This window comes from Marixanthomonas ophiurae (assembly GCF_003413745.1).
GTDB lineage: Bacteria > Bacteroidota > Bacteroidia > Flavobacteriales > Flavobacteriaceae > Marixanthomonas > Marixanthomonas ophiurae.
Genome location: NZ_QVID01000001.1, coordinates 1441789 through 1557131 on the forward strand (window position 1 = coordinate 1441789; position 115343 = coordinate 1557131).

The 115343-nt window shown below is 35.8% G+C and carries 106 protein-coding genes, 1 tRNA gene, 1 pseudogene and 1 riboswitch (2 of these 109 only partly in view); of the genes and pseudogenes, 62 read left to right on the forward strand and 46 right to left on the reverse strand.

Annotated features, from left to right (window positions below; genetic code table 11):
* Nucleotides 1-827, forward strand: the 3' end of a protein-coding gene (locus DZ858_RS06585; protein WP_117158775.1) for a DUF5686 family protein. It extends 1651 nt beyond the left edge of the window; 827 of the gene's 2478 nt are visible here — the last part of the coding sequence; its start codon lies off the left edge, out of view; the stop codon is at nt 825-827.
* Between the two features lie 184 nt (nt 828-1011).
* Here the strand turns inward: DZ858_RS06585 and DZ858_RS06590 are convergent, their stop codons facing one another.
* Nucleotides 1012-3417 (reverse strand): TonB-dependent receptor, encoded by a 2406-nt coding sequence (locus DZ858_RS06590; protein WP_117158776.1) that lies wholly within the window; start codon nt 3415-3417, stop codon nt 1012-1014.
* Nucleotides 3418-3520: 103 nt separating this feature from the next.
* Nucleotides 3521-4057, reverse strand: coding sequence for a hypothetical protein (locus DZ858_RS06595; RefSeq protein ID WP_117158777.1), 537 nt, complete (start codon nt 4055-4057; stop codon nt 3521-3523).
* Nucleotides 4058-4260: 203 nt separating this feature from the next.
* On the opposite strand from DZ858_RS06595, the gene DZ858_RS06600 reads away from it, so the two are divergent.
* On the forward strand, nt 4261-4788 hold the full coding sequence (locus DZ858_RS06600; RefSeq protein ID WP_117158778.1) for an inorganic diphosphatase: 528 nt from the start codon (nt 4261-4263) through the stop codon (nt 4786-4788).
* Nucleotides 4789-4876: 88 nt separating this feature from the next.
* Here the strand turns inward: DZ858_RS06600 and DZ858_RS06605 are convergent, their stop codons facing one another.
* On the reverse strand, nt 4877-5767 hold the full coding sequence (locus DZ858_RS06605; RefSeq protein WP_239990731.1) for an ATP-grasp domain-containing protein: 891 nt from the start codon (nt 5765-5767) through the stop codon (nt 4877-4879).
* Between the two features lie 439 nt (nt 5768-6206).
* On the opposite strand from DZ858_RS06605, the gene DZ858_RS06610 reads away from it, so the two are divergent.
* From DZ858_RS06610 to DZ858_RS06620, 3 genes are all read left to right on the forward strand, one after another.
* The gene (locus DZ858_RS06610; RefSeq protein ID WP_117158780.1) at nt 6207-8639 is read left to right on the forward strand and encodes a sodium-translocating pyrophosphatase; all 2433 of its coding nucleotides are present in this window, start codon (nt 6207-6209) and stop codon (nt 8637-8639) included.
* Between the two features lie 77 nt (nt 8640-8716).
* Nucleotides 8717-9982, forward strand: coding sequence for an MgtC/SapB family protein (locus DZ858_RS06615; protein WP_117158781.1), 1266 nt, complete (start codon nt 8717-8719; stop codon nt 9980-9982).
* A complete protein-coding gene (locus DZ858_RS06620) occupies nt 9983-10987 on the forward strand; it encodes an App1 family protein (protein ID WP_117158782.1) in 1005 nt (334 codons plus the stop codon).
* Here the strand turns inward: DZ858_RS06620 and ppk1 are convergent.
* The 5 genes from ppk1 to DZ858_RS06645 all read right to left on the reverse strand — a co-directional run bounded on the left by ppk1 (nt 10984) and on the right by DZ858_RS06645 (nt 15744).
* On the reverse strand, nt 10984-13020 hold the full coding sequence (gene ppk1, locus DZ858_RS06625) for a polyphosphate kinase 1 (RefSeq protein ID WP_117158783.1): 2037 nt from the start codon (nt 13018-13020) through the stop codon (nt 10984-10986). The genes DZ858_RS06620 and ppk1 overlap by 4 nt on opposite strands.
* A gap of 236 nt (nt 13021-13256) precedes the next feature.
* Nucleotides 13257-13781 (reverse strand): lipocalin family protein, encoded by a 525-nt coding sequence (locus DZ858_RS06630; RefSeq protein ID WP_117158784.1) that lies wholly within the window; start codon nt 13779-13781, stop codon nt 13257-13259.
* A 117-nt stretch (nt 13782-13898) separates the two neighbouring features.
* The gene (locus DZ858_RS06635) at nt 13899-14513 is read right to left on the reverse strand and encodes a deoxynucleoside kinase (RefSeq protein WP_117158785.1); all 615 of its coding nucleotides are present in this window, start codon (nt 14511-14513) and stop codon (nt 13899-13901) included.
* Nucleotides 14514-14518: 5 nt separating this feature from the next.
* Nucleotides 14519-15316: a hypothetical protein gene (locus tag DZ858_RS06640; RefSeq protein WP_117158786.1), complete on the reverse strand. Its 798-nt coding sequence runs from the start codon at nt 15314-15316 to the stop codon at nt 14519-14521.
* A 47-nt stretch (nt 15317-15363) separates the two neighbouring features.
* On the reverse strand, nt 15364-15744 hold the full coding sequence (locus tag DZ858_RS06645; RefSeq protein ID WP_117158787.1) for a hypothetical protein: 381 nt from the start codon (nt 15742-15744) through the stop codon (nt 15364-15366).
* Nucleotides 15745-15873: 129 nt separating this feature from the next.
* Between DZ858_RS06645 and DZ858_RS06650 the strand changes: the two genes are divergently transcribed.
* Nucleotides 15874-16488 carry a DUF4230 domain-containing protein gene (locus DZ858_RS06650; protein WP_117158788.1) on the forward strand — a complete coding sequence of 205 codons (615 nt, stop codon included), beginning with the start codon at nt 15874-15876 and terminating at the stop codon, nt 16486-16488.
* Between the two features lie 35 nt (nt 16489-16523).
* Here DZ858_RS06650 and DZ858_RS06655 read toward each other — a convergent pair whose 3' ends face one another.
* A complete protein-coding gene (locus tag DZ858_RS06655; protein ID WP_117158789.1) occupies nt 16524-16829 on the reverse strand; it encodes a rhodanese-like domain-containing protein in 306 nt (101 codons plus the stop codon).
* 4 nt (nt 16830-16833) lie between these two features.
* Entirely contained in the window at nt 16834-18621 is a 1788-nt protein-coding gene (locus DZ858_RS06660) for an aromatic amino acid hydroxylase (RefSeq protein WP_117158790.1), read from the reverse strand.
* 103 nt (nt 18622-18724) lie between these two features.
* On the opposite strand from DZ858_RS06660, the gene DZ858_RS06665 reads away from it, so the two are divergent.
* The 3 genes from DZ858_RS06665 to DZ858_RS06675 all read left to right on the forward strand — a co-directional run bounded on the left by DZ858_RS06665 (nt 18725) and on the right by DZ858_RS06675 (nt 20482).
* Nucleotides 18725-19294 (forward strand): TetR/AcrR family transcriptional regulator, encoded by a 570-nt coding sequence (locus DZ858_RS06665; protein ID WP_117158791.1) that lies wholly within the window; start codon nt 18725-18727, stop codon nt 19292-19294.
* A 36-nt stretch (nt 19295-19330) separates the two neighbouring features.
* Nucleotides 19331-19792, forward strand: a complete 462-nt coding sequence (locus DZ858_RS06670) for an RNA methyltransferase (RefSeq protein WP_117158792.1) — start codon at nt 19331-19333, stop codon at nt 19790-19792.
* Nucleotides 19793-19978: 186 nt separating this feature from the next.
* Nucleotides 19979-20482 carry a GreA/GreB family elongation factor gene (locus tag DZ858_RS06675; protein ID WP_117158793.1) on the forward strand — a complete coding sequence of 168 codons (504 nt, stop codon included), beginning with the start codon at nt 19979-19981 and terminating at the stop codon, nt 20480-20482.
* A 52-nt stretch (nt 20483-20534) separates the two neighbouring features.
* Here DZ858_RS06675 and DZ858_RS06680 read toward each other — a convergent pair whose 3' ends face one another.
* Complete coding sequence (locus DZ858_RS06680) at nt 20535-21065, reverse strand: lipid-binding SYLF domain-containing protein (RefSeq protein WP_117158794.1); 531 nt, start codon at nt 21063-21065, stop codon at nt 20535-20537.
* A 204-nt stretch (nt 21066-21269) separates the two neighbouring features.
* On the opposite strand from DZ858_RS06680, the gene era reads away from it, so the two are divergent.
* From era to DZ858_RS06700, 4 genes are all read left to right on the forward strand, one after another.
* Complete coding sequence (gene era, locus DZ858_RS06685) at nt 21270-22151, forward strand: GTPase Era (RefSeq protein WP_117158795.1); 882 nt, start codon at nt 21270-21272, stop codon at nt 22149-22151.
* A 121-nt stretch (nt 22152-22272) separates the two neighbouring features.
* Nucleotides 22273-23577, forward strand: a complete 1305-nt coding sequence (gene der, locus DZ858_RS06690) for a ribosome biogenesis GTPase Der (RefSeq protein WP_117158796.1) — start codon at nt 22273-22275, stop codon at nt 23575-23577.
* Nucleotides 23578-23718: 141 nt separating this feature from the next.
* Nucleotides 23719-24351 (forward strand): hypothetical protein, encoded by a 633-nt coding sequence (locus tag DZ858_RS06695; protein ID WP_117158797.1) that lies wholly within the window; start codon nt 23719-23721, stop codon nt 24349-24351.
* 9 nt (nt 24352-24360) lie between these two features.
* Complete coding sequence (locus DZ858_RS06700) at nt 24361-24690, forward strand: hypothetical protein (RefSeq protein ID WP_117158798.1); 330 nt, start codon at nt 24361-24363, stop codon at nt 24688-24690.
* A 294-nt stretch (nt 24691-24984) separates the two neighbouring features.
* Here DZ858_RS06700 and DZ858_RS06705 read toward each other — a convergent pair whose 3' ends face one another.
* Genes DZ858_RS06705 through DZ858_RS06725 form a run of 5 tightly spaced genes read right to left on the reverse strand, consistent with a single transcriptional unit; the run spans nt 24985 to nt 28253 of the window.
* Nucleotides 24985-25797 carry a TPM domain-containing protein gene (locus tag DZ858_RS06705; protein WP_117158799.1) on the reverse strand — a complete coding sequence of 271 codons (813 nt, stop codon included), beginning with the start codon at nt 25795-25797 and terminating at the stop codon, nt 24985-24987.
* Between the two features lie 22 nt (nt 25798-25819).
* The gene (locus DZ858_RS06710; RefSeq protein WP_117158800.1) at nt 25820-26257 is read right to left on the reverse strand and encodes a TPM domain-containing protein; all 438 of its coding nucleotides are present in this window, start codon (nt 26255-26257) and stop codon (nt 25820-25822) included.
* A gap of 15 nt (nt 26258-26272) precedes the next feature.
* Nucleotides 26273-26875: a LemA family protein gene (locus tag DZ858_RS06715; RefSeq protein WP_117158801.1), complete on the reverse strand. Its 603-nt coding sequence runs from the start codon at nt 26873-26875 to the stop codon at nt 26273-26275.
* Between the two features lie 10 nt (nt 26876-26885).
* Nucleotides 26886-27215: a MerR family transcriptional regulator gene (locus DZ858_RS06720; protein WP_117158802.1), complete on the reverse strand. Its 330-nt coding sequence runs from the start codon at nt 27213-27215 to the stop codon at nt 26886-26888.
* A gap of 60 nt (nt 27216-27275) precedes the next feature.
* Nucleotides 27276-28253 (reverse strand): M23 family metallopeptidase, encoded by a 978-nt coding sequence (locus DZ858_RS06725; RefSeq protein WP_117158803.1) that lies wholly within the window; start codon nt 28251-28253, stop codon nt 27276-27278.
* Nucleotides 28254-28373: 120 nt separating this feature from the next.
* On the opposite strand from DZ858_RS06725, the gene alaS reads away from it, so the two are divergent.
* The 9 genes from alaS to DZ858_RS06770 all read left to right on the forward strand — a co-directional run bounded on the left by alaS (nt 28374) and on the right by DZ858_RS06770 (nt 40634).
* The gene (alaS, locus tag DZ858_RS06730; protein ID WP_117158804.1) at nt 28374-30983 is read left to right on the forward strand and encodes an alanine--tRNA ligase; all 2610 of its coding nucleotides are present in this window, start codon (nt 28374-28376) and stop codon (nt 30981-30983) included.
* Nucleotides 30984-30985: 2 nt separating this feature from the next.
* Nucleotides 30986-31933: a GSCFA domain-containing protein gene (locus DZ858_RS06735; RefSeq protein ID WP_117158805.1), complete on the forward strand. Its 948-nt coding sequence runs from the start codon at nt 30986-30988 to the stop codon at nt 31931-31933.
* 124 nt (nt 31934-32057) lie between these two features.
* Nucleotides 32058-32579, forward strand: coding sequence for a DUF6252 family protein (locus DZ858_RS06740; RefSeq protein ID WP_117158806.1), 522 nt, complete (start codon nt 32058-32060; stop codon nt 32577-32579).
* A gap of 252 nt (nt 32580-32831) precedes the next feature.
* Nucleotides 32832-34706, forward strand: a complete 1875-nt coding sequence (locus tag DZ858_RS06745) for an outer membrane protein assembly factor BamB family protein (protein ID WP_117158807.1) — start codon at nt 32832-32834, stop codon at nt 34704-34706.
* A gap of 168 nt (nt 34707-34874) precedes the next feature.
* Nucleotides 34875-35129, forward strand: coding sequence for a hypothetical protein (locus DZ858_RS06750; RefSeq protein WP_117158808.1), 255 nt, complete (start codon nt 34875-34877; stop codon nt 35127-35129).
* A gap of 84 nt (nt 35130-35213) precedes the next feature.
* Nucleotides 35214-36977 (forward strand): tetratricopeptide repeat-containing sensor histidine kinase, encoded by a 1764-nt coding sequence (locus DZ858_RS06755; protein WP_117158809.1) that lies wholly within the window; start codon nt 35214-35216, stop codon nt 36975-36977.
* 206 nt (nt 36978-37183) lie between these two features.
* Nucleotides 37184-38728 (forward strand): T9SS-dependent choice-of-anchor J family protein, encoded by a 1545-nt coding sequence (locus DZ858_RS06760; RefSeq protein ID WP_117158810.1) that lies wholly within the window; start codon nt 37184-37186, stop codon nt 38726-38728.
* 218 nt (nt 38729-38946) lie between these two features.
* A complete protein-coding gene (locus DZ858_RS06765; RefSeq protein WP_117158811.1) occupies nt 38947-39597 on the forward strand; it encodes a response regulator in 651 nt (216 codons plus the stop codon).
* A gap of 128 nt (nt 39598-39725) precedes the next feature.
* Nucleotides 39726-40634 carry a DUF302 domain-containing protein gene (locus tag DZ858_RS06770; RefSeq protein WP_117158812.1) on the forward strand — a complete coding sequence of 303 codons (909 nt, stop codon included), beginning with the start codon at nt 39726-39728 and terminating at the stop codon, nt 40632-40634.
* Between the two features lie 55 nt (nt 40635-40689).
* On the opposite strand, the gene metK is transcribed toward DZ858_RS06770, so the two are convergent.
* On the reverse strand, nt 40690-41943 hold the full coding sequence (gene metK / locus DZ858_RS06775; RefSeq protein ID WP_117158813.1) for a methionine adenosyltransferase: 1254 nt from the start codon (nt 41941-41943) through the stop codon (nt 40690-40692).
* A 287-nt stretch (nt 41944-42230) separates the two neighbouring features.
* Nucleotides 42231-42352, forward strand: a riboswitch (SAM riboswitch).
* A 117-nt stretch (nt 42353-42469) separates the two neighbouring features.
* On the opposite strand from metK, the gene DZ858_RS06780 reads away from it, so the two are divergent.
* The 11 genes and pseudogenes from DZ858_RS06780 (at nt 42470) to DZ858_RS06830 (ending at nt 52418) form a co-directional block, all read left to right on the forward strand.
* The gene (locus DZ858_RS06780; protein WP_117158814.1) at nt 42470-43762 is read left to right on the forward strand and encodes an O-acetylhomoserine aminocarboxypropyltransferase/cysteine synthase family protein; all 1293 of its coding nucleotides are present in this window, start codon (nt 42470-42472) and stop codon (nt 43760-43762) included.
* Between the two features lie 61 nt (nt 43763-43823).
* Complete coding sequence (locus DZ858_RS15390) at nt 43824-44849, forward strand: alpha/beta fold hydrolase (protein ID WP_117158815.1); 1026 nt, start codon at nt 43824-43826, stop codon at nt 44847-44849.
* Between the two features lie 19 nt (nt 44850-44868).
* Nucleotides 44869-45951, forward strand: a pseudogene (locus DZ858_RS15395) (aspartate kinase); the annotation flags it as partial.
* A gap of 12 nt (nt 45952-45963) precedes the next feature.
* Nucleotides 45964-46386, forward strand: a complete 423-nt coding sequence (locus tag DZ858_RS06795; protein ID WP_117158817.1) for an OsmC family protein — start codon at nt 45964-45966, stop codon at nt 46384-46386.
* Nucleotides 46387-46490: 104 nt separating this feature from the next.
* A complete protein-coding gene (locus tag DZ858_RS06800; protein ID WP_117158818.1) occupies nt 46491-46907 on the forward strand; it encodes an RrF2 family transcriptional regulator in 417 nt (138 codons plus the stop codon).
* A 69-nt stretch (nt 46908-46976) separates the two neighbouring features.
* Nucleotides 46977-47609 (forward strand): phosphoadenosine phosphosulfate reductase domain-containing protein, encoded by a 633-nt coding sequence (locus DZ858_RS06805; RefSeq protein WP_239990732.1) that lies wholly within the window; start codon nt 46977-46979, stop codon nt 47607-47609.
* Nucleotides 47610-47677: 68 nt separating this feature from the next.
* Nucleotides 47678-48619 carry a pyridoxal-phosphate dependent enzyme gene (locus tag DZ858_RS06810; RefSeq protein ID WP_117158819.1) on the forward strand — a complete coding sequence of 314 codons (942 nt, stop codon included), beginning with the start codon at nt 47678-47680 and terminating at the stop codon, nt 48617-48619.
* A 30-nt stretch (nt 48620-48649) separates the two neighbouring features.
* A complete protein-coding gene (locus tag DZ858_RS06815) occupies nt 48650-49744 on the forward strand; it encodes an acyloxyacyl hydrolase (RefSeq protein ID WP_117158820.1) in 1095 nt (364 codons plus the stop codon).
* Nucleotides 49745-49747: 3 nt separating this feature from the next.
* Nucleotides 49748-50503, forward strand: coding sequence for a head GIN domain-containing protein (locus DZ858_RS06820; protein WP_117158821.1), 756 nt, complete (start codon nt 49748-49750; stop codon nt 50501-50503).
* Nucleotides 50504-50529: 26 nt separating this feature from the next.
* Complete coding sequence (locus DZ858_RS06825; RefSeq protein ID WP_117159545.1) at nt 50530-51639, forward strand: acyloxyacyl hydrolase; 1110 nt, start codon at nt 50530-50532, stop codon at nt 51637-51639.
* Between the two features lie 23 nt (nt 51640-51662).
* Nucleotides 51663-52418, forward strand: coding sequence for a head GIN domain-containing protein (locus tag DZ858_RS06830; RefSeq protein ID WP_117159546.1), 756 nt, complete (start codon nt 51663-51665; stop codon nt 52416-52418).
* Here DZ858_RS06830 and gldA read toward each other — a convergent pair.
* Nucleotides 52399-53304, reverse strand: coding sequence for a gliding motility-associated ABC transporter ATP-binding subunit GldA (gene gldA, locus DZ858_RS06835; RefSeq protein ID WP_117158822.1), 906 nt, complete (start codon nt 53302-53304; stop codon nt 52399-52401). The genes DZ858_RS06830 and gldA overlap by 20 nt on opposite strands.
* A 233-nt stretch (nt 53305-53537) precedes the next feature.
* Here gldA and DZ858_RS06840 point away from each other — a divergent pair, with 233 nt between their 5' ends.
* Together DZ858_RS06840 and rsgA are read left to right on the forward strand one after the other, a co-directional pair.
* Nucleotides 53538-54623: a bifunctional 3-deoxy-7-phosphoheptulonate synthase/chorismate mutase type II gene (locus DZ858_RS06840; RefSeq protein ID WP_117158823.1), complete on the forward strand. Its 1086-nt coding sequence runs from the start codon at nt 53538-53540 to the stop codon at nt 54621-54623.
* Between the two features lie 30 nt (nt 54624-54653).
* A complete protein-coding gene (gene rsgA / locus DZ858_RS06845; RefSeq protein WP_117158824.1) occupies nt 54654-55604 on the forward strand; it encodes a ribosome small subunit-dependent GTPase A in 951 nt (316 codons plus the stop codon).
* A gap of 143 nt (nt 55605-55747) precedes the next feature.
* On the opposite strand, the gene DZ858_RS06850 is transcribed toward rsgA, so the two are convergent.
* Nucleotides 55748-56725: a polyprenyl synthetase family protein gene (locus DZ858_RS06850; RefSeq protein ID WP_117158825.1), complete on the reverse strand. Its 978-nt coding sequence runs from the start codon at nt 56723-56725 to the stop codon at nt 55748-55750.
* Nucleotides 56726-56821: 96 nt separating this feature from the next.
* Between DZ858_RS06850 and DZ858_RS06855 the strand changes: the two genes are divergently transcribed.
* Together DZ858_RS06855 and DZ858_RS06860 are read left to right on the forward strand one after the other, a co-directional pair.
* Nucleotides 56822-57703, forward strand: a complete 882-nt coding sequence (locus DZ858_RS06855) for a T9SS-dependent choice-of-anchor J family protein (protein ID WP_117158826.1) — start codon at nt 56822-56824, stop codon at nt 57701-57703.
* A gap of 67 nt (nt 57704-57770) precedes the next feature.
* A complete protein-coding gene (locus tag DZ858_RS06860; protein ID WP_117158827.1) occupies nt 57771-59123 on the forward strand; it encodes an aryl-sulfate sulfotransferase in 1353 nt (450 codons plus the stop codon).
* A 15-nt stretch (nt 59124-59138) separates the two neighbouring features.
* Here DZ858_RS06860 and rlmN read toward each other — a convergent pair whose 3' ends face one another.
* From rlmN to dtd, 9 genes are all read right to left on the reverse strand, one after another.
* Nucleotides 59139-60179 (reverse strand): 23S rRNA (adenine(2503)-C(2))-methyltransferase RlmN, encoded by a 1041-nt coding sequence (gene rlmN, locus DZ858_RS06865; protein WP_117158828.1) that lies wholly within the window; start codon nt 60177-60179, stop codon nt 59139-59141.
* Between the two features lie 180 nt (nt 60180-60359).
* Nucleotides 60360-62018, reverse strand: coding sequence for a T9SS type A sorting domain-containing protein (locus DZ858_RS06870; RefSeq protein ID WP_117158829.1), 1659 nt, complete (start codon nt 62016-62018; stop codon nt 60360-60362).
* Between the two features lie 142 nt (nt 62019-62160).
* On the reverse strand, nt 62161-63210 hold the full coding sequence (queA, locus tag DZ858_RS06875) for a tRNA preQ1(34) S-adenosylmethionine ribosyltransferase-isomerase QueA (RefSeq protein ID WP_117159547.1): 1050 nt from the start codon (nt 63208-63210) through the stop codon (nt 62161-62163).
* Between the two features lie 82 nt (nt 63211-63292).
* Nucleotides 63293-64525: a 3-phosphoshikimate 1-carboxyvinyltransferase gene (locus DZ858_RS06880; RefSeq protein ID WP_117158830.1), complete on the reverse strand. Its 1233-nt coding sequence runs from the start codon at nt 64523-64525 to the stop codon at nt 63293-63295.
* A gap of 10 nt (nt 64526-64535) precedes the next feature.
* On the reverse strand, nt 64536-64763 hold the full coding sequence (locus DZ858_RS06885; protein WP_117158831.1) for a hypothetical protein: 228 nt from the start codon (nt 64761-64763) through the stop codon (nt 64536-64538).
* Nucleotides 64763-65089, reverse strand: coding sequence for a nucleotide pyrophosphohydrolase (locus tag DZ858_RS06890; protein WP_117158832.1), 327 nt, complete (start codon nt 65087-65089; stop codon nt 64763-64765). The genes DZ858_RS06885 and DZ858_RS06890 overlap by 1 nt, the downstream gene beginning before the upstream one ends.
* 185 nt (nt 65090-65274) lie before the next feature.
* Entirely contained in the window at nt 65275-67296 is a 2022-nt protein-coding gene (locus tag DZ858_RS06895) for a transglutaminase domain-containing protein (RefSeq protein WP_117158833.1), read from the reverse strand.
* 16 nt (nt 67297-67312) lie between these two features.
* Nucleotides 67313-69220 carry a DUF3857 domain-containing protein gene (locus tag DZ858_RS06900; RefSeq protein ID WP_117158834.1) on the reverse strand — a complete coding sequence of 636 codons (1908 nt, stop codon included), beginning with the start codon at nt 69218-69220 and terminating at the stop codon, nt 67313-67315.
* 36 nt (nt 69221-69256) lie between these two features.
* Nucleotides 69257-69709, reverse strand: a complete 453-nt coding sequence (gene dtd / locus DZ858_RS06905; RefSeq protein ID WP_117158835.1) for a D-aminoacyl-tRNA deacylase — start codon at nt 69707-69709, stop codon at nt 69257-69259.
* Between the two features lie 163 nt (nt 69710-69872).
* Here dtd and DZ858_RS06910 point away from each other — a divergent pair, with 163 nt between their 5' ends.
* The 4 genes from DZ858_RS06910 to dnaG all read left to right on the forward strand — a co-directional run bounded on the left by DZ858_RS06910 (nt 69873) and on the right by dnaG (nt 74481).
* Nucleotides 69873-70439 carry an RNA polymerase sigma factor gene (locus DZ858_RS06910; protein ID WP_117158836.1) on the forward strand — a complete coding sequence of 189 codons (567 nt, stop codon included), beginning with the start codon at nt 69873-69875 and terminating at the stop codon, nt 70437-70439.
* On the forward strand, nt 70426-71211 hold the full coding sequence (locus DZ858_RS06915) for a hypothetical protein (protein ID WP_117158837.1): 786 nt from the start codon (nt 70426-70428) through the stop codon (nt 71209-71211). Before DZ858_RS06910 ends, DZ858_RS06915 begins: the two co-directional genes overlap by 14 nt.
* Nucleotides 71212-71333: 122 nt before the next feature.
* The gene (locus DZ858_RS06920) at nt 71334-72395 is read left to right on the forward strand and encodes a cell division protein ZapA (protein WP_117158838.1); all 1062 of its coding nucleotides are present in this window, start codon (nt 71334-71336) and stop codon (nt 72393-72395) included.
* Nucleotides 72396-72519: 124 nt separating this feature from the next.
* The gene (gene dnaG, locus DZ858_RS06925; protein WP_117158839.1) at nt 72520-74481 is read left to right on the forward strand and encodes a DNA primase; all 1962 of its coding nucleotides are present in this window, start codon (nt 72520-72522) and stop codon (nt 74479-74481) included.
* Here dnaG and DZ858_RS06930 read toward each other — a convergent pair whose 3' ends face one another.
* On the reverse strand, nt 74482-75117 hold the full coding sequence (locus tag DZ858_RS06930; RefSeq protein WP_117158840.1) for a response regulator: 636 nt from the start codon (nt 75115-75117) through the stop codon (nt 74482-74484). It lies immediately after the preceding gene.
* A gap of 143 nt (nt 75118-75260) precedes the next feature.
* The gene (gene nadE / locus DZ858_RS06935) at nt 75261-76055 is read right to left on the reverse strand and encodes an NAD(+) synthase (protein ID WP_117158841.1); all 795 of its coding nucleotides are present in this window, start codon (nt 76053-76055) and stop codon (nt 75261-75263) included.
* Nucleotides 76056-76208: 153 nt separating this feature from the next.
* Here nadE and gldB point away from each other — a divergent pair, with 153 nt between their 5' ends.
* The 3 genes from gldB to DZ858_RS06950 are packed head-to-tail and all read left to right on the forward strand — an operon-like array spanning nt 76209 to nt 77865.
* Nucleotides 76209-77165: a gliding motility lipoprotein GldB gene (gene gldB, locus DZ858_RS06940; RefSeq protein WP_117158842.1), complete on the forward strand. Its 957-nt coding sequence runs from the start codon at nt 76209-76211 to the stop codon at nt 77163-77165.
* Complete coding sequence (gene gldC / locus DZ858_RS06945; protein ID WP_117158843.1) at nt 77165-77500, forward strand: gliding motility protein GldC; 336 nt, start codon at nt 77165-77167, stop codon at nt 77498-77500. The genes gldB and gldC overlap by 1 nt, the downstream gene beginning before the upstream one ends.
* The gene (locus DZ858_RS06950) at nt 77500-77865 is read left to right on the forward strand and encodes a GTPase (RefSeq protein ID WP_117158844.1); all 366 of its coding nucleotides are present in this window, start codon (nt 77500-77502) and stop codon (nt 77863-77865) included. The genes gldC and DZ858_RS06950 overlap by 1 nt, the downstream gene beginning before the upstream one ends.
* On the opposite strand, the gene yihA is transcribed toward DZ858_RS06950, so the two are convergent.
* Nucleotides 77840-78445: a ribosome biogenesis GTP-binding protein YihA/YsxC gene (yihA, locus tag DZ858_RS06955; RefSeq protein WP_117158845.1), complete on the reverse strand. Its 606-nt coding sequence runs from the start codon at nt 78443-78445 to the stop codon at nt 77840-77842. The genes DZ858_RS06950 and yihA overlap by 26 nt on opposite strands.
* Nucleotides 78446-78450: 5 nt before the next feature.
* Nucleotides 78451-79215, reverse strand: coding sequence for an alpha/beta fold hydrolase (locus DZ858_RS06960; protein ID WP_117158846.1), 765 nt, complete (start codon nt 79213-79215; stop codon nt 78451-78453).
* Between the two features lie 315 nt (nt 79216-79530).
* Here DZ858_RS06960 and mraZ point away from each other — a divergent pair, with 315 nt between their 5' ends.
* From mraZ to DZ858_RS07045, 17 genes are all read left to right on the forward strand, one after another.
* Complete coding sequence (mraZ, locus tag DZ858_RS06965; protein WP_117158847.1) at nt 79531-80004, forward strand: division/cell wall cluster transcriptional repressor MraZ; 474 nt, start codon at nt 79531-79533, stop codon at nt 80002-80004.
* Nucleotides 79991-80887, forward strand: a complete 897-nt coding sequence (gene rsmH, locus DZ858_RS06970) for a 16S rRNA (cytosine(1402)-N(4))-methyltransferase RsmH (protein WP_117159548.1) — start codon at nt 79991-79993, stop codon at nt 80885-80887. Before mraZ ends, rsmH begins: the two co-directional genes overlap by 14 nt.
* Complete coding sequence (locus DZ858_RS06975) at nt 80887-81204, forward strand: FtsL-like putative cell division protein (protein ID WP_117158848.1); 318 nt, start codon at nt 80887-80889, stop codon at nt 81202-81204. The genes rsmH and DZ858_RS06975 overlap by 1 nt, the downstream gene beginning before the upstream one ends.
* Nucleotides 81205-81208: 4 nt before the next feature.
* Nucleotides 81209-83209: a penicillin-binding protein gene (locus tag DZ858_RS06980; RefSeq protein WP_117158849.1), complete on the forward strand. Its 2001-nt coding sequence runs from the start codon at nt 81209-81211 to the stop codon at nt 83207-83209.
* Nucleotides 83206-84669: a UDP-N-acetylmuramoyl-L-alanyl-D-glutamate--2,6-diaminopimelate ligase gene (locus DZ858_RS06985; RefSeq protein ID WP_117158850.1), complete on the forward strand. Its 1464-nt coding sequence runs from the start codon at nt 83206-83208 to the stop codon at nt 84667-84669. The genes DZ858_RS06980 and DZ858_RS06985 overlap by 4 nt, the downstream gene beginning before the upstream one ends.
* A 2-nt stretch (nt 84670-84671) precedes the next feature.
* On the forward strand, nt 84672-85907 hold the full coding sequence (gene mraY, locus DZ858_RS06990) for a phospho-N-acetylmuramoyl-pentapeptide-transferase (RefSeq protein WP_117158851.1): 1236 nt from the start codon (nt 84672-84674) through the stop codon (nt 85905-85907).
* 2 nt (nt 85908-85909) lie between these two features.
* Nucleotides 85910-87247 carry a UDP-N-acetylmuramoyl-L-alanine--D-glutamate ligase gene (gene murD / locus DZ858_RS06995; protein ID WP_117158852.1) on the forward strand — a complete coding sequence of 446 codons (1338 nt, stop codon included), beginning with the start codon at nt 85910-85912 and terminating at the stop codon, nt 87245-87247.
* 18 nt (nt 87248-87265) lie between these two features.
* Nucleotides 87266-88459: an FtsW/RodA/SpoVE family cell cycle protein gene (locus DZ858_RS07000; RefSeq protein WP_117158853.1), complete on the forward strand. Its 1194-nt coding sequence runs from the start codon at nt 87266-87268 to the stop codon at nt 88457-88459.
* A complete protein-coding gene (gene murG, locus DZ858_RS07005) occupies nt 88446-89549 on the forward strand; it encodes an undecaprenyldiphospho-muramoylpentapeptide beta-N-acetylglucosaminyltransferase (RefSeq protein ID WP_117158854.1) in 1104 nt (367 codons plus the stop codon). Before DZ858_RS07000 ends, murG begins: the two co-directional genes overlap by 14 nt.
* 3 nt (nt 89550-89552) lie before the next feature.
* A complete protein-coding gene (gene murC / locus DZ858_RS07010) occupies nt 89553-90905 on the forward strand; it encodes a UDP-N-acetylmuramate--L-alanine ligase (protein WP_117158855.1) in 1353 nt (450 codons plus the stop codon).
* Nucleotides 90895-91611: a cell division protein FtsQ/DivIB gene (locus DZ858_RS07015; RefSeq protein ID WP_117158856.1), complete on the forward strand. Its 717-nt coding sequence runs from the start codon at nt 90895-90897 to the stop codon at nt 91609-91611. Before murC ends, DZ858_RS07015 begins: the two co-directional genes overlap by 11 nt.
* A gap of 4 nt (nt 91612-91615) precedes the next feature.
* Complete coding sequence (gene ftsA, locus DZ858_RS07020; RefSeq protein ID WP_117158857.1) at nt 91616-92956, forward strand: cell division protein FtsA; 1341 nt, start codon at nt 91616-91618, stop codon at nt 92954-92956.
* Nucleotides 92957-93000: 44 nt separating this feature from the next.
* The gene (gene ftsZ, locus DZ858_RS07025) at nt 93001-95097 is read left to right on the forward strand and encodes a cell division protein FtsZ (RefSeq protein WP_117158858.1); all 2097 of its coding nucleotides are present in this window, start codon (nt 93001-93003) and stop codon (nt 95095-95097) included.
* A gap of 108 nt (nt 95098-95205) precedes the next feature.
* On the forward strand, nt 95206-95658 hold the full coding sequence (locus tag DZ858_RS07030; RefSeq protein WP_117158859.1) for a GatB/YqeY domain-containing protein: 453 nt from the start codon (nt 95206-95208) through the stop codon (nt 95656-95658).
* A gap of 132 nt (nt 95659-95790) precedes the next feature.
* Nucleotides 95791-96048: a GIY-YIG nuclease family protein gene (locus DZ858_RS07035; protein ID WP_117158860.1), complete on the forward strand. Its 258-nt coding sequence runs from the start codon at nt 95791-95793 to the stop codon at nt 96046-96048.
* Nucleotides 96026-96099 (forward strand) — tRNA-Arg (locus DZ858_RS07040). Before DZ858_RS07035 ends, DZ858_RS07040 begins: the two co-directional genes overlap by 23 nt.
* 111 nt (nt 96100-96210) lie before the next feature.
* Nucleotides 96211-96744 (forward strand): hypothetical protein, encoded by a 534-nt coding sequence (locus DZ858_RS07045; RefSeq protein ID WP_117158861.1) that lies wholly within the window; start codon nt 96211-96213, stop codon nt 96742-96744.
* 81 nt (nt 96745-96825) lie between these two features.
* On the opposite strand, the gene DZ858_RS07050 is transcribed toward DZ858_RS07045, so the two are convergent.
* From DZ858_RS07050 to proC, 13 genes are all read right to left on the reverse strand, one after another.
* Nucleotides 96826-98373, reverse strand: a complete 1548-nt coding sequence (locus tag DZ858_RS07050) for a SusD/RagB family nutrient-binding outer membrane lipoprotein (protein WP_239990734.1) — start codon at nt 98371-98373, stop codon at nt 96826-96828.
* A gap of 33 nt (nt 98374-98406) precedes the next feature.
* On the reverse strand, nt 98407-101631 hold the full coding sequence (locus tag DZ858_RS07055; RefSeq protein ID WP_117158863.1) for a SusC/RagA family TonB-linked outer membrane protein: 3225 nt from the start codon (nt 101629-101631) through the stop codon (nt 98407-98409).
* Between the two features lie 297 nt (nt 101632-101928).
* Nucleotides 101929-102921, reverse strand: coding sequence for a YpdA family putative bacillithiol disulfide reductase (locus DZ858_RS07060; RefSeq protein ID WP_117158864.1), 993 nt, complete (start codon nt 102919-102921; stop codon nt 101929-101931).
* A 91-nt stretch (nt 102922-103012) separates the two neighbouring features.
* Complete coding sequence (locus DZ858_RS07065) at nt 103013-105298, reverse strand: T9SS type A sorting domain-containing protein (RefSeq protein ID WP_117158865.1); 2286 nt, start codon at nt 105296-105298, stop codon at nt 103013-103015.
* Between the two features lie 176 nt (nt 105299-105474).
* Nucleotides 105475-106134, reverse strand: coding sequence for a ribulose-phosphate 3-epimerase (rpe, locus tag DZ858_RS07070; protein WP_117158866.1), 660 nt, complete (start codon nt 106132-106134; stop codon nt 105475-105477).
* A gap of 3 nt (nt 106135-106137) precedes the next feature.
* Nucleotides 106138-106536 (reverse strand): BLUF domain-containing protein, encoded by a 399-nt coding sequence (locus DZ858_RS07075; RefSeq protein WP_117158867.1) that lies wholly within the window; start codon nt 106534-106536, stop codon nt 106138-106140.
* A gap of 140 nt (nt 106537-106676) precedes the next feature.
* The gene (locus DZ858_RS07080) at nt 106677-107540 is read right to left on the reverse strand and encodes a sigma-70 family RNA polymerase sigma factor (RefSeq protein WP_117158868.1); all 864 of its coding nucleotides are present in this window, start codon (nt 107538-107540) and stop codon (nt 106677-106679) included.
* Nucleotides 107541-107679: 139 nt separating this feature from the next.
* A complete protein-coding gene (locus DZ858_RS07085; protein WP_117158869.1) occupies nt 107680-108252 on the reverse strand; it encodes a hypothetical protein in 573 nt (190 codons plus the stop codon).
* A complete protein-coding gene (locus DZ858_RS07090; RefSeq protein WP_117158870.1) occupies nt 108242-108796 on the reverse strand; it encodes an RNA polymerase sigma factor in 555 nt (184 codons plus the stop codon). Before DZ858_RS07090 ends, DZ858_RS07085 begins: the two co-directional genes overlap by 11 nt.
* Nucleotides 108797-108851: 55 nt before the next feature.
* Nucleotides 108852-109886: a hypothetical protein gene (locus DZ858_RS07095; RefSeq protein ID WP_117158871.1), complete on the reverse strand. Its 1035-nt coding sequence runs from the start codon at nt 109884-109886 to the stop codon at nt 108852-108854.
* Between the two features lie 131 nt (nt 109887-110017).
* Nucleotides 110018-111217, reverse strand: a complete 1200-nt coding sequence (locus tag DZ858_RS07100; protein WP_117158872.1) for a glutamate-5-semialdehyde dehydrogenase — start codon at nt 111215-111217, stop codon at nt 110018-110020.
* 34 nt (nt 111218-111251) lie between these two features.
* On the reverse strand, nt 111252-112022 hold the full coding sequence (gene proB / locus DZ858_RS07105) for a glutamate 5-kinase (protein ID WP_117159549.1): 771 nt from the start codon (nt 112020-112022) through the stop codon (nt 111252-111254).
* Nucleotides 112023-112044: 22 nt separating this feature from the next.
* Nucleotides 112045-112845: a pyrroline-5-carboxylate reductase gene (proC, locus tag DZ858_RS07110; RefSeq protein ID WP_117158873.1), complete on the reverse strand. Its 801-nt coding sequence runs from the start codon at nt 112843-112845 to the stop codon at nt 112045-112047.
* A 333-nt stretch (nt 112846-113178) separates the two neighbouring features.
* Between proC and DZ858_RS07115 the strand changes: the two genes are divergently transcribed.
* Complete coding sequence (locus DZ858_RS07115; RefSeq protein WP_117158874.1) at nt 113179-113754, forward strand: hypothetical protein; 576 nt, start codon at nt 113179-113181, stop codon at nt 113752-113754.
* 93 nt (nt 113755-113847) lie between these two features.
* Here DZ858_RS07115 and DZ858_RS07120 read toward each other — a convergent pair whose 3' ends face one another.
* Nucleotides 113848-115343, reverse strand: partial view of a polyribonucleotide nucleotidyltransferase gene (locus DZ858_RS07120; protein ID WP_117159550.1) — the 3' portion only. It continues 718 nt past the right edge of the window; 1496 of the gene's 2214 nt are visible here — the last part of the coding sequence; the start codon falls outside the window, past its right edge — the gene reads right to left on this strand; it ends in the stop codon at nt 113848-113850.

Here is a 115343-nt window from a genome sequence, read left to right on the forward strand (position 1 = left end):
ACAGGTTAACCCGTATAAAATTAGCAACAGCCGGATTTTCAGTAGAACCCGCTAAGAATTTTATGGTTAGAGTAACAGGATCGCATCGAAAATTGCGGTCTGCTACCGAAACATTTAGCCTCGATTATTTTGCTGAAGATGGAAGTGTAAAAAGCACTATTTCGCAACCTGAAATTGAATTAGGGCTCTTTTATACTCCTAAAAGAAAGACGTCTGGTTACGGTGTAGAACGAACCATTATTAACGACGGTGAGTATCCGAGTTTCTATTTAGGGTATACTTATGGTCTGAAAAACGTATTAGATGGCGATTTTGAATATAAAAAATTACAAGCATTATATACTCAACCGTGGGTTATTGGAGGTATAGGTCGTCTGACTTCTACCATTGAGGCAGGGAAAATTTTTGATCCAGTTCCGCTGGGCTTGTTGAGCCCTGTGCCTGGTAACCAAACCTACTTTAGTTTGTATAATGCGTTTACCAATTTAGATTATTACGAATTTGTTACCGATACCTATACATCCCTGCATTTGCAGCATAATTTTGGCGGTCGAATTTTTGGGCGTATTCCTGGCCTTCGTGATTTAGATCTTCGAGAAATTATTGGTTTTAGAGCTGTTTATGGCGAAATATCTGATGATAATATAGCACTAAATGCTTCAAATATTGTGTATCGCGCCCCAGAAGATATTTACTGGGAGTGGAGTGTAGGTGTTGGGAATATTTTCAGAATATTTAGAATTGACTTTAACTTTCGTGGAAATTACTTAGGGAATCCTGATGCTCGTTCGTTTGGAGTTACCGGTATTTTTGGCTTTTCTTTTTAAAGGATGAATTGATGAGATGCTTTATTTTCATTTCGACTGTAAGGAGGAATCACATCTCACATTCACGCCTTACTTTTCAGTTTGATAATAAAAATCACATGAAATTTTCCTCGTAATATTTCAGAAATAAAAAACTGCCACCTTACAAGATGACAGTTTTGTATACTTTAAATTATTTTATTTTTTAAAAATTAGCTCGTAGCGAAAGGATGAAATTTCTTCCAGCACCTGAAATACCAGAGCTATAAGGACGGTATCTTCGGTCTGTAATATTTTCAAGACCGCCCGTAACCGTGAACATATCGCTTAGACGGTAACTTGCTTTATAATTTAGCGTGTACCAACCTGCCGCGTATGGATTTCCGTTTTCATCAATGGCATATATTTCTGTTTTGCCTTTTTCTCCTTCAGGAAGATCTTCAAAATCACGTTTACCACTGTAATTCATATATACTTGCATATTCAGGTTTTGAGCGCCATACGTTAATCTGGAAACACCAAACCATGGTGCGGCGTGACGAGAACGGCTAGTAGTACCATCATCTAATTCTTCTTCACCATATTGGTAATTAAAGTCTGATGAAAAACCAAAACCGTTTGAGAGTTTTACCTCCACACCAGCTTGTAAGCCATATACGTTTGCCTCAGCAGCATTTTGAATAGCTTGCACTTGACTTAATTCTCCATCATAAACAATACTGTCTTGTCCGTTCAACTTAAAATCACGACGAACCAATGCATTCTTTAAATGTGTATAATATCCCGTCACATCTACTTTCACAACATCACTAAACACTTTTGCTACGCCAATATCAATATTATAAGCATATTCAGAATCTAAATCTGGGTTAGGAATAACTACTGAACCAGGTTCTGAATCGAATACTTTACCTACATCATCTACATTGGGCGCTCTAAAAGCTGTAGAGGCGTTAGAACTAATAACCCAATCATCAGCTGGTTTGTAAACTACTCCTAAACTTCCAGTTAAATTTCCATTTTCCAATGAAGCTGTTTCAAAAGGAAATGGATAGAAATTAGTGTCAAATTCAGCATCCAATTTTATAAAGTTATACCGAAGTCCACCCTGCAAAAGTACTTGATCGTTTATAGTAAATTGATCTGAAACATAAGCCGCGTAAGAGGCCCAAGTTGCTTCGGGATATCGGCTTGGCCCCGGCTGGCTAACGCCTGTTTCAATATTAAGATCAGTTCCGGTAGAGTTTACATCATTACTTACAAACTCTAATCCATAATAAAGCTCATGTTTACTTCCTATGGCTTTTGTGAAATCAATATTAGCAGAATAAGCATCTACTTTTTCAACACGTGTTTCACGGTTTGCGTCATTAAAATTTCGACTGATACGGCTTTCTTCAAAATTTTGAACAGCTAAACGTACAGATAACTGATTGTACAGACTATTTTGCTTAGAATGTGTGAGGTTTAAATTATTCATCATCCATTTTTGAGGACCATATTTCCATTCACCGTACCGTGGAGCTCCGTCACGCGTACGTTGATGGCGATCATATCTTCCATATTCAGATGTTTCGGAATAATGTAATCCATACTGAAAGTCCCAGTTGTCATTAGGTTTAAAGCGTACTTTTTGCATCAAATTAATTTGTGAATACGCTGAAGGGGTTTGTACGCGAGGATCTTCGTTAGTTACTACTACATCCATACTATCTTGACGTTTTACGAAGTAAGGGCGTAAAAATTCATCGGGACCTTCGCTACCTTGCTTTAAATCTTCATAATCATATGAAGTAATACTGGTAGTAAACGCCCATTTTTTCCAACCTACATTAACATCTAAATGAGCTGTTTTTTCATTGTTTGCCGATGCATAACGCGTCACTGCTTTTCCGGTAATAAAAGGTTTATCATCTAGTGAAAATTGGGGGGTTAGCGTCTGAAAGCTCATCACACCACCAATGGCGTCACTTCCATAAACAACTGAGCCTGGACCAAAAAGTACTTCAGTGTGTTCAGTAGCAAAGGGGTCAAGAGAAATTATGTTCTGTAGGTTTCCACCTCTAAATATTGCCGTATTCATACGTACACCATCAATAGTGTAAACCAGTCTGTTTGTCGCAAAACCTCGTATCATAGGGCTTCCGCCACCTTGTTGACTTTTTTGAATGAATACTTTTCCAGAAATTCCCAACAAGTCAGCTGCTGTTTGTGGGTTTTGTAATGCAATTTCCTTTGGAGAAATTGAAATAACTTTCGATGGAATATCTGATGAAGATTGGTTCCATCGTGTAGCTGAGACAACCACTTCATCCATACTAATGTTAGATGGTTCCATTAATATTATAAAATTTGATGATTGAAGTTCATCGTAGCTTTTTATTTGTGTTTTATAGCCAAGTGTTCTTATTTCAATTTTTTCAGCATCTTTTAAAGCCGAAATATCTGCCTGTCCTTTAGAGTTTGTCGTGGAATAGGCATTCGTGCTTTTACTGATAAGAGTAACCAGCTCCAGAGCTTGTTCTGTATCCTGATCTTGAATGGTGATTATTTGGGCGTTTGTAGTGTAAGCAAAGCCTAATAATACCATCAATAAAATAATTTTTTTCATTGTAAAGTAATTAATTTTAAACTAAATATTTTTTAATACAGTTATGGATATAACTGCGTAAATCACCTAATAAAAGGTGAAAAGTAAAAAGTTGAATATGTGCTTAAATTACTCGAGGAGGTGTTTCTGGTGGTGGAAAGGAAATTGATTGGTAATAAATAGTAGAATAAATAATTTTTTCTTTTAGAGTATCTGTATCTGCAGCATAAAACTGCCAAATAGGTTTGGTTTGGATAAATAGTGTGCGGTAAAAGCTTGTTAGTTTTTTATGCTTTTCATCGGTTTCTGTGTCAGCTTTTAAAACCCCCAAAAAGATTTTATTTAAATCTTTATTTAATTTTGTTTCTTCATAATCCCACCAACACCAATAGGCTATACTGTCTTTAGTGATATTAGTCTCAACAATATCATACATCTGTCCTTTATACTCAAATTCTTTAGCGTGTTCCCATCTTACTTTTTTATCAATTTCAGCTTTTGAAAATTTCAGTAGAACAAGTTCTTCTTTGTCAATACCAGCGATTAGTTTCCACTTAACTTCTTTTTTAAGACTTTTTTTATGAAAAGTTAACCATATATAAGTGCCTGCTGAGGGTAGCAGTAAGCATAACAATAGAAATATGCCTATGTATTTCTTCATTTAGGGTAAGGGTATTGCTAGCAAATGTAATTAATTTAATGCTTCTTCTACCTCTTGCTAGTTTGAGTTTTAAAAAAGCCCATCTTCTTAATATAAAATTAAACTTGTTTTTGCTGTATTAACCGTCTAAAAGAGTTATTTTTGCACCCCCAAAGTAAGCTGGTTTTATCAGTTAAAAGGAAGATAATAATAAACTAAATAAAATGACTGCAGACAAAGTACAGACTTTCGATGTATTGATCGAGATCCCGAAAGGAAGCCGAAACAAGTATGAGTACGATTTTGAATTAAAAAAAATACGGTATGACCGTATGATTTTTTCATCTATGATGTATCCGGCAGATTATGGTTTTATGCCAGAAACCTTGGCATTAGACGGTGACCCGTTAGATGTTTTGGTGTTAGTGACCGAACCAACCTTCCCTGGTTGTGTAATTGAAGTAAAGCCTATTGGTGTGTTCCATATGGCAGATGAAAAAGGTCCAGATGAAAAAGTTATTTGCGTCCCTATAAGTGACCCAATTGCAAATAATGTGAATGACCTATCTGAGCTAAACCCACACCTTATTAAAGAAATTGAACATTTTTTTCAAGTATATAAGGATTTAGAAGAAAAGAAAGTAGATGTTGGTGGTTGGGGTGATGTTGAAGCTGCAAAAGAAATTGTTGCTAAATGTATAGATCGTTTTAGAGAAAGCGATGTTCCTTTTAAGGAAGTAAGTATTCGTTAATTTTTTTTCTTTAAATAAGAAGAGAATCATATAATAAAGGGCAATAACCAATTTGGTTGTTGCTTTTTTGTTTTGCCTAACATTGAAGTTATATGAATTTAAATTGAATTATTTTTTTATTCTGAAGAAAATGGGCCTGCATTTCCCGAATGCCAATTTGGTATTTTAAGTAAGGAGTACCTTTACTTTTATGGTTTATTTGGCTTATCTCAAACATATATTTTATGTGTTTTGCCAACGTTTTCCATGCAAATAATAAGGAATGTTCTGGATCGTAAATATGGGTGGGCTCGCTTTTGGCGCCATTTAATTCTACAATCATCAGGTTTTTTCCCTGCTCTAATTCGTCAACTGTGTTGTACATAATGTCTAACCTTCCATAGTAAAATCCGTCAATTTGAAGACAGATTTTATTAATACTTTCCGTAAGCTGGGGCGTTATAATTGAGCTGAAGTCATTAAATTTTGCTCCTCGGGAGTGACTTCCGTAGGGCATTAAATTTAGTTTTTCACCTTTTGTGAGTACTTTATTAAAAATGGCTCCGTGTTCTTTTTTAAGATTTTTTAATTGAATTTGAAACCGTGGAGTTTTGTTAAGCAGTTCTTCTATTGTTGAGGTGCCATCACCTATGATTGCCAGAGTTTCTTTAAAAACAACTCCTGTGATTTTTCCTTTCTCTTTATTGGGATAACGCACATAAAACACACCAATTTCATTAGGATATGGTATAAAATCTTGAATTAAATAGTCAAAATTTGCTTTTTGGTGATAGTCAAACAATTCTTTTTCTGAATGTATTTTTTGAACCGCACTCCCTCGAAGACCTATATCAGGTTTAGCGATAAGCGGAAATGTTAGGCCTTTCTTTTTTAAGAATACTTTTATTCCTTCCGAAGTGGTTTTGGGATGTATTAAAACGGTTTTGGCGTAATATTTTTTAGGGATAAGATTGTACACCTTTTTTTTGGATTCCATCATAAGACCCCCATTTTTTATAGATGGATTCACGGCATTAAAAAAACAAATGGATTTCGCTTTAATTGAATAATAGCCATAGAGTAAATAGATAGGAAAATAAATAACGTGTAAAGGCCAGTATTCCCAATGTGTTAGTTTATGCCAAAATATTTGTAGTGCTCTAAGAGTCATAAATTTTCTGAATTTGTATTTTTTAAAATATTTACGGTACGTGATGGTTGAAATAAAACAAATGTAAAAACACTAGTTTGAAACCTGTTTTATAAAATAAATTATATTGATATAAGTTACATAATAATTAACTTAAGATAAATTTATTGGATATTTTTTTCAGAAAAATAGATTGCTAGGTATAAAATTTTAAATATTTCATATCCCAACCTATTTACTTACTTTTGGTTTTTGAAAAATTAAAAACCAATCTAAAATTAATTATAAAATGGAACAGAATATTATCTTTATCCCTATCGTACTGGCCATTCTTGGCCTTCTTTTTATGCTTGTTAAAATGAGCTGGGTAAAAAAGCAGCCTGCTGGTAGCGATCGTATGCAATCTATTTCAAAAAGTATTAAAGAAGGTGCACTTGCCTTTCTAAGTGCAGAATATAGGCTGTTAGCCATCTTTGCAGTTATTGCAGCTGTCTTGTTATTTGTTGTTTCCACCTTGGTACCATCTACCAGTTGGATGATTGTACCTGCTTTTTTAATAGGAGCTGTTTTTTCTGCCTTGGCCGGAAATATAGGAATGCGAATTGCTACCGATGCAAACGCCCGTACTGCCGAAGCCGCAAAAACAAGCTTACCACAAGCATTAAAAGTCTCTTTTGGTGGTGGTACTGTAATGGGGCTTGGCGTAGCCGGTCTTGCTGTGTTGGGTCTAAGTTTATTCTTTATGTTTTTTACCAGCCAGTTTATTGTCGAAGGCGGCGATTTTTATGGTGATATGACTGTTGTACTTGAAGCCTTGGCAGGATTTTCTCTAGGTGCAGAAAGTATCGCACTTTTCGCCCGTGTAGGTGGTGGTATTTACACCAAAGCAGCCGATGTAGGTGCCGATTTGGTAGGAAAAGTAGAAGCTGGTATTCCAGAAGACGATCCACGTAACCCTGCGACGATTGCTGATAACGTTGGGGACAATGTTGGGGATGTTGCCGGTATGGGCGCCGATCTCTTTGGGAGTTATGTTGCAACCGTTTTAGCCGCCATGGTGTTGGGTAATTACGTAATTCGCGATATGAGCGTGGATGGACAGTTTACAGATGCCTTCGGAAATATGGGGCCAATATTATTACCTATATTAATCGCCGGAGTAGGGATTTTAGCGTCTATTATTGGAACTTTTTTAGTTGGAATTAAAAATAACGATGCGAAAGAACCACAAGTTCAAAGAGCTCTAGATATGGGTAACTGGACGGCAATCGTTCTTACATTGATTGCCAGCTGGTTTTTAATAGATTGGATGTTACCAGAAACTATGACCATGGCATTCTTTGGCGAAGGGGTTAAAGAAATACCAAGTATTAACGTCTTTTGGGCCGCTTGTATTGGGTTAGCTGTAGGAGCATTGATATCGTATGTAACCGCATATTACACAAGTTTAGGTAAAAAACCGGTAATGGATATTGTTCAAAATTCTTCAACAGGTGCTGGAACAAATATTATTGCAGGATTAGCTGTTGGTATGAAATCTACATTTTGGAGTGTATTGCTTTTTGCTGCGGCTATTTATGGTTCGTATGAATTCGCAGGGTTTTATGGAGTTGCCTTGGCGGCTTCAGCGATGATGGCCACAACAGCTATGCAGTTGGCAATCGATGCCTTTGGGCCTATTGCCGATAACGCCGGTGGAGTTGCCGAAATGAGCGAATTAGAACCTCACGTTCGTGAACGTACCGATATTTTAGATTCCGTAGGGAATACAACCGCAGCGGTCGGGAAAGGATTTGCTATTGCCTCAGCAGCATTAACTGCATTAGCATTATTTGCCGCCTATGTTACGTTTACAGGTATTGATGGAATTAATATTTTCCGTGCCGATGTATTGGCGATGTTATTTGTTGGAGGAATGATTCCAGTAGTATTTTCAGCAATGGCGATGAAATCCGTTGGTAAGGCCGCAATGAAAATGGTACAAGAAGTTCGCCGACAGTTTAAAGAAATTCCAGGAATTATGGAAGGTACGGCCACCCCAGAATATGGGAAGTGTGTAGATATTTCAACAAAAGCTGCTTTACGGGAAATGATTCTTCCAGGTCTGTTGACTATTATAACACCTATTTTTATTGGGCTGGTATTTGGAGCAGAACCTCTTGGAGGTTATATGGCTGGTGTTTGTGTAAGCGGTGTAATGTGGGCGATCTTTCAGAATAACGCTGGAGGTGCTTGGGACAATGCTAAAAAATCGTTTGAAGCTGGAGTAATTATTAACGGTGAAATGACCTATAAGGGAAGCGAAGCCCATAAAGCGGCTGTTACAGGAGATACTGTTGGAGATCCTTTTAAAGATACTTCAGGACCTTCAATGAATATTTTGATTAAATTGACGTGTTTGGTAGCCTTGGTGATTGCGCCAATTTTAGGAGGTCACGGTGAGGAAACTGAAATGGAAGGCGATAATGTTTCACAAGAAATGTATATGATTGACGAAGACGGAAACCAAACATTATTAACCGATAACCAAGCGGGACAGGTAAAAGAAGTTTCGAAAGAAATTATGGTGAGCTTATCGTCAAATGATACGTTAACTACGGCTGATGTTACTGTCAGGACTACCAAAGATGGTGAAACCACAACCGAAAAGAAAACCTTTTCTGGAACCGAAGAGGAAGTTAATATGCAAATTGAAGAACTTCGGGATCAATCTCAGAAATAGGACTTCTTTGTTAAAATAAATTTAAACCCTGCTGATTCAGCAGGGTTTTTTTATGAGATTGTAGTATCTTTCAGATAATGAACTACGACGATTTAATAACATTAGGAATTGCTTTTGGCTTAGGTATGTTAGTAGGTTTGCAACGACAGCGAACCGATAATAAAATGGCCGGAGTAAGAACATTCACGCTTATTTCTATTTTAGGAGTAGTAGCTGGTTTTTTAAGTAGGGATTATGAAAACCCCTACATACTTCCAGTAATGGGTTTGGCTCTAACAGGCTTATTGATTACCGCTAATATTATAAAGCTTAAAAAAATAAATGAAGCCGATATAGGTCAAACCACCGAAGTTGCTGCATTGCTCATGTTTGCAATCGGGGGTTATTTAGTGTTGGGAGATCAAATAATTGGTGTTGTTGTTGGTGGTGTTATGGCTGTATTGTTATACGTAAAGGAACATCTGCACGATTTTATTGAAAAATTAAAAGACAAAGACTTAGCGGCAATCATGACATTTGCTGGAATCTCATTAGTTATTTTACCAATACTACCTGATAAAACCTATGGACCTTTAGATGTTTTAAACCCTAAAAATATATGGCTGATGGTTACACTTATTGTAGGCATAAGTGTAATAGGGTATTTTATTTACAAATTTGTAGGTAAAAAAGTAGGCGTTATTTCAAATGGGGTATTAGGAGGTTTAATCAGTAGTACTGCCACCACAGTAAGCTATGCGCGGAAAACAAAAGATGCCAAAAATATTGGAAAAATGGCAGCTTTTGTTATAACTGCAGCTTCTGCCATTGCATTGGTCAGAGTGTTAATAGAAGTAGGAATTGTCATTCCTGAAAAGCTACCTCAGATAATGTTACCGATCATAGTTGAGCTTATAATTATGATATTGTTGTGTGTAGGCTTGTTTTATTTGTTTAACAATGACGGAAAAGATGATGAAATGCCTGAGCCTAAAAACCCTGCTCAATTTAAAAGTGCATTAATCTTCGGTCTTTTATATGGTCTTATTTTATTAGCTGTAGCATTCACAAAAGAAGAATTTGGTAACGAAGCATTGTATGTAGTAGCAGTTATAAGTGGGTTGACCGATGTAGATGCGATTACACTTTCCTTATCGCAAACCATGAAAGGAGGAGGACTGAAAACTGAAACAGGGTGGCGTTTAATTTTATTAGCTTCCCTTTCAAACTTACTTTTTAAAGGAATTATGGCAGCCGTTTTAGGAACCAAAGAATTAACAAAATGGATTTCAATTTCTTTCGGTATTTCAATAGCAGCGGGTTTACTATTAATGTGGTTGTGGCCGGAAAATTGGGTGCTATAAGTGGGGCTGTTCAAAAAAGATCCGCTACAGATAATTACCTTCCACAGTTATGGAACTAACTCGCATTTGTATATACGTGGTAGGGCTTTGGAAGACGAAAACATCGACCTTTCCAAAAATGGAATTTTCAGCTTGATAAAAAACACTTATAAGCGGTTTGAAACCGACGAAATTCCTTTTACAAAACTTAAAATTACCCTGCCAGATGATTCAGTTTTCTATACAGAAACTGATAAAAAAGGTTATTTTAAATTTAAAGAGAATATCCCTAACCTAGCTAAACTGACAAATGAAGAAGCATGGTTGCAATATGAAATCTCTTTTGAAGAGAAATTTTCTAATAGAATTATAAACAACCAAAACCGGTTTCCCGGTGAGATGCTTATTCCTTCAAGTAAAAGTGAATTCGGAGTAATTAGCGATATTGATGATACTATAATCCATACCGGTGTTGCTTCTTTTTTAAAGTTGAAGCTTGTTTTTAATACTTTCTTCAGAAATGCGGAAAGCAGATCACCCTTGGAAGGTGCTTCAGAATTTTATCAGTTGTTACATCAAGGAAAAACGGGAAAGGAAGCCAACCCGTTATTTTATGTAAGCCATAGCCCTTGGAATTTATACAGATACTTAGAGTTATTTTTAAAAGCAAATACCTTTTCTAAAGGACCAATTTTATTGAGAAGTTTACCTAGACCTTTCCGAAGAAAAAAGGTAGAAGAGAAACCGCAAAAGCAAAAAGAAATTCTCAACATTCTAAAAACCTATCCAAATATGAGCTTTATTTTAATAGGGGACGGAGGCGAACACGATGCAGATATTTATATAGAAATTGCGGAAAAATATCCAAAACAAGTGAAGGCAATTTATCTGCGAAGCGTAAAACACAAAAAGAAAATGAAGCGTATTAAAAGCTTATTTTCTAATTATGACACAACACCTGCATTATTAGTAGAAGATAGCAAAGAGGCTATTGAACACGCACGATCGCAAGGGTTTATAAGTTAATTAAGACAGTTTTTAAAATAGTCATACGTGTTATACTGCGACCGTACGGCAGGTTTTCCGTGTTTTACATATTCATTTTTCTGGTCGGGATCTATTATGCGTGCTTTTACATTATCGTTTAATTGAATCTCTATCAACTCCCTGATAGTATTGTGGTGTTCTTGATCTAAAATAGGGGTAACCACTTCAATACGGTGGCTTAAGTTGCGTTTCATCCAATCTGCGCTACCAATGTACATTTTTTCATCGCCATCATTTCCGAATATATATATACGGCCGTGTTCTAAAAAACGATCAAGAATACTGGTTATATATATGTTTTCACTTTGATCTTTAATACCAGGTACGAGCGAACAAATACCACGCACTAATAATCTAATTTTTACCCCAGCATTACTAGCTTTGTAAAGCATTTTTATCATGCTTTTATCTTGTAGGCTGTTCATTTTAGCAATAATGTAGGCATCTTTCCCTGCTTTTGCCAATTCTATTTCATTCTCAATTAAATCTTCAAAAGTATCTCGTAATGTAAAAGGTGACACTAAGAGCTTATCAGGTTTTGGAATAATCATTTTACCTTCCAATACCAAAAACAATTTGTTGAGGTCTTGAGTAATTGTTTTATTGGCAGTCATGATGCCAAAATCTGTATATAATTTAGCCGTATTCTCATTAAAATTACCTGTGGCAATATAGCAGTACCTTTTTGAAGATCCGCTTGTTTCACGTTCAATGCACAATATTTTAGAATGGATTTTTATGGCCGGGAAGCTATAGATTACGTGCGCTCCGTTTTCTTCAAATATTTTACCCCATTTTAAATTGTTGTGCTCATCAAACCGGGCTTTTACTTCAATAAAAATCACAACTTCTTTCCCATTTTTGGCAGCCCGAGCAATTGCATCATTTAATTTCGATTCGCTAGCAGCACGGTAAATGGTCATTTTAATGGTAGTTACTTTCGGATCGTCTGCGGCTTCTTCTAATAATTTGATAACCGGTTCAAAGTTTTGGTAAGGATAATGTATGAGTTGATCTTTCTCATCGATGGCGTTAAAAACCGAATCGCAATCTGCCAACACGGGATGTGGTAACGGTGGCAATTCTTCAACAGATAATTTTTTTGAAGTTGGATTGGGAAACCCGAAAAAGTCTTTAAAGTTGTGGTAGGTTCCACCCTTAACAATATCAGTATTATAAACCTCTAAGGCATTCTTTAGTATTTCCTCAAATTGCTTAGGTGTTTTATTATCAATCAATAAACGGGTTGCTTGTCCTGTGCTTCGTTTAGGGAGCGACTTTTTAATCCGTTCCATTACATTGCCAGAAAATTCATCTTCAATATATAGCTCGGCATCTCTAGATTTTTTAATGGAATAAAAGGTAATATTCTCTTCTTTTTGTGGGGTTTGTTTTAGGCTGTATTTTAAAACATCATCAATAAATGTAATAAAGTATTTCCCGTTGTGCTTCGGAAATGTAAAAAACCGAGGTTCATCGTCAGGGATTTTAACTAATTTAAACGTATCGTTTTCTAGTTGAGCAGCGAGATACAATGCTTCATTTTCAATAAAAACAGTGTCGCTATTTGAGCAGGGATTAAAACTTACTTCTAATTTGTCTTTTAAAGAATTTTCAAAATATGATTTGGCAATTTCTTTTTGTGTGGTAGAAAATTCTTTGTAATCAATTAAATGAATGTTTTCTTTTTTTAAATCTGGAATAATCTGGTTCTTGAAAATGTCGCCAAATTCTTCTTGTTGCAGTTCAACCTGTTTTTTTATTTCTTTTAAAACCTTATTAGGCTTAGTGATTAGTTTTTTTCTGAAGGGTTTTTCAATCTCTTTAATTTGTCGAATGTCAGACACCCGAACCCTAAAAAACTCATCTAAGTTGGAAGAGAAAATTGCTAAAAACTTGATGCGCTCGTATAAAGGGTTTTTATCATCTGCAGCTTCTTGTAAAACTCGGTGATTGAAGCGTAACCACGAAAGGTCGCGGTGGTAATATTTTGTATTGTATAGTTTTGCCATCCTGTGCCCGCGAAGGCGGGTACCTCTTTAATTAATTAAATCTAACCTATTCAAAGAAACGCAATTCCTTATAAAACGGGTGTTTTGGAAATGTTAAGGTTTGGTCTTTATATAGAAAGAAGAAACTCCTTGTCTTGACAAGGTTTTAGAGCTTTTACTCTTTTAAAGGTAGCTTTATTGGAAAAAAATAGACCTGCGTAAAACAGGTCTATTTAACAAAAATATGAAAATATCAATTATTGTTTTGAAAAAGATAGTGTTTCAGTAACTTCAACAGTACTCGTAATTCCAGACTGTGTTTGAGTTTGTGTCGTCGTTGAAGTGTAAGTAAGTTTAGAATTGGTTAATTCTGTAATAGTGGCTTCTCTTTCTTCATTGTTCTCAATTATACTAAGAGTGTTACCTTCTTTACTCCACGTTCCTGTCCCTGAATATTGAATTGGGATTTCTTGTATAATTGTGTCGCCAGAAGATTCTGTTGTAATTTCTAAAACATAATCACTGTCAACTTCGTAGGTATTCGGGTCTTCAGAAAATTCGACCGTGATATCAAGTTCTTTAGCGATTCCAGTAGATTCAGATTCAATTGTTGTTCCTTGTCCTTCTGTTCTGCTGGTAGATTCATAAGAAAAATCTGTTGCTTTCCATGATCCTACTAAAGAAGATGAGGTGTCATTGGTTTCTTTAGAGTCATCATCTTTACTACAAGATATAATTGAAAAAGTTAAAATAGTAAGAAAAAGTAATTTGGTAAGCTTCATAAAATTTAATTTAGTTAATAATGCGGCTAATATACATTAATGTTAAAAAAATTAACAATAAAAATCTTACTTATTTTTAAGTTGAGAATTTAAGTATTTTGAAAATAGCGATGTAGGTTAAAACAAACCGTGCAGTTCTGCGTCAATTTTATTAACTACTTCACCTAGATGTTCAGGGTCATCAACAAAGTCAAGGTTATCTACGTCTAAAATTATGAGGTTGCCTTTATCATAATCGTGTATCCAAGCTTCGTAGCGCTCGTTTAAACGGCTTAGGTAATCGATGCTTATGGAGTTTTCGTAATCACGGCCGCGTTTGTGTATTTGCTTTACCAAATTAGGAATGGAACTACGTAAATAAATCAATAAATCAGGTCCTTCGGTTACGCTTTCCATCAAGTCGAAAAGCGAACGGTAATTTTCAAAATCGCGATTGGTCATCAAACCCATGGCGTGTAAATTGGGTGCAAAGATGTAGGCATCTTCATAAATGGTCCGGTCTTGAATAACATCCTTTCCTTTTTCACGAATTTCGAGAATTTGACGAAACCGACTGTTCAAAAAGTAAATTTGCAAGTTAAAAGACCACCGTGCCATTTGATTGTAAAAATCATCCAGATAGGGGTTGTCTTCCACGTCTTCAAATTGAGGCTTCCACTTATAGTGTTTTGCCAATAAACGGGTTAAGGTTGTTTTTCCGGAGCCAATGTTTCCTGCAATTGCTACGTGCATAATCTTTACTTCTTAGGTTCGGTTAGTTTTAGGGTGTGGATGTTTTTTCCGTCATAAATATACAGGAATTCCTGCGTAAGGTGCAAGTCTTTTATGGTTATTTCAGGTAATTGTATTTTTATGGCTTCGGGCAATTTTTTTGTTGAGCCTTCACTTATTTCAGCTAAATAATAAAGCGAATTTTCTTTTACGCCCATTACTTTTTCATCTTGTTGAATTACTTTAGTATAGTCCTTCAAAGCTATTTCAGAAAGCAAACTTCCATAGACATTAAAAACGCGTATTTTATTTTCAGTAAGTAGGTAACAATAATTAAAATTACTAGTTTGAGAAACCAATGTGCCCGAAAAAGGTTGCGAAACAACGGTGTTGGTTAATGAGCGGTAGTTGAACAGTTCCAGTTGTTGTGTGTCTATGTTAAAAACCCAAAGCCTATTATTGCCGGCATTGGTTGCCGTGTTAATGTTTAAAAACTGAGGGAGGGTATTGAAATTGATGCGTTCAATTTTGTTTAGCTTATTATCAAGAAGAACTACGGTGTTGGTGTCTTCATAAAAAAGAACTATGTTCAATGGGTTGATTATGTCAACAGAGGTTATGGGGCCTAACTGAAGATCGTTAAATACAAAATCGCCATCCACACCGGTTTTGTGCAATTCCATATTGGTAGTGAAATATACATTACTAAAGGCATCGACACCTACAAACATATCTGCTTTTAAAGGTGCTTTTGCAATAGACTCTACTTGTTGCGCCAGTAAAACTGGGGTAAGTAATAAAAAAAGGAGGTACACGGCTTTCATAGGGAGTTCAAGATACAAAAAGCGTGCTATATATTGTGTGGTTTACTTTAAAGGCTTCGAGCCTCAGTATATTTTTGGCTAGCTTTTTTAGCTATTTTTTTATATTTATCATCAATCGCATTAGCTCTTATTTGTTGTTTTTCTTGAAGTGTAGCAATAACCCGAAAGGTGTTTAGATATTCTTCTTGAAGATCATAAACAGTTTCAACGAGCGCATATAATTGATCACTTTCTGAAGTAGAAAGCCTTTCTTTTATACTTTTAGACAATACGAGCAGTTCATCACTAAGAGCATCATATTTCTCTTGGTTTTTTAAAAACCTTGACAATATGCTTTCTATCTCTTTGTTTGTTTCATCAGCATGTGTCGCTAATTGTTTAGCTACTTTATTGGATTGATCCTGTTGGTTAGTTGAAAAAAATCCCATGATTAGTTTAGTTTGGTTGAAAGATACGTAAAAACCTCATTGTAACATAATTCCTACATAAATTTACGTGTTTTTACGTAGTATGTTAAGCAGCTATATAATTCCGTATCTTTAATGAAAAATTGAACTATGCGAAAGATACTTTTTGGCGCTGTTATTACGCTTCTCATTGTGTTTGGTTTACGGTATTGTGAACACAATAAAGACAAAAAAGAACAATTGGAAGCCAATACGGCATTGATTCAAAAAGAATTAAAAAATGTAGGAAAATTAATTGTTACTGAAGGAAGCTATGCCCAAGTTTTTACTTACGAAGATTGGAAAAAGTTCTACTTAGATGTTTTTTCGGCTCGCAAAAAAGCACTGATTGTGGTAAACGCAAAAGCCACGATTGCCTACGATCTCAGTAAAATTAAAACGGAAGTTAATCAAGAAACTAAAACCGTTACCATAACCTATATTCCGGAACCAGAACTAAATATTAATCCTAATATTGAATATTATGATGTAAAACAGGATTATTTGAACCAGTTTAAAGCGGAAGATTATAATAAAATAAAAAAGCAAGTAGAAATTTCGCTTCGAAAAAAAATAGAAGCTTCTGAATTGATAACCAATGCAGAAAACAGATTAATTTCTGAGCTACAGAAAATATATATTCTCACTAGCTCGATGGGGTGGACGCTACAATATCAAAATGAACCTATTGAAGATGAAGTAGATTTTGAGAAGATAAAGCTTTAATTTTTTCCCCTCCTAAATTAAGAGGGGGAGAAAAATTACAACTTTTTTTCTAGTGATTTCCAGCCACCTCCATTAATGGCTTCAATAGAGTTATTATTTAATGTTTTAGCAGCATTACCACTGCGAACACCACTGGCACAGCAGGTAATTACAGGCTTATTCCATTGCTTAATTTCTGATATTTTAGAGCTTACATCGTTTAGCGGAATATGTTTTGAACCTGAAATAGCACCGGCATCGTATTCTTTCTGCGTACGAACATCTAAAATTACAGCATCCCGCTTTTTAAAATCTTCGATTTTCTTAGTATTACTTCCGAATAAAAAATCTAATAGTCCCATACTTTTAATTACTTATTTGTTTTCTACTTTCTTCTACCAATGACAAACCATCTTTTATTAAATGAGCAACACTATGGCGTTCGTTTTTAAGTGCTAAAAGGTGTTTTAATACTTTTTCTGAAAACGAACTGTTTTCAGAAGCAATTAGCTCAAAGATTTCTAGCGAAAGTAACCAGTCTGCTGAGTATTCTTTTTTTATAGTTTCAAAAATAGATTTTAACTCAGGCAGGTTTTTGTCTAAAGAGCTGTTCTCTTCATTATTCCGAAGTAAACATACTTGTTTATATAAATCATTCAACTTAATTTCTTTTTCAGAAAGGTTTGAACGATTGGTTTTTGTTTCACTTAATTTATGAAGCGAAATAGGAAAGGATAAATAATCTGCTGCACCTGCAAATGCAGAAACAATTTCTTTTCCAACTGCTAAATCAAAATCACCCATTTCTGGACTGAACAATACTTCATCTTTATACGTAACGGTACAGTTTGTAAACTGAATAAGCATAAGCTCGCCGCGTAAGTTTCGCATTCCGGTTACGTTTAGGCCTTCAACGGTTATACCACTTTCAAATTCAAAAGCAATAGGTTTACCATCGTAAAAATTATATGCTTGTAAATCGCGAGGTCCCATATTCTCTATGGCGAGATTAATTTTTTTCAACTTCCCCAGTGGTGATCTAAAACCATCAGTATGGCGACTAATTCCGTGGCCGATTACTTCTTTTTCACGGTATGCAAGTGCTGTTTCGCCTTTGGTTTCAAAATAAACCACTTCATTATCCTCGTTTTGAATCATGCGGGTAAAATGACCGCTCACTTGTAAACCAGTACTCAATTCAATAGTACCAATTTGTTTAGAATTTATCAATTTGTTTAATCCACGCCAGCCGCCTTTACGCACGGCCATAGTGTTGGCAAATTCTTCTAATACTTCTTGTAAGTATGCAAAATCTGGCGTTACATATAATTGTGGTTGTGGTTTGGTGATATCAAACTCTTGATAAGCCGCATCAATGGAGTAGGGTGTTTTTTTTACTTCTTCTTTCATACACCACGTGCTTTCCCCAATAGAAGATAGCAAGCCAGCGCCATAAATTCTAGGGATTTCAATGGTGCCAATTAAACCATATTCAACCGTCCACCAATGCAAATTTCGAATAAGTGAAATTTCAGAAGGTTCTACTTTTTTAAGCTGAAGGTTCTCTACTCGCTCTTCCGCATTTTGTATAATAGTTTCTGAAATTCCATCAGCTTCCTTTAAAATAGAAAGTTCTCGAACGGCTTCATACATTTCCATGTCATGCGCACTAGAAATCGCTTTCGCACCAATCTCGCCAAACCGGCGTAAGTATTCGGCATAATCGGGACTAGCAATAATAGGCGCATGCCCAGCACCTTCATGAATAATATCGGGCGCTGGAGTGTATTCAATATTTTCAAGTTGGCGAATATCGCTAGCAATTACCAACACCTTATACGCTTGAAATTCCATGAACGCATTAGGCGGAATAAAGCCATCAACCGCAACGGCTGCCCAGCCAATTTCCTTTAAAATACGGTTCATACCATACATAGAAGGAATGGTATCGATAGAAATCCCTGTTTTTTTAAGACCGTCCAAATAACTTTCATGAGCCACTTGGCTTAAATAATCTACATTTTTGCGCATTACGTACCGCCAAACCGCTTGGTTTATAGGGGTGTATTGATCGTAATCTTGAGGTTTTATGTACTGCTTTAAATGCGGTGGCAACCTCTCTAATAACTCGTTTGTTTCAATGCGCTCTTCCATAGTGTCCAAAAATAATGAAATTAGAACTACTTAAGTCGTAATTAATAATACCTTATAACAGATTTATGAATGAGTTTGTAAAAACTGTATCTTGCAAGCTATTATGAAACCCGCTTCCCGAAAAATCGAAATAATAACCACGGCTTCCCGCCTTTTTAAAGAAAAAGGCTACAATGCTGTTTCCATGCGAGATATTGCACAAGCTATGGGAATTAAGGCTTCTAGCTTATACAATCATATTTCGGGGAAACAAGAAATTCTTTCAACCCTTATTTTAACAGTTGCTCGCGAGTTTACCAATGGAATGGAACAAGTGGTTTCAAAAAAGGGTACTTCCGTAGAGAAAATTGAAAAGATCATTGCCTTTCATATCGATATTACTGTTACCTATTCTGAAGCGTTAGCAGCATTGAACAACGATTGGATGCATTTACAAGATGACGACCTAAAGCAGTTTGTAAACATGCGGGACGATTATGAGGATAACGTCCGGATTATTATAAAAGAAGGAATAAAAGCAGGTGAAATAGAAGCCAGACATCCTGAAGTTATTTTGTTTTCGATGCTTTCTACCTTGCGAACGTTGTATTTATGGTATGAAAAAAGAGGGAAACTTGATGTAAACATTTTAAAAAGAGATATGGTCGCCGTTCTTTTAAAGGGGATTGTATAGTATTGCTATTATTAGAAGTTCTGTATTTTTGCAGCTATGCAACCCAATAATTTCACTACAGAATTCTTTGGAATAGGAATCCAAAACGGTAAAACGCCCGAAAATTTAGGTGTGCTTTGGCGAACAGCCCAGAATATGGGTGCAAGTTTTATTTTTACCATCGGCAACCGCTACGCTAATCAGTCTAGCGATACGCATAATGCCGTAAAGTCGCTTCCATATTTTCATTATGAAAAATTCGAAGACTTTTATAAACATTTACCAAAAGGCTGTCGCATTGTTGGCGTTGAAAAAACAGAGAAAGCCGTTCAATTAGAAAATTTTGAACACCCAAAACGTTGTGTGTATTTATTGGGGGCCGAAGATCATGGATTGTCTAACCAGGCTATTGATAAGTCACATTTTTTGGTTCAATTCCCTTCAGAAAAAAGTTTAAACGTTGCTGTTGCTGGCAGTATTATTTTATATGATCGAGGCCGTAATAAGCCAAAAGTTTAGTATATTCAAAAGTCGTGACCGACCTAGATATGAGAACGCTTCGCTGTTAGATATTAGATGTGAGAATTCATTATAAAATTTGAAACTCTCATTTTTCAAAAATTATTTAGCAATTAGACTGAAGAATAAAATTTCAAAATAAAGCAAGTATAATTTTAAAAGATACCCGCCTGGGCGGGCAATACTATGAGCAGAGGATTTGTAAGAGAAGGCGATCAAGAAGAACCACCTATGATTCCACCACGGGCAGCTTTGCCTGAAGGGGTGGTAAATTATGTTACGCCAAATGGTATGGAGCAGTTAGTAGAAGAAAGAGAAGCGTTGCAAACTGAAATTAAAGAACTGACCATTACCGATGAACGGGAACGAAGAAGAACGCTTGCCGTTATTGAAGGCAAACTCAAATTACTGAATGAGCGTATTCATTCCGCTCGCGTACTTAATCCTAAAGAACAAGCTAAAGATGAGGTTCGTTTTGGGGCTACGGTACATATTCAAAACTTAAATAATAAAACCAAACAGCAATTTACAATAGTTGGAGTAGATGAAGCCGATGTAACAAAAAGCAAGATTGCATTTGTCGCTCCAATTGCCAAAGCTGTTACGGGTGCAAAAATAGACGAAACAGTAGATTTTAAGTTGGGAAATGAAGTTAGAAAGTTAAAAATACTTACTATTTCATATGAATAAATAAGCCTTGTAGAGTCTACAAGGCTTATTTTAGTTTCTCAATTTTTATTTATTATTCAAAAGGAATAAATTCGAAGTTTTGTCCGCCAACAGATGCTTCTAAGCTCAATCCAGCTTTTGGCATAGTAAATACGGCAACACCGTTTCTATAATCGGCATTTAGTGAAGCACCATCTTTAACCAATACAGCTGAAACTTTAGCTGAAAGTTCAAAATCATCGTCTTTAAAACGTTCCAAAGATTCTTCACTATTAAATAAAATAGCTTCTCTGTACGCTTCACCACCAATTTGAGCGCCTACATCTACCTTTTTCATTTTAGCCATTCCAATAAGTTGTCCGTTTTCATATACGGCTCCGTTACCAGATGCTCCACCAACTATAAAAGCACCTTCCCCTACATTTGGGAAGATTACGTATGCATCGGCATCAGCAAAATATTTTGCCATTGATTTATTCTTGGTAATAAACGCTTCTTTCGCTTTTTCAGCATCATTTATTACTTCGCGGTCTTTGTCATTTTGTGCAAAAAGCGTCAAGCTAAAGCACATCAGTAATACGAGTATTAAATTTTTCTTCTTCATAATTAAGTTTTTTTGTTATTCACTAGCTAAGTTACTAATTGAATGTTGCCATATTAGTTAATGAGCTGTTATTGTTAATTAAAGGAAATCTTAACGTTTGTTAAAGAACCTTTTCTACCGTTAAAATTTTAATAATGATTATTGTAGGGATGAAAGTAGGTTAGAGTAATTCATTTTAAAGTATCTTTGTAGCAAATTAAAATTATGGCACATAAAGCAGGATTTGTAAATATTATTGGTAATCCTAACGTTGGTAAAAGCACACTAATGAATGCTTTTATAGGCGAGCGACTTTCTATTATAACGAGCAAAGCTCAAACCACCCGTCACCGTATTTTAGGAATTGTAAATGGAGAGGATTTTCAGGTAATTTTAAGTGATACACCTGGTATTATAAAACCAGCATATCAATTGCAGGAAAGTATGATGGATTTTGTAAAATCTGCTTTTGAAGATGCCGATATTTTACTATACTTGGTTGAATTAGGTGAAAAAGATCTTAAAGACGAGGCGTTTTTTGAAAAAATAAAAAATGCTAAAATCCCTGTTTTACTTCTTATCAATAAAATAGATAAAGGAAACGAAGAAAAATTGACCGAAGCCCTACAGATGTGGCAAGAAAAAGTTCCTAATGCAGAGATTTTTGCTATTTCAGCATTAGAAAATTTTGGTGTTTCTGAAGTGTTTAAACGTATTATAGAGGTGTTGCCAGAATCACCTGCTTTCTATCCAAAAGACCAATTAACCGACAAACCAGAACGTTTTTTTGTAAACGAAACCATTCGGGAAAAAATCCTGATGCACTACAAAAAAGAGATTCCCTATTCTGTAGAAATTGATACCGAAGAGTTTTTTGAAGATGATGATATTATCCGTATCCGAAGTGTGATTATGGTAGAACGCGAAACGCAAAAAGGAATTATCATCGGGCATAAAGGTTCGGCACTTAAACGGGTGGGAGTAGAGGCTCGTAAGGATTTAGAAAAATTCTTCGGAAAACAGATTCACCTAGAAACGTACGTAAAAGTGAATAAAAACTGGCGCAGTGATGATAGGCAGTTAAAACGCTTCGGATATAACAAGTAATAATTTGTTGCTTTTTTTAACTTATAAAGAGTACTTGGAATTTGTATATTAGGCTATTTCAGAAAAATACATCAACTACTATTAAAATGCAGTACTTTTGCATTTTTAAAATAAACAGAAAATCATGAGCATAGTTGCTATCGTAGGAAGACCAAACGTAGGGAAATCTACATTTTTTAATAGATTGATACAACGCCGGGAAGCCATTACCGATGCGGTGAGTGGTGTTACCCGTGATCGTCATTACGGAAAAAGTGACTGGAACGGCAAAGAATTTTCATTAATTGATACCGGTGGATATGTAAAAGGAAGTGACGATGTTTTTGAAGAAGAAATAGATAAACAAGTTGTGTTAGCTATTGAAGAAGCAGATGCTATTATTTTTATGGTTGATGTTGAAAGCGGCTTGACCGGAATGGATGAAGAGGTTGCTACCTTGTTGAGGAAGTCTAAAAAACCATTTTTTTTAGCTGTAAATAAAGTAGATAGTGCCACGCGCGAAAACGATGCAGTGGAATTTTATTCTTTAGGTGTTGAACAATATTACACGCTATCCTCTATTAACGGAAGCGGAACAGGGGAGTTGCTTGATGATTTAGTAAAAGCCTTACCAGAAAAAGAAGAAGAGGAAGAAAGTGAATTACCACGTTTTGCTGTCGTAGGAAGACCAAACGCTGGAAAATCTTCCTTTATCAATACTCTAATTGGTGAGGAACGCTACATTGTTACCGACATTGCGGGGACTACCCGTGATAGTATGGATACGCGCTACAATCGTTTTGGTTTTGAATTTAACTTAATTGATACCGCAGGTATTCGAAGAAAAACTAAAGTTAAAGAAGATATAGAATTTTATTCAGTAATGCGAAGCGTTCGCGCTATTGAGCATTGCGATGTGATGATCTTAATACTTGACGCCACTCGTGGTTTTGATGGACAAGTACAAAATATATTTTGGTTAGCACAACGCAACAACAAAGGCGTTGTGATTCTGGTAAACAAATGGGATTTAGTTGAAAAAGAAACCAACACGGTAAAAGAATTTGAAAAACATATTCGTCAAGAATGTGAACCATTTACCGATGTTCCAATCGTATTTATTTCCGTTTTGAATAAACAGCGTATTTTTAAAGCCATTGAAACAGCAGTTGAGGTTTATAAAAACCGAAGCAAACGGATTAAAACAAGTAAATTGAATGATGTATTATTGCCCATTATTCAAGCTACGCCACCACCACAATACAAAGGGAAATACGTAAAAATAAAGTTTATAACGCAATTACCAATGCCTTACCCTACTTTTGCGTTTTTTGCCAACTTACCACAATATGTAAAAGACCCTTACAAACGGTTTTTGGAAAATAAGCTTCGGGAAAACTTTGATTTTACAGGAGTTCCGGTTAAAATTTACCTTCGGAAGAAATAAGCTGAATTTTTTTTTTACTAGGTTTTTCTATAGTTTTATGAATTTGGCAATGAGCTTATGAGATGAGTTCCTTAGATAATCATAGCCAAGTGAGATAATTATAGATTATATGTCATGAGGACTTTAAACCTATTTTTTATTTTGAGTTCATTCTATGCTTTTTCCCAGTTAGAATATGACGCAACCCTTCCTTCAATTCAAAAGTGTTCTGAAAATATTTCTATTAACGATTCAGTTGCAAACATTAATTTCCCTGATAATGTGAGAAATATTGGGTTGCTTAACAATAAAATGAAGGTAGAAAAGATTGAACTAATACCCTCACCAGAAAATAAACAGTTGTATGGGGTTGAGGCAGATCATTATTTTTACGGTAGTAGAGCTGTTTTTGGATATAAAATGATTTTATATTCTAATGAGTATTTGCCTTGGTTTTCAAATAATGAAAAGGTTTACACTACTACAGAAGCATATACGTTGATAGTAAATAAAAATTCTGTTGTTTTAGGGATACTTAAAACGTTCGATGATTTTTATATGAAAGAAGAAGAGTATCTAAAATCATTCTTTTGCGATAATTATATACTTGTAGTAAAATCATTTGATAATTCTTACGACGTCAATATTCAAGGCAAAGATTCGGAAGTGAGCTATACTTATGCAGTGGTAGAACTTACAGAAAAAGGAAAATTAATTGTTTTATCTGAAGAGAAAGGCAAGAAAATAGGAGAAAAATGTCTTTCTCAGTATGATGAATTTAAAGGAAAGTTTTAAGAAATAAATATGAAGAATTTAAAAACTCCTCTTATTGTAGCTACTATCCTGTTCGCTTTATTTTTATTCATAATTATTTTTCATAGATTAACCTCTGAAGATAAGACCTTAAAAAAAAGTTTAGAAATTAATCTCTATATAAATGATGTAGTAGATTATAGAGGATTTCTATGGTTAAATGATAGTATTGTTATTTCAAAAAATTGCCCTAACATTAAAATACCTAATAATACGATTGGAAATATAACAGCACCTTTTCAAATAATAAAAAAAAGGAATAATGATACAATTAAAATAGTTCAAAATTATAATACATCTTATTTCTTATTAATAGAATAATAGTTTTAATAACACTCCAAATTAGAACTTAAGGGAACCCCCGTTTAAAAATAACATGCGTATTATTCAATAAATCGATACACTTAGGTTTAAGCTAATAGATAAAAATACTTATAACCCAAAGGATCCTACTGTTAAGAATTTTTTCTGTGATTTAATTATTAACAAAGAAGTGAAAGAATAAAAGATTTGCAGAAGATAGATCCTTTTGAATGGAGATTGACAATTATATGTAGCTAAAATGATTAATAGTTATAACTTTTTTGGGCTGTTATAAATTTCTGCTAACTGAATTTACCATCCCCCAGAAGCACCGCCACCGCCGAATCCACCGCCACCGAAGCCGCCACCAAATCCACCGCCGCCGCTAAAGCCGCCACCCGAACTTCCACCGCCAAATCCGCCGGTGCGTCCCATGCTACTTAAGATAATTACATCTAACAAGCTACTACCACTTCTTCGGCCACCGCTACCACCACGACCGCCTTTTTTAGAACTTAGTGCGATAATAATAATGATGAAAATGATAACGATAAATACAAAATTTCCACCGCCACCACTAGATTTTTTGTTGAAGTCTCGATCCTCTTTAAATTCGCCGTTTAGGGCTGCAAAAATAGCATCGGCTCCTTGGTCTAAACCCAAATAGAAATTTCCTTTTTTAAATTCGGGGACCATAATGCGATTAATGATGCGCTCAGCCATTAAATCGGTAATACGATATTCGATGCCGTAGCCTGTGTTTATGTCTATTTTACGATCATCTTTGGCGAGTATGATTAGAATCCCATTGTCTTCATCTTTTTGACCAATGCCCCATTTTTGTCCCCATTTGGCTCCTAAAAATGAAATGTCCTCTCCTTTTGTGGTGCCTATAACTGCTACTACAATCTGTGTTGATGTAGAATCGGCATACCGAAGTAATTTATTTTCAAGATTTTTCTTCTGAGAGGGATTCAGTAGATTAATATAATCATACACTGAAGTCTGATCTGATTGTTTGGTAGGTTTTGGAGGAATATCATATTGCGCAATACTTGTTTCAGAAAAAAACAAGAATCCTATTAAAAGTAAAAGAAGATTATATTTCTGAAATAGTTTGGGCATACACCTGAGTAAATTTATTAGTTTATCCTACTGAAATATCATCAGGCAATTCGTTTTTATCATCTTTTTGATAAGGAAAGTGTTTTTTAAGCTGCTCGCCGGCCATTAAAATACCGTCAACTAAGCCTTGTTCCATATTGCCTTCCTTAAATTGACTGATAATGGTGTCTTTGGTACTTTCCCAGAAATCGGGTGCCACAACATCATTTATACCACTGTCGCCTAAAATTACAAGTGTGCGGTCTTCTACAGCAACATAAATAAGTACACCATTGCTTTGCTTGGTGTTGTTCATATGCAACATATCAAAAACTTCGGCAGCGCGTTCAAAAGGATCAATCTCGCTGTGTGCTTCTAAGTGAATACGAACTTCACCTGAGGTGTTTTTTTCGGCTGTGCGAATGGCTTCAATAATATCGCCTTCGGCATCGGCGGAAAGGAAATCTTCTACTTTAGACATATAAAAAAGGGATTGTTAGCTATTAAAATCAAATTCTACTTCGGGTGCATTTTCACTTCCAGCGTCTGCTTCAAAATATATTTTGCGTTCAAAACCTAAGATGCTTGCTGCAATAGTTGTGGGAAATTGTCGCACTTCCGAATTAAAAATACGAGCCTGATCATTAAAACGATTCCGTTCTACGTTTATTCGATTTTCGGTACGTTCCAGCTCGTTGATGAGTTCTTTAAAGTTTTCATTTGCTTTTAGGTCTGGGTATCGTTCAAACGTAGCCAATAATCTGGAAAGGGCAGAAGTTAAACCGGACTGAGCTTGTTGAAATTGTGCCAATTGTTCTGGCGTAATATTGGAAGGATCGATAGTAACCGAAGTTGCTTTGCTTCTAGCTTCAATAACCTGCGTTAATGTTTGTTGTTCAAACTCTGCGTAGCCTTTTGCGGTTTTTACAATATTAGGAATCAAGTCTGCTCGGCGTTGGTATGAGCTTTCTACGTTTGCCCATTGTGCTGTAACGTTTTCATCCATAGGCACAAGCCTATTGTTAACGTTTACAAACCAAAATCCACCAATTGCCACAAGGGCAACGATTATTATTACGGGGATGAGCCATTTTTTCATAATTTATATTTTAAAGTTGGTCTTTTATTTTAAGCAATTCTGCTTTTACTGTTTCTAATTTACGGATAATTTCGAAACGGCTTAATGTTTTTTGTTTGTTCTCTTTTAGATGGGTTTTGGCACCTTCGAGAGTAAATCCGCGCTCTTTAACCAAATGATAGATAAACTCTAAGTTTTTTATATCTTCTTGAGTAAATTTACGGTTTCCTTTTGCGTTTTTTTTTGGTTTTAAAACATCAAATTCCTTTTCCCAAAAACGAATAAGAGAAGTATTTACGTCAAAAGCTTCGGCGACTTCACCTATGCTATAATATCTTTTTTCAGGTAAGTCAATGTGCATAGTTGCCTAATAATCTAATTTAAATCCGTTGAAATATTAAAGGTATAAAATTACTACTTCTTAATCTAATGATTGGTTTTCTTGCTGTGCTTGTTTTTGCATTTCTGCAAATTCTTCAGGTGTCAAGTTTCCGTAGTAAAAGTTAATAGGGTTAATACGTTCGTCATCTTTAAAAACTTCGTAATGAAGGTGTGGAGCTTCAGAGCGCCCCGTGCTTCCTACAAAACCTATTAAATCACCTCTTTGTACTTTCTGTCCTTTTCTAACATTGTATTTATAAAGATGGGCATACAGACTTACGTAGCCATAACCATGATCTATTCGAATGTGATTACCATAACCAGTGGCAGTGTTATCGGCACGACTTATTACTCCATCACCAGATGCATAGACAGGTGTGCCTCTAGGCGAGGTAAAGTCCATTCCGTAATGAAACTTTCGGGCTTTGGTAAAGGGGTCGGTACGGTACCCATAACCTGAAGCCATACGGGTAAGATCCTCATTTTTTACAGGTTGAATGGCAGGAATAGCAGCCAGTAACTTTTCTTTTTCTTCGGCAAGTTGGGATACTTCGTCCAAAGATCGGGATTGAACCACAATTTGTTTGGTCAATATATCTAGTCGTTCGCTGGTATTGACTATTAATTTTGAATTGTCAAACCCTTCTAAGTTTTTATAGCGGTTTATTCCACCAAATCCAGCTTTTCGCTGCTCTTCTGGAATCGGGTTAGCTTCAAAATAAACACGATAGAGATTGTTGTCACGTTCGGCAACTTCAGAAAGTACATTCTCTGCTTCGGACATTTTTTTGTTCAGCAGCTCGTATTGCAACTCCATATTAGCCAACTCTCGCTTTAAAGTTTTCTCTTTGGGTGTTTCTACATACGGTAAATTTATATACACCAAAAACACCAAAAAACCCGCCAATAAAGTGCCAAGAAGGCTTAGTAGTACTATACCAAGCTTACGGCCTTTCTTTTTTTCAATTTTACGATAGGAGAGTGTTTCACTATCGTAGTAATATTTAACCTTAGACATACGTTAAAAAATCCTATTTTTGCGGTTGATGGGCAGCGCTAACCATTGGATAACGATTTACAAATATAGAAATTGTTTTGCGTTTTGCCTTAATCACTAATTTTGAATAAAATATAACGCATGAAATCTAAGGAAATACGATCCGCATTTTTTGAATTCTTTAAATCGAAACAACACATAGTTGTTCCTTCAGCCCCTATGGTTATTAAGGATGACCCAACTTTGATGTTTACGAATGCGGGAATGAACCAATTTAAAGAATTTTTCCTCGGAAACAGTGAACCTAAAAATACACGTGTTACCGATACTCAAAAATGCCTTCGCGTAAGCGGGAAGCACAATGACCTGGAAGAAGTGGGGATGGATACCTATCACCATACTATGTTTGAAATGGTTGGGAATTGGAGCTTTGGCGATTATTTTAAAGAAGAAGCTATTGCTTGGTCTTGGGAATTATTAACGGATGTTTTTAAAATAGATAAGGACAAACTCTACGTAACTATTTTTGAAGGTGACAAATCTGAAGGATTAGATAGAGATACTGAAGCCTACAACTTTTGGAAACAACATATAGCGGAAGACCGTATTTTAAACGGAAATAAGAATGATAATTTCTGGGAAATGGGCGAGCAAGGTCCATGTGGTCCTTGTAGTGAAATACACGTTGATATTCGTTCTGATGAAGAAAAAGCGAAAGTATCTGGAGCCGAGTTAGTGAATGCAGATCACCCGCAAGTGGTAGAAATCTGGAACTTGGTTTTTATGCAATATAACCGAAAAGCTAATGGTAGTCTTGAAAAACTACCTGCTCAGCACGTAGATACAGGAATGGGTTTTGAGCGCTTATGTATGGTGCTTCAAGAAAAACAGAGTAATTACGACACCGATGTGTTTACACCGTTAATTCGCGAAATAGAAGCCATTACTAACACCAAATATGGTAAAGATGAAGAAAAAGATATAGCCATTCGAGTTATTTCAGATCACGTTCGTGCCGTTGCTTTTTCTATTGCAGACGGGCAATTACCTTCCAATACAGGAGCAGGCTATGTGATACGTCGTATTTTGAGGCGTGCCATTCGGTATGGCTTTACGTTTTTAGATAAAAAAGAACCGTTTATCTATAAATTAACAGATACATTGGTGAAACAAATGGGCGACACATTCCCAGAGCTCGTTTCAGAAAAAAACTTAATAATCAATGTAATTCGTGAAGAAGAACAATCTTTTCTACGTACGCTAGATCAAGGATTAGTCTTACTAGAGAATGTAATTTCAAGTGCTTCTAGTAAAACCATTTCAGGTAAAAAAGCTTTCGAATTATATGACACCTACGGTTTTCCTATCGATTTAACTGCCTTAATTTTAAGAGAGCGTGGGTACAATTTAAATGAAAAAGAGTTCGAATCTGAATTGAAAAAACAAAAAGATCGTTCTAGAGCTGCTACAAAAGTGGAAACTGGCGATTGGGTGGTTTTACATGAAGATGATGTAGAAGAGTTTGTAGGCTATGACACCTTGGAAACACAAGTGAAAATAACACGCTACCGAAAGGTGGAAAGTAAAAAAGAAGGCGAATTGTATCAATTGGTTTTCAACTTGACACCTTTCTACGCAGAAGGCGGTGGCCAAATAGGAGACAAAGGTTACTTGGAAGCGTCTGACGGTGAAGTTGTTTATATTATTGATACTAAGAAAGAAAACAATTTGATTATCCATTTTGCTAAAAACTTGCCTCGAAATCCTGAGTCAAGCTTTAAAGCAGTGGTAAATACACAACATCGATCTAATACTGCTTCTAACCATACCGCAACGCACTTATTGCATCAAGGACTGCGTAATGTATTAGGAGATCACGTAGCACAAAAGGGTTCTTTGGTGCACAATAAATACCTTCGTTTTGATTTTTCACATTTCAGTAAAGTAAGTGACGAAGAGCTGAAGCAAGTAGAAGACTTTGTAAATGCACGCATTCACGAAAATCTTGCTTTACAAGAACAACGAGGAATACCGTATCAGCAAGCCATAGATGAAGGGGCAGTAGCCTTGTTTGGTGAAAAGTATGGTGATGCGGTACGTACCATCCGTTTTGGAAACTCCATGGAACTTTGTGGTGGAACGCACGTACCTAACACGGGAAATATTTGGCATTTTATCATTACTTCGGAAAGTTCTGTTGCTAGTGGAATTAGAAGAATAGAAGCCATTACGGGCGAATTTGCTAAAAATTATTTCATCGACAGAAGTAATGAATATGCGGAGATAAAGAAGACATTGAACGCTCAAAACCCTGTTAAGGCAGTAAGTAATTTACAAGAAGAAAATGCTACGCTGCAAAAACAGATTCAGGAGTTGTTAAAAGATAAAGCCAAAAATTTAAAAGGCGAACTAAAAAACGAACTTGAAACCGTAAATGGTATTAATTTTTTAGCCAAAGAAGTAGATTTAGATGCTTCCGGAATGAAAGATTTAGCCTTTGAAATGGGTGGCGAGATAGATAACCTCTTTATTTTATTTGGATCCAAACAAAACGGAAAAGCGTTGCTTACGTGTTACATTTCAAAAGAATTAGCAGCTGATAAAGACTTAAACGCAGGACAAATAGTACGCGAACTTGGAAAACACATTCAAGGTGGCGGTGGTGGACAGCCGTTTTTCGCAACTGCTGGCGGTAAAAATCCTGAAGGTATAAACGAAGCAATAAGCAAAGCAAAAGGCTATATTTCTTAATCTTGAAATTACAAACGCAAATAACATTAACCTCACAACAGAATCAGATAGATTACGAGTCTAAAATTCTGTTGATGGGGTCTTGTTTTACGGAGAACATTGGAGGTAAACTTGACTATTTTAAATTTCAAAATCTTCAAAATCCATTTGGGATTGTATTTCATCCGGTTGCGATTGAAAAGTTAGTGACACGAGCTATTAATGAAGACTTTTTTACCGAAGCAGATGTGTTTCAGCATAATGAGCAGTGGCATTGTTTTGAGGTGCATTCAAAACTTTCAACGAGTGATAAAGATGCTTTTATTTCGAATTTGAATGATAGCTTAAAGAATCTAAAAACCTACCTTGAGCAAGCTTCCCATATCATTTTAACCTTCGGGACAGCTTGGGTCTACCGTTTTATAGAAACTGATACCATTGTAGCCAATTGCCATAAAATTCCGCAGAAAAAGTTTTTAAAAGAACTGCTTTCAGTTGAAGACGTTTCCGCAGCGATTGATAACGCTAGTACGCTCATTAAAACGGTAAACTCAAATGTTACAATTGTTACAACGGTTTCACCTGTGCGGCACATCAAAGATGGTTTTGTAGAAAATATGCAGAGCAAAGCACATTTGCTTTCGGGTTTACACGAAGCTATTTCTGGACAAAAACAAGCTTTTTATTTTCCTTCTTTTGAAATTATGATGGACGAACTGCGCGATTATCGTTTTTATGAAGAAGATATGATTCACCCAAACAATCTCGCAACTTCCATTATTTGGGATCGGTTCAAAGAAGTTTGGATTACTTCAGAAACAGAAACGCTTCAAAAAGAAATTGAAACCATTCACAATGGGCTAAAGCATAGACCTTTTAATCCTTCTAGTGAGGCGCACCAGAAATTTCAGATTAATCTTCAGAAGAAAATAGATACACTTCAAAAGAAATTCCCCTTCATTAAATTTTAGGTAAAAAACACCAATCTAAAATTCTAAATCACTGTAAAATATAAGAATAGGGCATTTGCCGTATTGATTAAAGTTGGGGTATGCAACACCTTTGTAGCATACAATAACCAAAAACCCAACAATTATGAAAACGTTAAAAACTATTTCTTTAATTCTATTTGTAAGCTTATCATTATTGGCGTGTAAAAGCGATGACGACGGCGGAAGTGACCCTCAAGGTGGTGAAGGCGACTTTACAGCGAAAGTTGACGGCAGTTCTTTTGAAGGTTTAACAGGAACTGTCAAGGCTGTTGTTACCGATAATGGAGCTGGCCAGTCACTTGCAGTTAGTGGCGGAACTAGTAAGTCTGAAAATCTACAGATGATTATTCAAGGTTTTGATGGTGAAGGCACCTACCAATTAAACTTTACGAGCATAGGCACCTATAGTTACCTGCCAGATCCAAATAACCCAGATCCTAATACCGTAGTTGTTTTTACTACAGTTGGGGATGCTCAAGGTAATTATGGTGAGTTAAAAGTGTCAAGTTTTGACGGCGAAACAATAAAAGGGACCTTCAACTTTACAGGTTACAATTTGGATGATATTAATGACACTGTTGGTGTAAGCGATGGAGCTTTTAACATAAAAGTTTCGGATCAATAAAAAAGGAGTTAGAAAATCTCAGATGTTGAGGTTTTTACGTGGAGCCGGGAGCGAGACAACAGTCTTACTTCCGGTTTTTTATTCCCGCTAAGACGGGAATCTTTTTTGAATTTCATTTCACCTCGGAAAATCTAATACAATAGAATAACAAGATTCCTGCCTTCTAAGGAGATTAAATACGACAATTGCCCTATTGAAAACAAAGTAGTTACGTAGCATCTTTGATGTATTCAATTAATTAAAACCACGATTATGAAAACTTCAAAAAAATTAAAGCTACTCTTATCTATCTATTTGTTAGGTGCAGTAGTAGTAACTGCGCAACGTGCAGAAGCACCAGATTTTAGATACGATACTGGAGCAAAAATCAACGAAATGACCCTCACGCAAGGTGGAACTATGGTTGTAGCTACTAATGAGGGCTTAGTAGGAATAAAACCAGGTAGTAATGAACTGTTGTTCAACTTTACTAATTATGGAAGAGTAAAGCCGGAGGAATTAACCTACGTGCCAAACGCACCTTATGTGATTGTTGCCCAAGGAGGGTTTGCTAATCTAACTTCAAAAAAATCGGTGATTGATTATATGTCGGGTAAAACATTGTTCAACACCGAAGATAATGGTTGGAAATTAGCCTACACTTGTGATGTTATGATGCCACAAAATAAATTAGTAGTAAGTGGCCAACGTTCTTCTAAAGAAAAATACGCATTGCAAGTAGCAGTATATGATCTTAACACAGGAAAAGAAGATTATAGATTTAATTTAACCGATCCTAATCGAGTTGGAATTGCTAAAGACTTCAGCGTAACGGGACGTCCATTATTGTTAAAAGACCATTTAATTATTCCTACAGCTCAAGGTTTAGTGGCAAAAAAAGCTAAAACCGGAAAAACGCTTTGGGAAAATAAAATGAAACGTATCAATTGGATGGTTGCCGATGAGTCTGAAAAAGAAATCTACGCTTTTGAGAGTGTGAATAATGGTAGCAACACCAAAATTCATAAAGTAGGAAGTAACGGTGCTCAACTTTGGGAAGATGAACAAAAGGTAAAAGGCAATATAGCTAATTTTGAAATATTACCTAACGGACTTGCTGTAGTTAGCAATAAAAGTGATGGTGGTAACTCTAGTATTTTTTCTGCTAAAAACGAGTCGGAAATAGCCTTTTTAAGCGCTGCCAACGGTGAAGATCTTTGGGACAAAGCACCAAAAACAAAAGGGTATGTTCAGCATTTCTACATTATGGATGATGGAATTCTTTTCGGAATTTATGAAGGCGGTATCAACAAAATTTCATTTGATGGAAAAACACTTTTCAAAAAACCATTGAAGACTGGGGAGAATATTCTAACCATGGCCGACACACCACAGGGATTGATTTATATCACTTCAGAGGACGCTAATATTGTTAATTTGAAAACAGGAGAACAAATTTGGAAAAAACCATTGAAATATAGACGGGCCGATGCCGTAAGTTCAACTTACGACAGTAAAAACTCTCGTTATTTAATAAGCGCCGATGATGAGCTGTTTGCTGTCGATGCCAACTCTGGCGAAGTTTCAACCTTAGCAGAATCTAAATTTGACGGTAAAGAAGACCCAACTCACGTTGAGGTGCGTGACGGTGGAATTTTATTGACAAGTGACCAAAACATGATGTTATTAGATTGGCAAGGCGGTAAAAGCTGGCACGAGTATTACCGAGCACCAGGAAAAAGTGCTTTTGGGGCAATCATTGCTGGTGTAACTGCAGTAGCAACGGCTACAACCGCAGTAGCGGCTTACAATGCAGCCAATCAAAATCGTAATAAATTGGGCAGATATACTGACAGAGGTGAGCGTTATGCAGATTTAGGCGGTGGAATGGCCATGGCAAGTGGTGCTTCAGTAGCTGAAATGTTGAAGCGTTTTAAAGCAACAGCCGCCACTAAAAACAATCAATTTGTATTAACAAAACTTGATGATGGGGTTGGGTTAGTGAAACTAAACAAGGACTCTGGGTCTAAGGAAAAAGAAATTGTTTTAAAAGATAAAAAACCAGAATACCAAGTAGATGATATTGCGGGGATATTGTATTACAAAGCTGATAATAATAGCATTTTCGCTTACGATTTGACCAAATAAATCAATTAGCCGAGTTAGTTTCAGGCCTAACCTGAATGAGGAGCAGGTAAAGCCAATTATGAAACCCCATCTTTTTTAGATTGGGGTTTTGTTTTTTATTGAAATAGGGCAATTGCCGTATGGTTTCAGAAATACCTTCTATATAACTTTATAAAAATCAAAATCTACATGCTTTCAGTTGCTTTCATATTGGCTTTTACCGTTTTATTGATAGGTATTGTACTTGTGTTCTATTTCAGAAACAAACAACTTAAAAGTGTACAGCAAGAATATGTAACGCAATTAGAAAATAGGATTGAAAAAAATAAACAACAAATTACTATTCGGCATAAAAACTTGGAAACATATAATTTTTTAATCTACAACTTGGATGACGCATTAATAGTTCAAGAAGATATAAATGTATGTGGTTTCAAACTATAAATTTCGGTAATGCGGCTTCAATATATAAGTGTTTCTATTTCATTTACTTAAAATTAATATCTTTAATTGAGAAAAATTTCGAATATGAAAAAAGCATTGATTCTTATATTTTTGGTTTCTTCAGTACTGTTTTCACAAAACAAGAAAAGTATAGACTCTATTAATAGTATATACACGCAGGGGCTTAATATTCCTGAAGATTCTATTTTACAGTTATATAAGGATAATGCTGAAAACGCCCGGAAAATTTCCTATGAAAAAGGCATTGCTGGAGCGTACTCAAAACTTTCGTTGGCATACTCCTATCAAGGTATTTACGATAAAAGTACCCAATATGGGCTTGAGGCTGTTAAGTTATATGAAAAATTAGGTTTAAATGATCAGGTAGCTTATCGTTATGCTGAAATGGGCTATAGCATGAAATATTCTAATATGGAAAAAGCTCAGGCCTATATGCAAAAAGGAAAATCTGTAGCTGAAGCAAAAAAGCTTGACTCAGTTTTAAAAGACATTTACAATAATTATGGTGTTTTAAAGGAAATTCAAAAACAATTGGATAGTGCACTTTACTTTTATAACAAAGGATTAAAAATTAAAAAAGAACAAAATGATTCTATCGGGATTCCATACAGCATAAGCAATTTGGCAGGTGTCTATGGTTTGCAGAAAAAGTATGGAAAAGCAAAAGAATATTTTAACCAGTCACTTCAAACCCGTTTAAAAATGGAAGATTCCATCGGGGTTGCCGAAAATTATACGCAAATAGGCGAAGTTTTTATGGCGGAAGAAAAATATGACGAAGCCATTCAATATATAAAAAAATCGTTGCCCATTTCAGTTGAAAAAGAGTACCGAAACCTTACTCAATACAATTATAAAACCCTTTCCGACATTTTTAAAAACCAAAATAAAGCAGATTCTGCTTTGTTTTATTTTGAAAAATACCTAGCTGTAAAGGATAGTATTCATAATACAGAAATTCAAAAAAAGATAGCAGAACTATCCATAGAATTTGAAACCGAAAAAAAAGAAAAAGAATTAGCAGAACGTGAACTTGAAATAAAACAAAAAAACACCCTTCTTTATGGAAGTCTCGGTCTTGCTTTTCTATTAGGACTTTTAGGTTATTTGTTTTATAACCAACAGAAACTAAAAAACAGACAACTAAAAAAAGAGAGCGAATTAAAAACTGCCTTGGCAAAAATCGAGACCCAAAATAGGTTGCAAGAACAACGACTTAGAATTTCGCGAGATCTACACGATAACATAGGTGCCCAGCTCACTTTCATTATTTCATCGATAGACAATTTAAAATATGGGCTGAAAGGCGCTACATTAAAAACAAAAGAAAAATTATCATCAATTAGTGCATTTACGTCACAGACCATCTACGAATTACGTGATACTATATGGGCAATGAACAAAGAATCCATCACTTTTGAAGATTTGCAAGCCCGTATTACCAATTTTATTAATAAGGCAAGCAATGCTTCAAATAACGTTGAATTTACATTTTATGTTTCAGAAAACATCCCAGCCAATTATATGTTTACTTCAGTTGTGGGGATGAATATTTACCGCATTATACAAGAAGCGGTGAACAATGCCTTAAAATATGCTGATAGTTCGTCTATTTATGTGGAAATTTCAGAAGAAAGAGATAATTTTTTCATTGAAATTTCAGACGATGGCAAAGGTTTCAACATAACTGAAACAGAACAAGGAAACGGACTCAATAATATGAAAAAACGAGCTCGGGAAATTGATGGTATTCTGGAAATTGTTTCAAAGAAAAATATTGGTTCTAGTGTTATTTTGAAAATTTCTATAAAGCCAACCAGACCATAATAATCAACAGCATTATTATCATTTTATCCGTCACAGTATATCTAGATATATTATTATTTAGGTAAAAAAATCGAATTTAATATTGGCTTTTTTTAAAAGAACAGTAATCCCCCAAAAGAATAAGTTAAACTTCAGCGATTCATCCCTTAGCTCCTTGTTTATCGGTAATTTTGTATTTGAAAAAATTACTCAATTAAAAAAATAAAATGAAAAAGACAATTACTCTATTTTTTACGCTTGTATTTATAATTCAGGCCAATTCCCAAATTTTTAATTCAGGTTTTGAGAATAACAATGGCACTCCTTTATCCGATTTTACAACAATTAATAATGATGGTCTATCCGTGCCCTCTTTCGCACCAGTCCAAGATTTTAATACAGAAGCTTGGATACAGTTTTATGACGGTTACGATAATAAAATTGCATTTAGCACTTCTTGGTACGATCCCGCTGGACAATCTGATGATTGGCTCATTACGCCAGCCATAGAAATTCCAAATGCTGGAGATCCTACGCTGTATTGGAAAGCAAAATCTTATGATTTTGAATTGTTGGAGGACTATGAAGTTCGTGTCTCGACAACAGACAACGAAATGTCAAGCTTTACAGATGTACTTTTGAATGTAGATGGAGAGCAGCCCTTTGACTATAACTCTAGATCTTTAGATCTATCTGCGTACAAAGGACAAACTATTTATGTAGCATATGTAAATACCACTTTTGATGGTTTTTATTTAGCGTTGGATGATTTGTATATAAGTGAATCTGCAAATTGTGCTTTACCAGATGTAACTGGGGTTACAAGTAGTGATCTTACTGAAAACAGTTTTACAGTTTCTTGGACAGCAACTGCAGATATAACAATGTATGATACAGGACTTACAACATTTACAGAGTCTGTTTCATCTACAGGAATACAAACCGAACTTACTAAAAGCTATAGTGATTTAACACCAGGAACTCGGTATCAGTTTTTCTTGAAGAATGCTGACTGTGGTTCAGGTTGGGCTACCCCAACTTCAATTTGGACCGCTGCTATTCCGCCGTATTCTTATGATTTTGAATATACCGAAGAAAATTATGGCGAATATGATTCTGATGGATGGTCGTCAAACACATGGATTAACGGAAGCGGTGAAAATGCACAAAATGGTTCGGGTTATGTATATAATAATACGAGTAGCTCTTTTGAAAAGGATGATTGGATTTACTCGTACCCCATTAAATTGGATGAAGGAGAAAAATTAGCGATTCAATATTATTTGCAATTAGGTTCAGAGACTGCCGATCCTGCAACTTTAAAAATTGCAGCTGCTACTGCGCCTGACAAAGATTCTAATATAGCCGAGCTGAACAGTCATACCATTGCTGGCGGAGACTATATAGAATATACCTCAGAGTTTACTGCTTCTGAAGCGGGAGTATATTATTTCGGATTTGGAAACGTAACGCCAATTGTTACTGAAAGTTCAGCATTGCGTTTGGATAATGTGCGTTTTACTTCTGAGCCGCTTTCAGTAGGTGATGCTTCAATTTCAGAAATAACTATTTATCCAAATCCCGTAAAAAATCGCTTGATGATTAATACTGAAAAACCTGTTAATGACATTCAGTTATACACCATTAATGGAAAATTGATAGCAGAACTTGCGAATACAAATGAAATTGACTTTGCTTCATATCCTAAAGGCATGTACTTTGTTAAAGTAAGTACCGAAAATGGAACATCAGTAAAAAAGGTGATTAAATAATTTATCTCAAATTAGTATAGCCTGACTATATCTTAAATTCTTTTAACCTCCAAGGAATATGCTTAAAAGCTATTGTTTGAAGGTTTTTTTATGATACATAAAAAAGTAGACAAGGTTTTACCCACTAACCACTAACCACTAACAATAGGTCAATTGCCCTATTTTATTGATTAAAATAATTACATACTTTTCAGTATCTTTAGTACAACTAACTACCTATGAACATTAAAGTTTCTATCGTTGATGATAATTCGTTTTTAATTCACGCCATTAAAGAAAAGCTCTCTTTTTTTGATGATATTGAAATTAAACACACCTCTCTTAACGGGAGTGAGTTACTTACTAAGTTGGAAGAAAATCATAATCTCGATATCATTTTAATGGATATTGAAATGCCCGTTTTAAATGGTATAGAAACCACTCAATTGGTCAAACAGAAGTATCCGCAGATTAAAATAATCATGTTAACAGCTTTTGACAATGATGAACATATTTTTAATGCCATTAAAGCTGGAGCTGACGGGTATCTTTTAAAAGAAATAAACCCTGAGGAACTCTATAAAGGGATCAAAGAAACCCTAAGTGGTGGTGCAGCCATGAACCCTTCCATAGCATTAAAGACTCTAAAACTTTTACGTAATCCTATCGATATTGATAATTTTAAAGACAAAGAAGAAATTTCTTTATCTAAACGAGAAGTTGAAGTTTTAGAACAATTAAGCAAAGGCTTAAGCTATACAGCTATTGCAGATAATCTTTTTCTGTCACCAAGTACCGTTCGTAAACACATTGAAAACAGCTATAAAAAACTACAAGTGCACAGTAAAATTGAAGCCGTACAAAAAGCAAAACGACATAATATTATTTAAGTTTTCAATAAATACTTAGTTTTTCACGTTATCTATGTAGTGATAAATTCTTGTTAAGGGTAGACATATATCTTAACAAGATTGTTCATTTTTGTATTTTAACCCCAATAACAAATTAAAACTTAAATATGAAAAAGCTTTTAATACTTGCTTTAGCGATTACAACTTTCGCGTGCAGTAATGATGACAACAATGCACAGGTGATTAATAACCCACAAACTCCGGGGCTGGCTTACGCTGTAAGTGACTCTGACTTCACTACAACTTATAGTTTACTGCGTAGCGAATTACAGGCAAATCCCAATATATCAATTATAGCCGAAGTAAATCACACGGCCAATGCAGAAAGTATCGACAAAGATTTACGAAACACACGGGTTATCTTCTTCGGAAACCCGGCTTTGGGAACTCCTTTAATGCAGCAAAATCAATTAGCAGGTCTTGATTTACCACAAAAAATGTTAGTGTATCAAGATTCAGACAACAATGTTTTTGTTTCATATAATGGAACGGAGTATTTAGCTGCAAGACACTCGGGTGTTGGCGGGGCTCAAACATTACAACAAATAAAAAGCGCCTTGGCTAATTTTACTGAAAGTGCAACCAATGGCAATGTTTCAGAAAATTCTAGTAGTGGAATTACCAATAAGCAAGGAATTATAACGTTAGTAAGTAATAATGATTTTAATTCTACATATAATAACCTAAGAAATGCAGTTGTAGATAATGCTGCTCTTACTCTTTTTGCAGAATTAAACCATCAAGAAAATGCACCCAATGAAGAGGATTTAAACCCTACACGGGTAATTATCTTCGGAAATCCAGAGCTAGGAACTCCTTTAATGCAAAATGCACAAACTACGGCAATTGACTTACCTCAAAAAATGCTGGTTTGGCAAGAAGAAGATGGTCAAGTTAATATTTCTTATAACGATCCTATTTTCTTTAAAGAAAGACACGGAATTACTAATAACGATGAACGTTTAGGACAAATTAAAAGTGCCCTAAATAATTTAGCGATAGACGCAGCAAATTAATTTAAATAGAATAATAAAATAAAAGCGGCTTCATAATGAAGCCGCTTTTTTAGTTTTAAAGGTTAAATGCTTTTCTCACTGTATCTACATAATCTAGTTTTTCCCAAGTAAAAAGCTCTACTTCTTTTTTAATAGTCCCTTTGTAAGGGCTTTCAAAAATTTTGGTTACCTTTTCTGGAATACGCCCCATATGACCATAAGCAGCAGTTTCCACATAAATTGGATTCCGTAATTTCAATCGTTTTTCAATTGCGGCAGGACGCATATCGAAAATTTCAGCTACTTTTTTAGCAATTTCACCATCGGTTAAATCAACTTTAGAAGTACCGTGTGTATTGACTAAAATAGAAGTGGGTTCTACAACGCCAATGGCATAACTTACTTGAATTAATACTTCTTCAGCAACACCAGCAGCTACCAAGTTTTTAGCAATATGTCTTGCTGCGTAAGCAGCACTTCTATCAACTTTACTAGGGTCTTTTCCACTAAAAGCACCACCACCGTGTGCACCTTTTCCGCCGTAAGTATCAACAATTATTTTTCTACCAGTTAAGCCGGTGTCTCCGTGAGGACCACCAATTACAAACTTTCCAGTTGGGTTTATATGGTAAACAATATCATCATTAAACAATTCTTGAACATACTCCGGTAATTTTGCTTTTACCTTCGGAATTAAAATTTCAATAATATCTTTTTTAATTTTGTTCAACATCGCTTCATCCTCGTCAAAATCATCATGCTGCGTTGATAAAACAATAGAAACTATTTTTTGCGGAACATTATCATCACTATATTCAATAGTTACTTGACTTTTTGAATCAGGACGTAAATAAGGAATCTCTTTCCCATCCCGACGCAATTTTGCCAACTCAATAAGGATGGTGTGCGAAATTTCAAGTGCTAACGGCATATAGTGCTCCGTTTCGTTGGTAGCATAACCAAACATCATACCTTGGTCACCAGCACCTTGCTCTTCTTTGTCTTCGCGGTCAACACCTTGATTAATATCTTGTGATTGTTCGTGAATCAATGAAATTACTCCACAAGAATCACCGCTAAATTGATAGGCACCTTTTGTGTAACCAATTTTATTAATTATATCCCTTGCAATATGTTGTACATCTAGGTAGGTGTCGCTTTTCACTTCTCCGGCAAGGACTACTTGTCCTGTTGTTACCAAGGTTTCGCAGGCTACTTTCGATTCGGGATCGAAGGCTAAGAAATGATCTAATAATGCGTCGCTAATTTGATCTGCAACTTTATCTGGGTGTCCTTCAGAAACACTTTCTGAAGTAAATAAGTACGCCATAAAGGTCTTTTTAAATTTTTATATACTGAAGATTTGACGAACGCGTCGAAGGAAGTTTACACTGCCTTTAGCATTTTTTAATCTGAAATGTTCTAAGCAAAAATAGTATTCAGAAAAACATTCAGAAGAGGTTGCAATCAGTCAAATCTTTCCTCTTTCAGCGGACAAAGATAAGTATTAAAAATAGAATTTTAAAAAAGGAATTTTTTAGAAAAATCGAAATAAATTTGGAATATCAAAAAATGTTTAGCAATCTTTGTACTCACAAAGTTCAAATCTTTATTGAAATGTTATCAAGAAAGGCTGAGGGAATAGACCCTATGAAGCCTTAGCAACCCTTTCACTTGAAAGAAGGTGCTACATTCTACAAAAGTTTTCAAAATACTGGAAATTTTTTGATAGATAACGACAAGACAATTTTTAAAAAATTGTTTACTCACTTCTTAATAACATTTTTCTTATAAAGTACGCCAATAGGCGCATTTTGACTTTTGGTTTAATTTATTATTAATTCAAAAAAAGAAAAATGAGTACACAAAAATTAGCAACACAATCGTTGCACGCAGGACACGACGTAACAGCAAATGGAGGAACCCGAGCGGTGCCTATTTACCAATCTACTAGTTACGTTTTTAATGACAGCGACCACGCTGCAAATTTGTTCAACCTTTCGGAACCCGGATTTATTTACACCCGTATCAACAATCCCACAAACGACATTCTGGAACAGCGTTTGGCGGCATTGGAAGGAGGAATTGCAGCCGTAACAACCGCTTCGGGAACTTCGGCAATTGCTACAACATTGCTCACGTTATTGCGGGCTGGAGACCATATTGTAGCATCTAGTAGTTTGTATGGCGGAACGTATAATTTACTGAATGTTACACTGCCAAGATTGGGTATTACTACCACCTTTGTAGATGCAAATGATACTGAAAACTTTAATAGAGCGGTTCAAGAAAATACCCGAGCGATTTTTGTTGAATCGTTAGGAAACCCAAAATTGGATGTATTGGATATTGAAGCGATTTCTGAAATTTCAAAAGCGAATAAAATTCCGCTGTTAGTTGATAATACAGTTGCTACCCCGGCTTTATTAAATCCAATTAAGTACGGAGCCAATATTATTATTCATTCACTAACCAAATACATTAACGGAAACGGAACGGCTTTAGGAGGCGCTATAATTGATGCAGGAACGTTTGACTGGACCAACGGAAAATTCCCTGAATTTACTGAACCATCACCTGGTTATCATGGTTTAGTTTATTCCGAAGCATTAGAGGAGGCTGCTTTTATTGCGAAAGTTAGAATTGAAGGATTACGAGATTTTGGTGCGGCGTTGAGTCCGTATAACGCGTTTCAAATTTTGCAAGGTCTGGAAACGTTGAAAATCCGAATTAAAAAACATAGCGAAAATGCCCTAGAACTTGCCAAGTGGTTACAAAATAGAAGTGAAGTTGCTTGGGTAAATTACCCCGGACTTTCAGATAGTAATTACTTTAATTTGGCTAAAAAATATCTACCAAACGGTCAAAGCGGCGTGCTTACTTTCGGTTTAAAAGGTGGGTTTGGCGCTGCTAAAAAGTTTGTCGATGCTACTGAATTATTTTCTTTACTGGCGAATATTGGTGACACAAAATCATTGATAATTCATCCAGCAAGTACGACCCACCAACAGTTGAGTGATGAACAACAGGAAACAGCGGGTGTTACAAAAGATTTAATTCGGTTATCAGTAGGATTGGAAGCAATTGAGGATCTCACCGATGCTTTAGAACAAGCCTTTAAAGCTATCAACAAAACAGTCTTGGTTTAATTTTAGTTGTAGAAAACGGCAGTGCGTTATGCCATTCCGCTGCCGTTTTTAAAAGGATATTATGAAATTACAAACGGTACATATACCATACACAACACAAAACGAGAATTTTTCGGATACCATTCCGCTAAGCTTCGAGGTTTTTGGACCTACTTTATGTGAAGCACCTATTGTTTTGGTAAACCATGCGTTGACTGGAAACAGTTCAGTTACGGGAGAAAACGGCTGGTGGGACCAACTTATTGGTGATGAAAAATGTATTGATACTAAACACTACACGGTACTTGCTTTTAATATTCCCGGAAATGGCTACGATGGATTTCTACTTGAAAACCCCGAAGCATTTTCATTATACGATGTTGCAAAGCTATTTCTATTAGCAATCAATCAATTGCAAATTAAAAAGATTCATGTTGCTATTGGCGGTTCACTGGGGGGGAGTATTGCTTGGCAAATGGCAGTATTACGTCCTAATCTGTTTGAAAATGTTATCCCGATAGCGACCGATTGGAAAGCGACGGATTGGCTGTTGGCAAATTGCCGAGTACAAAAACAAATTTTAGATAACTCTGAAAATCCTGTTCATGATGCTCGTATTCATGCGATGACTTTGTACCGCACTCCAGAATCGTTTAAGCAGAAATTCAACCGAAGCATAAATGAGAAACTACATGTTTTTAATGTGGAAAGCTGGTTATTACATCATGGCAAAAAGTTACAAACCCGATTTCAATTAAAAGCCTATAAAATGATGACTCATCTTTTAACGACTGTCAACATTGCAAAAGAAACGGGGAATTTCCTTTCTGCAGTAAGAAATATACAAGGCAATGTCCATTTAGTAGGCGTTGACACAGACCTCTTTTTTACAAATAAAGAAATTAAAGACACGTATCAAATCTATAAAACCATAAAAAATAATGTCTATTATCACGAAATACATTCGATACACGGCCACGATGCTTTTTTAATAGAATTTGAGCAGTTACAAACCATTTTACAACCCATATTTCAGAAAAAAAATACAAATTATGAGCACCATAACCATAGACAAAAGAATACAAGAGAAACCACTTCAGTTAATTGATTTGGAGAATATTAAAAAGAAAAAAGTAAATGTAGTGATCTTCGGTCACGGCAACGTGGGAGCACGTTTGGTAGATCAAATTATTACGTCTCAAAAAGAAATTTCACGAAGGCGCGATTTAGACTTAACCATTTTTGCTGTGGCAAACTCCAAAACGGTTTTGTTTAATGAAAAAGGAGTAAAAGCAAATTGGCAAGAAGAAAAAAACAAAGATGGAGAACCTTATACCATAACGGATGTGATAAAATTTTCAGAAGAGCATAATCTGGAAAACTTGATTGCTATTGATAATACAGCCGATTCAAACTTTGTTTTTAATTACAAAACATTGGTCGAAGCTGGTTTCAGTTTGGTTTCTTCCAATAAAATAGGAAATACAATCGATCTAGATTTTTATAAAAATTTGCGAAAAACCCTTTCAGAAAAAAAGAAAGAGTATTTATACGAAACCAATGTAGGCGCAGGACTTCCGTTAATAGATACAATAAAATTACTGCACCTTTCTGGAGAGAATATTACTCGGATTAAAGGCGTTTTTTCAGGATCCTTAAGTTATATTTTTAATGAATTTTCTGAAGGGGAGAAAACTTTTAGCGACGTATTAAACCAAGCTATAAACAACGGGTTTACCGAACCAGACCCAAGAGAAGACTTATGTGGAAATGACGTAGGCCGGAAACTCCTAATTTTAGCCCGAGAACTCGATTTGCACAACGAATTAGATGATATTTCGATTCAAAATTTAATTCCGAAGCACTTACGAAGTGTTTCAAAACAAGAATTTTTTAATCAACTTTACGAATTGGATGTTCCGTTTCATATTAAACGAAAAAATTTGGCAAAAGACCATGTTTTAAGGTACATTGGGGACTTACACGGAGATCTATCAAAAGAAGATGGAGCTATTTTGAATGTTAACCTAGTGCCTGTGTCAAAAAACAGTGTATTAGGGCAATTAAAAGGAAGCGATTCCATTTTTGAAATCTATACAGAGAGTTATGGCAAAAATCCAATTGTAATTCAAGGGGCAGGAGCTGGAGCGGCTGTTACGGCCAGAGGTGTGTTTGGTGATATTCTTCGTTTAAGCGATAAATTAAACTAATAAACGAAAACCATGAAAGTAACACTGAACAGAGTAAACGACAATTATCATTTTGAAGCTAAAGGAGCATCAGGACTTCCTGTACATATTGACAATAAAACAGGCGACGAAGTTCATGGTTCCAGTCCCATGGAATTATTATTAATGGGCGTGGGCGGATGTAGTGCGATTGACATTGTTTTAATTTTGAAAAAACAACGACAAGAAATAACGTCATATAAAATGGAAGTGGAAGGAAAGCGAAAAGATTTAAAAAGCGCGAAACCTTTTGAAGCCATTCATACCACTATTCATTTAGAAGGTGCCATTGACGAAGAGAAAGCTATACGTGCGGCGGCTTTAAGCTTTGAGAAATACTGTTCTGTTTCCTTAACATTGGAAGGAAATGTAGCCATTACGTACGATATAATCTTGAACGGAAAAAAAATATCTTAAAACCTTCATTTTTACAATCATATTGGTAGATGTTTTTTGAAAAAGTAATAAGTTTGCTTGGGAATTATTGAAATAAGCTAAAATTTTTATACTTTTCAAATAGTATGCTATCTAGAAAAACCAAATACGGAATTAAAGCTCTTACCTTTCTTGCAAAGCGTGAGGAAGATGAACCTGTACCTATCTCTGTAATTGCTGAATCTGAAAATATTTCACAAAAATTTCTGGAAAGTATATTACTTAGTATGCGTAAGGCTGGTTTTTTAGGTTCTAAAAAAGGAAAAGGTGGCGGTTATTACCTACTAAAAGAAGCAGCTGAAATAAAAGTTGCAGAAGTTTATAGAATATTGGAAGGCCCAATCGCAATGGTGCCTTGTGTGAGTTTAAATTTTTATGAAAAGTGTGATGACTGCCCTGATGAGGATACATGTTCGGTACATAAATTAATGATTCAAGTACGAGACAACACCCTGAAAATTTTCGAAAACACCACTGTTGAGGATATTATTATAAGAGAATAATGGTGCTTGATTGTAAAGTAAAAAGCTTTATATTTGTAAAATCTACTAATCCTATAGGGTAAAGAGGTTATGAAAAATATTTCTTCAAAAAAGATGCAACTTTTAAATCAAAGTTTACGGTATGAAGCCCCTTCAGAAATTATAAAATTTGCTTTGCAATTTTCTGAAAAACCTTGGCTTACTACTAGTTTTGGTCCTTATTCTGCAGCATTATTATATGCTGCAACACAACAAAAAAAAGACTTGCAAGTAGTTTGGTGCGATACCGGTTATAACACCAATGCAACGTATAGTCACGCACAAATTTTAATTGAAAAATTACAATTAAACATCGATATTTTTACACCTAATTATACAACCGCTTATATAGAGAGTATGATTGGTGAGCCTACCATTGATAACCCAAAGCACGAATTTTTTTCAGAAAAAGTTAAATTAGAACCTTTTCAAGAAGCTCTAAAAAAATACACTCCAGATGTTTGGTTTACCAACCTTAGAAAGCACCAAACACATTACCGGAAATCGATTGATATTTTAAGCTTTACTGAAGATGGTATTTTAAAAGTCTGCCCTTTTTACCATTTCACAGATGCACAGATCATAGCGTATATGCAAACGAATAATCTACCAGCAGAATTTGATTATTACGATCCCGTAAAAGCACTCGAAAACAGAGAGTGTGGTATTCATTTTCAAGGCTAATTTCAAAATAATTTCTTAATTTTTTCTGAAATATTTATGGTATTTTTCCTTTTCAGAAAAAATACTATATGATTCCAACTAAAGAAGAGGTTGTTGCTACTTACAATCGAGTTAAACCTTTTGTGCATCAAACTCCAGTAATTACTTCAAGTTTGCTAAATAGTTTAGCTGGTGCTGACTTGTATTTTAAGTGTGAAAATTTTCAGAAAATGGGCGCTTTTAAAATGCGGGGTGCCATTAATGCGATTCAGCAATTATCTGATGACCAAAAAAATACAGGAGTAGTAACACATTCCTCCGGAAATTTTGCCCAAGCGTTATCTTTAGCTGCCAAAAATTTAGGAGTTAAGGCATATATTGTAATGCCTTCAAATACACCACAAGTTAAAAAAGATGCGGTGCTTGGGTATGGAGGAATTATCACAGAATCCCAACCCACCCTTGCCGCTCGTGAAAAAGAAGCAAATCGAATTCAATCTGAAACACGAGCTACCTTTATTCATCCTTCCAATAATACAGATGTAATTTTAGGTCAAGGAACTGCAGCGATTGAATTGTTACAAAAGCATCCAGATTTAGATTGCATACTTACACCCGTTGGAGGTGGTGGATTAATAGCCGGAACAGCCTTAGCAGCTCATTACCTAGCTGAAAAATGTCAAGTAATAGGTAGTGAGCCTTTTGAAGCCGACGATGCTTGGCGTTCGCTACAAACTGGAAAAATTGAAACTAACGAAACTACAAATACTGTTGCCGATGGGTTGCGCACCAACTTGGGTAATATAAATTTTCCTATTATCAATAAACTGGTTGCCCAAATTATACGGGTGGAAGAAACTGAAATCGCTGCTGCCATGAGCCTTATTTGGGAACGAATGAAAATTATTGTGGAGCCTTCTTCGGCTGTCCCTTTAGCTGCAGTACTCAAAAAGAAAGCATTCTTCAAAAATAAAAAAGTAGGGATTATTATTTCTGGCGGAAATGTAGATTTAAAAAACTTGCCCTTTTAAAATTGAAAATTTGCGTTACTTTGCCCCCCAATGAATAAAAAACTACTTATACTATTTCTTTTTGCTCCTTTATTTCTTTTTTCACAAGAAGAAACACGTTCTGGTTTTTTTATAGATGCCAATTATTTTTACGGCACTATTGTTCGGCACAATAAGGATATTGCTCACTTAGTAACAAATCACCCTCAGGGCTTAATTTTAGGGTACAACAAAAAAACATTTGGCACAAAACGCTGGCATCGGGAATACAATTATCCTGATTGGGGTTTGTCTTTTGTGCACCAGAATCCAGGTAATGATATTCTAGGTGAGAATTACGGTCTCTATGGTCACTTTAATTTCTACTTTTTAAAACGAAATATTGTCTTTAGAATTGGTCAAGGTATTGCTTATAATACCAACCCATTTAATTTAGAAACCAACTTTAAAAACAATGCTTACGGAAGTGATTTTTTAAGCTCTACCTACTTATTGCTTAATTACAATAAACAAAATTTGTTTAAAAATATAGGGTTACAAGCAGGTTTGGCGCTAGTTCATTATTCTAACGGAAATTTTAGAGCTCCCAATTCTAGTACCAACTCATTTACATTCAATCTTGGATTACAATATGAATTTAAAACAGAAGATCCTGAATACATAACTGATGTAATAGATGAAAAGGTTACAGAGCCTATAAAGTTTAACCTAGTGTTACGAAGTGGAATTAATGAGAGCGATTATGTGGGGTTAGGTCAACACCCTTTTTTAGTGGTTTCCACTTTTTTAGACAAGAGGATAAGTTATAAAAGTAAATTTCAAATAGGGGCAGACGTATTTTTTTCAGAATTTCTAAAAAAACAAATTGAATATTTAGTGGCTTCTCAATTAGACAGATCGCTCACTGGTGATGAAGATTACAAGCGGGTGGGAGTTTTTGTAGGCCATGAACTTACTTTGAACAAATTGGCTATTGTATCACAATTTGGTTACTACGCATATTATCCCTATGATTTTGAAGGAAGAACCTACATAAGGGCAGGTTTAAAATATTATCTTACAGACGAGATTTTCGGAACGACCACCTTAAAATCACACGGAGCAAAAGTAGAAGGGGTAGAGTTCGGAATTGGTTTCAGAATATAGAATATGAAAAAATTATTATACATAAAAGCTATATATTTAATAATGGTTTCCTGTAATTCGGAGAACGCCCCAGATTGCTTTCAAACTGTCGGTGACCCTGTTACTGAAGAATTCATTGTGGACGATTTCAGTAAAATAAGGATAGAAACCGATGTCGCTTTACAACTAAAACAAGGGACTACTCAGCAAGTATTGATTAAGGCTGGTGAAAACCTATTGCCGGATATTTCCGTAACTATAGACGGAGAAACATTAGTTATAAAAAATAACAACAGTTGTAATTTAGTAAGGGATTATGATAATCTACAGGCTATTGTAACTACACCTAATGTTTCTGAAATAAGGAATGCTTCGTCTCGTAATGTTTCTGGTAACGGTATGTTGGTTTTTCCAAAATTAACTTTAATCAGTAATACAACTAGTGGAGCAGACGATCCTCGTAAAAGTGGAGATTTTTACCTAAATCTTCGATGTGAAGATTTTAATGTGTCAGCCAACGGACAAAGTGTTTTTTATATTTCAGGAACAACGCAACAAGCAACTTTGGTATTTAGCGACGAATTTCCCCGGTTTGAAGGCGAAAACTTCTTGATTGATACGTTAAAAATAAGGCAGAGAAGTGCTAATAAAATGGTTGTCAATCCGGTAGATAGAATTTCAGGTGTCATTCAAGGAACAGGCGATGTTATTTTGGTAAGCAGACCATTGGAAATTGATGTAGAAGAATTGTTCACAGGTCGTTTAATCTTTCAGGATTAATGTATATTTATGCCTCGTTTAAAAATATGAAACAACAACTTTCCGTACTTATAGCTTTTCTAGTTACTTGTAGTGTCTTTTCACAGGAAAAAGAACAAAAACCATTCTCTTTAGAAGCAGACTACTTCTACGGTAGCATTTTAGAACACAACCCAGATATTGCACATTTAATTACAGGGCATCCAAGGGGTTTTATCCTTACCTATAACCGAAAAACTTATGGCTTTAATGAGTGGGAGCGTCGCTATCACTACCCGGATTGGGGTTTTACTTTAGCCTACCAAAACTTAAAAAATCAATATTTAGGAGAAAATGTTGGGTTGTATGGTCATTATAACTGGTATTTTTTTAATAGAAACCTCGTAATACGTTTGGGACAAGGTGTTGCTTACGCAAGCAATCCCTACGACCCAGAAACCAACTTTATTAACAATGCTTATGGAACACGCTTTTTAAGTACTACTTTTTTAAAAGCTAATTATGTGAAAGAAAACGTGTATAAAGGGCTTGGGTTTCAGGCTGGGTTTGGTATAATCCACTATTCTAATGCTAATTTAAGAGCACCAAATAATAGTACAAACACGTGGGCATTCAATGTTGGGCTTAGCTATTTGTTTGATCACGAAGAATTTCCCGATTATATTGTAAAAGATGATCCGCCGAGTTCGTCCCACGCCGAAAAGCTAAAGTATAACTTTGTGTTCCGCTTTGGTTGGAATGAAAGCGATGTGGTTGGGCAAGGACAGTATCCATTTTATGTAGCTTCGGCATTTGTGGATAAGCGAATTAATTATAAAAGTACGTTGCAAGCAGGTGTAGATGTGTTTTTTGCTGATTTTTTTAAAGAATTGATTTATTACCGCTCTATTGCATATCCAGAAGATAATCTTAGCGGAGATGAAGATTACAAACGAGTAGGGTTATTTATAGGACACGAACTCCGTTTTAATAAGGTAGCCTTTGTATCTCAATTAGGTTATTATGTTTATTATCCATTCGATTTTGAAAACAGAATATATAATCGACTTGGTCTAAAACGATATTTTTATAATGATAAAATTTTTGCTTCAGTAACCGTAAAAGCCCATTGGGCCAAAGCTGAAGGAGTTGAATTTGGAGTAGGTATCCGTTTATAATGATTGCTGAAATGATCCAGAAAATGAAAAAATCAATCTTCTTAATTATGTTACTAGCCTTTCTTGGATGTGATTCCGATAAGGGATTGAATTGTTTTCAAGCTGCCGGCGATATTGTCCAAGAAGAGTTTGCAGTAGGTACTTTCAGTAAAATTACCGTTTGGGAACGTACCCAACTTTTTATAAAACAAGGCGATATACAAAAAGTAGTGGTTGAAACCGGTGAAAACCTTTTAAACGACATTGAAGTACAAGTTGAAGATGGTATGCTAAACCTTCGTAATAACAACGGTTGCAATTTGGTGCGAGATTATGGATTGACAAAAGTATATGTAACCACTCCAAACATCGATAGAATACGAAACAGTTCAGGGTTGTCTGTTGAGAGTATCGGCACCTTATCTTTCCCTAATTTAACGTTGATAAGTGAAGATCAGGAAAATGAAGATGAGTATCATATTGATGGAGATTTTAAGCTCAATCTTCAAGTTGAAAACTTGCAAATAGTAGCCAATGGACTATCCAATTTTTTTCTTACCGGTACTGCAAATACAGCTAACTTTGGCATTTATGCGGGAGATGTGCGCATTCAAGCCGCAAATCTCTTGGTGGGACAATTAACTATTTTTCATCGTGGCACGCAAGATATGATTGTAAATCCGCAAGAGGCCATTCGTGGAAAAATAGTGAGCCTGGGAGATATAATTGCAAAAAACCGACCCCCCATTGTTGAGGTGGAAGCATTATATAGAGGTCGTCTTATTTTTGAGGAGCAGTAAGATCCACAAAGAGTTTTTCCAAGGTTGTGTTTTTCTGATGAAGTTGAAGAATCTTTAATCCATTATCGTGAGCAAAGTCAAAAACAGAACTTCGCATATCCTTTTCCGAAGAAAAATAGATGTTATAAATAAAATAGCCGCCTGGATTTTCAACTTTTGTAACATTAGGAAGTTGTTGTAAGGCAACCGTTTCAACTCGATAATCAAATTCCACTTCCACGATTTGCTGTTGTCCAGACTGTAATTCACTTAGTTTTTTGTCGAGTACTATTTCACCTTTGTTGATAATAATCACCCGATCGCAGATAGCCTCCACTTCCTGCATAATATGAGTGGATAACAGCACTGTTTTTTCTTTTCCAATGCTTTTTATCAATTCCCGTATTTCAATTAACTGATTTGGATCTAGTCCAGTAGTGGGTTCATCGAGAATAAGTACATCGGGATTATGTAAAAGTGCACTGGCAATACCAACTCGTTGTCGATAGCCTTTAGAAAGTTGTTGTATTTTTTTATTTGCTTCAAGTACAAGACCGGTACGCTCAATAATAAGCTCTATTTCACTTTTTGGTGTATTGTATATTTCAGCTTGAAAGTTTAAAAACTCTCGTACATACATATCTAAATACAATGGATTGTGTTCCGGTAAATAGCCTACACTTTTTTGAATGTCGTTATCCTTTTCTGAAACTTTAAATCCATTAACCGTAGCTATTCCTTCCGAAGCAGGGAGATAGGTGGTTAATATTTTCATCATCGTAGATTTCCCAGCACCATTTGGGCCTAAAAATCCTACTATTTCCCCTGCTGAAATTTCAAAAGAAACATTGTTGAGCGCTTTTTGTTCGCCGTAGTTTTTGGTAATATTTGAAACGCTTATTGACATATATCTTTAAAAACAAAATTACATAAATTTATTGCTGTGAAAGATTTAAAATTTATATAAAACCTTTTTAAAATGATTATTTATTAGCTACTTTAGCCCCAAACAAAAACACGTATGTACAATCACTCTCTTTATTGGTGGCATCTTTTTAAACTGTAACCTAGCGGGATTATTGTACTTAATATAATTTATATATAAAAGTCCCATTATGGGGCTTTTTTTATTTTTAAACTATGCAAAACAGCAAAAAACTACGCAATTGGTTAGAAGCATTTGGCCTTGATCATCCATTGGTCATTGCAGGTCCTTGTAGTGCCGAAACCCAAGAACAAGTGTTAAAAATAGCACATCAGTTAAAAGATACTGATACTACCGTACTCCGCGCCGGAATATGGAAACCCAGAACTCGACCAGGAAACTTTGAAGGGGTTGGAGCTTTAGGGCTTAAATGGCTTCAAGAAGCGAAAGACCAAACCGGTATGTTAACCACCACCGAAGTAGCGAATGCAAACCATGTAGATCTAGCATTAAAGCACGATATTGATATATTATGGATTGGCGCCAGAACCACCGTTTCTCCTTTTGTGGTTCAAGAAATAGCAGATGCATTGCAAGGAACCGATAAAACGGTGTTAATTAAAAACCCCGTAAACCCAGATTTAGCATTGTGGTTAGGTGCAGTAGAACGCTTTTACAGTGCAAATGTTCAAAATTTAGGAGTGATTCACCGAGGTTTTTCCACGTATGAAAAAACAAAATACCGAAACAATCCCGAGTGGCAAATACCTATTGACCTTCAAAATCAATTTCCAGATTTACCGTTGATTTTAGATCCTTCACATATTGCTGGCAGACGAGATATTATTTTTGAGTTATGCCAAACAGCATTAGATTTAAATTACGATGGACTTATGGTCGAAACACATTACGATCCCGACAATGCTTGGAGTGATGCTAAACAACAAATAACGCCACAGACATTAGATCAAATGACAGTCGATCTCCGCATCCGTAAAAAAGGAGATGATAAAGTGGCGTTTAACAATGAATTGAGCAAATTACGGGCGCAAATAGATGTGATCGATGACAAAATCGTACAAATGATGGGCAAACGAATGAAGATTGCTGACAACATTGGGGTGCTTAAAAAAGATCATAACGTAGCTATTTTGCAAGTAAAACGATGGAACGAAATCTTGGGCAGGATGATTTTGGCCGGAGAACACAACAAGCTGAGTGAAGAATTTGTATTGCGATTATACAAGGCAATTCACCAAGAATCCATTGGACATCAAAAGAAAGTTTTTAAAGAAGAGTGACTTTCAATTTAATTTTACACTTTTGTATTTATGAAAGGCACTGTTTATAAATCTACCGGAAGCTGGTACACCGTAAAATCGCAACAAGGTGATTTTTATCAATGCCGTATAAAAGGGAAATTTAGAATAGGAGGTATAAAAAGCACAAATCCTGTGGCTGTTGGTGACCATGTGGCCTTCAAAGTAGAGACAAAAGGCGATGAAACAGTTGGTGTTATTCATAAAATTGAATCACGGGATAATTACATCATCAGAAAATCGGTCAATCTTTCTAAACAGACGCACATTATTGCTGCGAACATAGATGTTGCCTTTTTGTTAGTTACTTTTAATAATCCACCAACTTTCACCACTTTTATAGATCGTTTTTTAATCACAGCCGAAGCTTACCATGTTAAGGCTGTTTTGCTTTTCAACAAAATAGATTTGTACAATGAAGACGAGTTGCTAGAAATAAAATATCTTGCTGCGCTATATCGGGAGATTGGTTATGATTGTATCGGTATTTCGGCAAAAACTGGAAAGAATGTAGATAAGGTAAAAGCTTTAATGCAAGATAAGGTGAGTGTGTTCTCAGGTCACAGCGGTACAGGGAAATCTACACTAGTTAATATTATTGAAGCTAACCTTGATTTAAAAACTGCTAAAATATCTGAACAACATCAACAAGGTCAACATACCACTACTTTTGCTGAAATGTACGATCTATCCTTTGGGGCTCAAATTATTGATACACCCGGAATTCGTGGATTTGGTGTAGTAGAAATAGATAAAGAAGAGCTGGGTGACTATTTTCCAGAATTTTTTGAACTTAAACAAGAGTGTAAATTCAACAATTGTCTTCATATAAATGAACCCCAATGCGCCATAAAAGATGCGCTGGAAAATCAAGAAATTGCGTGGTCTCGTTATAAAAGTTACTTACAGATTTTAGAAGGAGAAGACGACGGATACCGGAAGGATATTTATAAAAAGGAATAAGGTTCTAGATACAAATTTTTGATCCCCAATGGGCTCACAAATTCACTCGAACTAACCTGAGATGTCCTAAATAGATTTGGTAGTCAGTTCGAATGATTTTGATTGATCTGTAAGGTCAAACAAAATAGTATCGAGAACACGAACTATTTTTTTCGTTCTATCACATAATTTACCATCAATTCTAACGAGTCTTTATAAGGTGATTTTGGATATTTCTGAAGAATTTGCAACGCACGTTGCTGATAGTCTTTCATTTTTGAAACAGCATATTCAAGACCGCCAGAATCTTTAACAAAAGCAATGACTTGCTTTACTCTTTTTTTGTCTTTATTATAGTTTTTTACTGAATTGATAATCCATCGCTTATCTTTGGGCGGAACCGTATTTAACGTATAAATTAACGGAAGCGTCATTTTTTGTTCTTTAATATCGATTCCGGTGGGTTTGCCTATTTTTTCTTCACCATAATCGAAAAGATCATCTTTTATTTGAAAAGCAATCCCGATTAACTCCCCAAATTCGCGCATGGCTTCTACCTCTTCTTTAGGGGCATTGACGGATTGTGCTCCCATCGCACAACAAGCAGCAATGAGTGTAGCTGTTTTTTGGCGGATAATATCAAAATAAATGGCTTCGGTAATATCAAGTCGGCGGGCTTTTTCAATTTGAAGTAATTCGCCCTCGCTCATTTCACGAACGGCTACCGATATGATTTTAAGCAGATCAAAGTCTTCGTGATCAATAGAAAGTAATAATCCTTTTGAGAGCAGATAATCACCAACTAAAACGGCGATTTTATTTTTCCAAAGGGCATTAATGGAAAAGAAACCCCTACGGCGATTGCTGTCGTCCACTACGTCATCGTGAACCAAAGTTGCGGTATGAATAAGCTCAATAACCGAAGCGCCACGATAGGTGCGTTCTTCCACTGTGCCGTTGCCCGTCATCTTTGCGATAAGAAAAACGAACATAGGTCGCATTTGTTTCCCTTTTCTATTTACTACATAGTGGGTAATGCGATTGAGCAAAGCCACTTTTGATGACATGGCTCCCGAGAACTTTTTTTCAAAAAGTTCCATTTCAGTTTCAATGGGAAGTTTTATTTGGGAAACGATTTTCATTGATGCATCAAAAATAAGTTAAAAAGGGAAAATAGTTGTGTTGAATAATACCTTTTATGTAATTTAGCAGCTTAATTAAACAAAAATATATTTATTATGAAAAAAATTACTTTATTAGCAGCTTTTTTTGCTGCTTTTGCTATGAATGCACAGACTGTGTTATTTGAAGATGATTTTGAAAGTTATGATAACTTTATCATTGAAAATGTTGGAGATTATACATTAGTAGATGTAGATGGTTTGCCAACTTATGGGTTTACTGGTATAACTTATGATAACTCTGGATATACAGGTGCTTTTATTGTTTTTAACTCAACGGCTACTGCTCCTCCTTTAGAGCCTAGTGCTGATTCAGACTGGAGTGCTAGAAGTGGAGAAAAGGCAATGGCATGCTTTGCTGCTGTACCTGACGGAGCTCAATTTAATGATGATTGGTTAATCTCTCCTGCTATTGAATTAGGAGCATCAGGAAACACCGTTGAATTTTGGGCTAAAGCAGCCGATGCAACTTATTCTGATGAAAGATTTAACGTAGGTGTATCTACTACTGGTACTGATCCAGGTGATTTTTCTTTTATAGCAAGCGATTTACAAGCTCCTGCTATTGATTATACAGATTTTAGTTTTGACTTAGATTTCTTAGCTGGGGAAACTGTATACATTGCTATCAATGTAGTAAGTGAAGATCAATTTGGATTTGTAATGGATGATTTCAAAGTAACTTCTGATGTACTAAGTGTTAATGAGCAATCTTTTGATGGATTTGAATATTTTGTTGATAACAACAATTTAAAAATTTCTGCAGATAGAGCTTTTGAAAGTGTAAATTTATTCAATGTTTTAGGGCAAGAAGTTGTTTCTAAAAACCTTTCTAACACTAGTGAAGTAATCAACATTGCTTCTTTACAGTCTGGTGTCTATATTACTACTGTTACTATTGATGGAGCTAAAAAATCTTTCAAAATAGTTAAACAATAAAACTTTTTTAAAGTCATATTTAAAGCACCTGAGGTTTAACCTTAGGTGCTTTTTTAATTTATCATAAATGAAACTTACTTTACCTACCTTGACAATTCTATTTTTAAGTTGTTTTTTTCTCTCCTGTAATACAGATGATTTTATTCCTAAAGCTGAAATCGAAGAACAAGAAACAGTATTAAGTGATGATATAACAACATATAACGATAATGCCTTTTTTAAAGGTTATACACTTATTGCTCCTTTATTATCCAACAATATTTACTTGATTAACATGGAAGGATTTGTTGTGAAAAAGTGGGAATCAGAAAATAGAGGAATAGCAAATTATTTAACTGAAGAAGGAAACTTAGTAAGATCGTATATAGTTTCTAATCAAACATTTTCCTTTGCTGGAACAACTGGTGGAATTGAAATATTTAATTTTGAAGGTCAAAAAATTTGGAATTGGGAGTATAGTACCCCGGAATATAGTATGCATCACGATATAGAGATTCTTCCAAATGGCAATATCTTGGCATCAGTTTGGGACAGAAAAACTTCACAAGAAGCTATCGAAAAAGGTAGAAACCCTAATTTACTTTTTAATAGCGAAGTATGGCCTGATAGAATCATAGAAGTAAAACCTCTTGGTAATAACAATGCTGAAATAATTTGGGAATGGTCTATATGGGATCATTTAATTCAGGATTTTGATAGTTCAAAAGAAAATTTTGGAGTAGTTGCTGAGCATCCAGAATTAGCAGACATTAATTACTCTAATGGTGAAGCTAATTTTAACCATGTTAACTCTCTATTTTATATAGAAGAATTTGATCAAATTGTTTTTAGTAGCAGAAGGTTTAATGAGTTTTTTATTATTGATCACTCTACCACTACTCAAGAAGCGACTTCTCATACTGGAGGACAATTTAATAAAGGAGGTGATTTTTTATACAGATGGGGAAATCCTAAAGCTTACAAGGGTGGCACTGATGAAAATCAAAAATTATTTGGTCAACATGATGTTACATACATTGCAAACAAGCCAAATAATTCTGGAAATTTCCTAGTATTTAATAACGAAAAACATGAAACATTGTCATCTGTTGATGAAATTAATATCCCACAACAAGCTGACGGCTCTTACAATTTGGAACCAAACGTAAACAATTATCCTTTACATTCAGCTTGGTCTTATGTAAATACAGAAATTAATTCTCCAATTCTCTCTGGAGCAAGACGCTTAAAAAATGGGAACACATTAATTACTTCAGGCACAAAAGGGTTATTATTAGAAATAGACAGTGACGACAATGTCGTATGGAAATATACACTTCCTTTGGAGGATAAAAGAATTTTTAAAAGTTTTCGTTATTCAATTGATCAACCTCCTTTTGAAGGTGAAAAACTTCCTGTTTTAAATGAAAAGGTAGAATAAGGTTTATTAACAAGGTTAACTTTTATTCGCCAGTTGCCCGCAGGCCGCATCAATATCCTTTCCACGACTTCTACGTACGGTAACTGGGATTTTGTTTTTTTCCAGTTTTTCTATATACATATCGAGTGCTGAGTTTACAGCTTGTTGAAACTCGCCATCATCAATAGGGTTGTACTCAATCAAATTAATTTTACAAGGAACCGATTGGCAAAATTGTACCAAAGCATCCACGTCTTTTTCGGTGTCGTTTATATTGTTCCAAACAATATATTCGTAGGTAATGCGACGGTTTGTTTTGGCATACCAATATTCAAGCGATTCCCGGAGGTCTGGCAGGGTAAAGCTTTTTGCGAATGGCATAATCTGTTCCCGCGTTTCCTGAATAGCAGAATGCAACGAAACAGCCAGATTGAATTTAACCTCGTCATCGGCCAGTTTTTTTATCATTTTAGGTACACCCGATGTGGAAAGCGTAATCCGTTTCGGTGACATGCCTAGTCCTTCTTCAGAAGTAATCATTTTAACAGACTCTAAGACGTTTTTATAGTTCATCAATGGTTCGCCCATTCCCATATACACAATGTTAGATAGAGGCTTGTCGTGATATAGCAAGCTTTCTTTGTGAATAGCAACCACTTGATCAAAAATTTCATCTGGGTTTAGATTTCGCATTCGTTTTAATCGGGAAGTTGCGCAAAATTTACAATCTAAACTGCAACCAACTTGTGAAGAAACACAAGCCGTTGTCCGGGATTTAGTAGGGATCAACACCGACTCTACCACAAAACCATCGTGCAATTTAACGGCATTTTTAATGGTGCCATCGTTGCTTTTTTGCAAGCTGTCCACTTCAATATGATTTATCACAAAGTTTTGCTCTAAGTGCGTACGAGTTTCTTTTGAGATATTCGTCATATCCTCAAAACTGTGGATGCCTTTATTCCACAACCACTCGTAGACTTGGTTGCCTCGAAAAGCTTGATCGCCAATGCTTACAAAAAAGTCACGTAACTCTTGTTTTGATAATGCGCGGATGTCTTTTTTATCTGAAACCATAAGATTGCAAAATTAAGGTATAGAAATTTGTTTATGGAACGTTTAAGAAGTATTTATTTATGGATGCTAGGTGTTGGAGGTTTTCGCCTTCGATATACCTCTCCTATCGTCTACGCACTCAGGCACCGAAGAAATAAAAACCGGTCAATTTTAATCAGGGAAGTTCATTCACACCAACTACTACCTACTGACAATAATTTTTTTGGTAATGCTAGAATTAGAGTCCAGATCGGTTAATTGTAAAAAATACATGCCTTCAGCAGTTTGGGCTACCGAAATAGTATTCATAGTACTAGAAACAGATCCTTGGCTTATTTGTTGACCTGTTATGCTATAAAAATGATACGATAGGTTAGGGTAGCGGCTGTTCATTATCGTGATGGTTTCAGAAGCTGGGTTTGGATATATTTTTAACTCTCCTGTAATATCAAAATCTGGAACGTTCAGCAAGTTTTGTGTTGTTTCCAGTTGGGTTTGTCCTGTTTCATTAGGATCCAACCATTCTTTAAGCCGTTTATTAGATGTCGATCCGGTATCCCAAGAAACGGCTAATCTTCCATAGATATCGTATTTATTATTGTTTTCCAGTCCATCACAGGACGAATTACCGGCATATAGTTGCCCGATTATTTTTCCGTTTTGATTAAACAATGGTGAACCGGATGAACCACTTTCGGTTGTTCCTATTTCCCAACCATTTCCTTCGCCTACAGATGCTCCTCCAATTAACCACACTTCGGTACCATTGGCTGTTTCATGTATCGCTCCTGAATTGTCTCTACATATTTTCATAATATCACCATTGGGATGGTGAATACCTATTTCATATAATGGTAACTCGTCCGTAATGTCCCAACCTGCAAAAGCAACATCCCAAGAAGAGGGAATGCTATTGTAGAGCTCTACTAAAGCAAAATCACTGATGTTGTTAGCTGCTTTTAGTTCTGCTCCGCTCATAGTAAAGTTTGTCTGAAGATCTGGGCTAAGTTTATCTTCCCCACAAACTGGACTCGGGCTCATCCAGTTAAATCTAACGGACCAAAAAGCGGGGTCGCTATTGTCTAGACAATGGTTTCCAGTAAGTAAATAAGGTTTTTTGTCTTTATTGGTATTGTTAATAAGAACAGCGGAACATAAATAGCCATTTCCTAAATTAAGGAGTGCAACTGCTTTTTTCAGAATATCTTTTTGACTATCGAAGTCTTCTCCAATGGGGCAATTAACATCGTAGTTACAATCACCAGAATCGTTTAATCCTCGAGTTCCGTCCATGTATCGCTCCACTTTTCCCATTCGGTATCCGTGTATAATGCTCTTTATATTTAGAAGTACTTCTTCATTTACAGATTCAGGTTCATAATATTCCAACCAAATTTTGTCTCCATTTATAAACCAAGAACCTAATTGTTGGTTGTTGCGATTCTGGTTTGTAGTTAATGGTAGTAATACATCAGTTTTGTCGTCATTATATAAAAACAGTTTGGCGCCATTCGGAATATAAAAATCACCGAAGTTAAGGCTCAAATTAACTGCGTTGGGTGAACTTATGGCAATACGCCATAGTTTATCACCATTATCCAATTGGGTAACAGTACCGTCTTTATGAACATCTATTTTTAAATTTCGCTTAATACCATATCGCCAAGGGAGGCTTTTATCGCGATCGTTTATACTGTCTTCACGATGAAGAGCTAAAAGGTCTAGGGGAGGAAGGTTGATGGTTGTAGCGTCATCATTGTTTTCTATACCCCAGCTAATAGGAGTGTCGACGGTAGTTTCTTGAGAAAAAACCGTGCAAATAGAAAAAACAAAAAAGAATAAAAAAGTAGTTTTTTTCATACGCTCTTGATATTGATGCGACTACACTACCACAAGGTACTTTTTTATTTTGAAACAAGAAAATCATTATCCTTTTTTAAAAGCAAAAATCCTGATTGTTACATCAGGATTCTTCAAAAGTTCAAAATAGTTGTTTTGTTACTTATATGATAAGCATAGCATCACCATATGTATAAAATCTGTATTTTTCTTTTACGGCTTCAGCATAGGCTTCTTTAACAAAATCATGACCTGCAAAGGCCGCGACCATCATCAATAATGTTGATTTTGGTGTATGGAAATTGGTTACCATACAGTTTGCTATACTGAAATCATAAGGAGGGAAAATAAATTTATTAGTCCATCCAGCATACGGGTTGAGCATAAGGTTTGAGGATACTGAACTCTCTAACGCACGCATTACGGTTGTTCCCACGGCACAAACCCGTTTTTTTCTGTTGTTACCTCCGTTGATTATGTCTACCGATTCTTGCGGAATCGCAATTTCTTCAGAATCCATTTTATGTTTTGAGAGGTCTTCCACCTCAACTGGACTAAAAGTACCTAAACCAACGTGTAAAGTAACTTCGGCAAAATTGATGCCTTTTATTTCAAGGCGCTTCAATAAATGTTTTGAAAAGTGCAGTCCAGCAGTTGGTGCAGCAACGGCTCCTTCTTCTTTTGCAAAGATTGTTTGATAGCGTTCTGCATCTTCTGGCTCTACATCTCTTTTAATGTATTTAGGCAATGGAGTTTCGCCTAATTCCGTCAATTTACTTCTAAATTCTTCATACGATCCATCAAACAAAAATCGAAGCGTACGCCCACGAGAAGTGGTATTGTCTATAACTTCAGCCACTAACGATTCGTCTTCGCCAAAATATAGTTTATTACCAATTCTTATTTTACGAGCAGGATCTACCAAAACGTCCCAAAGACGGGTTTCTGGGTTTAGTTCACGTAAAAGGAAAACCTCAATACGAGCCCCTGTTTTTTCTTTGTTTCCAAACAACCGTGCTGGAAAAACCTTGGTGTTGTTTAATACCATTACATCGTCTTCTTCAAAATAGTCGATGAGGTCTTTAAACATCTTATGCTCAATGGTCTTCTCTTTTCGGTTTAAAACCATTAGTCTGGCTTCATCGCGGTTAGATGCTGGATATTCTGCCAAAAGTTCTTCTGGCAGTTCGAAATTGAAATTAGAAAGTTTCATTCCCATAGAAAGTGGTGTTTTGTCTTGAAAAGCTGCAAATATACAACCTCAACATAGGGGTTGTCAAGTAAATAAGCAATTATTATTTAAAATTGACGTTTATGCCTACTTTTTGGATGTCTTCCCAGTAGGTTGGGAACGATTTTGAAACCACTCCTGCGTCATCAATTTTAATAGTTTTTTTTAATGCTAAAGGTGCGAAAGCCATTGCCATACGGTGATCTTTATAGGTTTGTATGGTTATGTGTTCTTTAATTTTTTCTGAAACCATTAATACTAAGGTATCATTACTGACCGAAATCTTGGCTCCTAATTTTTTCAATTCGGTTTGTAAAGCAAGCAATCTATCGGTTTCTTTTATCTTTAAGGTATGCAATCCAGTTAATTTACAGCCTAACCCCAACCCAAAACAAGTAACGGCAATAGTTTGTGCAATATCTGGTGCATCTGCAAGATTTAATAAAACGTGATCGGCAATTGGTTTGTTGTTTTTTGAAAGGGTGATGGACGCATCTTCTTTATTATATTGTGTGGTGACACCCAACGTTTCATAAATGGTAGCTAAAATAGAATCTCCTTGTAAGCTATCTTTAAAATAGCCTCTTAAGGTTATGTTTGATGCTTCAGAAAGAGCTACAATACTATAAAAATAGGATGCTGAACTCCAATCAGATTCTATTAATATCGCTGTGTTTTTAATTTCTGAAAGTGGCTTTACTTCAATGCTGTTTTCTGAAAAATCACATGAAACTCCAATTTTCTGAAGCAAAGAAATTGTCATGTGGAGGTATGGAGCTGAAGTGACAGATTTTTCAATATTGATAGTAAGCCCATTTTGTAAAGATGGTGCTATCAATAATAAAGCTGAAATATATTGACTACTTACATTTCCAGCTATAGAAACTTTTTGTTTTATAATTTTTTTACCTGAAATAGAAATAGGTGGATAGCCGTCTATTTTAAGATACTTTATTTCGGCTCCTAAATCTCGCAATGCATCAACTAATATTTTTATGGGTCGTTGTTGCATGCGCTCACTGCCGGTCAATACAACCGAAGCATCTTGCTGGGTGGCAAAATAGGCTGTTAAAAATCGCATGGCAGTACCGGCGTGGTGAATATCCACTTCGCCTTGATTTGATAGTAATGCCTTTTGCAACACCATTGTATCATCACTTTCTGAAAGGTTCTCTGTTTTAAGATTGGAGAAAAGCGATTGTAATATCAATAGCCGGTTGGATTCACTTTTGGAGCCTGAAACTTGTATGGTAGCTGAAAGCTCTTTGATATTTTTGCTTGTGAGTACAGCTTTCATAAAACGCAATTTACTTTTTCAATTTATTTTTAAACTTTCCGTAGGTTACAAAAAAACCATATACAAAACCTGTTAACAGGCTCCCGCCTATTAATAAATACGGGTTCCGTTCATCAAAAAAATTAGAAGTAAATCCTTCAAAAGCCCATTTAATGAATATAAAGATAATTACAAAGGCAACCCCTAAGTATAGTACAGACCTCCAAAATCCTTTGTGATTGATTATTTGTTTAAACATTACTTTAATTTTTCATTGTTATGATGGCGATCGTGGTCACGCTTGGTTTTAATATCTAATTTTTTATGGAAAGCTTCTTCTAGGTTTACCCCAGTTTGGTTGGCTAAACATAAAACAACAAAAAGCACATCTGCTAGCTCTTCACCTAAGTCTTTGCCTTTATCACTTTCTTTTTCGCTTTGCTCTCCATAACGACGGGCAATGATACGAGCTACTTCGCCTACCTCTTCAGTAAGCTGTGCCATATTGGTAAGTTCGTTAAAATAACGGACTCCGTGTTCATCGATCCATTTGTCTACTGCTTCTTGTGCATTTTCAATGTTCATTGGGTAAATTTTAAATTCAAAAATACTTCAATTTCATTGAGTTTAGGGGTAAATTTTAACCCTATTTTTATATACAAAATTGAATTAAAATTTTTACTCTTTAAAAAAGAACGAAAACGAGGTTTTGTTTTTTGGTTATTGGTTAAAAATTAGTAACCCGATAACCAATTACAATCAAACTTACATTATGCTTTAGTAAGCACTATCTTCTCATGTTCTTTATCAATCATCAGCTTAAAAAATTCTTTGATATTGCCATAATCTTGAGCAGGCATAGTGGCTGTATTTAAAGCAAACTCTACTGATATTTGTAGTTTGCCGCCCACATTATTAATCATGTATTTAAACATTCCGGAGTTTTCCCCTAAAGCAAAAGCTGCGCTTTCTGGAAGAGATTCTATTGTATAGCCTTCAGGAATATCAACTGTTACAATATACCTGTCTTTTATGGGGTAATTAAAATCAATTGGGTAACTGCGCTCATTTAACTTAAATGGGTTTTCATCCATAGCTAAGAAAAGCAACGGAGAAAAGTATAATTTACCACCTATTTCTTCTAAGGCGTCAAAGTTTTTAAAATCATATTTCAATGAAACGGGTTGGTACAGATTCTTTAAATTTTCAAAGGCAATGTTTGAAATTTCGGTTTCTCCACTGTTTTCTTCCAATTTTTTACGGATATCTTCTTCTTTAACGTTTATGAAACTTTTGCGCTTGCCTAAAGCATAATGGCCTGTAAATCGGTTTTGTGCAGATCCAGTAATAGAATAGTCATCTTTATTGATAGCCAAATTCATCATAGTACTCTGCACAGCGTGTTTAGACGGGTATAATGAAACCCAAGAAGAACTACGATTTTCTCGTACAACTCTTCCTTGCCAGTTTAGTAACTCTGGTTGTAAAACATTTGGCTCTCCTTCTTTTATAGTAGCATCAAAAAGTATTGTGTTATTTCCGTTTTCAACTGCAGCTATTACATAATTAAATCCGTTACGTGTAGGAAATAAAGGAATTCCATGTGATTTGGTGCTTACCAAAACTGGATTTGCGTTAAGGCCTGCATACCGAAGCATGGAAACTAATAATAAATTTATATCGGCTGCATTACCGGAACCTTTTTTATAAGCATCTTTAGTACCTTCTTGAGCGTAAAGACCAACAAACTTATTCCAGTTCATTTTTCCTTTCACAAACTCATATATTTTAATCATTTTTTCAGTAGGATCGCTTACCCCACTTAAAAGGTTATCTATATCGTCATCAAAATAATTGTCTCTTTTTAATTGATCGCCAAAAGCGTTGGAATCATAAACTGATTTTGAAACGTCTTCCCAGGTTGTTGTAAACATCTTTAATGGAGAGCCAGGGTAATCAACATAGGAAAGTTCAAATTTTAAAGAAGTACTGTAGTTATCTATATTCCCTGAAAATGCTTCATCGTGTAATGCGGGCACATTGCTCAAGCTTACTTCATATATGTTTTCTAAAAGATCTATTTGCGTACTCTCTTTTGAAGGAAGTCCTCTACCGCCTATACCTGGGTCAGCGGGTGTTGTATATGCAAAATTGATGGTGCGTGGTCTTTTTGTCTCGTTAATTTTGAATGGCACCCATCCTTTTTGGTGCATTTTATAGTTAAAGTATTCTGGTACTGCAAAACGCATTTCTACTTGGTTCACCGGAATTTGTTCCTGAAACCTATACGCATCTATATTGGTAATAAAAGGAGATTTAATGGTGTATTTGTACTCAATTATACATCCTTCTTTAAGGGCTGGCATAGTAAACTTTGTAAGCTCTAAAAATTCGCTAGATTCTTCTTCAAAAATACCGTTGTTACGTAATCTTTCGTCTTTCATTTTATTTCCATCCATAAAGTAGGTGTAGCCTCTTAAACTAGAAATCTTTTCATCAGCGCTTCCACTGGTTTGATAGAGCTTTATCGTTTTATTTGCCCAATCAAAACCATCTTTATTGTAAATTTTAACACGTTCAAATACATCGGTTAAAGTGAAAAAATCATCAGACTCGGTATATTCAAAACGTGTTTTTATTTCCCGATACAAAATAGCAGCATCTGCTGTTGAGTCTGTTGGGTGTTGTTTTTCTAATAGTTCTTCTTTAGAGACTTTTCCAAATCTAAAATCTTGAGAGTAAGTAAAATGTAAACAACTTAGTGCAAAAATAAGAGTAAAAATAAACTTCATAAATATAATGTAATGGTTAGCTATTCTGATTCAATAAAATTTTTGATTGGTCCATTTTAGAGACTCTTCGTAAAAAAGACCGGTATTTTTTATAGTCTGAAGCAGGGAAGGTTCCTTTTTTCAAGATAAAGGTACGCCTGTATTCAATAGTGTTTTCTGAAATTTTTGAAACTGAAAATGCATAGCTCCCAAATTTGTTTTCAATGGTTACGGCTTCAGGCAGGCTATCAATATTAAGGGTTTCAGGAATGTTTATTGTTAATGTATCGGTTTCGGTAAACCCTTCAGCTATTCTAAGTTTTTGTTTCCTGTTTGGGAATCTCGGCGGGACAGATACCGATTGTGAAAACACGTTGAGGCCTAAAAGTAAATCATTACCTACGGAAGAACAATAACTGGGCATGTTGATGGAAAGTTGTTCGGTAAACAAAATGTCATCTTTATTGTTATTGAGTGTAGTGTTTTCAATATTAAATCCATTGATATATGCCCATCTATTTTTATAACGCTTTTCTAAGTCGTCTGCATCTAAATTATCAAGCAGGTACATATCGTCATACGCTAAACCGGTGTATGTTCCTATAAAATTTGCTTGTACTGCGCCTGAAGGAGCCACTGTAATGGTTGCTTTATGTTTTTTAACATTTTCCTTAAATGTATAGGCTTTTGTATGAACAATTTTACCTCCTTCTGGTGTAACAATTAATACATCTCTGTCATCGCTAAAATTTCCGCCGTATCCAAACGGAGTGTCTTGGCTGGTACATTCCAGCCAAACAATTTCATCGCCGTCTGGAACTCCTAATATAACGTGATCTCCTTGTAATCCGGCAAAACCTGGTTCTAAGTCAACTTCTTCGTCCCCCGAATATAAAACCGTATAATAGGAGGGGACACCCACAACATCCAATAAGGCTTTTGTGTAATTTGTTAATGCTTTACAGTCGCCATAACTCAATTTGTCAACATCTTCGGCTAACATGGGTTTCCAGCCACCAATCCCAATTTGAATGCTTATATAACGTACTTTCTTTTGAAGGTATTCATAAATTTTCTTCGCCTTTCCTAAATTAGTTGTTTCGCCAGCTACTAATTGTTTTGTCCTTGCAATGGTAGCTGGCGATAGCTCACTTACTCCCGTTAAAAGTGTTTTGTCCATCCAAGCACCAAATTCATTCCAATCTTTTCCATATCCAGCGACACCTTTTAAGTAAAAATTATTGAGCGCAAACTTTATGTGTGGCAAAATAGTTCGGTAAGAAGGACTATACGCTTCATTTTTAATTGCTTCTAAATTTTCTGCTTTACAGATAAAGGAGTCCGGAGTTTCAGAAATTGAGATGTCATATCCTTCAAGGTTCTTTTTTAAAACGTTGGGTTTATTAGAAGGGTTGTATTTTACTATAAATTCACTGTTCTTTGTAGCAGTGTAATACCCTTCCAGCGGAAACCAATTTGGAATGTGCGCAGTGCTGTTGCTTTGGGTAACCGACTCAAAAACCAACGTATAAGGATATGTAGTTGGGGTGTGATCTAAGCGAAGCAACCTATCGTCGCTGTAAATAGAAAAACCATCTGAAGCACTAATGTCTCGAAAGTCACGCTTTTTAAAGTGCTCTAGTTCATTGCCCATGGCATCGTACACCCAAGCTTCGATGTTCTTTACTTTAGCGTCATCATTATAATGGGTATAGGCACGTACATTGCTGTTGCCCTTTTTATTGAGCACCATAACGGCTCTATGGTTTTTATAGACCATCTCGTCGTTTTTGGTAATATCTATTTCTATTTTTTCATCCAATAATACGCTATTGGCGTTTTTGGTAAGACTTGATGATAACGCAGTAATAGAATATTGGGTTTTCTGCGCAAAAACGGAAATGGTAGATAGAATAACTACGCCTAGGGCAATAAAGTTTCGCATGGGCGCAATATACACAATTGTTAAAAAAATGTGAAATTATTCTTTATTTTTTGAATCCATGGTAATAGTTACGGGCCCATCGTTAATTAAAGAAACATCCATCATCGCTCCAAAAACACCAGTTTGCACTTCTTTACCAAGCTCTTTCTCTATTTTTTTAATGAATTTTTCATATAAAGGAACAGCTACATCCGGCTTAGCAGCTTTTATAAATGAAGGGCGGTTTCCTTTTTTGGTACTGGCGTGCAAAGTGAATTGACTCACAACTAATATAGCTCCATCAACATCTTTTATGGAAAGGTTCATTGCATCATTGTTATCAGAGAAAACCCGTAGCCTTGTTATTTTTCGGCACAACCAATCAATATCTTCTTGGGTGTCTTCATCTCCAATGCCTAATAAAATCAAAAAACCATGGTCTATTTTTGAAACAATTTTTTCTTCTACTGTTACGGAAGCTTGTTTTACACGTTGTAATACTGTTCTCATAATTTAATTTTATTTGAGAGTCAATATACGTGTATTGTTTCTTTTTCTGAAATAGGTTACATTGATGGTTTAAAAACCTGAAACCGAAAACTTTTTTCACCCTCAGGCAACCCTTTTAGCTAATATTGCGTCTATATAAATAGAAAGCATTGCGAAACATATTGTGAAACTCATATCCTTACATAAAAACTATACAGCGCTTATAAAAAAAGCAAAGAAGGGAAATCGTCGCTCACAGCACGAGTTATATCAACTTTTTGCTCCAAAAATGTTAAGTGTGTGTAGACAGTATTTAAAAAGTAATGATGTAGCTGAAGAGGTCATGCTCAACGGATTTTACAAAGTGTTTACAAAATTGGAGGCTTATAGCGACCAAGGTAGTTTTGAAGGTTGGATTCGTAGAATCATGGTAAACGAATCAATCAGTGAATTGAGAAGACAGAAGAAACTCTATTTCAAAGACGAATCGGTCATCGAAAATTCACTAGAGTATGCAACTTCTATCGATACTGAATTTGCGGTGGAAGAAATTCAAAAAGTGATAGACAGTTTGCCTGAAGGGTACAAAGCGGTATTTGTTTTATATGCTGTAGAAGGGTACAAGCACAGTGAAATAGCCGAATTGTTGCAGATTAGCGAAGGCACATCAAAATCGCAACTATCAAAAGCTCGCAAGATGCTTCAAAACAATATTAATAAACAAAATGACGTGAATTATGGAGTCCAATAAATTTGAAGAAAACATTCGCGAAAAATTGCAAGAACGGGAAATACAACCTTCCAATGACGCTTGGGAAAAGTTGAATGCCCGTTTAGGGAAACCCGAAAAAAAGAAAAGTTATGTTCTTTGGTACGCCGTAGCAGCTAGCTTGGTAAGTATTTTAGTGATTGGAGCATTTTTCATTAAAGATGACGTGACTTCAGCTTCTCAAAATTTAGTAAAAACACCGACAAATAAAGAAAAAATAGATGTTGAAAAGCAACCGGAATTTATTCCGCAGGAAATTAATTCAGAAGAAATCGCGGCTGAAGAAAATATCAAAATAGAGCAAAAAAAGAAACAACAAGTTCCAAACAAACAACTTGCAAATCAAAAAACACAACTAAAACAAGCTGTGGAAGTTTCTTCTGAAAAAGAAGAAGCAATAGCTAAAACCGAAACCAATTTAGAAGAGCAATCTATTCCGAAGGGCAAAGTAGTAGATAAAACTAATGGGCGCTTTTTTGAAAATAAGGTTAACGAAGTAGTAGCGCAAGTAAAAGAAATTCAAAGTAAAAACCACGAAGTAACGCCTGAAGAGATCAATGCACTGTTGGCCAATGCGCAGCGGGATATTAAAACCAGACAAATACTCAATCCTGAAACTCAAAAAGTAGATGCTGCAGCCCTGCTTTTAGATGTAGAACTTGAGCTGGAACGAAGCTTTCGAGAAAAAGTATTCGATGCTTTGGGTGACGGATTTAATAAAGTGCGAACCGCCGTTGTGGAACGTAATAACTAGTTCTCGCGAAGGTGGAAACCTGTGAAATCTCTAACAAAAAATAATTCATTCATCAATCACGCCCAGAGGCAATCCCTTCCATAATCGGGAGGGAAGCCAAAAGGCACTAAATCACACAAATCATGAAAATATTTACGTATTGTACCGCTATCACGGTATGGGTGCTGACTATGGTCTCAGCACAAGCACAAGAAAACAATCTTGCAGACGATATCGCTATTTTAAAAGCTACACAAGAACAAATTGTAACCGAAGAAAAAAATGCGCTTAAAAACGAAGTGGAAGACATTAATCAACGGTTAGAAAAAGACGAAATATCCCTAACCGAGGCAGAACAGTTAAAAGAGCAAGCTGCTGAAAAACGAGCGCTAAACATTGAAAACCGCTTGGCGATTATCGATAATAAAATTGCGTTGCTGGAACGAAATGGCGGCAGTGAAAATTTAGCCGATGACTCTGAAAGAGTTGTTTTTAGTATTGGATCGGGCGACGATGAAGACTCCTATATTTTCTTAGGAAAGAAGAACAAAGCCAAAAAGTATGATCGTAGAACAACGAGTGCTTTTGTGTTAGCATTTGGTTTAAACAATGTAATTACAGAAGGGCAATCACTAGACGATTCAGATTTTAAAATTGGTGGGAGCCGTTTTGCTGAAATCGGGTGGGCTTGGAAAACGCGCGTATTTAAAAACACAAATTGGCTACGCGTAAAATATGGTTTTTCCTTTCAGTTTAATGGATTAAAACCTACCGATAACAGATATTATGTGGATACTGGCGATCAAACAGAACTACAAGAATTTCGTTTAGATTTGGATAAATCAAAATTTAGAATGGATAACCTCGTCTTTCCTGTGCACTTCGAATTTGGACCTTCAAAAAAGATTGAAAAGGAGGAATATTTCAGGTATTCTACGTATAATAAAATTAAAGTAGGGCTTGGTGGGTATGCGGGTTTTAACCTTGGATCTCGTCAAAAATTAAAATATTCAGAAGACGGTGAAGATGTAAAAGAAAAATTAAAAGCAAGTTATAACACGAACAATTTTATTTACGGCCTTAGCGGTTATATTGGCTGGAAGGGAACAGCGATATATTTAAAATATGATCTAAATACCATTTTTAAAGATAACCCAATTGATCAAAGAAATGTTTCTTTAGGACTTCGTTTTGATGTAGATTAATACCTTGAATAGCCATTTTTTTTAAAAGCTTCTTTTTTTGAAAAGAGGCTTTTTTGTTTTCTGAAACTAAATCCCAAAAGCGATTACCAATTTATTATATTTGTCTTTTAAAACTTCCTGACATTTGATAGCAAAAACCACCATAGACAATGTGTTTGAAACCGCTCGCGTAGAGGAGGTGATAGGTGATTTCGTGCAATTAAAGAAGTCAGGTAGTAACTTCAAGGGGCTCAGTCCGTTTAGTGATGAGCGCACGCCCAGTTTTATGGTTTCGCCAGTAAAACAAATTTGGAAAGATTTCAGTAGCGGAAAAGGGGGAAACGTAGTTGCTTTTTTAATGGAGCACGAACATTTCACCTATCCTGAGGCTATAAAATATTTGGCCAAAAAATACGGAATTGAAATTGAAGAAACCGAACAGAGCGACGAGCAAAAGCAACAAGCTGACGAACGCGAGAGTTTATATCTGGTCAGCGAGTTTGCAAAAGATTATTTTAAGCACGTTTTGTTTAAAACTGAGGAAGGTAAAGCCATTGGTCTCAGTTATTTTAAGGAGCGGGGCTTTACTGAAGAGACCATTAAAAAATTCGATTTAGGGTTTTCCCCCGATAGTTGGGATGCATTTACCAACCACGCTATAAAAAAAGGATACAAACTCGATTATCTTGATAAAACAGGCTTAACGATAGTAAAGGGCGAGAAACAATTCGACCGTTTTAAAGGTCGGGTCATGTTCCCTATTCGGAGTATGAGCGGTCGTACGTTGGGTTTTGGCGGTCGGATTCTTACCAACGATAAAAAAACGGCGAAATACCTAAACTCACCTGAGAGTGATATTTATCATAAAAGTAAGGTGCTTTACGGTATTTTCCACGCAAAACAGAGCATTGCCAAAGAAGACAACTGTTACTTGGTTGAAGGTTATACCGATGTAATCCAATTTCACCAAACGGGGATTGAAAATGTAGTATCATCATCTGGTACTGCTTTAACTCCTGAACAAATCAGGTTGGTAAACCGATTGACGCAAAACATTACCGTATTGTTTGATGGAGATGCAGCTGGGTTACGCGCTTCACTTCGAGGTGTTGATTTAATTTTGGAACAGGGAATGAACGTGAAAATTTGTACGTTCCCAGAAGGAGAAGATCCCGATAGTTTTTCACGGAAAAATTCATTGGAAAAATTGACCACTTTCCTTGAAGAAAACTCCCGTGATTTTATTTCGTTTAAAGCGTCTTTATTAGCTAAAGAAGCGAAAAACGATCCAATTAAAAAAGCCGATACCATTCGTGATATGGTGGTGAGCATTTCAAAAATACCGGATGTAATAAAGCAAGAGATTTATATTAAGGAATGTTCCCGAATTATGGATATTTCGGAAGAAGTTCTTTTTAATACCCTTGCTCAATTAGTTAATAAGGATAAACGGGATGCATCTCGGAAAAAGAGGAGTGATAAGAAACCGATGGAAGTGGTTTCTGCAGAAAAAGAAAAAGCAGAAAAGATTGATGTTCAGTACGAGCTGGAACGAAAAATAATCGAATTGTTATTGTTGTACGGAACTAAAGAAGAGGATTTTGAAGAGTTAATTCTTGATACCGATGAAAAGGGTGATGTTACTTTTAAACCTGAAATGCAAACGACAACGGTATTTCAAAAAATTTTTTTAGACCTTCAAGAAGATGAAATTGAATTTACCAACGAAGCATTTAAAGATTTATATTATGATATTATAGATCGGTTAACACGCGAAGAAGATTTAAAAGTAGATGCCTTCGTAAATAGTTTACAGCCTGAAAATGCATCGGCTGTTACTGATATTTTGATGGAAGAAGAAAAATATAGCTTGCACGATTGGGAGCGCAATGAGATATATGTAAAAGAAAAGTCTCATTCTGTTTCACAGGTGGTGAGTGAGACAATTTTAAATTTACGGCGTGAATTAGTAAACCAAAAGATTAAAGAACTTTCAGGTGCTATAAAAGAACAAAGCCCAGAGGGCTCACAAGTAGACCTGCAAGATGTTGTGGATTACATTACACTTAAAAAAGTAATTTCAGAAAAATTACGTAGGGTTTTATAATTATCCAAATTGAAACATACGAGACTGGTGTATCAAATCGGCCAGATTATCCACTTTTAATTTTTTAAGTAATCTTGTTTTATAAGTGCTTACTGTTTTCTCGTTAATGTTAAGTGCATTAGCGATGTCCTTGTTTCTTTTTCCTCTAGAAAGCAAATTTAAAACTTCAATTTCGCGGGATGAAAGCTTTTTATAACGGCTTATAGCACTACTTTCACCTACATTACGACTAGTGAAGGTAGAGGTGAGTTCTTCATTTAAGAAAATTCCACCTTTTGCAATTTTACCAAGCGCATCTAAAAACACTTGTGTTGAAGCTGTTTTTGGTACATATCCTGCTGCTCCAGATTTAATGGAACGCAAAGCATAAATTTCTTCAGGATGTGTTGAGAATATCAAAACCCTGGTTTGTGGAAATGATTCCTTGATGCTTCTAAGTGCATTAATACCGTTAATTTGCGGCATATCTATTTCCATAATGAGAATATCAGGACTATGTTCCTGTAAACTTTTGTAGAGCTCTTCCCCATTGTTAACTTTTGCAAGTATTGAGAATTCATCTTTTTTCTTTTTCAGCATACAAGAAATCCCTTTACGGGTAACTGGATGGTGATCTGCAATGATAATTTTTTTCATTAGTCTCTTTGTATTATACCTTAATAATTTTTAAGGGAGCAAAAAGTGTGAGGCTTGTAATACTTATACTACAAATCAAAACTAAAAAAAAGATTGCCAGTATGAGAGATTATTCGTTCAACGTACAGAAAACTCGTTGAATACTATAAAACCTTGTAGGAATTAGGAATATTGCATACAGGAATCGGGTTCATTTTGTGTTGGTTAGCCTTGTTTAGGCGTAAGTAAGTGTTAAAAACGGCTTGTTTTCTTCCTTCAAAGTCAGTTGGGTTTTTACCATTTCCTTGCATTTTCATGGCCCATTCCAATTCATCATAACTCGCTCCAATTTGATCTTCGTCGGTACGGCTATCGCCAAAAAGACCATCTGTTGGTGCGGCCTCTAAAATAGATACTGGAACTTCCAAATATCTGCCTATTTCATAGACTTCACTTTTAAGTAAATCAGCTATTGGGCTTAAATCTACTCCGCCATCTCCATATTTTGTATAAAACCCAACGCCAAAATCTTCTACTTTATTACCAGTACCAGCAACCAAATACCGATGTAGTCCTGCAAAATAGTACAATGTACTCATACGTAAACGGGCTCTTGTGTTGGCCAATGCTAAATCTAAGAAAGTATCATCACTGGTTTGCGGTACTTCCCTTTTAAATTGTTCAAAAACGGAAGTAAGGTCTATTTTTACATCACTTACATTGGCATAATGTGTTTTTAAACCGGCAATGTGTTCTTGTCCACGAGTAACTTGGCTTTGAGCTTGGTGTATTGGCATTTCCAAACATAATGTTCTAAGGCCTGTTTTGGCACACAATGCAGATGTCACGGCAGAATCAATACCCCCGCTTATACCCACAACAAAACCATCCATATTGGCATTTGTAGCATATTCTTTCAACCAATTTACAATGTGATTTACTACTTTTTCAGTTTGCATAGTGCTTCTTTATTTGTTGGTAAACTTTAAAGTGAGAATGCGTATCACCCCAATATTTTGAACTATAAAGCCTACCTTTGCAAACAAAAATAAACTAAAGTTAAAATTTAAAAAAGGAGATAACGTTAAACAGTTGTCAAATTGTAGTTGTATATGAAATTTTACGCATTGTTATTAGGAATAGCCCTTTTTACGGCTTGTGATTCAAAAAGTAAAAAAGAAAAGGAAATTGAAGCCATTCCTATGGATGTACAAGTAGTTCGTTTTGATAAGGAATTTGCGGCTGCATCTGTTCAAGATATTCCGAAACTTAAAAAAGAATACCCACAATTTTTTCCGAAGCAATTTGCAGATAGCGTTTGGGTGTCTAGAATTCAAGATACGTTACAACAACAGTTAGATAAAGAAGTTGCTAAACAGTTTCCTGATAATACTAAGATTGAAGATCAACTCATTCCTTTGTTTCAACATATACAATACTATTTTCCTGAATTTACAGCGCCAACGGTTTTTACAGTAACTTCAGATGTGGATTATAGCAATAAAGTAATAACAACTGATACGATGTTGGTTGTTGCACTCGATACATATTTGGGGAGCGATCATCATTTTTACGAAGGCATTCAGCAATATATTTCTAAAGACTTAAATCCGGCTCAACTTGCACCAGATGTAGCTTCGGTTTATGCTCGGCAGCTTATTTCAAAACCGCAAAAACGAGATTTTTTAGCTCAGATGATTTTCTTCGGAAAAGAGCTTTATTTAAAAGATCTTTGGCTTCCAAATACCCATGATGCAGAAAAAATTGGTTACACGGAACCCGAATTACAGTGGGCACAGGAAAATGAGGAGTATATGTGGCGTTATTTTGTTGAAAAAGAACTGCTGTACAGTACCAATCCTAAATTACCAGCCCGTTTTATAAACAAAGCGCCTTTTTCAAAATTCTATTTGGAAATTGATAATGAATCGCCTGGAATGATAGGGTGTTATCTAGGTTGGCAAATTGTACGTGCTTACATGAAAAACAACTCGGTTGACCTTAAAAAAATGTTACAAGAACAACCAGAAACGATATTTAATAATTCAAAATATAAACCAAAAAAGTAATGGCAAAAAACACTTCAAAAATTAACATAAACATCGACCTTGACGAAAATAAAGTTCCTGAAAAATTACAATGGTCCGCTCCAGATGGAGGTGTGGAAAATGAAGAAGCAAAGGCGATTTTTTTAAATGTTTGGGACAGTGAAAAAAGAGAATCTTTACGTATCGATCTTTGGACCAAAGATATGCCTTTAGATGATATGAAAGTATTCTTTCACCAAACCTTAAGTGCAATGGCAGATACTTTTGAGCGTGCTACAAACGATGAAAAAATGAGCGCCACTATGCGTGATTTTTGTGATTATTTTGCTGAAAAGTTAGAACTTAAAAAAGAGTAGTGCGACTCATTTTTGTATACAATGCAAATTCAGGTAAACGCAATGCCTATTTAGATAGTTTGCATAAAATTATGAGTCCGTCAACTTATACTTGTAGTCTTTGCGAATTGACCTATGGCTTTTTTTCAGAAAAAAAAGAGTGGAAGCTATTTCGGAAACAAGAAAATATAGAAATGGATTTTTATCATAAAAATGAATTTGTGAAAAAATTCAAATCAAAATGGTTGCCTAAATATACGTTTCCAATAATCCTTTCAGAAAAAGATGATAGATTAGAGGTTTTTCTTTCTTCGGAAAAATTAAATGAATTAGAAACAGTCGAAGGTCTTGTTGAAAAAATTAGGAAAGGTCTAGCGTCCCGTTAACTTGACCAATATACTGTAAAACTTCGTCACGCCCAGTTGAATTGGTCGATGAGGTTACGAAAAATTGTGGCATTTCCATCCAAGTTTCAAGCATTTTCTCTTGATAGGCTTTTAAGTTTCGCTCTAAAGCTTTGGGTTTTAATTTATCAGCTTTGGTAAAAATAATAGCAAATGGTTGTTGGTTTTCACCCAACCATTCCATAAACTCAAGATCGACAGGTTGTGGTTCATGACGACAATCTATCAATACAAAGCCCATGATTAGTTGCTCTCTATTTTTAAAATACTCAGTAATAAATTTTTGAAATGTCTTTTTACTCTTTTTGGAAACCTTCGCGTAACCATAACCTGGCAAATCGACTAAATGCCAACTTTTATTAATCAAAAAATGATTAATAAGCTGTGTTTTACCAGGACGCCCGGATGTTTTTGCAAGGTTTTTTCGTTGCATTAACATATTGATAAGGGACGACTTACCAACGTTAGACCGGCCAATAAAAGCATATTCGGGTAAACGAGATTTAGGACATTTGGCAACATCGCTGTTGCTCATTACAAATTCTGCCGCTTTAATCTTCATATGGCTTAAAGATTTCGCTTTTGTAACCAGGCATACAGAAGTTTGTTAAACTCATCTGGATGTTCCATCATGGCAGCGTGGCCACATTTGTCGATCCAATATAAATCGGAGTCTGGTAGTAATTCATTAAATTCTGTGGCGACCTCAGGAGGGGTTACATTGTCATTTTTCCCCCAAATAATACAAGTTGGTGTTTCCATTTTAGGAAGATCCTTCGCCATATTATGTCTAATGGCGCTTTTTGCAATAGCCAAAGTTCGTATTAACTTATTTCGATCGTTTACCGAAGCATAAACTTCGTCCACAATTTCTTTAGTAGCAACAGCGGGATCGTAGAAAACATTTTCAGCTTTCTTCTGGATATATTCGTAATCGCCTCGTTTTGGGTAGCTTTCGCCCATAGCGCTTTCATATAGGCCAGAACTTCCAGTAATTACAAGTGCCTTAACTTTTTCAGGATATAATTTTGTGCAAAGCAAACCTATGTGGCCGCCTAATGAATTCCCTAACAAAATAACTTCCTCAAAACCTTTATGGTCAATAAATTCTGAAACGTATTTTGCGAAATTTTTCACGTTCGTTTTCAGTAAAGACATGCTGTAGATTGGTAATTCGGGAATGAGAATTTTGTAGCCTTTTTCAGGGAAAAAGTCTGTAACTCCATCAAAGTTGCTCAGCCCACCCATGAGTCCGTGTAAAACAACAACTGGCGTGCCTTCACCCAGTTCTATATATTTAAATTTTCCTTCTTCGTGTATTTGGTTCGCCATTCAATACTGAAATTATTAGAAGCAAAAGTAATCAAAATTATAGAACAATAGCTTTCTTCCTAAGATACAGTGCAATATTAATTTCTATAAAGAACTCTTATTCTTTATAGAAATTTTAATAAACAACTTAGCTTTTTTCTCTGAAGTAGAAATTGCTAATATGCTTTGATTAAAAAGGTTATTAACAATTAAACAGCTCTGAGTATTGAAAAATTAGTAAGTGGTAAAACTTATCAACAAAGTGGTAAAAAGTGGTAAAAAGTGGTAAAACTTCTTTATATTTGAAACTAATAATAGCCAAAAAGTAACCCCTTAGTGCTCAATTTAATAGGTACATATGAATGCAAAGCAGACTCGAAAGGTCGAGTCATGATGCCGTCTGCGCTAAAAAAACAATTAGCTCCAGTGGCTCCAAGTGGATTTGTGGTTAAGCGTGCTGTTTTTCAGCCATGCCTTGAACTGTACCCGATGGATGAGTGGAATGGGTTGATGGCGAAGATGGGTAAACTAAACAGATTTAACCGTAAAAACAACGATTTTATCCGTCGCTTTACTGCAGGAGTTAAAACGGTTGAGCTAGATGCTACGGGTAGGCTGTTAATACCGAAAGACTTGATGTCTTTTGCTGGTTTGAGTAAAGAGTTAGTGCTCTCTTCAGCAATAAATATTGTAGAAATTTGGGATAAAGAGAAATACGAACAAGCTATTAACGATGCTGCCAGTGATTTTGCAGATCTGGCTGAGGAGGTAATGGGCGATGTCAATGATGATGATCATGGAATATCATAATCCGGTATTATTAACCGAAACGGTTGATGGGTTAAACATAGATCCTAACGGGGTCTATGTAGATGTGACCTTTGGTGGAGGAGGGCATTCGCGAGAAATATTAAAGCATCTTGGTGAAAACGCAAAATTAATAGCCTTTGACCAAGACAAGGATGCGCTTGAGAATGCTATCGACGACCCGAGGTTTTTGTTAATTAATGAAAATTTTAGGTTTCTCAAGCGCTTCTTACGCTTTTACGGCTATAAAGAAGTTGATGGAATTTTAGGTGATTTTGGAGTTTCATCGCATCAGTTTGATGTAGCAGAACGTGGTTTTTCAACTCGTTTTGAAGCTGATCTGGATATGCGGATGAATCAAAAAAGTGAGTTTTCGGCATTTAACGTGGTTAATAATTATGATGAGAAGCAATTGCGAAGCGTGTTGTCTCAATACGGTGAGTTAAGAGCAGCAGCCGGAATGGCTCGTGTAATCGTTGAGGCAAGACTTGATGGCGAAATAAAAACTAGCGAACAGCTTAAGAAGGCATTAGGACGTTTTCTTCCAAAGCATAGGGAGAACAAAATATTGGCTCAAATTTATCAAGCTATTCGTATAGAGGTAAATCAAGAGCTAGAGGTTTTAAAAGAATTTTTATTGCAAACGCAAGAAGTTTTAAAACCTGGCGGGAGATTGAGTTTGATAAGCTATCATTCGTTAGAAGATCGTTTGGTAAAAAGATATATGAGGGATGGACAGTTTGAGGGGCAACCTGAGAAAGATGTGTTTGGAAGAGTAGAGGTTCCTTTTAAGCGAGTGGGAAAATTTATAATTCCTTCCGAAGAAGAAATAAAAGAAAATAATCGTGCTCGTAGTGCAAAACTTCGAGTAGCAGAAAAATTATAATGAAGAAAAACTTTTACAACATAATAAAAGGAAAGTTTTTGGTGAATGACGATGCGCTTAAAAATTGGCGTTTCATCTTTTTTTTGTCATTATTAGCGTTAGTTATGATTGCGAGTTCGCATAGCGCAGATAAAAAAGTATACAAAATAGCGAAGCTTAACAATGAGGTGAAAGAATTAAAAAGTGAATATCTGGACATTCGAAAGCGGCTTATGCAAACCCGAATGGAAAGTAAAATTGAAGTGGCGATGGCAAAAAGGGGATTGAAACCCTCGGTTACGCCCCCTCAAAAAATTAAAATTATAAAAAAAGAATAGTACGGTGGCCATAGAAGAAAAGAACATATTGAACCGCCTTTATATTATCGCAGGATGTATGTTCATCTTCGCGATTGCTGTTGCTATTAAATTGGTGAACATTCAATTTGTCGAAGGTGAGCAATATCGCGAATTGGCTCTTAAAAACACTACTCGTAATTTTACAATTCCTGCCAATAGAGGAAATGTTTATGCCGAAGATGGTAGTTTATTGGCAACTTCGGTTCCTAAATACGATATTCGGTTTGATGCCGTAACCGTTTCTTCTGAAAACTTTAAAAACAACATGGTGCCACTTTCTAAAGAAATGAGCAAAATGTTTAACCGTCCGGCTTCGTATTATCAAAATGTGTTCAGAAAAGCGCGAGCAAATAAAAATAGATACTTATTAATTGCTCGGAATTTAGGCTATTCTGACTACATAAAAATGAAAAATTTTCCACTTTTCAAATTAGGTCCGTACAAAGGCGGAATTATTGTAGAACAGCGTACCGTTCGTGAACACCCACTGGGAAAAGTTGCGGAGCGTTTGGTGGGAAATCAAAAAAATAACAGCCCTGGCGTGTATGAAGTTGGGTTTGAAGGCGCTTTTGATGAGTATTTACGTGGAAAAGAAGGAAAACGCCTCAAACAAAAAATTGCGCGCGGTCAATGGAAACCAGTATTTGATGAAAACGAAGTAGAGCCTCAAGATGGGTACGATGTTATTTCAACGATTAATGCCAATATTCAAGATATTGCGCATCATGCATTGTTAAAGCAAATGGAGCATTATGAAGCAGAGCACGGCTCTGTAATTGTTATGGAGGTTAAAACTGGTGAAATAAAAGCAGTTGCTAATCTCGGTAGAACTTCTAATGGAAATTATTACGAAAAACTTAATTATGCCGTAGGTGAAAGCCATGAACCGGGTTCTACTTTTAAAGTAATGGCTATGATGGCTGCTTTAGAAGATAAAAAGATTGACACAACAACAGTGGTTGATACCAAAGAGGGTAGAAAGCGCTTTTACGGTCGCTATATCCACGATTCGAAACATGGTGGTTATGGTGAAATATCTGCCGCTAAAGCGTTAGAAGTGTCTTCCAATATTGGTCTAGCAACTATTATAGATGAAGCATATTCTGAAAACCCAGAACAGTTTATTGATCATTTAAAAGAGTGGCGTTTAGACAAAAAAATAGGTATAAAAATAAAGGGAGAAGGTAAGCCAGTAATCCCAGGACCAGGACATGAATTATGGAGTAAAAACGCACTTCCCTCGATGGCGTATGGTTATAATTTAAGATTAACTCCTCTTCAAACCTTGGCTTTCTACAATGCAATCGCCAACGATGGTGTTATGGTAAAGCCAAGGTTTATTAAAGAAATAAGAGCTTGGAACCATGAAGTTGAAACGTTTGATACGGAAGTTGTGAACGATCAAATTTGTTCAGAAGAAACTTTACATGAAATTCGGGATATTCTTAAAAACATCGTAAGACGAGGCACAGGGAAGCCATTGTACTCTAAATATTTTTCAATGGCTGGAAAAACTGGAACAGCTCGTACAGAATACTGGATGGATGATTGGGATAAAGATCGTCGGTATATTTCATCTTTCTCAGGTTATTTTCCAGCAGAAAGTCCAAAATATTCCTGCATTGTAGTAATTCACAAGCCTAGTACTAAAAAAGGGTATTATGGAGCCGATGTTACTGGCCCCGTATTTAAACGTATCGCCCAGAAAATCTTTACCGAGTCTCCATTAGTTGCTGAAATAGCTAATGTAGATGAAGAAGACCCAATTTTAGAAAAAGATTATGAAACCTATTATCCAAAAGCACAAGCACATTACACGAAGGTTCCTAATGTAAAAGGAATGGCGGGAATGGACGCCGTGTCATTACTGGAGAATTTAGGCTTAAAAGTGCAAATAGTAGGAAACGGAACCGTAGCCAATCAATCCATAGAATCGGGTGAAGCTTTAAAACGCGGTCAACAAATAACCTTGAAATTATCGTGATAATATTAAAAGACATACTCTATAAAATCCCAATCGAAAAAACGATAGGAAGTACCACGGTGGCTGTTCGGAATATAGAATTTGATTCACGGAACGTTGGGCTTAACGATGTTTTTGTTGCGATAAAAGGAACAGTTTCAGATGGACACGACTATATTTTAAAAGCTTCGGAACAAGGAGCGCTGGTTATTATTTGCGAAACCCTTCCCGAAACAGTTATCAATGGAATCACTTACGTGCAAGTGGCCGATTCGCATAAAGCATTGGCAATTTTGGCCGCTAATTATTATGAAAATCCTTCAGAAAAGATAAAACTGGTTGGCATTACTGGAACGAATGGAAAAACAACCATTTCAACCTTATTGTACGATTTGTTTACAGCTGCAGGGTATAAAACAGGACTTATTTCTACAGTAAAGGTAATAGTGAATGATACCCGTTACGAAGCAAAACGAACCACACCAGATTCGCTTACCATAAACCGTTATTTACAAGAAATGGTTGAGGCTGGTGTTGAATATTGCTTTATGGAAGTGAGTTCGCACGGAATTCATCAAAAACGTACAGAAAGCTTGCATTTTGCAGGTGGAATTTTCACCAATTTGACGCACGAGCATTTAGATTATCACAAGGACTTTAAAGAATACCGAGACGTTAAAAAGAAATTTTTCGATCAATTGCCAAAATCAGCTTTTGCCTTGACGAATGCAGATGATAAAAATGGAGCTGTTATGCTTCAGAATACAGCTGCTAAAAAATATACCTACGCCTTAAAAAGCTACGCAGATTATAAAGCACAAATACTAGAAAATAATTTCACAGGGTTATTACTGAAAATTAACAACAATGAAATCTGGGTAAAACTAATTGGAGCATTTAATGCCTACAATATGTTGGCCATCTTTGGAGCTGCAGATATTTTAGGAATGGAAACATTGGAGTTGCTTCAACTTATGAGCACTTTGGAGAGTGTAGATGGACGGTTTCAGTATCTAATTTCAGAAAAAAAGATAACCGCAATTGTTGACTATGCTCATTCACCAGATGCCTTAAAAAATGTGTTGGAGACCATTAACAGTATTCGAACAGGTAATGAAGAATTGATAACCGTCGTAGGTTGTGGAGGAGACCGTGATGCGACCAAGCGCCCTATAATGGGTAAAATTGCTGCCACCTTAAGTACTAAAGTTGTTTTTACGAGTGATAATCCAAGAACGGAAAATCCCGATAAAATTGTAGAAGAAGTAGAAGCAGGCGTGCCTGCTGAGCATTTTAATAAAACGGTTTCGATTACCAATAGAAAACAAGCCATTAAAAACGCTTGCCAAATGGCGCAGGAAAACGACATTATATTAATTGCTGGGAAAGGACATGAAACGTATCAAGAAATTAATGGTGAGCGAATCGATTTTGACGATTTTAAAATAGTAAACCAGTTTTTAAACGCCCTAAATAAATAATCATGCTGTATTACTTGTTTGAATATTTAGAAAAAGAATACCAGCTTCCAGGAGCGAGCCTTTTTGGGTTTATCACCTTTAGAGCAGCTTTGTCGGTTATTTTATCGCTGTTTATTGCAACGGTTTACGGAAAAAAAATAATCAAGTATCTGCAAAGGAAACAAATGGGCGAGAACATTCGCGATTTGGGTTTAGAAGGACAAAATGAAAAAGCAGGAACCCCAACCATGGGTGGTTTGATTATCATTTTGGCAACCTTGGTTCCGGTTCTTTTATTCGCCAAGTTGGAAAACATCTACGTGATTATGTTGATTGTAACTACAATTTGGATGGGAATCATTGGTTTTATTGATGATTATCTTAAAAAATTCAAAAATGATAAAGCTGGGTTGCCCGGGAAATTCAAAATTATAGGTCAAATTGGCTTAGGTATTTTTGTTGGGGTAACCATGTATATGCACCCTGATGTTACGGTAAAGCGTAAAATAATTAAGCCTACTGATAATACTGAAATAGTTGCTGCAAATACATCTCAAGAAGAATTTAATCCGGAAGAAAAAACGCTACTTACAACCATTCCTTTTATAAAGGAGAATGAGTTTAACTATGAAAAATTAGTTAGTTGGGCAGGGGAAGAGTACACGAAATATGTATGGATTATCTTTATTCCAATCGTAATTTTTATTATCACCGCCGTCTCAAATGGAGCCAATCTCACGGATGGAATTGATGGTCTAGCAGCAGGCTCTTCTGCCATAATAGGGATAACCCTCGCCATTTTTGCATGGGTATCTGGTAACGTGATTTTTTCCGATTACTTAAACATCATGTACATCCCAAATACGGGAGAACTGACCATTTTCATTACAGCATTTGTAGGGTCGCTTATTGGGTTTTTGTGGTACAATGCGTATCCAGCTCAAGTATTTATGGGAGATACAGGGAGTCTTACTATTGGAGGGATTATAGCCGTTATGGCAATTGCCATTCGAAAAGAATGGTTAATCCCTATTCTCTGCGGCATCTTTTTAATGGAAAATCTTTCCGTGGTGTTGCAAGTGGGGTGGTTTAAATACACAAAGAAAAAATTTGGTGAAGGGAGACGCATTTTCAGAATGTCACCTTTACATCACCATTATCAGGTAAAAGGATTTCACGAAAGTAAAATTGTTACCCGTTTTTGGATTATAGGAATTTTTCTGGCGATTCTGACGATTGTCACGCTTAAAATTAGATAACAATGACAGAGCGTCTAGTAATTTTAGGAGCCGGAGAAAGTGGAGTAGGAACAGCCCTATTAGGAAAGAAAAAAGGATTTGAAGTCTTTGTTTCAGACTTCGGAAAAATAAAAGAAACGTATAAACAAGTTCTTATACATAATGAGATTGAGTGGGAAGAAGAAGGCCATAGTGAAGAAAAAGTGCTTTCGGCAGATATTGTAATGAAAAGTCCGGGAATTCCCGATACGGCTAAAATTGTTACAAAACTGAAAGAAAAAGGCGTTAAAGTGATTTCTGAAATTGAATTTGCTTCAACATTTACTGATGCAACCATCGTAGGAATTACGGGAAGCAATGGAAAAACAACAACTGCCACGCTAACCTATGAAGTATTAAAAAAGGGAGACATGAATGTCGCTTTAGGTGGAAACGTAGGGAAGAGTTTTGCACAGCAAGTTTCCGAAGAAAAGTTTACAAGCTATGTGTTGGAGTTAAGTAGCTTTCAATTGGACGGAATTGAAACATTTAAACCGCATATAGCTGTTTTAACCAACATTACGCCGGATCATTTAGATAGGTATGATCACGATTTCAGTAAATACATTGCTGCAAAATTTAGAATAGCAATGAATCAAACAGCTAATGATTACTTTATTTATGATGCAGATGATGACGTGATTACAGAATGGCTTTCAGAACATCCAATACAATCTCGATTACTGCCTTTTTCAGCAAAAAAAGAACTGAAACAAGGTGCTTATATAAAAAACAACGAAATAATAATAACAATAGATAATAACCAATTTACTATGCCAATCTCAACCTTAGGATTAAAAGGAGAACACAATACAAAGAATGCTATGGCAGCCTCGACTGTTGCCAAGCTTTTAAAAATTAGAAAAGCAACCATCCGTGAATCGATGGAAAGCTTTCAGGGGGTGGAGCACCGCCTTGAAAAAGTCCTAAAAATTAATAATGTGATGTACATTAATGATTCTAAGGCTACCAATGTAAACGCAACCTTTTATGCGTTGGATAGTATGGAAAGCCCAACAGTATGGATCGTTGGTGGTGTAGATAAAGGAAACGATTATACTGATTTACTTCCATTAGTAAACGAAAAAGTAAAAGCTATTGTTTGTTTAGGGGTAGACAATGAAAAACTAACAAAGCAGTTTGGAAATATTGTTGATATGATGGTGGAAACACAATCGATGCAAGAGGCAGTGCAAATAGCTTATAGACTGGCAGAACGAGGCGATAATGTATTGTTGTCACCAGCCTGCGCAAGTTTCGATTTGTTTACAAACTACGAAGATAGAGGAAGACAGTTTAAAGAATCGGTAAGACATTTATAAAGAGTAAGAAGAACATCAATGCGGGAAATTTTTCAACATATTAAAGGAGATCGGGTGATTTGGGCCACTGTGGCACTATTGGCTGTATTTTCCTTTTTACCTGTATATAGTGCCAGTAGTAACTTGGCATACTTATACGGAGATGGAAATACGTTGCCGTTTTTGCTAAAACATTTTGCACACCTATTGTTAGGTTTTGCCATTTTGTATGGTGTGCACAAAATACCATTTCATTATTTTAGGGGTCTGTCCATTATTGCGTTACCATTGGTTGTGGTATTGTTATTATTAACGCTTGGGCAAGGGACTACTATTGACGGAGCAAATGCCAGTCGCTGGATTCGTGTGCCTTTTGTGGGTGTTACGTTTCAGACTTCTACATTGGCGGCGGTTGTTTTATTAACCTATGTAGCCCGGTATTTATCTAAAATAAAAGGAGAAACAGTAACTTTTAAAGAGACGTTACTTCCGCTTTGGCTACCTGTATTTATTGTATTAGCATTAATTCTGCCTGCTAACTTTTCAACCACGGCCATCATATTTGCAATGGTTGTGGTATTGGTGTTTGTAGGAGGATATCCAATAAAATATTTAGGAATCATTCTAGGCGCAGGTTTATTGTGTTTAACCTTGTTTGTACTCACAGCAAAAGCATTTCCGGGGGTATTCCCAAATAGGGTAGACACGTGGATAAGTCGAGTAGAAAACTTTGCCGACGGAGAAGATACCGAAGCAGATTACCAGATTGAAAAAGCGAAAATTGCCATTGCTTCGGGAGGAATTACGGGACTAGGGCCTGGTAAAAGTATTCAGAAAAACTTTTTACCGCAATCATCTTCCGATTTTATCTATGCGATTATAGTTGAAGAATTTGGCTTAGTTGGAGCCTTGTTTTTAATGTCGCTATACTTGTTTTTATTATTTAGATTGGTAATCGTAGCACATAAATCAACTTCGATTTTTGGAAAACTATTAGTAATTGGAGTAGGCTTGCCCATTGTGTTTCAAGCCTTGATAAATATGGCTGTAGCGGTCGAATTGTTTCCGGTAACGGGACAAACATTGCCATTGGTTAGTAGTGGTGGAAGTTCCATTTGGATGACGTGTTTAGCAATAGGAATGGTATTGAGTGTTAGTGCTAACCGGCAAATAAAGAAAGAGAAAGAAGAACGGGAAGAAAACCCATTAGATATTTTAAGTGAAACCATATAAATTCATCATATCAGGCGGCGGAACCGGAGGACATATCTATCCGGCGATTGCTATTGCAGACGAACTTCAGCAACGATATCCTGAAGCAGAATTCCTGTTTGTGGGAGCTAAAGATCGTATGGAAATGGAAAAAGTCCCTAATGCAGGTTATAAGATTGAAGGGTTGTGGATTTCAGGAATACAGCGAAAACTAAGTTTAAAAAACGTGATGTTTCCTCTTAAATTGATTTCAAGTTTATTGAAATCTAGAAAAATATTAACAAAATTTAAACCTACTGTAGCTATTGGTACAGGAGGCTATGCGAGTGCACCTTTATTACGAAGCGCATCCCAAAAAGGAATTCCTTGTTTAATTCAAGAACAGAATAGCCACGCGGGAATCACTAATAAATGGTTAAGTAGCAAAGCAAATGCTATTTGTGTAGCATATAACGGGATGGAGAAATTTTTCCCTTCTGAAAAAATAGTATTTACAGGAAACCCAGTACGACAAGATTTACTGGATATTTCTAAGAAAAGAAACAAAGCGCAACAGTTTTTTAACCTCGATGCGAATAAAAAAACGCTGTTGGTGTTAGGCGGAAGTTTAGGCGCGAAAAAGATCAACGAACTTATTGATAACTCGCTTTCGTTTTTTGAAGAAAAAAATGTTCAGGTCATTTGGCAGTGCGGGAAGTTTTATGAAGAAACTTATAAAAACAAATCGACAGGAACGACTCAAGTTCATGCTTATTTAAATAGGATGGATTTGGCGTATGCAGCAGCAGATATTATTATTTCAAGAGCAGGAGCTTTATCGGTTTCCGAATTGTGTTTGGTAGGGAAGCCGGTTATTTTCATTCCGTCGCCTAATGTGGCAGAAGACCATCAAACTAAAAACGCACAAGCGGTTTCAGAAAATAATGCCGCTATTTTGTTAAAAGAAAACCAATTGGAAGAACAATTTGAAAGTAAATTTTCAGCTTTGCTTTCTTCCGAAGAAAAACAAAAGGAACTTTCTGAGAACATAAAAAAAATGGCAAAACCCAATGCCACAAAAGATATCGTTGTAGAAATTGAAAAATTAATTTCTGAACAAAAAGGGAGCTAACTAATGAAGCATTTAGACAACATACAAACGCTTTATTTTATCGGTATCGGAGGTATCGGGATGAGTGCGTTGGCTCGTTATTGTAAGCTAAAAGGTTACAATGTGTTGGGGTATGATAGAACGGAGAGTGACATTACTGAAACGTTAGAAAAAGAAGATATTTCAGTTTCTTTTATAGATTCGGTGGAAGAAATTTCAAAGAACAGTTTTGATAAGGGAAAAACATTGGTTGTCAGTACACCGGCTGTTAAACACAACAACATCTTGTCTTGGTTTCAGGAAAATGAATACAACATCGTAAAACGAGCAGCTTTGCTAGGCGAAGTTACTAAAAACACTTTTTGCTTGGCTGTTGCAGGAACCCACGGTAAAACCACAACTTCAGCTATTTTAGGACACTTATTGGCTGAAACAGGAATGGCGGTTACCGCTTTCTTGGGTGGGATTGCAGAGAATTACAACTCAAATTTTATTTCAAATGGAACACTAATTACGGTGGTTGAAGCAGATGAATTTGACCGTTCCTTTATGCAATTACGTCCAGATATAGCGTGTATCACATCTATGGATCCTGATCATTTGGATATTTATGGAGATGTTTCAGAATTTGAAAAAACCTTTAAAGATTTTGCAAGGTTAGTTCCTGAGAAAGATCATTTATTGCATAAAAAAGGCTTGTCTTTAAGCGGAAAAACGGTTGCAATTGAAGAAACAGCCGATTATGAAGCTCAAAACGTCCGTATTGAAGATGGCGGGTATGTGTTTAACCTAAAAACACCAACCCGAACTCTTGAAGATTTACGTTTTTATTTACCCGGAAAACATAACCTACATAATGCTGTAACAGCTCTGGGTATGGCGATTTTAGCAGGTTCCCCAACCCGTCGTCTACCCGAAGCGTTACAAAGTTTTAAAGGCGTGCAAAGACGATTTTCGTATAAAATTAAAACGGATAACTTGGTGTTGATTGATGATTATGCACATCACCCAACCGAATTGAATGCATTGCATCAAGCTGTCGCAGAAATGTATCCAAATGAAAGCAAATTGATTGTTTTTCAGCCACATCTTTTTAGCCGAACAAAAGATTTTGCAGAAGGGTTTGCTGAAAGTTTGTCAAAATTTGATGAGATAATCCTGTTAGATATCTATCCAGCACGAGAAGAACCTATGGAAGGAATTACTTCAAAATGGTTGCTAGAAAAGATTGATTCCGATAAAAAAAGTTTGGTTTCAAAAGAAGATTTACCTATCGTTATAGAGCAATCAAACTGTAAAGTGAAAGTAATGGCAGGTGCCGGTGACATTGGGGTTGAAGTAAATAAAGTAAAAAAGTATTTAGAACATGAAGCGTAGTTGGGAATACATAAAATTTGTGTTGCTATTTGGCTTAGTTGTGTTTTTATTCAGCTTTACCAAACAACGAAATAGTAGTAGAAACTTAGAAAAAACTACTATTGAATTCTTAGATGAGAGTAGCCCTTTCATCACACGCAATACAGTTAATAAATTGTTGATACAAAATTACGATAGTGTTACGAGCATCCGTAAAGATAGGTTAGTTTTGAAAGAGGTGGAGTCTCGTTTATTAGAAAACGACATGATATTTGATGCTCAGGTGTTTATTACCTTATCTGGGACGCTTGGAGCTAAGATAAAACAAAGAAAACCACTAGGTAGAGTTGCTGCCTCGCTGGATTATTATATTGATGAAGAAGGAAAGGAAATGCCATTGTCATCAGTTTATACAGAAAGGGTGCCATTAATAACCGGAGTTTCAAAATCGAATTTTAGCACTGTAACTCCTTTATTAAAAGCAATAAATGAAGATCCATTTATGAAAAGTAGCGTAATAGGCTTAGAGCTTCGGCAAAATGGAAATATTGAATTAAGATTACGAAAACATAATTTTAAAGTGCTTTTTGGGAAACCAAAAGCGATAGCCAATAAGTTTCAAAACTTTAAGGCGTTTTATAAGAAAACAAAACAAGATAATAAGCTTTCAAGCTACAAATTGGTCAATTTACAATTTGGTAACCAAGTAGTAGCAACAAAATTATAAAGCGATGGAAAACGAGAACATAGCTGTAGGATTAGATATTGGAACCACCAAGATTGTAGCCATGATTGGTCGTAAGAATGAGTATGGGAAAGTAGAGATATTAGGTATTGGAAGGTCTAAAAGTCTCGGTGTACATAGAGGGGTGGTTAATAATATTACACAAACTATACAATCTATACAGCAAGCGGTGCAAGATGCTGAAACGTCTTCAGGAATGAAGATTGACAATGTAATGGTAGGTATTGCTGGCCAGCATATACGAAGTTTGCAACATAGTGATTATATAACCCGCAGCGACAGTGATGAAGTAATTGACGAAGCTGATATAGAACGCTTATGTAATCAAGTTCATAAACTAGTGATGTTGCCTGGAGAAGAAATTATCCACGTGCTTCCGCAGGATTTTAAAGTAGATGGTCAAGCTGAAGTAAAAGAACCCATCGGTATGTACGGCGGCCGCTTAGAGGCTAATTTCCATGTAGTAGTAGGGCAGGTTTCTTCTATACGTAATGTCGGCAGATGTATTAAAAGTGCTGGCTTAAACCTTTCTGCAATTACATTAGAACCATTGGCTTCGGCAAACGCTGTATTAAGCAGAGAGGAAAAAGAAGCAGGAGTAGCATTGATTGATATTGGTGGTGGGACAACAGATTTAGCCATTTTCAAAGATGGAATTATTCGTCATACAGCTGTAATACCTTTCGGCGGCGGCGTAATAACAGAAGATATAAAAGAAGGGTGTTCTATTATCGAAAAACAAGCTGAATTGCTGAAAATTAAATTTGGTTCTGCTTGGCCGGGGGAAAACAAAGAAAACGAAATTGTTTCCATTCCAGGTTTGCGAGGACGCGAACCTAAAGAAATTACGCTGAAAAACCTTTCAAAAATAATTCACGCCCGTACGGTCGAAATTATTGAACAAGCATATTTAGAAATAAAAAATTACGGTCACGAAGAACAAAAGAAAAAACTAATAGGTGGAATTGTATTGACTGGTGGCGGTGCCCAATTGCAGCACTTAAAACAATTGGTTGAGTATATAACTGGGATGGATACCCGCATAGGATATCCAAACGAGCATCTGGCTGGTGGCAGTGATGATGAAACTACAAGCCCCACTTATGCTACGGCAGTAGGGTTGGTGCTTAGTAGCTTAAATAATCAAGAAAAGGAACAGCAAAAAAAGCAAGAAAAACAGGTTGAAGATACTGAAGAAAGCGATACCGAGACTATTGAAGAACCAACCAAGGCTGAAGAAGAAAAGGAGCAACCACCAAAAGAGCGCAAACGTTTTCTAGACAAATGGGCTGAAAAGTTCAAGGAGTTTCTAGATAACGCAGAATAAAAATAAAAAAAGAAGAAAAAGAAACCTCACAAAAAACAAATACTATGAGCAGCAACACAGATTTTGATAACATTTCGTTCGATCTGCCCAAAAACCAATCAAATGTCATAAAGGTAATTGGCGTTGGTGGTGGAGGTAGCAACGCGATCAATCACATGTTTAACCAAGGAATAAAAGGAGTTGACTTTGTGATTTGTAATACTGACGCACAAGCATTGGAGAACAGCTCGGTGCCTATTAGAATTCAACTAGGTGTTTCTTTAACCGAAGGGTTAGGAGCAGGTGCTAATCCTCAAATAGGGGAGCAGTCTGCTATGGAAAGCATGGAAGAAATTAAAGGCATGCTTACTACCAATACCAAAATGATTTTTATTACAGCCGGAATGGGCGGTGGTACGGGAACTGGAGCAGCACCAATTATTGCCAAAATGGCGAAAGAGCTAGATATTCTAACAGTGGGGATTGTTACTATCCCTTTTCAGTTTGAAGGGAAAACCCGTAACGAACAAGCTCAAATTGGAGTGGAGAAATTGCGCCAAAATTGTGATTCTCTTATTGTGATTAACAACAATAAACTGCGAGAGGTTTATGGAAATCTTGGTTTTAAAGCTGGTTTCTCAAAAGCAGACGAAGTACTTGCCACAGCTGCCCGTGGTATTGCTGAAGTTATTACACATCACTACACACAAAACATTGACTTGCGTGATGCCAAAACGGTACTGGCTAACAGTGGCACTGCCATTATGGGGAGTGCAAGTGCTACCGGTGCCAAAAGAGCGAGTGAGGCTATTGGTAAAGCGTTAGACTCTCCTCTGTTGAACGATAATAAAATTAAAGGTGCTAAGAACGTACTGTTGCTCATCGTTTCTGGTACTGAAGAAATTACAATTGACGAAATTGGAGAAATAAGTGATCATATTCAAGATGAAGCTGGTCATAGCGCCAATATTATTATGGGGGTTGGTGAAGATGAAGACTTGGAAGGTGCTATTGGTATTACTGTTATTGCAACTGGGTTTAATGCAGAACAGCAAGATGATATTGTAAATACTGAGAGCAAAAAAATAATTCATACCCTAGAAGAGGAACAAAAGGCAGAACATGACTTATCTGTTAAGCCAGGAGCGACTCCCATTGAATTACCCAAACAGAAAGAACCTGTAAAAGAGGAAAAGCCCGTTATCAAGCATACTTTGTTTGAAGAAGAAGAAGTTGAGGAAAAAATGCCTCCTATTTCTGAAACTAAAAAGCCAGAACCTACTCGTTCAAGAGAAAAAGAAAAAGGTTCAATCCCTTTTGAAGGCTATGTGGAAACTTCAGAACTTTTAAAAAATATAGATGTTTCATATGAAGAAATAGACATTCATCGCATTGCCGAATTTGAACAATTGGTAATCAACGAAATGGATGTAAACGATTTTGTAATCGTTGAACCGAAAAAGAAAGAACAACAAGTTCAACAAAAACAGGTTTCAAATGAGTCTCGTCAGAATGCAGGAGAAACGGCTAAACAAAATCAGGAAATAGCTGCAGAAAGTGAAGACCAAATGTTGATGTTTGACCTTCCTGTAAACGCTGTTTCAGATTCTAATAAGAATTATAAAAAAGAAGAGGAAGATCAAGATACAATAACTTCAGAGGTTGATGATATTGAAGTGAAAGATCACGTAGAGGTTATTCCTGTAACTGAGTTCTCAAATGAAGGTGTTAAGCGTTATAGTTTAGACGACTATCAGGAAAAAGAAGATGAGCTTTTAAACGCTAAACCAAAGACAGAAAAAGACGAAACAGTAGAAGAGGAGTTGGTCTTTGAAAAGAAAACAGTAGCGCCAACAGAAGAGGTTTCAGAAAATGATTCTTCTAGCGAAGAAGTTGATCCATTAAATTCGCCTATTTCAAAACTATTGAAAGACCGTACCGAAGAGCGTAAACGAAAAATGAAAGACTTTAATTATAAGTTTAGAAACAGTGGTTCTAAAATTGATGATATTGAAAAGCAACCCGCATATAAGCGTATGGGGATTGATTTAGATGAAAAAAATGATACTGACGGTTCCCTTTCACGGACATCGGTAAACAGTGATGATGATGATATTGACTTACGTAGTAATAATTCTTTCTTACATGATAATGTAGATTAAATGTGAACAAAATAAAATTTTTAAACCTACAAGGTCTCCTTGTAGGTTTTTCTTTAAAAATATAAACATAATAGCTATCTTCGCATACTGTTATAAAATACAACGAAAATGAGCTTACAAAAGCAGGTAATGGAGGCTATGAAAACGGCCATGAAAGAAAAAGATGCTAATGCTTTAGAAGCGTTACGCTCTGTAAAATCGGCCCTATTAATGGCACAGACTGAAAGCGGTTCTAAAAAAGAACTTACTGAGGAGGAAGAAGTTAAATTGCTTCAAAAACAAGTAAAGCAACGTAAGGATAGTGCGGCTATTTATAAAGATCAAGACAGGAATGATCTTGCAGAACCTGAGCTGAAACAGGCTGCTATTATTGAGAATTTCTTACCTGCTCAATTAAGCGAAGAAGAGGTTGCTAAAATAGTTGATGAAATTATATCCGAGACTGGAGCAGAATCTATGAAAGATATGGGCAAGGTAATGGGGATGGCCAATAAAAAGTTGGCAGGACAAGCTGACGGCAAAACCATTTCAAACATTGTTAAACAAAGGTTATCACAATAAGTAAAACTCACGCGTTATACTTCGTCTAATAAAGGAGTATAATGAGTGTTAAGGCCGCGTGGCGCAACTGAATACCCGCCCGATCCGAACTGACGTTAGTCTCGTTCGGGCGGGGCGCATAAAGTAAAGTATATGTTTTATGTTTATGTCCTTTATAGTATAGGTTTTGATAGATATTATATAGGAATGAGCATGAGGTTACAAGAAAGGTTATTTGAACATAATGCAGGTAAAACAAAATCGACTAAGGCTTTTATACCTTGGAAAGTAGTTCATACAGAATCCTTTTCCACTAGAATGGAGGCTCGATCACGAGAAAAATATCTCAAGTCGGCCGCTGGGAGAAAATGGAGAAAACAAAATATTAGGCCGCGTGGCGCAACTGAATAGCGCATCAGATTTCGGCTCTGAGGGTTGGGGGTTTGAATCCCTCCGCGGTCACTTTAAAGCCTACAACAAATGTTGTAGGCTTTTTTTTTGAATCGTATTCTTTCTTATTTAAGAATATTAAAAATATCCGTACTTTTCATTTTAAATATTAAATTGAAAATAATGGAAAAAATTTTAAGTATAGGTTCCCGAATAAACCATCCAGAATATGGAAAAGGTGTAATAACAAATGTTTCACCAACAATGTATTGGGTTACTTTTATTGATAGCGGGTTAGAAACAATTAATATTGATTCAGATTTTGAAGTGATAGAAGCTTGCGAAGATGAATTAGATACGGTAAGTTTCTATGAAGTAGAACAGACTTTACGAAGTATATTAAAGAAGTGGAGCGATGTTTCAGAAATTATCCCAATTGCTGATAAATATAAAGGAGGAACGTTAATACTACAACCAAATGACAGTAACCTGTCTAATAAAGAGATTCCGATTGATTCTTTCTTTCATAAAATCGTTATGCTCCGGGACCGCCTTAGGGTTATGGAGCAAAAAATAAATTCTAATAAATTACTGGAAGACCAAGATAAGGTAGATTTACAACAATATATAACGCGTTGCTATGGTACGTTAACTACCTTTAATGTCTTGTTTAAGAACACTAGCCAAAGTTTTAAAGGAGAAAGCTCTAAGAAGTAACTTTGAGCATTTAATATGATAAAAAATAAAAGAGCCACTTAATTTAAGTGGCTCTTTTTTAAATTTAAGATATAAACTTATTTAGTTAACATCCCAAAATAACTTACTTAAGATGGTGTCACCATTAGATAGACCTGAAACAGCTTCAGCTCTATTGGCTCCATTTAAAGTTTGTAGTATTTGTGGGTAACGTAATCTAAATGGTAAATCTGTTACATCTGGACCTGGTTCAAAAATATAGTCGTCAACCTCTGCAGCAGCAGCTTGTTCTGCTGGTAAAGTTATAGTTTCTCCAGGTAATACTATAGTACTTGGAAAACCTGTTCTTCTATATTCTGAATAAGCTTCGTGAGGTTGCATGTATAAACCAACATACTTTTGGTTTAAAACAGTTTCTTCTGTTGCGGCTGGTAGGGCAGTAACAAAAGCATCAACTTCTGCAGCTGGAACACCCCAACGAGTCATAGAGGCTCTTACACCATCTTCGTACTGTGCTTGATTCCAACCATTGTTTTCAGAAAGAATAAATGAAACTTCAGCATACTCCATTAAAACTTCACCAAAATCAGGTCTAAGTATATTACTACTTGGAAAAGAATACGTGGTGAAAGGTAATGTGTTTGCTAATGGAAAAGCATAAGGTATACCAACATAGTCAGCATAATCTTCGCTTACTTCATAATTGTCAGCTTTAATATCAGCAATAGCAACAGATTTTGGTGCTGCCATTTGAAAAAGTCTTGGGTCTGGACCAAAAGATCCTGTTTCTCCTTTTAATAAATCAACAAAAGGCTTTGCAACTGCAAAATCAGTACGATCTAGAAATGCTTGCCAAAAAGGAGAAGCATTTGTATTTGTAACGTCATAAGCTTGAACAGCATTATCAGCATTAGAAGTAAATACTCCAGAGGTAATAGCTGCACTAATAGCACTATTAGCTGTAGAAGGATCAACTTCTTTAAGTCTATTAGCAACTCTTAATATTAGAGAGTTAGCAAACTTTTTCCATTTAGTAGCGTCTCCACCGTAAATGTTATCTCCAGTAGAAAATACATCTTCAGAAGTGTTTATCATATCAGCAGACTCTCTCAATTCTTTTAAGATGTCAGCATAGATTTTCTCCTGTGAAGCAAATCTTGGTGAAAAACTTTCATCAATATTTAAAGCTTCAAATTCTGGATCATCACTACCGTAAGAGTAGTAAGGTACATCACCAAAGAAATCTGTTAATCTATGAAACATGTATGATAACATGATTCTAGATGCAGCTATTTGGTTTTGGTTATTACCGACAGCTGATGCTTGCACTGCTGTTTCTGGGTCAACGTTTATATCTATAATAGATTTAAACTCTGTAGCGACTAAATATGTATTTCGGTATAAGCTTTCCGCAGTTGTTTCTCTATATAAATAGCGATCTTCATCTGCATAAGCATTTTGACCCCAGTATTGCATCCATGGTAAGGAAAGTCTACCTGAGTTAAAATCGTCCCGTAAAAAGTCGGTATATTGTTTCGTTGCACTGTTGAAGATTGTATTAGGTAATACAAACTCCGGTGCATTTGGATTGGCATTAAGATTGTCGATATCCTCACTACAAGAAATAAATCCTGTAGCAGAAGCGAACATTAATGCAACTATTAATATCTTTTTCATCTTATTTTAAAATTTTAATTCAACATTTACACCAATTGATCTTGTTGATGGTAAAGAACCACCTTCAGAACCTTGAATGTTTCCACTACCAGAAGTTGCAACTTCTGGGTCAAAGTTTTCATTATCTAAGCCCCAAGCAAATAAGTTTCTACCAAAAGCAGATACTCTAATCGAGCTTAAATCACCTACCCATTCAGAAGGAAGAGTGTAGCCTAATGAAACTTCACGTAATTTAACATAATCAGCGTCAAATACGTTTGCTGCATCAGCACCAAAGAAATAATCTTGACCTTCTTGTTGAGCTGAGATTAATTGAGTGTTTGTAGCTGTATTTGAAACGGTATAAGTACCATCGTCATTATATGTAACATCTCCTGTAACACCGTCTAATACTACACCTACTTCACGTTTATTGTTAGCGGCTGTCTGCTCTAAGATACCAGAGTAGTTACCCCAGATATTTGTTAAAGATCTATAAACACCACCTTTTTGCCAGTCAATTAGGAAACTCAAGCTGATACCTTTATACTCAAAGCTATTTCTGAAGCCCATATTAAAGTCTGGAAGTACTGATCCTAAGTTTTGAACATCTGGTGTCTCTAAATACGTTCCACCAGCTCCAACTACTTTGTTTCCTTGATCATCATAAACAAAATCTGTTCCTCTAATGATACCGTAAGGTTCACCTACAACAGCGTTTAATGAAACTCCGTTAAATGGGAACGTTGCTAGTTGAAGTGTTTCAACTCCATCAATTAATTCAAGTAACTCATTGTCGTTCTTAGAGAAATTCCAAGTTAAGTCCCATCTGAAATCATCAGATTCAATTGGAGTAATGTTTACCAATGCTTCAATACCTTTGTTTTCTAGAACTCCAGCATTCTGGAAAGTACTAGTAAAACCAGTAGCAGGATCTATAGATACAGGTGTAATTAAGTCGCTTGTCTTCTCATTGTAATAAGTAAGATCAAAGCTCACACGGTTTTTAAGGAAAGCCATTTCAAGACCAACCTCCCAAGTTTCCTTGTTTTCAGGTCTCAATTCAGGATTCAATTTTCTGTTACTATTAGCAAATTGTGGTGTTCCTAAAAAGGAAGCTCCATCATCTAAGGTAAAACCTGTTCCACCTCCAAATACATTGATTAAGTTGTAAGGATCTGTGTCACCACCTACTTCTGCATAACCTCCACGAATCTTACCGAAAGATAACCAGTCGCCATCAATAAATTGAGAGAAAACAATAGATCCATTTACAGATGGGTAAAAGTATGAATTGTTATCAGATGGTAGAGTAGAAGACCAGTCATTTCGACCTGTAACAGTTAAGTAAGCAAAATTGTCATATCCGAAAGATGCTGAACCAAAAACACTATTTACTCTTTTTCTAGAGTCAAAATCATCTGCTAGTGGGTCATTTGTAGAGTTATTTAAGTTGTAAATTCCAGGAGTAGCTAAGCCACCTCTAGTGTTACCAGCAATTCTATGGAACTCAACATCTCTTCTATTTGTACCAACAAAAGTGTTTAAGCTAACTTTATCATCAAAAAAGTTTGTGTCATAATGTAATCTAGCTTCATAGTTAATTTCTTCGAAATTTCTATCGCTCTCTGTGTAACCAGATACGGCTTGAGAACCAAATGCAGTTCTTTCAGAAATTCTTAGGTTATAAGTATCTGCGTAAATTTTTCCAGTAGCATATAAGTCATCAGTAATGTCATATTGCATACCTACATTACCATACCATCTTGTTCTTTTATCTTGTGCAGTATTTTCGTATAACGTCCAATAAGGGTTATCTGTATAACGAGGTGTCGCATCATCAAAAGCTGTACGGTTCCAAGTTCTTTGTGTACCATCTGGCAATTTATACTTTTTAAGTCTCTCATAGTCTAACTGAGTTTGACCAAATTGATATAATTGCTGTACTACTCCAGTTCCAGTATAACCAGTTGCAGGTCTATTAAAACCTTCGGTTATAGTCATATTAATACCAGCATCCACTTTTAACCTTTCGGTTAGTTGTGATGAGCCATTAAAGTTTACTGAAGTTTTGTCTAATTCAGAGTTTGGAACAATACCTTTTGTTTTAGTGTTGTTCACAGACAAACGCATGTTAGAATTTTCGTTCCCTTGACTGAATGAGATACCATTGTTGAATGAGATACCTGTGTTAAAAAAGTCTTCTTTATCTACATCAGGATACTTCCATTCTCTAGGCTGAAGAAATTCTCCAGGGAATTCTGGATCAAAATTATCCCACTGTAATACCTGTTGACCATTATAACGTGGTCCCCAAGACTCATCAGTTCCATAATCAGCGATGTTATATGTTGTACCATTAATAACTGCTGTGTTGAAGGTAGATTGCTCAATAGTATTGGCATTTCCACCACCACCACCATACAGCTTCTGTACTTTAGGTAGAATGTTTACGCTTTCGAAAGTAACTCCAGAATTTACTACAATTTCTGCTTTACCTTCTTTACCAGATTTAGTTGTTATCAAGATAACACCGTTAGCAGCACGAGATCCGTATAAAGCTGATGCAGCACCACCTTTAAGGACGTTAATGCTTTCAACATCATCAGGGTTAACATCAAAACCAGCATCACCATAATCACGACCACCGCCACCTGTTTGGGTAGAAGTTGTGTTGTAATTAGAGTTATCAAGTGGAATACCATCTACTACTATAAGAGGTTTGTTTTCCTGAGTAATAGATCCAGGACCCCTAAGTAATATACGAGTAGAACCACCTAATGAACCTGATGGGTTAGAGATTTGTGCACCAGCTACTTTACCAGAAAGTGAGTTAAGTGCGTTAGAGTTACGTGTTTTAGTAAGCTCTTCGCTGTCAACTTGCTGAGTAGAATACCCTAAAGATTTTTTCTCTCTAGAAATACCAAGTGCAGTAACTACTACTGTTTCTAAAGCTTCTCCTTGCTCTAGAACTACATCAATTGTATTGCTTTCGCCTACAACCACTTCTTTTGGCGTGTATCCTACATAACTATAGGTTAAAGTTTCGCCAGCCGATGCTTGAATAGAGTAGTTCCCATCAAAATCGGTCTGTGTTCCGGTCGAGGTTCCTTTTACTAAAATGTTTACTCCCAGTAAAGGAACTCCAGACGCATCTTGTACTGATCCCGTAATTTCTTTCTCTTGAGCAAACATAGTTTGCACCATTACGAAAGACATTAACGTTAACAGAATTTTAAATTTTTGTCTCATATGTGTATTTTTTGTTAAGCTTGTTACAAAACTATTCAAATTCCTTTCTATTTGCATGTATTAAACGTTAAATTTTTTGTTAGAATTTTAACATTTTTTTATACAGTTCACAATCAAATATTTGAATGATACTTTTTGTTATTTTAGCAGTAATTGTAGAAGTGCTTGTTTTTTAGCTGTGTATCGCTTGTTTAATCTGTCTTCCTTAAGCTCTACGCTACTGGCTCAAGCTTTAGAGTATTTTTAAGATAAAATAATTAACAAAAAAATATTTAGAGCTTTTCTAACAGTTATGTATTAACTACACCTTTTTGATATGTTGATTTTATCTGAAATATCTGCTGCTATAACCTTAGCGTGAACCCGTGAGTTTTCGATAAACCATTTGTGGGTTTCCATACCGCCACAGATAACACCTGCTAGATATAGGTTAGGGACATTTGTTTCCATGGTATCTGGATTGTATTTTGGAAAGTACTTACCTTCTTTTGATAGTTCAATTCCTAAAGTTTCCAAAAATGCAAAGTCTGGACGGTATCCAGTCAATGCGATAACAAAATCATTATTAATTGTTTTTATACCTTCTGGCGTATCAATGATTATTGCAGTTTTTTTAATCTTTTTAATTTCTGAATTAAAATAGGCTTTGATGCTTCCTTCTTCAATTCTATTTTCAATATCGGGCTTTACCCAATACTTCACACGTTCGCCAATAGAGGAGCCTCTTACTACCATGGTAACATCACCTCCTTTGCGCCAAATTTCTAAAGCAGCATCTACCGATGAATTGCTCGCCCCAACCACAATGCTTTTTTGCATCACATATGGATGTGCCTCTTTATAATAATGCGAAACTTTTGGTAAATCTTCTCCGGGAACATTCAGTAGTTTGGGAATGTCGTAAAAACCGGTGCTAACTATTATATTATTGACTTTAAAGGTGTTTTTTTCAGAAGCAACAATAAAGCTTCCATCAACTTGTTTTTCAACCTCAGTAATTTCTTCATATAAATTAATATGTAGCTTGTTTGAAGTCGCTACCCTTCGATAATATTCTAAGGCTTCATTACGGGTGGGTTTTGGGTTATTGCTAATAAAGGGAATGCCGTCAATTTCCAGTTTTTCGGAAGTGGAAAAAAAGGTCATATTCAGTGGGTAGTTGTAGAGGGAGTTTGTTAGTGTCCCTTTTTCAACCACGATATAATCAATATTACGTTTTTTGCATTCAAGGGCGCAAGCAATCCCAATAGGACCAGCACCGATAATAAGTACTTCTTTTTCGGTAGTCAATGTTTTAGTTTAAAGCAAAGATAACAAAAGCCTGCTTGGTTACCCAAAAACAGGCTTACTCTAAGAAACATTATCTAAACGCTAATTTTATTTATTTCTTTAGAAGTTTTATTGTGCTACTCTTTTTGTTAGATGTTATTTTACAGAAATAGATACCCGTGCTTTGGTCAGATAAGTTTAAAGTAAATGTATTTTTTCCTTCTGAAACATCTTCTATTAAAACACTTTTTATTTTTCTTCCTAACAAATCATAAACTACAATAGAAACTGGTTTTACATTATTAGAGTTAAACACAATTGTAGTAGTGACGGAAAATGGGTTGGGATAACTTATCCCTTTGTCTAAGCTTTCAGAACCTACAGTAGGTACGCTAAGAATTCTATTTAACGATCTGTCTATACATTCAAAACCAGTTATACCATTAGGATTATAAATACTAAACCCTTCACTTTGTGTTAAGGCCCAAATATTGCCAAATTCATCCACCTCAATATCTTCAACTTGTTTATGGGCTAGGGGAGAACTTGCGTCTAAAAACGTTGTGAAGGTATCACCTGTCCCATCAAAATACGATATGCCTCCATAATAAGGTGCCGTTTGTGTATTATGTGCACTTATATATATGTTGTTATTAGCATCAATATCGATTGCCCGTACATTATCTGCGGCTATATTGCTATTAGTAGAGTTCCAGTTGGTCCAGTCAGTACCATCATATTTCCAAAGTCCCTCTGTAGTTGCCACCCACATAATGTCGTTGTTGTCAAATTGAATATCGCTAATGTGTTCTATACCTTGTGACGATAGATCCATTCTGCTCCAGGTACCATTGTCGTATATATCGATACCTTGATATTGGCCCAAGTACATTTTGCCACCGGTTCTACCGGTAAGGCAATTTGGGTTTCCAGTTAGTCCATTGGTAAAATCCCAAAGGGTCCATGTATTAGCTGCTTTATCATACATAAATGTATTACCATTATAAGCTCTTGTAAAAATAAGTCCGTTGTCTGTGGCTTCTATTTCTTGTAGGGATTGTAAAAACGAATGCGAATTGGTATTATCCCAAATCACCCAAGAAGCGTAGTCACTATAATTACCATCGGGTATTTGTATGGCATAGCCAGAAGTGCCATCGTAGGTAAACCAAATATCGCCATCACCGTCTTCAGTTATGGATGTGCCAATTGTTGTTTGAAATAAGGGTTGTGGATTAGGGAATAGTCCTTCATTGTTGGGACCGTAGACCTCCCAATTGGGACAATCGAACACTTGAATACCACCTTGTCCATTTGCAAACCATCTGCGTCCTTGACTGTCTATAAAAATATCGTCGTTAAAATTATCAGGTAAACCGGTATTGTTGCGGGTAAACCTTGTCCAATCAACACCGTCAAATTTTCCTACCACGCCCGAACCGGATATCCAGTAATTTCCGTCAGTATCGATGTAACAATCGAATATGGAATAATTTATGGTTTCAACCGTCCAATCAGTTCCGTCAAATATTAAAGCTCTACTATTGCTTCCTTCAGTTAAAATTATCTTATCATCCCGAATGGCAATTGAAGAAGCATTTAGGTTTGAAACGGGCAAATCGTCACTGGTTATATGGGTCCAGTCTGTTCCGTCAAAAATATCGACTGCATTACCAACTAAGGCCCAAACCTTGTCTTGGTTATCAATAACAATTTCGAGGATGTTATTTGAAGATAATCCGCTATTGGCTGTAGTGTATTGCGTCCAGTCAACACCGTCATATTTAATCAATCCATTTTCTGAAGCAACCCATTTAATATCACTTTCGTCAATAGCAATGTCATTAAGCCTTGTCCCTGCGGGAAGTCCTGAGTTAGAGCTTGTGTAATATTCCCATAGAGTTCCATTATAAAACCCCACTCCATTTATCGAGTTGTCAGCATTAGTGGTTACGGCCCAAAGGTCATCATTGAGGCCAATGGCCATGCCTTCTGTTTGGTCTGCTAAAAGGGAGGAATTTGCAGTGTCATAATGTTGCCAATCCAATCCATCGCCCGAAGTGGCAATCCCTTTTTCAGTAGCTACCCATATAACACCAGTATGGTCAAATTCAATATCGAAAATGAGCCCATTTGGCAAATAATTTTCGGCATAGGTACCCCAATTTGTATATACCGTATCATTTGTAGCAATGCGGACTAAACTACCTTCGTCTACAGAAGAAGTGTAGCCTCCGGTCCAGATGTTGTTAAACGCATCTCCTTTGATTGTATAGTGCAATTGACCGCCAATGCCTGTGTTGTCTGTCCGAATGTATGTCCAGTTTGGATCTGTTTGTGCTTGAATCTGAAAAATAAAACCTATTAAAAATAAGTTGATTAGTAGTTTTGCTTTCATGGCTTTCCTTTTTAATACAACAGATACCTTTGTAAATACCCTACCTAATAAATCAGATTTTATGTAGTAAAAAGGATATTTTTGCTCTGTATATCATAAAGTTACGAAAAAAAAGAAAAATAACAGATAGCCTAATATAGAACCATTAATAGCTTTTTTGATGAAATTTCTATTTGCTACTGAGTTAGTTTTGCTAAGCCTGCAATGGTGTCTGTTGGGTTTTTCGATCCGAAAACGTAACTACCAGCAACCAAAACATCGGCTCCTGCTTCAACCAATTGTTTTGCGTTTTTGTTAGTTACGCCACCGTCAATTTCAATTTTTGTAGAAGCTCCTTTTTCTGAAATAAGTTGTTTAAGTTCTTTTACCTTTTCATACGTATTTTCAATAAACGATTGTCCACCAAAACCAGGGTTTACACTCATCAAGCATATCAAATCGATATCTTGAATGGTGTCTTTTAAAACTGAAATATTAGTGTGCGGATTTAAGGCAACACCGGCTTGCATTCCTTCCGCTTTAATGGCTTGTAATGTTCTGTGTAAATGAGTAGAGGCTTCATAGTGTACGGTTAATATATTAGTGCCTAATAAAGCAAAGTCTTTTATGTAGCGTTCTGGCTGAACAATCATTAAATGTACATCTAAAGGTTTTGTTGCATGCCTTGAAATAGCTTCAATAACCGGCATACCAAAAGAAATATTAGGAACAAAAACACCGTCCATAACGTCTAAGTGAAACCAGTCTGCTTCACTATTATTTACCATTTCAATATCTTTTTTTAGGTTGGCAAAATCTGCCGCGAGAATTGAGGGTGCTAAAATAGTTTGGCTCATAATTTAAATTAAAAAAGGTTCTAAAAGACCTAAAACACTAGTTGAAAATGGTGTTGTGTCTTTCGTTTTGTTTAAATATTCTTTTAAGTTTTTTAAGTCAGATTTTGTTTTAACAATGCTAAAACCCGATTTGTACCCTTCAAAGATACGATGTTCGTTTTGTTTGTTAAAGATGGTGATGATGTTTTTATGGCGTTTATCCTTTTTTATACTTTCAAAAAGGTCGAGAAGTATATCTTTTTCGCCTTCTAACACTTGTAGAAAATTTCCGTAGTAATACAATAAAACTCCAGTAATATCAGCATCATCATTATTGGTTTGGACTTCATAAAAGAGATTTTCTAGCTCATTGTTTTCTAATTCTCTAGAAGCACTGCTTACATAACAAATGGTATATGTCATTTTTTGGAAGTTAGAGGTATAAATATACTATAAAAAAACCTCCGGTAATCAGCCGGAGGTCATTCATCAATCAAAAAACGAACAGTTTCAATTTCCACGTAAGTGGAAATCTCATACCGTGCGTTACCGTTATTTAGGTGTTACCCTAAATAGGTTTTCAATATTTTACTCCTTGAGGTTTGTTTTAACCTACGAATGGCTTTTTCTTTAATTTGGCGAACACGCTCACGAGTTAAATCGAATGTTTCGCCTATTTCTTCCAGAGTCATAGGTTGTTGGTCACATAAACCAAAATACAATCGAACCACATCTGCTTCTCGAGGAGTTATAGTCTCTAAAGAACGTTCTATTTCAGTTTTCAAAGATTCGTGCAACAAAGAACGGTCTGGATTTGGTGATTCACCACTTCGCAATACATCGTATAAGTTTGAATCTTCTCCATCAATAAGTGGTGCATCCATCGATAAGTGGCGACCACTATTTTTTAACGACTCTTTTACTTCGGTTATGGTCAAATCCAACTCTTTTGCTATTTCTTCGGGAGAAGGTGGACGTTCATTTGCTTGCTCTAAAAAGGCAAAGGTCTTATTAATTTTATTAATACTACCAATTTTATTCAAAGGTAACCTAACTATTCGAGATTGCTCTGCCAATGCTTGAAGAATTGATTGGCGTATCCACCAAACAGCATAGGAAATAAATTTAAAACCTCGAGTTTCATCAAAACGCTTGGCGGCTTTAATTAGTCCCAAGTTTCCTTCGTTGATAAGGTCTGGTAGTGTTAATCCTTGATTTTGATATTGTTTTGCAACCGAAACAACAAAACGTAAATTTGCTTTTGTAAGTTTTTCTAATGCTAGATGGTCGCCCGCTCTTATGCGCTGTGCCAGTTCAACTTCTTGTTCCGCAGTAATCAGGTCAACTTTACCAATTTCCTGAAGATATTTGTCCAACGAGGCGGTCTCTCTGTTGGTAACCTGTTTTGTGATTTTTAACTGTCTCATGTAAGGTTAAATAGGTTTGCGGGCAATTGTTGTCTGCCCTTCTATTTAGTTATACGTAAGCGTGAGTAAAAAGGTTACATAAATAATAAAAATAATTTTCTGAATAGTTATAAAATGCAATAAATCAATTCCTTCCGTTTCAATTTGTTGAATCAATTTTAACATTGATTGTATCAAGGGTTACTATGCTGTCTATTAAAGCTTTATTGGTTGTTTCTATAGTTGTACTGTCTTTACTGTTGTAATAGCGATACACTGTTTTTTTTCTGAAAGAATCAAAATCTTTTTCAGCACGTATTTCTTTGAATTCACTAGATTTTCTGTCTGCCGTATTGATAGTAGTTTTATCTAAGTTGTTTAGATTTTTTGAGGTAGTATCAATTACATTTTTTGTTACTTCTTTTTCAACTGAATCTACTTTTGAAATTGTTGGCTTTTTATCGGTTTTAAAATTGTCTTGAATTGGTGCAGCTAGAGAGTTTGATTGCTTTGGCGGCTTATCATTGCTTTCTGAAATGATGCTGCTAAAAACTATCCCGGCGATTATTAAAATACCTGTTACAACTCCCCATGACCAATAAGTCTTTTTTTGCTTTTTTGCTCTTTGTGTTAAGGATACATCTATCTTTTTCCAAAGGTTGCTTTTAGGCTTTACTTTTTTGTTTTGGAGCTTTCTTTCAAATAAAGTTCCTATGTCTTCTTTATGCTCCATTATTAGTTATTTTAGGGTTGTTTTTTAGTTTTAAAATGTCATTTTTTAAAAGTTGTTTTGCCCGATGATAATTAGATTTTGATGTGCTTTCAGAAATGGCTAATAAATTGGCTACTTCTTTATGTGAAAACCCATCCAATTGATACAAGTTGAAAACTAAGCGATATTGATCTGGCAATTTTTGAACCATGTTTAATAAAGTTTCAAGAGGGAAGTTCATTTTGTTTTCCTCTATGGTAGTGTCTTCTAAAAGGGCGTTTTTATAATCAACGGCTGTAGTTTTCTTTATTTTGTACTTGGCAATGGCTTTATAGATAGTAATACGTTTCATCCAGCCTTCAAAAGAACCTTTTCCTTTGTAGCTTTTTATTTTTTCAAAAATGGTGATAAAAGCGTCTTGGGTATTATCTTCGGCATCGGCTTCGTTTCTACAATATTTTAAGGATAAAAAATAAAGGGTGTTTTTGTATTTTTCGAATAGTTCGCTTTGAGCTGCTCGATCCCTTTTTTTGCACCGTTCTATTAATTTTTCTTCTGTATTCAAATACTCATTATTTTACTATGGCTTAAAGTAGTAAAAGAAAATAATCTATTATTAATTATGGACACGAAATGGCTTCAATTGTAAATTGAAATGTATTGATTAAACTTCCAGATTTATCGTCTTCAGCACGAACAAATAGTTGTTGTGGGTTTGTTGTGTTCACATAATTTTCTCCAGAAACTTCATTGGTTTCATTTATAGCATCTTCTTCTGTTTCATAAAAAGAAAACTGCAAGGTATTTGCTTCATTGCTAAAGGGGGAGATTTCCAAGCAGGCTAAATAGTTGTATAAATTGAACTCGCCAAAACCAGGGTTATCCTCAAATTCACAAGTTGTGTAGGTAGGTTCTTCACAAGGTAAATTACAATCGCTGCTTATTATGTACGAGCCGTCATCATTACTAATAATCATAGAAGTGTCGCTTGTATATGCTAACTCCCAATCAAAATTCCAATCAGCGCCAACTGTTCCACTATCATTTAAAAAAATATTTAAATGAAGTTGATTGTCAATAAAATAGGTGGTCCAGCTTCCGAAATAAGCTTTACTATTATAATGAAATGTAGCGTTGCCACCATTTTCTATTTGAAAGTAAGAATCAGAGTATTTACTTGTAGAGTTGTCGGGATCCGTAACATTCCAAAGGCAATTTTCTTTTGTTAACGCGCCATTGCAATCCCCTAATATTTCTTCCTTATTACAAGAATCAATACTTTCTTTCAACTCTTCATTATTAGTTATTTCAATGGTTTCTCCAGTGCTTAAAGTTCCTGTTATAGGATAGCTTAAGCTTATTAGGTTATCGTCGTTTAAATTTCCTAATACTTCACTAAACTGCTCATTGTTTATTATGGGTATGGTGTTGACCAAGTTCATGTTCTTATCAAAAACAAACAAGTTAAACCAGTAGTTAAATTCAATACAATTTATAGAGATGTCTTCATCTTCAGTAGGAACTCTTTTTATCAAATCGTATAATTCTTCATCAACAACATCGGTATTGACAGGAGCTTCTTCAATAGTGTCACTATCACATGAAAAAGTAAGTAAAATTAAAGCAAGAAAGAGCAATTGAAATGTGGTTTTCATCTTTAGTCGTTTATGGGTTCTTTCTTAATAGTATAATTTTCATAAAAAAGTTGCGTGAATTTTTTAGAAATATTGAATATAAAAAAAACAGCCCCCTAAAAGGAGGCTGTTTACTATCTATCTATTGATTTTTACACTCTAACGTGACCATCACCAAACACATAATATTTGTTTGTTACTAGTTGTTTTAAGCCTAATGGCCCACGGTGGTGTAATTTATCTGTACTAATCGCTAATTCTGCACCTACGCCCATTTGTCCACCATCGGTAAATCGGGTAGAAGCGTTATGATATACAGCTGCACTATCTATGTGTTCCATAAATTTTTTGGCAGCTTCTTTATCTTCGGTTAAAATAGCACTAGAGTGACCACCACTGTAATGGTTAATCTTTTCAATGGCTTCGTCCAAACTCTCAACGGCACCAATGGCTATTTTAAGTGCTAAAAACTCTTCATGCCAAACTTTCTTGTCTAAAATGACTTCAGAATCTGTCAATACTTTTTTCACTTCATCATCTACAATCACTTCAACATCTGAAGCGGTAAGCACTTTTTTCAACTCTTGAAGCTTCTCTTCGTAATTTGGTATGTTTTTATCTACCAATACCTTATCTAGTGCATTACACCCTGAAATTTTATCAGTTTTAGCATTGATAATTACTTCAATTGTTTTTTTCCAGTCAGCATCTTTATGTACATATAGGAAATTGTTTCCTCTACCACTAATTAAGACCGCACATTTAGCATGCTCTTTCACAAATTGAATCAATCGTTCACCACCACGTGGTACGATTAAATCTAATTGCTCGTCTGGGTTTCTTAAAAATTCTTGGGTTTGCTCGCGATTCATTTGCAGCATGTTAATCCAATCTTTTTTAAGATCGTTTTCTTTTAAGGCCTGGTGCCAGCAATCAACCAAAATTACATTACTGTGGTAAGCTTCTTTACCACCTTTTAGCAATATTTTGTTATTGGCTTTAAAGGCTAATACAGCGGCTTCAATGGTTACATCTGGTCTCGATTCATAAATAATCATGATCGTGCCAAATGGAGCTGTGCGATTGTTAATCTCAAGCCCACTATCTAAAGTAAGGCTCGAAATCTCTTTATTTACTGGATCTTCTTGGTTTTTAACTTCAGTAATGGCTTTTATCATGCCATCAACTTTAGCATCGTTTACCACAAGGCGATCATATAACGCTTGATCATCTCTGGAAAAAGCTTCCAAATCTTTTTTATTGGCTTCTAAAATATCTGCTCTTCTCTTATCGAGAATAGAGATCATACTTTCCAGTACGTTGTTTTTTGTTTTTGTGTCTATCAATTGCATATTTCTTTCTTTCTAAGTTTATAATTTGTTTATGTTATGCGTAAAAACGAGTTCCTACGTCTTTACCCTCTAATAGCTCAACGATTACGTTTTTGCGCTTTCCGTTGGCTATAAAGGTTGGAATGTCTTTACGTGCTGTTTCTTTAGCTATTTTCAGTTTAGACTTCATGCCACCACGACCTTCACCTTCACCTTTTTCATTTTTCTGAACATATTTCTCCACGTTTTGATTGTGGCGAACTTGTGTCAGTTTTTCTGAATCATCATCATCTGGGTGACCAGTATAAAGTCCGTCTGTGTCTGTAAGCAAAATTAAAGCATCTGCTTGCACCAATTCGGCTACAAGGCTTGCTAGCTCATCATTGTCACTAAACATCGACATTTTTAAAGAAACGGCGTCATCTTCGTTTGCAATAGGAACTACACCTTCTTTCATTAAACCTTCATAACAATTTATCATGTTTTCACGGTGTTTACCCGGTGCAAAGTCACGTTTGGTGGCCAATACTTGTGCACAACGCATTCCGTGATCGTGAAATAAGCTGTAGTAATGGCGCATCATACGTGGTTGTCCAACCGCAGAAAATATTTGCCTACGGGTAGAAGGATCATCAGAAGAGCAATCTCCCAATACTTCCTTACCAGCAATCGCAGATCCTGAAGAGACCAAAATGGGCTCAATATCATTCTCATACAATTCGGCAATTTGACGAACCAATTCGTTTAAAATCGGTCCTACAATGCGATTGTCTTTATTCGTCATAACGTTGGTTCCTACTTTTATAACCACTCGTTTTTTGCTCATGTTGTTTGTTTTTGTGTTTAGTTTATTGTCCAAGTTCTGTAGCTCGGTTAAACGCTGCATATGCAGCTTCTTTAATTAATTCTTTAATATTATTATCGTCCATAGAATCTAAAGCGGCACGCGTAGTTCCTCCTTTAGATGCTACTTTGTTCATCCAACTAGTAGGAGATAGGTCTGAGTCGTTAAAGAGTGCAACAGCACCTTCAAATGTTTGAGAAACCAATACTTTTGAATCGTTTTCTGAGAAACCCATTTTTAAGGCTGCTTCTAGCATCGATTGCATAAAATAGAAAACATATGCAGGTCCACTACCTGAAATACCAGTAGAAGCATTTATAAAGTTTTCATTTTCTACGTGAATAGCTTCTCCTGTGGTATCTAATAAATTGCGAACCATAATAAGTTCTATACGGCTTACATCTTCAGATTCAGTAAATGAAGTCATCCCTTTTCCTACTTTCGCCGGAAGATTAGGCATTGTACGAATTACTTTTTTAACTCCTAATCCTTCTTGCATGCTTTCTATGGTAATTCCTGCCATTAAAGAAACAAAAACTTGGTCTTTGTTAACTTGTTTTTTCATAGTATTAAAAAGGTCTTCACTATGATATGGTTTAACTGCAATAAAAACAACATCTGCTTTCGGCAGACAGTCTTCAAGAGTATCGTATGCATCAAAATGTGGAATAGCACTTAATGCTTCTGTTTTTTCAGGAGAAACATCAAATATCATTAAATTTCTTCTATTGAGGTAAGGCGATTTTGCCATACCTTCAGCGTAGGTTAATCCCATATTCCCTGCGCCTATAACTAATACTTTCATAATTTTATTTAATTGTTTGGTATATAGAGTGCAAGTACCGTACGAGAAACATGAATATTTGTAGGATTCGTAATTATTTGATGTATTCATCAGATAAACCTAATAAACACAGTAGTTAAGGCACTTTATTTAATTAATTGTTAATTTTTTAACCAAAATTTGTTTAGTGCAGGAATGTCAGTATTTGTCTGCCATTATGGGTGTTCTGCTATATTGGCAGATGAAAAAAATGCTTTAGATTGACCCTTTTTTTTATATAGTGGTAATAATGCACAACACTAAATTTACAGTATTTAAATTATATTTCATAAAATTTATCTTAAATTTAGTATTATGAAAATTGGAATATTGATTTTATCATTCTTATGTTTCGGGCAGTTGTTTTCTCAAGAAGAAGCCGCTACTAATACATTTAAATACCATTCTTTTTCAATATTGCCATTAACAGGTTTTTATAAAGGGCTTTCAGATAAATACAGCAGTAATTATTCGAGCTTTAGAGATGGTGGAATAATTTTAGGGGGTGACCTAAGCTTTTCTTATAAAGAAAAAAACCTTCTTACCTTAGGATTGTCGACTGGATCTGATGTTAGTGTTTTTGGTAGTACTGGCGGTTTTAGTCAGATTAATGTGCTCTACGGCCGTTCTCTCGCTTTGTCCCGGGTAATTTATGTAGAGGGACATGTTGGAATTGGGCATATCTCAATTTTTTCCAATAACATAGATACAAATAATAGAGGAGCAGAACATAAAAGTACGGTAGGTTTTCCGGTAATGACTAAATTCAGGATCAAGACAGGCGCTCGATTTTCCCTTGGCCTGAAATTACAAGTAGCCATAAATACATTGCAACCAATTTTTTCAACGGGTTTGATATTGCAATGGAATAGGCGGAAGAAAAGTAAATAGTAGTTCCTTAACTTTTTGCTAAGAAGTTTAAGACATAAAAAAAACGCCTCCAATATTGGAGGCATTTTTACAATTTATAAAGAAAAAACTTAATTAGTCTCTACTTTTATTATCGCGGTTTCGGTTGTCGCGACCTCTATTGTTGTCACGGCTTCCACCACTACTTTTACGCTCTTGATAGCCTTCTGGTTTTGGTTCAAGTGCTTTTTTAGAAACTTTTTCTTTTCTAGTTCGCTTATCAATACCGAAGTATTTCACGTCGATCACATCACCCATATTTACAACATCGGTAACATTATCAGTACGATCCCAAGCTAGTTCCGAAATATGTAATAATACTTCATTTCCAGGAGCATCAACGTATTCTACAACAGCTCCAAAATCAAGTATCTTAATTACTTTTACTTCGTAAACGCTTCCTACTTGCGGTTTAAAGGTTACAGAATCAATTTTAGCTAATACCGCGTCGATTCCTTCTTGTCCAGTACCTAATATTTCAATAATACCTTCTTCAGTTTCCGGATCTTCGTTAATAACGATTGTTGTATCCGTCTCTTTTTGAAGTTCTTGAATTACTTTTCCACCAGGTCCAATCATAGCACCAATAAACTCATTAGGGATTCTTACAGACACCATTTTAGGAGCGTAAGACTTAACATCTGCATTTGGTTCTGCAATAGCATCAGTTAGTTTGCCTAGAATGTGTAAACGACCATCGCGCGCTTGTTTTAGTGCATTCACTAAAATCTCGTAAGACAATCCTTTTACTTTAATATCCATTTGGCAAGCGGTGATACCATCTGCAGTACCAGTTACTTTAAAGTCCATATCACCTAAGTGATCTTCATCACCTAAAATATCAGACAATACAGCATACTTACCAGAATCGCCATCAGAAATTAACCCCATAGCAATACCAGAAACTGGCTTTTTCATTTGCACACCAGCATCCATCAATGCCATTGTACCAGCACATACAGTTGCCATAGAAGACGAACCGTTAGATTCTAATACTTCACTAACTACACGTACGGTGTAAGGACACTCTTCTGGCACCATACCTTTTAAGGCACGTTGCGCTAAGTTACCGTGCCCAATCTCTCTACGAGATGTTCCACGAATAGGTCTTGCTTCACCAGTACAAAATGGTGGGAAGTTATAGTGTAAGTAGAAACGTTCTTCACCTTCTTGAGACGGCATATCTATTTGGTTTGCATCGCGAGAGGTACCTAAAGTAACGGTTGCCAATGCTTGCGTTTCACCTCTTGTAAACACAGCCGAACCGTGTACAGATGGTAAATAATCTATTTCACACCAAATGTCACGAACTTCGTCAGTTTTACGACCATCAAGACGTAATCCTTCATTTAAGATAAGGTCACGTACTGCAGCTTTTTCAGCTTTACGGTAATAATCTGAAATCAAATCGCCTTGCTCTTCTAATTCTTCTTCAGAAAAGGAAGCTTTTACTTCTTCTTTAATGTTAGCGAATGCTTCTGTACGCTCGTGCTTTGAAGAACCAGCTTTTGCTACAGCATATACTTTGTCATACGCCATATCGTGTACCTTTTTCTCAAGGTCTGCATTAG

Coding starts and splice junctions, on each gene's coding strand:
- DZ858_RS06590 (WP_117158776.1), bottom strand. CDS start 3,417: ATGAAAAAAATTATTTTATTGATGGTATTATTAGGCTTTGCTTACACT.
- DZ858_RS06595 (WP_117158777.1), bottom strand. CDS start 4,057: ATGAAGAAATACATAGGCATATTTCTATTGTTATGCTTACTGCTACCC.
- DZ858_RS06600 (WP_117158778.1), top strand. CDS start 4,261: ATGACTGCAGACAAAGTACAGACTTTCGATGTATTGATCGAGATCCCG.
- DZ858_RS06605 (WP_239990731.1), bottom strand. CDS start 5,767: ATGATGGAATCCAAAAAAAAGGTGTACAATCTTATCCCTAAAAAATAT.
- DZ858_RS06610 (WP_117158780.1), top strand. CDS start 6,207: ATGGAACAGAATATTATCTTTATCCCTATCGTACTGGCCATTCTTGGC.
- DZ858_RS06615 (WP_117158781.1), top strand. CDS start 8,717: ATGAACTACGACGATTTAATAACATTAGGAATTGCTTTTGGCTTAGGT.
- ppk1 (WP_117158783.1), bottom strand. CDS start 13,020: ATGGCAAAACTATACAATACAAAATATTACCACCGCGACCTTTCGTGG.
- DZ858_RS06630 (WP_117158784.1), bottom strand. CDS start 13,781: ATGAAGCTTACCAAATTACTTTTTCTTACTATTTTAACTTTTTCAATT.
- DZ858_RS06635 (WP_117158785.1), bottom strand. CDS start 14,513: ATGCACGTAGCAATTGCAGGAAACATTGGCTCCGGAAAAACAACCTTA.
- DZ858_RS06640 (WP_117158786.1), bottom strand. CDS start 15,316: ATGAAAGCCGTGTACCTCCTTTTTTTATTACTTACCCCAGTTTTACTG.
- DZ858_RS06645 (WP_117158787.1), bottom strand. CDS start 15,744: ATGGGATTTTTTTCAACTAACCAACAGGATCAATCCAATAAAGTAGCT.
- DZ858_RS06650 (WP_117158788.1), top strand. CDS start 15,874: ATGCGAAAGATACTTTTTGGCGCTGTTATTACGCTTCTCATTGTGTTT.
- DZ858_RS06655 (WP_117158789.1), bottom strand. CDS start 16,829: ATGGGACTATTAGATTTTTTATTCGGAAGTAATACTAAGAAAATCGAA.
- DZ858_RS06660 (WP_117158790.1), bottom strand. CDS start 18,621: ATGGAAGAGCGCATTGAAACAAACGAGTTATTAGAGAGGTTGCCACCG.
- DZ858_RS06665 (WP_117158791.1), top strand. CDS start 18,725: ATGAAACCCGCTTCCCGAAAAATCGAAATAATAACCACGGCTTCCCGC.
- DZ858_RS06670 (WP_117158792.1), top strand. CDS start 19,331: ATGCAACCCAATAATTTCACTACAGAATTCTTTGGAATAGGAATCCAA.
- DZ858_RS06675 (WP_117158793.1), top strand. CDS start 19,979: ATGAGCAGAGGATTTGTAAGAGAAGGCGATCAAGAAGAACCACCTATG.
- DZ858_RS06680 (WP_117158794.1), bottom strand. CDS start 21,065: ATGAAGAAGAAAAATTTAATACTCGTATTACTGATGTGCTTTAGCTTG.
- era (WP_117158795.1), top strand. CDS start 21,270: ATGGCACATAAAGCAGGATTTGTAAATATTATTGGTAATCCTAACGTT.
- DZ858_RS06700 (WP_117158798.1), top strand. CDS start 24,361: ATGAAGAATTTAAAAACTCCTCTTATTGTAGCTACTATCCTGTTCGCT.
- DZ858_RS06705 (WP_117158799.1), bottom strand. CDS start 25,797: ATGCCCAAACTATTTCAGAAATATAATCTTCTTTTACTTTTAATAGGA.
- DZ858_RS06710 (WP_117158800.1), bottom strand. CDS start 26,257: ATGTCTAAAGTAGAAGATTTCCTTTCCGCCGATGCCGAAGGCGATATT.
- DZ858_RS06715 (WP_117158801.1), bottom strand. CDS start 26,875: ATGAAAAAATGGCTCATCCCCGTAATAATAATCGTTGCCCTTGTGGCA.
- DZ858_RS06720 (WP_117158802.1), bottom strand. CDS start 27,215: ATGCACATTGACTTACCTGAAAAAAGATATTATAGCATAGGTGAAGTC.
- DZ858_RS06725 (WP_117158803.1), bottom strand. CDS start 28,253: ATGTCTAAGGTTAAATATTACTACGATAGTGAAACACTCTCCTATCGT.
- alaS (WP_117158804.1), top strand. CDS start 28,374: ATGAAATCTAAGGAAATACGATCCGCATTTTTTGAATTCTTTAAATCG.
- DZ858_RS06740 (WP_117158806.1), top strand. CDS start 32,058: ATGAAAACGTTAAAAACTATTTCTTTAATTCTATTTGTAAGCTTATCA.
- DZ858_RS06745 (WP_117158807.1), top strand. CDS start 32,832: ATGAAAACTTCAAAAAAATTAAAGCTACTCTTATCTATCTATTTGTTA.
- DZ858_RS06750 (WP_117158808.1), top strand. CDS start 34,875: ATGCTTTCAGTTGCTTTCATATTGGCTTTTACCGTTTTATTGATAGGT.
- DZ858_RS06755 (WP_117158809.1), top strand. CDS start 35,214: ATGAAAAAAGCATTGATTCTTATATTTTTGGTTTCTTCAGTACTGTTT.
- DZ858_RS06760 (WP_117158810.1), top strand. CDS start 37,184: ATGAAAAAGACAATTACTCTATTTTTTACGCTTGTATTTATAATTCAG.
- DZ858_RS06765 (WP_117158811.1), top strand. CDS start 38,947: ATGAACATTAAAGTTTCTATCGTTGATGATAATTCGTTTTTAATTCAC.
- DZ858_RS06770 (WP_117158812.1), top strand. CDS start 39,726: ATGAAAAAGCTTTTAATACTTGCTTTAGCGATTACAACTTTCGCGTGC.
- metK (WP_117158813.1), bottom strand. CDS start 41,943: ATGGCGTACTTATTTACTTCAGAAAGTGTTTCTGAAGGACACCCAGAT.
- DZ858_RS06780 (WP_117158814.1), top strand. CDS start 42,470: ATGAGTACACAAAAATTAGCAACACAATCGTTGCACGCAGGACACGAC.
- DZ858_RS15390 (WP_117158815.1), top strand. CDS start 43,824: ATGAAATTACAAACGGTACATATACCATACACAACACAAAACGAGAAT.
- DZ858_RS06795 (WP_117158817.1), top strand. CDS start 45,964: ATGAAAGTAACACTGAACAGAGTAAACGACAATTATCATTTTGAAGCT.
- DZ858_RS06800 (WP_117158818.1), top strand. CDS start 46,491: ATGCTATCTAGAAAAACCAAATACGGAATTAAAGCTCTTACCTTTCTT.
- DZ858_RS06805 (WP_239990732.1), top strand. CDS start 46,977: ATGAAAAATATTTCTTCAAAAAAGATGCAACTTTTAAATCAAAGTTTA.
- DZ858_RS06810 (WP_117158819.1), top strand. CDS start 47,678: ATGATTCCAACTAAAGAAGAGGTTGTTGCTACTTACAATCGAGTTAAA.
- DZ858_RS06815 (WP_117158820.1), top strand. CDS start 48,650: ATGAATAAAAAACTACTTATACTATTTCTTTTTGCTCCTTTATTTCTT.
- DZ858_RS06820 (WP_117158821.1), top strand. CDS start 49,748: ATGAAAAAATTATTATACATAAAAGCTATATATTTAATAATGGTTTCC.
- DZ858_RS06825 (WP_117159545.1), top strand. CDS start 50,530: ATGAAACAACAACTTTCCGTACTTATAGCTTTTCTAGTTACTTGTAGT.
- DZ858_RS06830 (WP_117159546.1), top strand. CDS start 51,663: ATGAAAAAATCAATCTTCTTAATTATGTTACTAGCCTTTCTTGGATGT.
- gldA (WP_117158822.1), bottom strand. CDS start 53,304: ATGTCAATAAGCGTTTCAAATATTACCAAAAACTACGGCGAACAAAAA.
- DZ858_RS06840 (WP_117158823.1), top strand. CDS start 53,538: ATGCAAAACAGCAAAAAACTACGCAATTGGTTAGAAGCATTTGGCCTT.
- rsgA (WP_117158824.1), top strand. CDS start 54,654: ATGAAAGGCACTGTTTATAAATCTACCGGAAGCTGGTACACCGTAAAA.
- DZ858_RS06850 (WP_117158825.1), bottom strand. CDS start 56,725: ATGAAAATCGTTTCCCAAATAAAACTTCCCATTGAAACTGAAATGGAA.
- DZ858_RS06855 (WP_117158826.1), top strand. CDS start 56,822: ATGAAAAAAATTACTTTATTAGCAGCTTTTTTTGCTGCTTTTGCTATG.
- DZ858_RS06860 (WP_117158827.1), top strand. CDS start 57,771: ATGAAACTTACTTTACCTACCTTGACAATTCTATTTTTAAGTTGTTTT.
- rlmN (WP_117158828.1), bottom strand. CDS start 60,179: ATGGTTTCAGATAAAAAAGACATCCGCGCATTATCAAAACAAGAGTTA.
- DZ858_RS06870 (WP_117158829.1), bottom strand. CDS start 62,018: ATGAAAAAAACTACTTTTTTATTCTTTTTTGTTTTTTCTATTTGCACG.
- queA (WP_117159547.1), bottom strand. CDS start 63,210: ATGAAACTTTCTAATTTCAATTTCGAACTGCCAGAAGAACTTTTGGCA.
- DZ858_RS06880 (WP_117158830.1), bottom strand. CDS start 64,525: ATGAAAGCTGTACTCACAAGCAAAAATATCAAAGAGCTTTCAGCTACC.
- DZ858_RS06885 (WP_117158831.1), bottom strand. CDS start 64,763: ATGTTTAAACAAATAATCAATCACAAAGGATTTTGGAGGTCTGTACTA.
- DZ858_RS06890 (WP_117158832.1), bottom strand. CDS start 65,089: ATGAACATTGAAAATGCACAAGAAGCAGTAGACAAATGGATCGATGAA.
- DZ858_RS06895 (WP_117158833.1), bottom strand. CDS start 67,296: ATGAAGTTTATTTTTACTCTTATTTTTGCACTAAGTTGTTTACATTTT.
- DZ858_RS06900 (WP_117158834.1), bottom strand. CDS start 69,220: ATGCGAAACTTTATTGCCCTAGGCGTAGTTATTCTATCTACCATTTCC.
- dtd (WP_117158835.1), bottom strand. CDS start 69,709: ATGAGAACAGTATTACAACGTGTAAAACAAGCTTCCGTAACAGTAGAA.
- DZ858_RS06915 (WP_117158837.1), top strand. CDS start 70,426: ATGGAGTCCAATAAATTTGAAGAAAACATTCGCGAAAAATTGCAAGAA.
- DZ858_RS06920 (WP_117158838.1), top strand. CDS start 71,334: ATGAAAATATTTACGTATTGTACCGCTATCACGGTATGGGTGCTGACT.
- DZ858_RS06930 (WP_117158840.1), bottom strand. CDS start 75,117: ATGAAAAAAATTATCATTGCAGATCACCATCCAGTTACCCGTAAAGGG.
- nadE (WP_117158841.1), bottom strand. CDS start 76,055: ATGCAAACTGAAAAAGTAGTAAATCACATTGTAAATTGGTTGAAAGAA.
- gldB (WP_117158842.1), top strand. CDS start 76,209: ATGAAATTTTACGCATTGTTATTAGGAATAGCCCTTTTTACGGCTTGT.
- gldC (WP_117158843.1), top strand. CDS start 77,165: ATGGCAAAAAACACTTCAAAAATTAACATAAACATCGACCTTGACGAA.
- yihA (WP_117158845.1), bottom strand. CDS start 78,445: ATGAAGATTAAAGCGGCAGAATTTGTAATGAGCAACAGCGATGTTGCC.
- DZ858_RS06960 (WP_117158846.1), bottom strand. CDS start 79,215: ATGGCGAACCAAATACACGAAGAAGGAAAATTTAAATATATAGAACTG.
- rsmH (WP_117159548.1), top strand. CDS start 79,991: ATGGAATATCATAATCCGGTATTATTAACCGAAACGGTTGATGGGTTA.
- DZ858_RS06975 (WP_117158848.1), top strand. CDS start 80,887: ATGAAGAAAAACTTTTACAACATAATAAAAGGAAAGTTTTTGGTGAAT.
- mraY (WP_117158851.1), top strand. CDS start 84,672: ATGCTGTATTACTTGTTTGAATATTTAGAAAAAGAATACCAGCTTCCA.
- murD (WP_117158852.1), top strand. CDS start 85,910: ATGACAGAGCGTCTAGTAATTTTAGGAGCCGGAGAAAGTGGAGTAGGA.
- DZ858_RS07000 (WP_117158853.1), top strand. CDS start 87,266: ATGCGGGAAATTTTTCAACATATTAAAGGAGATCGGGTGATTTGGGCC.
- murC (WP_117158855.1), top strand. CDS start 89,553: ATGAAGCATTTAGACAACATACAAACGCTTTATTTTATCGGTATCGGA.
- DZ858_RS07015 (WP_117158856.1), top strand. CDS start 90,895: ATGAAGCGTAGTTGGGAATACATAAAATTTGTGTTGCTATTTGGCTTA.
- ftsA (WP_117158857.1), top strand. CDS start 91,616: ATGGAAAACGAGAACATAGCTGTAGGATTAGATATTGGAACCACCAAG.
- ftsZ (WP_117158858.1), top strand. CDS start 93,001: ATGAGCAGCAACACAGATTTTGATAACATTTCGTTCGATCTGCCCAAA.
- DZ858_RS07030 (WP_117158859.1), top strand. CDS start 95,206: ATGAGCTTACAAAAGCAGGTAATGGAGGCTATGAAAACGGCCATGAAA.
- DZ858_RS07035 (WP_117158860.1), top strand. CDS start 95,791: ATGTTTTATGTTTATGTCCTTTATAGTATAGGTTTTGATAGATATTAT.
- DZ858_RS07045 (WP_117158861.1), top strand. CDS start 96,211: ATGGAAAAAATTTTAAGTATAGGTTCCCGAATAAACCATCCAGAATAT.
- DZ858_RS07050 (WP_239990734.1), bottom strand. CDS start 98,373: ATGTTCGCTTCTGCTACAGGATTTATTTCTTGTAGTGAGGATATCGAC.
- DZ858_RS07055 (WP_117158863.1), bottom strand. CDS start 101,631: ATGAGACAAAAATTTAAAATTCTGTTAACGTTAATGTCTTTCGTAATG.
- DZ858_RS07065 (WP_117158865.1), bottom strand. CDS start 105,298: ATGAAAGCAAAACTACTAATCAACTTATTTTTAATAGGTTTTATTTTT.
- rpe (WP_117158866.1), bottom strand. CDS start 106,134: ATGAGCCAAACTATTTTAGCACCCTCAATTCTCGCGGCAGATTTTGCC.
- DZ858_RS07075 (WP_117158867.1), bottom strand. CDS start 106,536: ATGACATATACCATTTGTTATGTAAGCAGTGCTTCTAGAGAATTAGAA.
- DZ858_RS07080 (WP_117158868.1), bottom strand. CDS start 107,540: ATGAGACAGTTAAAAATCACAAAACAGGTTACCAACAGAGAGACCGCC.
- DZ858_RS07085 (WP_117158869.1), bottom strand. CDS start 108,252: ATGGAGCATAAAGAAGACATAGGAACTTTATTTGAAAGAAAGCTCCAA.
- DZ858_RS07095 (WP_117158871.1), bottom strand. CDS start 109,886: ATGAAAACCACATTTCAATTGCTCTTTCTTGCTTTAATTTTACTTACT.
- DZ858_RS07100 (WP_117158872.1), bottom strand. CDS start 111,217: ATGCAATTGATAGACACAAAAACAAAAAACAACGTACTGGAAAGTATG.
- proB (WP_117159549.1), bottom strand. CDS start 112,022: ATGAGCAAAAAACGAGTGGTTATAAAAGTAGGAACCAACGTTATGACG.
- proC (WP_117158873.1), bottom strand. CDS start 112,845: ATGAAAGTATTAGTTATAGGCGCAGGGAATATGGGATTAACCTACGCT.
- DZ858_RS07115 (WP_117158874.1), top strand. CDS start 113,179: ATGAAAATTGGAATATTGATTTTATCATTCTTATGTTTCGGGCAGTTG.